The organism is Campylobacter insulaenigrae NCTC 12927 (assembly GCF_000816185.1).
Classification (GTDB): Bacteria; Campylobacterota; Campylobacteria; order Campylobacterales; family Campylobacteraceae; genus Campylobacter_D; species Campylobacter_D insulaenigrae.
In genome coordinates this window covers 519044-634386 of sequence record NZ_CP007770.1, presented here as the reverse complement: position 1 = coordinate 634386, position 115343 = coordinate 519044, and the positions used below count along the sequence as shown (strand labels likewise).

Sequence of the window (115343 nt, the reverse complement as noted above, 5' to 3'; positions counted from 1 at the left end):
ACAAAATGAATGTGATAAAAAATATTACGGTAGAGTTATAGCCTATAATGATATGGTTTTTTTAACTTTTAGTGCAATTATTGTTTTTTCTACAGGGTATTTATTTGAATTTTATAAAGTAAAACTAAGTTATTTTACTTTTGGCCTAGGCATATGTTTCATTTTAGGAGCAATATATTGGCAATGGTTTAATAAGAAAATTTCTTAATCCACTTTACTATAATAAATACCGCTTGCTGAGAAATTCTTTTCAAAATATGCAGTATCAGGAATATGATCAGACTTTCCAGGATAAATTCTTCCTTCTCTATTTAAAATCCTATGAAAACGCTCCATAAGTTTAATCTTAAAATCTTGATCAAAATATATCATCATATTTCTTGAAAAAATAATATCAAATTTGCCAAGTCTAAATAACGCATCATCAAAAACATTACAAAGCTCAAAACGACACCTACATGCCAAAGTTTCTTTTTTTAAGTGATACATATCATCTTCTTTTTCAAAAAAACGTTTCTTTTCTGCAAGATTTAATCTAGAAACAGAACGTTCTGAATAAGTCATTTCACTACAACGATCTATCATTTTTTTATTAATATCTATACCAAGAATGTTTATATCTTTAATAAGATTTTCGCTTGCTAAAATAGCCAAAGAATATACTTCCTCGCCACTTGCACAAGGTGCACATAATATATTTACTGGACGCTCAAGAGCCTTAATATAATAAATCACATCTTTTAATTGTTCTAATTCTCTAAAAAAATAAGTTTCACAAACAGTAATAAAATCTATTGTTTCTTGTTTTAAATTTCTTTGAAACATAACCCTATCGTTAAGCTCGCTAAGATTATTTAACCCTAATTCTTTTAAGAATTTTGGAAGCTTAGTCAGTAAAATATCGCGCTTTGCTGTAAGGTTATTTCCACTAATTTGTCCCACAATTTTAATAAAATCGTTTAGCTCATTTTCATGTATTTTTATCATTATTTTTCCTGCGAATTTATGAAATATATAATTTCTTTTTTTAATTCAACTAGACTCATTGGTTTTAAAAATGGATTCATCTCTTTAGCTTTTTTAGGCATGCCATAAACAACACAATCTTCCTCATTTTCACATAAACATTTTACCCCTGCTTTATAAAGCTCAAACAAAGATTTAGCACCATCATCACCCATACCAGTCATAATCATAGCTAAGAGTTTATTGTATTTACAAAGTTTAAGTGCAGAATTAAAAAGCACATCAATGCCGGGATTGAAACTACTTGGCTCATCTGTCATATTTAACACCAAGGTATTATTACCACTTAAAATCATATTTTTTTGGCAAATATAAATTTTGCCATTTTTAATAACCTCTTTATCATTTGCCATAACAACTTCACTTAAAGCTTCTTTATTGAACTGATTTACAAAAGAAGGTATGAATGCTGGATTCATATGTTGTGCTATAACTACACTACAATCTCTTAAATCAACATCATTAAGTAAAAATTTAAGTTGGCTTGGACCGCCAGTTGAAGAACCGATCAATATTAATTTCATTTTTACCTCAAATTTTGCTTGTAAGCCCTAATTATATCATATTTACAAATTTTTCAAATAGCTATAATTTCAGAAAGTATAATAAAGAAAGAAAAATTTTAATTAAATATGATAGAATTAATGCTTAAAAAATTTTAAAAAGTGAATTGTATGTTAAGAGAGAAAATTTTTGTTGCTAGTGATCACGCTGGCTTTGAACTTAAAGAAAAAATCACCTTATTTTTGCAAGATCAAAAAATTTCTTATGAAGATCTTGGACCTTTTGATGCTAGTCGTTGTGACTATCCTGATTTTGCACACTCACTAAGTTCTAAAATCAATGAAAAAACTTTTGGTATTTTAATTTGTGGATCAGGTATAGGTATGAGTATAGCTGCAAATCGCCACAAAAACATACGTTGTGCTTTATGTAATGAGCCATTAAGCGCTAAACTTTCAAGAGAACATAATGATGCAAATGTCTTAGCATTAGGCTCTAGACTGATAGGAGTTGACATGGCTTTTGAAATTATTGTTAATTTCATTAACACTTCTTTTAGTGGTGGGAGACATTGTCAAAGGATAAATAAAATCGAGGAAGTTATATGATATTAAGTTGGCTTATCTTAACAATATTAATTTGTATTAGTATTTATATGACTGTTATGTTACTTTACTATAAAACCTTACTTGATAAAGAAAAAATAGCAAAAGAGCATATTAAAAGAAATCTTGATGATACTGAAATAGTTATACGAAAACTACAAATTCAACTTCAAAGAAGTTTGGGAAATATTGATATTTTAACCGAAGAACTTAACAAAAGCAAAGCTGACTTAACTTCACTTAGAACAAGAAATTCACAATATCGTATAGAGAATGAAAAATTAAGACAGAGAATAAAAGAATTAGAAGCAAAAATAGAGGCACTATTATGATGAAACAAGATAAAAAATATTTATTAGATAGTATTAGAGCTATTGAAAACTTTCCTAAAAAAGGTATTGTTTTTAGGGATATCACTACTTTATTAAATAACAAAGAAGCATTTTCTTTTTTAATAGATCATTTGGTTGAAAAATATAAAAACTCAAACATTGATTATATAGCTGGCATAGAAAGTCGTGGTTTTATATTTGGATCTGCATTAAGTGCAAAATTAAAATTACCTTTTGTACCTATTAGAAAACCTGGAAAACTTCCCGGAAAATGCTTACAAGAGATGTATTCTTTAGAATATGGACAAGATGTTTTAGAAATTCATGTTGATGCATTTAACAATACTAAAAATGCTAGAATTTTACTCATGGATGATTTAATCGCAACCGGTGGTACAGCAATAGCAGCTGTTAAGCTTATACAAAGATTAGAAGCAAATTGTATGGAAGCATGCTTTTTATTAAATTTAAAAGATCTTGATGGTGATAAACAATTATCACAATTAACCTCTGTATATAGCGTTTTAGAGGTATAAAGTATGGAAGAATTTTTAAAACAACTTTTATATGATTATAAAAACTGGGCGTATATTATAGTTTTTTTATGGTGTATTCTTGAAGGAGAACTTGCCTTAATTCTTGCAGGAATCTTTGCACATGAAGGTCATGTTAATTTAGGATTAATTATTTTTGTAGCAGGATTAGGAGGGTTTGTCGGAGATCAAATATATTTTTATATAGGAAGATATAATAAAAAATATATACAAAAAAAATTACATACTCAAAGACGTAAATTTGCTGTCGCCCACCTTTTATTGCAACGTTTTGGTTGGCCAATTATATTTATCCAAAGATATATGTATGGCTTTAGAACTGTAATACCTATGAGTATAGGATTGACAAGATATAGTGCTAAAAAATTTGCTTTTATTAATCTCATAAGTGCTTGGGTTTGGGCAGCTATAACAATATTACTCGCTTGGTTCTTTGGAAAACAGATTTGGATTGGCGTTGAATGGGCTGGAAGTCATTGGTATTTTGCGATACCTATTATTGCTTGCTTTTTACTAATATTATTTTTTAGTATGAAACAAATGGAAAAATCAATACTTAAAAAAAGGATTCGTAAATGATTTTTGATTTTAAAAATGAAAATATAGATACTTTAAAAGCTGATTTTGAAATCATTTTAATTCAAGATAAAAAGATAGAAAATTATCCTAAAAGTCAAGAACTTTTTAAGATTATGAATTTTAAAGGTGAAGGTATATGTCTTGATATACAAAATAAAATTATATATAGCGAACTTAAAAGTTTAGAATATGAAGATATTAGACTCGCTTTTGCAAATGCATATAAAGCCTTAAAAAAACTAGAAATTAAAAGCGTTAAAACTAAAAGTGTTGTTGGAAAATGTGTAGTTAATAGTTTCAATGCTCTTGTACAGGGTTTTCATTTTGGAGCATATGAATTTAATAAATACAAAAAAGATAAAAATTCAACAAAATTAGAAAATATAATCATCTCAGAAAGTGAAATTAATAATAAAAAATATGATATTGATGAAGCTCATATTGGTATAAATTATGGAAAAATTTTTTCCAATGCTTGTAATTTTGCAAAAGATATTGTAAATGAGATTCCTCAGATATATACACCACTTAAAATGGCTCAAGATGCTTTGGATTTAGCCAAAAATGATAAAAATATTTCTTGCGAAATTTATGAAAGTGATTTCTTAGAAAAAGAAAAAATGCAAGCATTTTTAGCTGTAAATCGTGCTTCGGTTTATCCACCAAAACTTATTCATTTATCATATAAACCAAAGAATCCGATAATGAAAGCAGTATTTGTCGGCAAAGGTCTAACCTATGATAGCGGTGGACTTAGTTTAAAACCAGCTGATTATATGCTTACAATGAAATCAGATAAAAGTGGCGGTGCTGCTGCTATGGCCATTATAAAAGGTGCAAGTGAATTAAATTTAGATATAGAAATTCATTCTATAATAGGAGCTACAGAAAATATGATAGGCGGTAATGCCTATAAACCTGATGATGTTTTAATTTCAAGAGAAGGAATTAGCATAGAAGTTAGAAATACTGATGCTGAAGGTAGATTAGTTTTAGCAGATTGTTTATCTTATGCTCAAGATTTAAAACCTGATTTAATAATAGATCTTGCCACACTCACTGGAGCTTGTGTTGTAGGGCTTGGAGAATACACAAGTGCTATTATGGGAAATAATGAGGAATTACAAAATGATTTTTATCACACTAGCAAAAAAAGTGGAGATCTAACCACCATTTTACATTTTAATCCTTACTTAAAAGAACTTATAAAATCAAATATAGCAGATGTTAGTAATACTTCATCTAGTCGATATGGTGGAGCTATTACAGCAGGATTATTTTTAAACTCATTCATTAAAGATGAGTATAAAGATAAATGGTTGCATCTAGATATAGCAGGCCCTGCCTATCTAGAAAAAAGTTGGGCTTATCATAGCTTTGGAGCTAGTTCAGCAGGAGTTAGAATGTGTCTTACTTATTTAATTCATCTTTCAAGGAAGCAAAAATGAGTTTATCAGTTGGTATAGTAGGTCTTCCAAATGTTGGAAAATCGACAACATTTAACGCTTTGACAAGAGCACAAAATGCAGAAAGTGCAAACTATCCATTTTGCACCATTGAACCCAACAAAGCTATAGTTCCAGTGCCTGATCATCGCTTAAAAGAACTGGCTAAAATAGTCAATCCTCAAAAAATCATAAGATCTAATATAGAATTTGTTGATATAGCGGGCTTAGTTGCAGGTGCTAGTAAAGGTGAAGGGTTGGGAAATAAATTTCTTTCAAATATCCGTGAAACAGAAATGATTTTACATATTGTTCGTTGCTTTGACGATGAAAATATTACCCATGTAGCAGGAAGTGTGGATCCAATACGAGATGTGCAAATTATAGAAACTGAATTAATTCTAGCAGACATTGAACAACTTAGTAAAAAAATAGAAAAACTTACAAAAGGTGCAAAAGCTAATGAAAAAGGTGCAAAAGAAACTCTTGAAGTTGCTAACGCTCTTTTAGAGTATTTAAATCAAAATAATAATGCTAGCTCTTTCCCAAATAAAAGCGAAATTTATTACGCACTCATAAAAGAATTAAGATTATTATCTGCTAAAGAAGTAATTTTTGGTGCAAATGTAGATGAAAATTCTCTCTTAGAAGATAATGAATACGTACAAGCTTTAAAGGAATTTGCTGCTAAATCAGGTCATGAGGTTATAAAACTTTGCTCTAAAATCGAAGAAGAAATGATAGCTCTAAGCGATGAAGAAAATTATGAATTTTTAAAATCTTTGGGTATAGAAAATAGTGGTCTTGAAATTGTTATACGCACAGCTTTCTCGAAATTAAATTTAATTAGCTATTTTACTGCTGGACAAATTGAAGTAAGATCATGGACAATTCAAAAAGGTTGGAAAGCTCCAAAAGCAGCAAGTGTAATTCATAATGATTTTGAAAAAGGTTTTATAAAAGCTGAAGTAATTTCTTACGAAGATTTTATCACTTATAAAGGAGAAAGTGGCGCTAAAGAAGCTGGAAAATTGCGTCTTGAAGGAAAAGATTACGTCGTTGAAGATGGCGATGTAATGCATTTTAGATTTAATGTTTGATTTTTCAAACATTTTATTTAAAAGCTATAAACGTTTCGAAATTTACCCACTTAAATACACTCTCTACTCTTACAAATCCAGCATTTTTTAACATGGTAATATTTTCATCTTGTGTATAAGGTATGAGAATATTCTCAAGTGCTTCCCTTTTAGTGGCAATTTCTAATCTAGTATATCCTTGCTCTTGTTTATAATTTTCATATATTTCTATCATTTTTTTAGAAATTTTTACATCATCATAGAGAATTTTTTCACTCATAATAAAAATTCCGTTGTTATTCAAATTTTCGTAAATTTTATTAATAATATTTTGTCTTTTTTGTGGACGAATAAATTGCATGGTGTAAGTAGCTATAAAAACATCATTCCTAAAAAAATCAAATTCATCGAGATTTTTATTGTAAAAATCTATTTTAGCACCAAAAGCATTAGACTTACTTTTTGCAATATTCAACATAGCTTGAGCATTATCAACGCCGCTTAATTTCAAATCTTGCCTTCTTTCAAACAATGCCAACAATAAACTAGAGGTAGAACAGCCAAGATCGCAAATTTTAGAATTTTTCGATGCAAAACGCTCAATAATATCAACTATAAGTTTAAGGTTTTGACTATAAAATGGCACAGATCTAGAAACCATATCATCAAAAACGCTAGCAACATCAGTATCAAATTCAAATTGTTTTTCTAAAGGTTTTTTAAAAATATCATCCTTCATTTAATTTCCCTAAAATTTGCTTAGCTTGTATAATATCTTGACTGATTTGTTTTTTTAAATCCATTAAATTATCAAATTGCTTATTTTCTCTAATGTAATCTATAAATTCAAGTTCTACTTTTTGTGGTATCAACTCATTAAAATCATCTACCAAAATATGTGTTTCTAGTGAAAAATGTTTATCAGTTGATCTAACACCTAAAAACGTAATACTAAAAAAACATATATCATGAATTTTTACAATGCTAGCATAAACACCATTTTTTGGTAAGAAAAAATTTTTAGTTTTTAAATTGATCGTTGCAAATAGTAATTTTGAGCCAATACCCTGCCCCTTGATAACATCTGCAACTATATTGTAAAATCTACCAAGATATGCTTTAGCTTCAAAAACATTTCCATTTTGCAACATTTCTTTAATCATGCTTGTATGGACGCTAATATTGTTTTTCTTAAATTCATCAACAATAATAGTTTGAATTCCACAAAGTTCTTGTATATTTTCAGCGCCCCATTTTCTCTCTTTACCGAATTTAAAATCATACCCTACAATAATTTTTTCTAGATTAACAAATTCACTCAATAACAATTTTAAAAAATCTTTTGCATTTAAATGTTTAATTTTTGTAAAACTCAAAAAAATTAATGGCAAATCTACAATTTTATTCCTAAAATTTCCAGGTGTTAAAAAATTATCTTCATTTTTTAAAATAATCAAAAGTGCAGAATTTTCATCTAGATGTTTACACAATTCTAAATGTCCAAGGTGTATACCATCAAAACGCCCTATAGCGATTTTTTTAATATCAGATTTTTTTATAGGCGTAGAAAAACTCCACATTACCTTCTTTTCCTTTTAAATTTGAAATTTGTGTCATTTGTAAAATCCAACCGAGCTTAGCACATTCTTTCTCAAAACTCATTTTAGCTAGTTTTATAGCTTTATCATCTTTTACAACACCATTCTTATTACGCTTAATATTCTTTCCAACTTCAAATTGAGGTTTAAAAAGTAAAATTATCGTATCTTTTGCTAAGTTATTAATATAAGGCAATAAATGAACTAATGATATAAAACTCACATCACAAGTAATTACATCAAATTTTATTTTGCTATTAAAATTTCTCAAGTCCATATTTTCATATAAAATAATATTATTGAGTGTTTTTAATTTTTCATGAAGCTGATTAGAACCCACATCTAAAGCATAAATCATTTTAGCATTTTTTTGATGCAAAATTTGTACAAATCCTCCGGTAGATGAACCTATGTCAAGACAAATTTTATTTTCAATACTAGCAGGATAATTTTGCAAAAAATATTTTAATTTGTATGCAGCTCTACTTACAAAAAAATCTTCCAAAAGAGTTAATTCTAAACTTTTATCTTCTAAAGGTTCAGCGTTGTCTATATTATATGAAATCTTTTTAGCTTCACCATTTAACAATATTTGCTGATTTTCTATCAACTCGCGTGCTTTATTTCGACTGATATTTAATTTTTGACTTACAAAAATATCAAATCTCACCTATATCCTTTATAATTTCGTCAAATTCTATCTCGTTAATGCATTTAACCCCTAAGTCTTGTGCTTTTTGCAATTTACTTCCAGCATCTTCTCCATATAAAAGGAAATCAGTTTTTTTAGATACACTAGAATTCACTTTAGCTCCATATTGCTCCAGTAATTGCTTAAATTCATCTCTTGGTTTGGATAAGGTCCCTGTGATAACAAAAGTTTTGTTAGAAATTTTTTCATTGTGTATTCTTATATTTTTTTCTTCTTCTAAATTTAAAATCTTATAAAAATGCTCAATACGACAACAATTAACTTTAATAAATTCTTGCAAACTCTTTGCCATTTGCTCGCCAAAACCTTCCAAATTTTCATATGTATCATAATTTTGTTGATACCAAGCAAATCCAAAAGTATTAGCTAGTTTTTTAGCTGCAACTTCACCAATATGCTCAATACCCAAAGCTGTGATAAATTTACTCAATGAGCAGTTTTTTGCTTCTTGAATGGCATTTAAAAGATTTGTAATCTTTCTTTCTTTAAAACCTTCCAAATTTTCAAAATCACAATATTTTAGAAAAAAAATGCTTTCAATATTGGTAATTTTTCCCTCTTTAAATAAAAGTTCAACTATATTTTCACCAAGTCCATCTATATTAAGACATTTTTTAGAAACAAAATAAATAATAGAATTTATTAATCTAGCTTTACAATCTAAATTTTGGCATTTCAAAAATGCACCTTCATCTAAAAGTTCACTAGCGCATTCTGGACAAATTTTAGGTTTAGTTATATCAAGTTCTAAGCCATCTCTTCTTTGAGTAAAAACCTTAGTAATTTTAGGAATAACATCACCGCTACGTATTACACTTACACTATCACCTATTTTCAAATCAAGTCTAGAAATTTCATCAAAATTATGTAAAGTAGCCGATTTAACTATGACTCCATCTAGATTTACTGGTTCTAATATAGCAACAGGAGTAACCACTCCACTTCTTCCAACTTGTAAATTAATACCAAGTAAAGTTGTAGTTTTTTCTAAAGCTGGAAATTTAAAAGCTACCATAAATTTAGGAAATTTAACCGTATACCCTAAAAGTTGACAGTGCTTTAAATCATTAACTCTTACTACCATACCATCCATCATCATAGGCTTTTTATCTCTTAAATTTAACAATTCTTCATATTTTTTTAATACCTCAGCTATATCTTTACAACAAAATACAAAGTCATCTTTTAAAAATCCAAGATTTCTTATAAAATCCATTACTTGAGAATGTTTTATAAAATTTAAAGTATTGTAACCCACTCCCCAAGGAAAAAATTTTAAATTCCTTTCTTTAGTTATTTTTGTATCAAGTTGTCTTAATGAACCGCTAGCCATATTGCGTGGATTAGCAAACAAACTTAAATTATCCTTCAATCTTTTTTGATTAATTCTTTCAAAATCTTCTTTCAAAATTACTACTTCACCACGAATTTCAATTTTCTCTTTATAAGCTATTGTTTGTGGAATATTATCAATCATTTTGACGTTTAAAGTAACATTTTCACCAATTTGTCCATCACCTCTTGTAGCTCCACTAACCAAACAACCATCTTCATAAACTAAATTCAAACTAGCACCATCAAATTTAGGCTCTATAAAAAAATCATATTCACTCTTTGCTCTTTTAATCCAAGCTCTTAATTCCTTGTCATCAAAAACATCTTCCATTGACCACATTTTACTTAAATGAGTAATTTTATGAAATTCACTTTGTAAAGTTGGTGCTATTTTTTGAGTAGGAGATTCTTTGCTAATCTTGTCTTTATTGAGATTTTCAAATTCTTTAAGTTTTCTAATAAGTTTGTCATATTCATCATCACTCGCTAAAGGCTCATCATCTTCATAATAAGCCCTCATCCACGAATTTGCAAGTTTTATATTTTTTAAATATTCTTCATAAGTCATATTACAACCTCATCCATAGCTTTTACTAATTTAAACATTTGTTTATGCTCATACAAATCATGCGTTCTTATTATGCTTGCACCATTTTTAAAAGCTTCTAAATGCAAATACAAACTACCAGCTAATCTTTCTTCAACTTTGCTTGGAAAGTATGCATCAATTACACTTTTTCTACTAGCTCCCACTAATAAAGGCTTTTGAAATTGCAAAAAATGTTCTAAATGCTTAATAAGTATCATATTATGCCAAGAAGTTTTTCCAAAACCTATACCAACATCTAAAAATATATCTTTCACGCCATATTGTTCTAAAATTGCAATTTTTTTCTCAAAAAATTCACTAAGCTCTTGTACGACATCTTCATAAGAAGGATTATTTTGCATCGTCAGCGGAGTATTTTGCATATGCATAAGGCAATATTTCACATTAAATCTAGCAGCAAGTTTGGCTAAATTTTCATTAGCAAGCCCAGTAATGTCATTAATTAAACCAAATCCTCTATCAAGCGCATAATTTAAAGAATGCTCATCAAAGCTATCCAAACTAAAAATACTTTCTTTATAATAAGATTTTTTATATATCAAATCAAGTATATTCTTTAAGCGTCTAAATTCTTCTTTTTCACCACAATATATACTACCAGGTCTTGAAGATACAGCACCTATATCTATAAAATCTGGTTTTAATTCAAGAATTTCATTTAATTTTTTTTCAAAATTTAATTCATCAACTCTACTTTGCGGATTAAAGCTATCATTATTAATATTTAAGATAGCCATTAGTTTTGGATACACTGGTTTATGAAATGATTTTTCCAAAAATTTAGCCAAATATTTCAGATTAAAATCTTGCATTTTTTCTTTATGAATAAGTTTTTGAATTTGCTCATTAGTAGCCATCAACAAAGCATTAGTATGTTCTTTTCCTAATATTAAATCTTTATGAGTTACAAGCTCTGCACCAACTCTTAAGGCGTCTTGTTTTAATATATTTGCAGCAGGTGCTCTCAAATCTTGAATATAAAAAAAATGAATTTGAGTTTTTTTACTCATTATTTTTTTACCCATTTTATGAGGTTTAATCAAAGATGAAATTTGCTCAAATTGAGTGCTTGAATTAATTTTGGTAATTTTCATTTTTTCTCTCATATAAAATCAACATTATAGTGCTTAATATTACAGATGGCTTAGCATTTAATTTTATCAATTCATAAGCTTTATAAAAAAAATCTATCTCATTATCATTTAATTTAATTCCCTGTTTAAAGCATTCATAACTCAAAGAATCAATAAGTTTTAAACATTCATTTTTATCTATATTTTCATATTGCTTTATAAAATTCAAAATACCAGACAAGTCAATCTTTTTAAGATCAATTCCAAGTGAAATTTTTTCTTTTTTTATTTTATACTTTTCCACTATAAATCTTGAAAGAATTGTAGGTAAAAAAACATTTTTAGATGGAGCAACAACAATAAAATAAACATTTTTAGGTGGTTCTTCAAAAATTTTTAATAAGAAATTTTGTGCTTCATCGCGAAAAGATTTAGCCATAATTACTATAATCTTGGCACTAGATTCAGCTATATAACTTTCTTTCATTATAGCTTTTGCTGTCGCTTGAGCGTTTTTGTCATAAGTTAAATCATTAAGTCTTAACTCAATATCAGGATTTTTAGGTATAAAAAATTTAATCTTATGAGCACCAAATTCATTGATGAGTTTATCTTGTATAAAATCAAAATCATCATGTATGATGATTTTATTTCTTATATTCAAATTTCTACCTTAGAAAATATTGCTGCATCTATACTTTGATCAAAAATTTTATACAAAGATATCAACTTAAAATCAAGATCTTTATCATTTGAAGAAAGATAAAAACTATTTTGCAATTGTTCATCAAACAACCAAAGTAAACTATCTTCTTTAGATTTTGCAATTTGGGATTTAAAATCTAAATTTTTGCCTATATAAAAATACACATAACCATTAGGAAAGGAAATGCTTAACAAATCGTTTAACAATGCAATATCTTCATAATTTTTGCAAGTTTGATTATATATACCTTTTAAAGAAACAAAAGGCACATAAGGCCTAGTGTTTTTGGCATTAATCTGACTTAAAAAATACTCTTCAAACCAGATTCTTTGTTCATCAGTAATCAATATAAAAGTATATCCTTGAAGCAATAAAGAAAGTTTTGATGCTATTAAAGGTGACCACTCCAAACGCCTTTCCTCTAGCCAACTCATATAAGTACCATTATGTCTAATTTGTTCTAAGGTAAATTTTAAAAAACTATTGCTCATTATATATCTAATTTATAAACTTCATGTAAAACTCTAACAGCCAATTCGCCATACTTTTCATGAACAATGACTGAAATTTTGATTTCACTTGTTGAAATCATTTGTATATTGATATTTTCATTTGCTAATGCCTTAAAAGCTGCTGAGGCAACCCCAGAATGAGATTTCATACCTACACCAACAACAGATACTTTTACTACAGCGCTATCTGTTTCAATAAGTGCATTTTCACCGAGCACTTTTTTAACTGCATCAGTTGCAAGATCTACTTCATTTTCTAAAACAGTAAAGCCTAAGTTGGTAGCTCCATCAAGTCCTACATTTTGTATAATCATATCAACATTAATGTTTTCATTTGCTAAAATTCCAAAAATTTCTGCTGCAATTCCTGGTTTATCATCAATATTTCTCAAAGTGATTCTTGCTTGATTTTTATCTAATGCAATGCCACTAACTAAAGCTTGTTCCATATTTTCCTCCTTAGTAATAATAGTACCTTCATTATTATTAAAGCTACTTCTTGTAACCAATTTAACATTAAGTTTTTTTGCAAGCTCAACAGAACGATTTTGTAGCACTTTTGCACCTAAACTAGCAAGTTCTAGCATCTCTTCGTAAGAAATTTTGTCTAATTTTTTTGCCTTAGGTTCAATCCGCGGATCAGTTGTATAAACACCATCTACATCCGTATAAATTTCACATAAATCTGCTTTTAAAGCACCAGCTAAAGCAACGGCACTTAAATCACTTCCTCCACGACCCAAAGTCGTAACATTTCCCATTCTATCTACACCTTGGAAGCCAGCAACCACGACTATATAATTATCTTCTAAAGCTTTATTTATATTTGCAGTATCAATAAATTCAATTCTTGCTTTAGTATAAATATTATCAGTCACAATTCCTGCATTACGCCCTGAAAAAGCTATAGCTTTTAATCCCATTTCATTTAACGCAATAGCAAGTAATGAAGAAGTAACGCGCTCTCCACTACTTAAAAGCATATCCATTTCACGACCAGAAGGATTTTTGCTAAAATGATGAGCAAAATCGATTAATTCATTTGTAACTCCACTCATAGCTGAAACTACTACCACTAATTTATCATATTTTTTTTTGCTTTGTGCCACTCTTTTAGCAACTTCATCTATACGCTCTAGTGTTCCAACGCTCGTACCGCCATATTTTTGAACAACCAACATTAAAGATATCCCCCTTCTTTAAAGTGTTTTAAAACCTTTGTATAGATAGGTTTTTTAAAATGATTTGTAATATTAAAAATTTCATCTAAATAAACAAATTTATAAGCATCAAATTCAGGATTTTTAGTATTTAAATTTATTTTTGCATTTGCTTTTAATCTTACTAAAAAATACTTCTGACTTTGACCATCATATGGATACATTTTTTGAGCAATCTTTGTAGGAAAATCATAATTAATCCACTCAGGAAATTCAGCTAAAATTTCTACTTCATCAGTGCCTATTTCTTCTTTTAATTCTCTTAATAAAGCAGTTTTAGCACTCTCTCCTTCATCGATTCCACCTTGAGGAAACTGCCACACATCTTCCATATCATTGCGTCTTGCAAGTAGCATTTTGCACTCAAAAGGATAAGATGGTGATAATATTACAGCGGCGACATTAGGCCGATATTTTTTTTCTTCTTTCATTTGTTTTCTTATCCTTGACTTTAAAATAATATAATTTTAACAAAAAATACCAAATTTATTATTATTTTAAAGAAGTTTTTATGCATTTGTATATACATATCCCTTTTTGTGAAAGTAAGTGCTTTTATTGTTCTTTTACCTCTTTAAAGAAGAAAGATTATGAAAATGCATACTTAGAGGCTTTATTAAAAGATATTAAACACCAAATAAATTTTTATAAAATCTCCAAAAAAAATATCAAAACAGTATTTATAGGCGGAGGGACGCCTAGTTTGATGAGTATAAATTTTTATGAAAACATTTTTTCTCTTATAAAAGATTTTTTAGACACAAATATAGAAATAAGCATAGAAGCAAATCCAAATTCAAGTAATTTTCACTGGTTAAAAGAGATAAAAAATTTAGGTATTAATAGAATTTCTTTTGGCGTACAAAGTTTTCATGAAAAAAAACTAAAATTTTTAGGTCGTATTCATGATCAAAAAAGCATTTTTACTAGCATTGACAATGCAAATAAAGTAGGTTTTAATAATATCAATATAGACTTAATATATGATACAAAAATGGATGATACAAAAATGCTCCAATATGAACTCTTAAATTTAAACAAACTCAACATTACTCATATTAGTGCCTATAATCTTACCATAGAAGAAAAGACTAAATTTGCAAAAAAAAATCATTATAAAAAAAATGCTCCAAAACTTGCAAAATATTTCATAGAAGGAATACAAAATATAGGATTTACACAATATGAAATTAGTAATTTTGGAAATACCTGCTTTCACAATCTTGCATATTGGCAAGGTAAAAATTATATAGGTTGTGGCTTGAGTGCTGTAGGATTTTTAAATAATCAAAGATTTTACACCAAAAGCAATTTAAAAGAATACATACAAGATCCATTACATAGAGAAATAGAATACTTAAGCAATGAAAACTTAAACTTAGAGCATATTTTTTTAGGGCTTAGAAGTTGTGTTGGAGTCAATGAAAATAAATTAAATCCTATAGAGAAAGAAAAAGCATCTTTTCTTAGTAAAAAAGGAAAGTTAGTTTATAAAAATGGTGTTTTTTATAATACTAACTATCTTTTAAGTGATGAATTGGCCCTATACATCAGCACTTAAACAATAATTTTTTGAATTTTTCAATTCTATCTATTATTTTTGGACTCAATCGTAACAATTCATGCGTATCGTCGTTTATTATAATACAATCTTGTTTTAATGCTTTTGTTGATTTTAATAAAGCAAAATTTGATAAATTTTGTCTGCTTGCATTCATTCCAAGTATCATCATATCAGGATTTTGTTTTAAAATATATTCTTCAGAAATGATAGGTCGTGAGACGTTGCTATCTGGGCTAACATTATTAACACCAAGCAATCTTAAAATATCTGCAATTAAAGAATTATTATTAAAGGCCATTAAAGGGTTATTAGAATACAAATAAATAGCACTTTTATTTATAGGTTTTGCTTGAATTTGAGCTAATTGATTATTAAAATTATCCAAAAGCTCTTTACCTTCTTTTTCTTTATTTGTAATTTTAGCTAATATAGCTATGTTATCTTGAATATCATTTAAACTATTGGCTTTTAAATTAATATTTTTAATTTTAAAATTATCAAGCATTTGCTTTAAATTTAGGGAATAATCGCTTAAAATAACCAAGCTAGGTTTTAAAGATATTATTTTTTCCACAGATGGATTAGAAAATGTCCCGACACTTGGTATATTTTTAGTTCTATCTTGTGGATAAATATCAGAATGTTGTAATTTTGCCATCGCGATAATTTGTTCACCCGCACCAAGCATAAATATTGTTTCAACACTAGCTGGATCAAGCACAACAATACGCTCTTTAGCATACATAATACCAAATAATACACATAAAATAAATAATATTTTTTTCATTTTTACTCCTTCATTGCTAAAACATATGGTTTTGAATTTTTATAAATAATTTCGCATTTTAAGCCGTAAATTTCATACAAAATTTCACTAGTAAAAAGTTCACAAACATCACCAAAATAACGCATAATTCCATCTTTTAAAAACAATAATTTATTACAAAAAATAGATGCTAAATTTAAATCATGTAAAATAGCGATAACGCTTATATTTTCCTTTTGTATAAGTTGCTCGCAAAAATTTAGAATTTCCATAGAATATTTTAAATCTAAGGCTGAAGTGGGTTCATCTAAAAAAAGTAGCTTTGGTTTTTTTAACAAAGCTCTAATTAAAAGTATTTTTTGAAATTCTCCTCCACTTAAAGATGTAATATCTCTTTGCAATAAATAATCACATTTTAAAGTTTTTGCATAATTTTCTACATCAAAAATATCATCGTTTGAATAATTAGAAAAAGAATGTTTTAATGTATTATATTTTCCCATCAATAAAACATCTAAAACTTTTAAAGGAGTTCTTAATTCTGAATTTTGCGGAACAAAACCTACAAGATTTGAAATATCTTTCAAACTCATTTTTTTAATATTTTTATTAAATAAAACTATTTCTCCTTCTTTTGGATTTAAATTTTTCAGTAATAATTTCAACAAAGTACTTTTTCCAGAACCATTTGGACCTAAAATTCCTAAAAAAGTATTATTTTTTAAATGTATATTGATATTTTTTAACAATTCCTTATTATTATAAGAAAAATATAGATTATGAATTTTAATCATCTTAAAATTCCTTTTTTTAGATTTTAAAGCTAGATATAAAAATATAGGAGATCCTATAAATGCAGTAACAATTCCTATTGGAATTTGCACAGGAGAAAGTAAAGTTCTTGCTAGGGTATCACTGATTAATAAAAATATTCCTCCTAATACTGTACAATATGGGATCACAAGGGCATTATCATAAGTTTTAAATAGCAATCTAACAATATGAGTAATAATTAAACCAACAAAAGCAATAATTCCAGTAAAAGCCACAGCAAAAGAACTGCCAAAGAAGAAACTATTAAAAGTTTTATTTTTAGATTATGCGCATCAACTCCTAAATTTTTGGTCTCTTCATCTCCACTTAATAATATATTTAAAGCATTTTTATTAACATAAAAATAAAATAAACTAAAATGAGAATTTTAACATGAAACCAAGAATTTAAACCAATATTACCCATTAGCCAGGCTACAATTTTAAACGAATTTTCCCCAATAATATAAGTAAAAAATGAAGTAAAAGCTCCTAAAAATGAAGAAGTTGCAATGCCTATTATCAATAATATAGTGATAGAAGTTTTAGCAGATATTTTAAAAATAACTAAAGAAAAGATACTTGAAAAAATAAAAGCAAAAATTCCATAATAATAATCTTCTAATCTAAATAAATATGCAATTACAGCTCCAAAAGTAGCAGCTGAAGCAATACCTATAATATAAGGATCTGCTATGGGATTAGAGAATACATTTTGAGTTATAGTACCGCTACTTGATAGAAGCATTCCTATTAAAATAGGCATAATCACTCTACTTAATCTAGCATCTATAATAATTTGCCTTAAAATATCATCATCTGCAAAAATATAATCAAAAAGTTTAATAGGACTAATATTTTCTTCACCCAAACAAAGCGCAATAATAATAATAATTAAATAAGTAATTAAAAAACCTGCCCAAATAAAAGTATTTTTAAAACACATACTTAAACTCAGTATAGTAATTTCTTCCAATACCTGGTAAGTATTGATCATTAACACTATCTTGATAGGTATAATATTTTTTATCAAATAAATTTCGTATTCCGGCTGAAATTTGTAAATTTTTATAAACATAACTAGAACCAAGATCTATTAACATATAATCTTTTATCCAATTATTTTGAGTTATTTTTCCTGTATTATCATCAACTTTACCACCATCTTTGGCTCTAGAATGATAATTTAAATCAATAAAAGAATTTAAATTTGAATTCCAATAATAATCAACTCCAGCATAAAGATTAATTTTAGATACATAAGGAATTCTCAAACCATCATTAACACCCTTAGATATACTAGCATCAATATAAGTCATACCTTCTTTAAACACTAAAGCATCATTAAAGAATTTTTGTTTTAAATTCACTTCAGTTCCAAAGCGTTTTGTTTGATCTATATTATAATATTTCCACCAAGATCCTGATGCAGAATGTGGGTTTCCAAGATAAGAAATTTCATCTTTGCTTTGGGTATAAAAAATACTAAATTTAAATGCATGAAAATCCCATAATATATCATTAATTCCTATTTCAAAAGTATGAAATACCTCAGGATCTAACCTGCTAGAATAATATTTAACCTTTATTATCTTTACTAACAAATTGAGCGGGACTTGGAGATATAAAACCTCTTTCATACTTAAGATACATTGAGCCTGTATTAGAATATATAAATGTTGGTGTGATTTCAAAAGCTATATTATCATTGTATTTTTTAGTATCAAAGAAAGTTAAAGTATTTATAGTAGTTCCTGGTGGCTTCATATTCATTTGCATCTGATTTTTATAACTTCTATTTGTGCTATATCTATTCCACTCATATCTAGTACCTCCAGATAAAACAAAAAAATCATTAAATTGATGAGAATTCAAAATAAACCAAGAATGACTTTGTTTATTCATATCCATTATAGTTTCCATATTATGATATAAAATTATTGGTGGAACACTATATTTTAATAAGCTTGTGCGTTTTGCATCATGATTTAAAAAATCATATCCTGCAACTATATAAGAATCATCACTATAATTATATTTTGCTTTAAAATTAAATCCTAAAATACTATCATTAAATCCACTGCCGTCTTGATATGCTTTAACAGTCATACCTTTCATAGATATAACATCTTTAGCATATAAAATTTTTTGATCTTGCCAAAAAGTACTTAAATTTAATTCCCAAGCATCATTTATAAAATAAGATTAATTCAGATCTGTCAGTTTTTGTGATATTTTCACCACTGCCTTTTTTGTTTAGGATTTTTTTGTATTTGAGTTTTTGTTAGATATCCACTACTTTCATCTGTGCTTTTAAAATGATTATAACTTAACGACAAATTACTATTTTCATCAATATCAGCAAAAACACCAGTGTTGATATAATGACCTCTTTCTTGATACCCTCTTTGAAATCCATTTTTATCAAACCCTTGTGCATTAAGTGTTAAAACAACATTATCATTTATTAATTTATTAATATCAAAACCAAAATTTGTGCCATCTATAACATTTTTATAACTTTGTGATTTCGTATTTATAGAAAAAGAATCTTCTTTAGATTTTTTTGTAATGATATTAACAACACCTCCTCTTGTACCATTACCATAAATAATGGATCCACCCCCTGGTATGATTTCTATACGACTCACATTATTAATATTAACGATATTTAAATGTGTAACTCCATGAGAATTATCCAAAACATTGATAGCTCGTCCATCTACCATAACTTTAACGACCATATTAGACTTATTTCCTTGACCTCTCATATCTATATTACGGCCTAATCCAAAATCAACAAAATTAATTTCAGATACTTTTTCTAAAGCTTGCTCTATGGAATTAAATCCTTTTTTTTCTAGCAAAGAACCATCTATCACTATAACATTTCTCAAATTTTTATCAACATCTTGTTCAAATCCATTAGCAGAGACAACAACTTCTCCTATATCAACAGTTTGTTCATCCATTTGGTTGACATTTGCCATAATATTACTTAAAAATAAAGCTGTAAAAAAAAGAAATCGAAACAACTTTTTTTTGAATTAATCATATTTTATACCTCATTCACATTAATAATAATGATAATTTATATCATTAAATTATCAAAAAGGATAAATATACTCTTAAATAAATTAAAAAAATATAAAATTATATACTTTAAGATAAATTTAACTTGATAATTGATATTGTTTATCAAATTTTTAAGATAAGGATATATAATAATGAGTTTTGAAAGCGTTATAAACCACATGAATTCTCACCATCAATCAAATTTACTAGATTTGTGTAAAAAATTCTCTCACACTGCCAATATATCAAAGGCTATATTAAAAAATGTAGACTTTGATGGATTAGATATTTTATACAATGACGATCAATTATTACGTATTAATTTTCCAAAAAAAGCAAATCAAGATACTATAAAAGATATAATTATAGAGCTTTGCTTAAATGCAAAAAGTGAAGATAATTCCAGTGATATTGAAAAAGAAATCAATGATTTTATTTCACAATATAATTCAGTAATCTTAGCAACGCTAACAATCAATGGAGAGACTACTTGTTCTTATGCTCCATTTTTTAGAGTACAATCTAATAATTATATTTATATCAGTGAAGTAAGCGAGCATTATCACAATATCAAATCTAATCCAAATAATATTGAAATAATGTTTTTAGAAGATGAAAGTAAAGCAAGTTCAGTGATTCTAAGAAAAAGATTACGCTATAGAGTCCATGCAAATATTCTTGAACGTGATGACGAATTTGAAAAAAATTATGATGAATTTGAAAAACAAGTTAAAGAAGATAAAGCCGTTAAAATGATTAGAACAATGCTAGATTTTCATTTAATAAAACTTGATTTCCATAATGGGCGTTTTGTTAAAGGATTTGGTCAAGCTTATGATATTCAAAATGAAAAAATAACTCATATCAAAGGTAATCGTCCTCACAAATTTTCTCATAAAAAATAATATTTTAGATAGCTTTTGCTATCTTTTTACTATTCCTTAGGACATGGGCAAGATACTTTACGAAACTGAGGAAGATTTAGCGAAAGATGATGGATATTTTTTAGCGTGTCTTGGCAAAAAAGATTTAAATTCTCTTTAATTTTATAATAGGCCCAAACTCCTTGTCTATCAACATCCAAAAAACCAGCTTCTTTTAAAATTTTTAAATGTCTTGAAAGTCTTGATTGACTCATATTTAAAGAATTTTGCAAATCACACACACAAAGTTTTCCATTCTCTTGTAAAAAAGCCAAAATTAAAATTCTGCTTTCATCATTAATTGCACTTGTTATTTTTAAAAAATTTTGCATTTAAAAAACCTTTTCATATAAAAAACATTAAAATTCCAAAACCAATCGCTATAAATACAATAACACTAGCAAATAAAATTAAAAAATTAAATTTAAAAATTCTTTTTAATAAAATTAATTCAGGCAAAGAACAACCAGCTCCAGCTATTAAAAAACTCATCATTATACCTAAAGGAACCCCAGTAGCACTTAAAGCTAAAGCAACAGGTATTAAACTAGTACAATTCATATAAAGTAAAACACCGATAAAAGCAGCAATAAACACTCCTAAAACACTATAATCTTTTAGATAATTTTCAAAAAAATTTTGAGGAAACAACCCATAAATTAAAGCTCCAATTGCCATTCCAACTGTAATATAAGGTAAAATTTTAATATATTCTTTAAAACTTTGTAAAAATACTTTTTTGAATTGATGTCTATACTGTTTTTTTTCTATGAAATTTGTGTCATTTTTGGAACAACAAGTATGCTTAGATAAATTGTTATTAAAACAGCAAGTTTGTGATTTTTCCAAACTATCAGTTATAAAATCTCTATTAAAAAATATATGAGTATCGATTCTAGAAATCAAAAATGCAAAAGATAAAATAATAACAAATAAAAATCCAAGATAAAACAAAGTAATTTTAAAACCGAAGCTAAATATAAATACCATAATAATAATAGGGTTAATCAAAGGCGAGGTAATTAAATAAGAAATACATACCCCAAGCGGAACTCCATTTTTTAAAAAAGCATTTAAAAGAGGAATACTAGAGCATGAACAAAAAGGAGTTAAAGTACCTAATACTATAGCCTTTATATAACTTGAGAAAGAATCTTTTTTCAAATGTTCATTAAAAAATTTAGCATAACGCTCATTTATAAAGGAAATTAACATATTTATAAGTAAAAATAAAATAGAAATTTCACCAAAAGAAACTAAAAAATCTTTTAAAATCATAACTATTTTTTCAGAAATCATTTTTTATCCTAATATTATTTTTTAGTCACTTTATCATAAATATATTAATATATCAATATATATAAATATATTAATGTAATAATAAGTAATATTTTTTTTAAGTAATTTTTTGTAAAATGGAATAGATATTTTATTACAGAAAGAGAATTAACTATGAGCTTTGGTGAAATTATAGTTATTTTAGTTGTAGCTATTTTAGTGCTTGGACCAGACAAACTACCATCAACTATAGTTGAGATAGCAAGAATTTTAAAGGCATTAAAAAGCAATATAGATGAAGCAAAAGCAAATATAAATAAAGAATTAAAAATAGCAGAATTAAAAGAAGAAACACAAAAATACAAAGACGAATTTTCTAGTGCTAATGAAAATATTAGAAAAAAATTAAGTTTCGAAGAATTTGATCAACTCAAAGAAGATATTTTAAATAATACAAAAGAAATCGATAAGCAAACAAATAATTTAGATGAAAAAACAAGATAAGATATTCAAAAATCAGAAAGTTAAAAATGTTTGAAGAATTAAAACCTCATTTAACAGAACTTAGAAAAAGATTATTTATCAGTGTAGCATGTGTAATGGTAATGTTTTTTGCATGCTTTGCATTTAATGAGTACATTATAAACATATTAAAAGCCCCAGTTGAAGCTGTATTGCCAGAGATTTCTAAACAAATGACCTTCGTTGAGCTTCAAGAACCTTTGTTTACAGCAATGAAGGTTTCTTTTTTTACAGCTTTCTTAATTTCTCTACCAGTAATTTTTTGGCAATTTTGGAAATTTGTAGCACCTGGACTTTATGATAATGAAAAAAAATTAGTTATCCCTTTTGTGAGTTTTGCTAGTATTATGTTTGCATTAGGTGCTTTGTTTTGTTATTACATAGTCATACCTTTAGCATTTAAATTTTTAATTGATTTTGGCGTACAAACTCAAGACTTCAAACCTTTAATCAGTATTGGTTTATATGTTGGTTTTTTTACAAAACTAATTATTGCTTTTGGCTTAGCTTTTGAAATGCCTGTAATTACCTTTTTCTTTGCAAAACTTGGACTAATTGATGATACATTTTTAAAAAAACACTTTCGAGTTTCAGTTTTAATCATCTTTGTTTTTGCTGCTATGATGACACCACCAGATATTATCTCACAATTTTTAATGGCTCTTCCTCTATGTGGACTTTATGGAATTTCAATTTATATAGCTAAAAAAGTAAATCCTAGTAAAAAAGATGCTAATGAGTGAAGATTTTTTACTTTCTAATTACGACTACACTCTACCAAATGAGTTAATAGCAAACTTTCCTATTTTACCCAAGGAAAATGCAAGACTTTTAGTTTATATTAGAAAAAAAAATGAAATTTTACATTTACACTTTAAAGATTTAGCCTCCATCTTACCACCTTGTGCTATAGTTTTTAATGATACTAAAGTCATTAAAGCAAGAATTTATGGTCAAAAAGAAACGGGGAGTAAAATAGAACTTTTTATTAATAATCCTTTTAAAAATGATACTTTTGCAGTACAAATAAAAGGCAAAGTTAAAGAAAATCAAGAACTATATTTTAAAGAAAATTTAAAAGCTAAGGTATTAAAATTAAATGATGATGGCACAAGAATTGTAGAATTTTTTTCCAAAAATATTAAACTCAAGCATCATCAAGTTTTTAGTATTTTAGACTGCATTGGACATATTCCTTTACCTCCTTATATAAAAAGAGCTGACCAAGATAGTGATATAATAAATTATCAAAGTATCTTTGCAAAAAAAGAAGGTGCGGTTGCTGCACCAACTGCAAGCTTACATTTTAGCGAAGAAATGATACAAAATCTTAGAAAAAAACATGATATTTACACTACCACTTTACATGTTGGTGCAGGAACTTTTAAAAGTGTAGAGTGTCAAGATTTAAGAGCTCATAAAATGCATTCAGAATATTTTCATATTGATAAAAATACCTGTAATTTGATTAATTCAAAAGAAAAATTATTAGCCATAGGAACTACAGTTACTAGATGTATAGAATATTACATAAGAACCAAAAAAAATGAGGGATTTTGTGACTTATTTTTACATCCACAAAATAAAATACAAAGAGTTGATTACCTTCTTACTAATTTTCATTTACCAAAATCAACTCTTATAATGCTAGTGGCATCTTTCATAGGAAGAAAAACAACGCTTGAAATTTATCAAGAAGCTATAGATAAAAAATATCGTTTTTATTCCTATGGTGATGGCATGTTAATCATTTAAGTTGATTTTACATACTTTTTATCTATATAACCTAACTCGATAAGTTTTTGGTAAATTTTTAAAAGCATAGGACCGCCTGTACTGCTACCACTCTTACCATGTTCAATTAAAACAACTACCACATATTGTGGTTTTTCATAAGGAGCATAAGAAGTAATCCAAGCATGAGATCTAAAAAAATATTCTAATTCCTCTTCCTTAATACGTTTTTTTTCACTTTGTGAAATTCCAATCACTTGAGCAGTTCCCGTTTTAGCTGCTATGGTAACTGGAGATTTTTTTAAATATCTTGATGTTGTTCCACCTTCCTCATTAGCAACCTCATACATAGAACGCCTTAAAAGAGGTAATTTCGCAAGTTCAAAAGTACTAAAAACACTTTCGTTATTATCAAAAATAATTTTAGTTGTATTATCATCTATGCTCTTTAGAAAATGTGGAGTTACAGATTTTGAAGTAGCTATCATAGCTGTAAATTTAGCTACTTGCATAGGAGTTGCTAAAAAATCTCCTTGACCTATGCTTGTATTTAATGTTTCACCTTGATACCAAGGCTGATTGTATTTTTGTTGTTTCCATAATTTACTTGGCACCGTACCTATAAATTCATTTGGTAAATCTATACCTGTTTTTGTTCCAAAACCCATTCTTTCAAAAGTTGCACTAATAAAATCTATTCCAACTTCAAGAGCACCTTTGTAAAAATAGACATCACAACTTTCTCTAATAGCTCCGTTCATATCGATATATCCATGACCCGTAGGTTTCCAACATCTAAATTTTCTACCACCTAATTCAAAATTATTATCACACAAAAATTTTTGATGTTCATTAATTTTTTGACTATTTAAAAAAGCTAAAGCTGTACCCATCTTTACAACAGACCCTGGAGGATAAAGACCATTGATAAGTTTATTTGTAAAAGGATGATTTAAATCATTAGACAACTTACTCCATTCTTCTTGAGTAATGCCCACAACAAAAGGATTTAAATCATATTCAGGAAAACTACCAGCTGCTAACACAGATCCTGTTTTTACATCCATAACTATTGCAGCACCAGATAAACCTTCAAAAATTTGGGCTAAATATTCTTGTAAATCTAAATCAATACTCAAGACAATATTACTAGAGCTAGGCTTCTTATAAGAAAGCTCTTCAATTTCTTTATTTAAAGCATTAACCTTGCTAACCTTTTCCCCTTTAACACCTTGTAAAATGTCATTGTAATAGCGCTCGATACCACTTCTACCAGCATAACTAGTTAATCTTGCTATTTCATTTTCATTCATATCGTTTAAATTGGCTTTGCCGACATAACCTATTACATGGCTTGCTAAAGATTCATAAGGATAAAATCTTTGTGTTGTAGATTTAATTTGTATATTTTCACGCAAATTTAATTTCGTAAAATGCTTAATCATATCATCATATCCTATAAAAGGAATGATTTCTATATAATCTTGATTATAATAAGAATCTACTTTTATATAATTTTTTTTAAGTTTAGTAAAATTTTGATCTGGGAAAGTATCTACAATGACTTGTAATTCTTTATCTAAAAGTTCTCTATTTTGCTTTTTAATATATAAGTATGGCTTTATAGAAACAGAAAAACCTAATTTATTAACCGCTAAAGGTCTTCCTTTTGTATCTAAAATTTGACCTCTATCAGGTGCCAATGGTAATGTTTTTATAGCATTTTGCTTAGCAATTTCATCATAATAAACATTTGACTTTATACTAATATAATAAACTCTTGAAAGCAAAAGCGTAAAAAAACAAGCTATAAATATCATCACCAAACGCAAACGCATTTAAATTTTTCCTTTAAAAATAACAAAAGAAACTAAAGCTTCTAAAACAAAAAACCATACATATTCAAAACCAAATGAGAGAATTTGCTGATTATCTAAATACGCTAAGAAAACATCAAGCACATACAAGAAAAGATATGCGCATAATGTAAAAATTACCAATAAATAACGACCTAATTTTAATTTGCTTTGAAACCAATCAACAAATACATGATAAAAAACAAAAAAAGCTATCCATGAACTAAAAATATAAAAACCATGAATAATATCAATTAACAAGATATAAAATAGAGAAAAATACCATCTAAAATCAAGTGAATTTAACGTCTTTTCTTTTTCTTTTAAAAGTATAATCATATAACAAAAAAATACACCAAATAAAGGTGGGAACCAATAATATACAGAAGAAAGCATTTGATAAAATATCAATGAAAAATAAAAAAATACATAAGATAAATCAAATCTATTTTTAATTAAATTTTTACTTCGCATTAATCCCTAAACTCTCATTAATAATTTTATATTCTAGTTGTTCTATACCTTGTTTTTTTAGATTTGAAACCAAAATTGCACTAGGATCGTAATTTAACAATTTTGCTTTTTGACTTTGATTTAGCTTATCACATTTTGTATAAACAGAAATCTTTTTTTGATCAGCTTTCAAAAACGAATTTAGATAATTATCTAAATTTAAATCAATATCTAGATTATTATGCCTAGAATCAATTAAATGAATAAAAAGTTTTATAGAAGTACGATTTTTTAAAAATTCATCTAAATTTTTATTCCAAATTGCTTTTGTTTTTTTACTTACTTTAGCATATCCAAATCCAGGTAAATCAATAAAAACTATTTTAAATTTATCCTTATCTTTTTTACATTCAACATCAAAAAAGTTAATTAGCTGTGTTTTACCAGGAGTTGAAGAGCTTTTTGCTAAATTTTTATTTTTACAAAGTGTATTTATTAAAGAGCTTTTACCTACATTAGAACGACCTAAGAAAGCTACTTCGGTGCAAATTGGTTCTAAAGCCTCATCTAATTTTGAAGCAGAAAGTAAAAATTTAGCATTAAGTATCATTCTTTTACTTCAAATACAAACTTAGCAGGTTTATTATCTTGACTGATAACGCGATATGTCATATTTTTTCTATCTACTATTATTTTATCTCCAAATAATTGTTTATTAGTTTCAACTTCAATTATTTTTGCTTTACCATTAATCTCATAAGTATCGCTTGCCACAACATAAATAAATTCATCGCCACTACCATGATATGTCTTATCTTTCATATGAATTTTAAATTTAGCATCATTAGTAGCGATATATTTAACAGGCTGTTTATTTTTCATAAAAATAACTAATTTTTGAGAATTAAGAATATCTTCTCCTTTTTTCACTTCAACATCGCCACTTAAAATACTTTTTTCATTTTTTTCATCAAGATAAAAATCTTTTGCACTAACTTCTATTGTCTGTGTAGCTAAAGCAAAAATATTGATTAAAAATAAACATATTAATATTCTAAAAACCATGCTTTAATCCTTTGAATCTTTAACTCTTTATCTTCAATCTTATATAAAAAATTATCTCCAACAATCTCATTTAAACCTATATAAGCTTTAAATTTATTATCAGAATATAAAAATTTATCGTTCATATTATAAATTGCTTTTTGTGTAAAAATCGAAGTTTTATTCTGATCAAAATAACTTACATTTCCTTCCAGAACAGACATTACTTCGTCTTTAATAAGCAAATTTGAACTTAAATTATAATCAAGACCTCTAGTAATAAAATTATCAAAAATATCTTTATCTTGATATTTTACCCAACGACTAGCTTCATAACTTGCTTTTACTATACTACTATTTAATTCATAATCAATTACGTCAAAAGCTTGAGTATTAGCTATCTCAATATTTTGTGGCTTTATATTAAATAAATATTGATCTTGCGTACTCAAAATCACCATAACAAAAACAAATAAACACATTAAAGTAGCAAAAATTTTTATTGCCAAAGTTTATCCCATTGCGCTTGCATATTATTATGCTCAATTAAAATTTCTATCATCTCACTGACAGCACCATTACCGCCTTTTCTATTTAAAACTCTGTGTGTATTTAAAGTCTTATGAGCATCTTTTGGTTTAAAGCTATATCCTACATTTTCAAGCAAAGCCTTATCATTATAATAATCACCTATAGCAGCACATTGAGAAAAATCTAAATTTAATTTTTCTAAAATTTCCTTTGCGCAAGCTAATTTATCACTAATTCCCTGATATACAAGTTCAATCTTTAAATCTCTAGCTCTAAAATACACACATTCGCTATTTCTTCCGGTAATAATAGCGACTTTCTTACCCAATTTTTGCCAAGCCTCTATGGCAGCTCCATCTTTTACATTAAATTCTTTAATTTCTCCATAATTTTGAGTATAAATAATCTTTCCATCAGTTAAGCAACCATCAACATCTAAAAAAATAAGTTCTATCATTTTATTCTCTCACTATAAATGCACCAGGAAACGAACCACTATCAACAAAATCTCTTGCTTCTTGTTCGCTTCTAAATCCTTTTAAAAACACCCTATTTAAACCATCTTTAGAACTAGTTTGTATCGTGGAAGTATAAGATTGATATTTTTGATATCGATTGGCTATTAATTCTGCTCCACTTCTATTTCTAAATGCTCCTATTTGAACCATAAAAGCACCACCTTGAAATATATGACCACTATCTGCTATTTCACCATTGCTTCCTAAATTAGAATTAGTATGAACTGAACCTGAATTTGCACTTGTTCCAAATCCTATTACTTCCAATCTTACTGGTGCTGTACCCGTATGAATCATATCTATATCTCTTGCTGCAACATTAGATAAATCAATAATTCTACCTGTAACAAAAGGACCTCTATCATTAACTCTAACAGTTGTTTGTTTGTGATTTTTTAAATTTGTAACCTTAACAATGGTATTCATAGGTAAAGTTTTATGAGCGGCTGTATAAGCGTGCTGGTCATAAGTTTCACCATTTGATGTTTTTTTACCGTGAAAACCTGGCCCATACCAACTTGCTATACCATCAGCAGTCTCTCCAACTTCCACAACAGTAGGATAATATGTCTTACCATTGATAGTATAAGGCTTCATTGTGCCTTTTAAAGTAGTGTTATTATGTTTTACACTTTTAAAATCTCTTTCTGGATAATATACATTAGGTGTACGCATAGACGTCATACTACAAGCACTAAACAACACTCCTAAGCAGCCAATCACTAGTGATTTTTCTATCATCTTTTTTTTATGTGTTTTGAGCAGTTTTGATTTTATCATTATTTTTCTCCTTGATTTTTAAAACTAACTTCTGATTTATATTAATTAAATTTCCTTTAATTTTGTTATATTCTTTAATCGTTTCAACACTAATATTGTGTTTTTTAGCTATAGTGTATAAACTATCTCCTTGTTTTACTACATAAATTTTAGTATGTGGAATAGTTGTATCCACCTTAGCCAATTGGGTATTTTTTAAATTTTGTTTGAATTCAAAACTTTTATTTAATGGAATATATACATAGTATTCTTTATCTCCAGGTGGAGTAAAATCATAATGAAAATGCGGATTATAATTTTTAAAATCTTTATAAGACATCTTTGCAATTTTAGCAAGTTCCTTAAGAGATACACTAGAAGGTATAGAAATTTTTTCCACCTCATTAAATAAAGTATAATTTAACAATGCACTATCTTGAGAAATCAAAAAATCACTATTATTAGCCAAAAAAGCCATAGTTAAAATTTTTCTAATAAATACTCTAGTCTCTAATGGTAAGTATTTTTTATCAGGATCAAGCAATACTCTTAAATCATCACTTTTGGCTGCTTTTATAGCTTGTCTTAATTTTCCATCACCGCAATTGTAAGCTAAAATCGCTAAATACCATTTATCAAATTGTTCTCTTAATTGTCTTAAATAAGCTATAGCCGCATAAGTTGATTTAACCAAATCTTTTCTCTCATCAACATAAGGATCAACTCTTAAACCTAAAGTTTGTGCGGTTGATTTCATAAATTGCCATACTCCTACTGCTTTAGTTTTTGATACACTATGAGTTTTTAATCCAGATTCAACAATAGCTAAATATAAAAATTCTTGCGGAATATTTTCTTTCTCTAAAATTTTGCGAATAATTGGAGTAATTTTATAAAATTCTCTCATAGTATCAACTAATGTTTTTGAATGTATTTCCATAGATGATTCTTTAAATTCCAAAAACACCATATCGCTTAAATAATTTGGTTCAATATCTAGATTTCTTAAAATTTGCGTCTGTTGATGATAATACTCAGGGCTAGTTTGTAATGCAACTAAATGTGTATGTACAAAAAATAATAAGAAAAAAATAATTTTTTTATTCATTATGCTTGACCTTGAAAAAACAATCTATTTGCATTAAGATTAGTTATTTTTATTACTTCTTCTTTGGATATATCTAAAATTTGTGATATTTTTTGCGCTACAAAATGTGTCAAAATAGGATCATTAATCTTTCCTCTGTGAGGTTCTGGAGTCAAATATGGTCCATCAGTTTCTAAGATCACCGCTTCTTTGGGAATTTTTGGCAAAATTGCAAGTAAATTCTTAGCGTTTTTAAATGTTAAGACTCCACCTATGCCATAATAAAATCCTTTTTTTGCCAAATTTAATAACAACTCGCTCGCATTAAAACAATGTAAAACACCTCCGCGCAATTTATCTGCATATTTATCTAAAATATTAAAACTATCCTCATTGGCTTCTCTTACATGAACAATTAGTGGTTTATTAGATTCTATAGCTAAACAAATTTGTATTTCAAATATCTCCTTTTGCTTGTCTTTAATTTTAATATCATCAGCTTTTAAACGATAATAATCTAAACCACACTCACCCACTGCTACACATTTTTCATCTGTAATAAATTCCCTTAAAATATCTATGTCAAAATCATCGATATCATAAGGATGGACTCCACAGGCAAAATAAACATTTTTATAGCGATGTGCTATCTCTCTTGCTCGCGGCAAATCCTGCAAACTAGCACCAGGGATAATAATTTTATCTATCCCATTTTCAAAAGCATTACAAAGCATTTCATTTAAATATCCAAAATAAGCTTCACTATCTAAATGACAATGTGTATCTATGATTTTATTTTTAAAATCATAATCTAAAAACATACCTCTACCCTATTTCTTCCATTTGCTTTTGCTAAATCTAAAGCTTTTTGTGCATTGTCTAATAAATCTTTAACTTGACTTCTTTTTCCACCAAAAACAACTCCTATAGAAATACTGTAGTCAACTTCATCTAAAGCAATCAAAACACTTTCTTTTGAGATATTTACCCTAATATTAGAAAAAGTTTTTAAAGCATCTTTGTTACCAGTGTGTTTTAATACTACATAAAATTTTCCATCTTCTATTTTAGTTGCCAAATCCATTCCACGAATTTGCTCATTGATTTTTTTTGCAGTATATTTAATAATACCATCACCACAATCGTAGCTAAGCTCATAATTAATAGTAGCTAAATTATCAATATCAATTAAAGCTAAAGCAAATTCTTCATCTTCTTGAATATCTTCAAGATAATCAAATAATTTCTTTTCAAAAGTAGCATAATCATCCAAACCTGTCAAAAGATCTTTGTTTAAGCTATATTCGTCTAATAAAACACATTTTTGCATATAATCAAGACAATTATTTACTCTACAATTTAACGATTCTTTTTGAAAAGGTCGTATAACATAATCATTAACTCCTTTTCTAAAAGCCCTAGCTTCCAATTCATCATCTTTATCTCCAACCATAATGACCCCAATATCTATCTTAGAATATTTTGATCGAATTTCTGTTAATAAATCTTCACCATTTATAACTGGCATAGTTGCATCACAAATAACTAATTTTGTATCAGGATTATCATTTAAATAATTTAATGCTTCTTCTCCATGTGCTGCTGCTAATACATTAAAAAGTTGATTATTCAAATTCTTTTTCATCTCAGAACGTAAAGTGACATTTGCTATAGCTAAGATTATTTTAGTTTTATTATTTTTTTGAAGCATTCTAATTGAATTTAACATTTCATCAATACAGCTTTCACTTTCCTTTTGTATATAATGAATAATATCTTTTTCCATAAATTTTTTTCTAGTTTGTCCATCACTACTTCCAGTTAGAACAATAGCTGGAATATTTTTTTCTAAAACTACATCTACTACTTCACCATCAGGAGCATCAGGCAAACAAAGGTCAACAAAAGCCATAAAATACTCATTCTTTAATAACTCTTTTGTGCTATTCATATCAAAAGCAACATCTACTTTTAAACCCAAAGTATTTTCTACCTTTTTTGCTAAAAGCCTTGTGAGCATTTTATTATCATCAATAATTAAAATTTTTTCTTCCATTTTTGATCTCTTTCGTAAAATATTTTAAATTTAGTTTATTATAACATATCAAAATTTACTTTTGGTGCTTTTAGAGTAAGGTTCTTGCAAATTCTATTGCCTCTTGAGTTATATTTTCCCCACTAACCATTCTAGCTAATTCTTTTATCCTTTCTTCATTTTCTATTTTTCTAACCACGCTTTCATTTCCGTGTTTTTCAACTAAAAAATGATTATTAGCTTTTGAAGAAAGTTGTGGCAAGTGTGATATAGCAAAGATTTGATAAAAATTTGATAATTCTTTAAGGACATCAGCTATACTCATTGCTTCCTTACCACTTAAATTTGCATCTATTTCATCTAAAAAAATTATTCCCTTGCCATCGCTAGTTATATTACACTCAGTAGCAATAAACGCCAACCTTAAGCGGTTAAGCTCACCAGAACTAAGATTTTTCAGCTTTGCTTCATTTATATTTAAAACAATCTCATCTTTTCCTAAATTTCCTAAATGACACTCTTTAATTTGTAATTTAATATCCTTCATATAAAGCTTTAAAAGATAAGAATTTAATAATTGCTCTAATTTTGTAATTTTTCCTTGACGAAGTAAGCTTATTTTATTGCTTTTTTCTTCTAATTCTTTTTTCACCTTTTTCACTTTTTGTTCTAATTCTTCTTTTTCAAAACTTAAATTCTCATAATGATTTAAATCTTTTTGTTTTTTTTCTAAAATTTCTAATGTCTCTTCTATACTTCCATATTTTGAAATCAATGAAGATAATTTTTCTATGCGATCTAACACCTCTTCTATATCAAAATCAAAATCATCTAAATTCTGACTTTCCCATATAACTCTTAATTCATTTAAGCATTCAGAAAAAAATAAACTATCAACCTCACTAATTTGCAAAGCATCAATTACAGCTGATTCTAATTCAAAAATTGCACTAGCTTTAACCCAAGCTGCATCTATTTTATCCTTTTTTGAAAGCTTTTTTTTCAAACTCATTAGTTCTTCAAACTCTCCTATTTTTGGATTAATACTTTGAATTTTATCAATTTCAAATTTTGTAAATTCTTTCAACTCTTCAACCTTTTTTTCTTCATCTTTAATTTGTTCTAATTTATTATTGTATTCTAGATATATTTTAAAAAGATTCTTAAATTCTTGTTTTAAAATTCCAAAATTAGAATCTTTTTTTTCACACATACAATCAAGTAAATTTATCATTCTTTCATTGGAAAATTCATTGTTTTCTTTAGCAGAAAGATATTTAACAAATTGTTTAGACAATAATGAAAGATTTTTTTTGGAAATTAGTTGATTATTAACAAAGTAGCGTGTATTTTTATCTTTTAAATATTTAAAAACATTTAATTCTTCATTTTCTATACCATATTCTTCTAATCTTAAAACATCATCTAATAATATCTCTACCATCTTAGCTTCGCTTTCACTTAAAGCAAAAGCAGATAAAATAGCATTAAAGAGTACTGATTTTCCAGCTCCACTCAAACCTGTAAAAACACTCAATCCTGGCTGAATATCTATTTTAACTTGTTTAAAACTTAAATTTTCTTTTATCAAAATGCTTTCTATCATTATTTTCCCCAATTTAATTTTTCTTTTAATACTTGAAAATAATCCCTATCTTTTCTGTGAATAAAATTCAACTCTTTTTCACTTAAACCTATAATAATTTTTTCATATTTTTTGGGATCTATTATCTCTTGACCATCTAAATATAATAAACAATGTCGTACTTGTAATTCTAATTCAAATCCAAAGGGTAAAACTATTGGCCTTTGAGTTAAAGAATGAGAACACACAGGGGTTAAAACAAAAATTTCACTTAAAGGATGAACTATAGGTCCACCAGCGCTAATATTATATGCAGTTGAACCGCTAGAACTAGCAATAATTAAACCATCTCCATGATACGCATTAAAAAGTTTTCCTTTAAAAAAAACTTCCATATTTGCCATTAAAGCACTATTGCGTGAAAATACAGCATCATTAAAAGCATACTTTTTAGAAATTTTATTATCTTTATATAAAGATATTTGCAACATTTTTGCAGTTTCTATTTCAAATTCCCCGTTAAAAAAATTCCGAAAAAAATCTCTAACTTCATCAAAAGAACAAGCAGTTAAAAATCCTAGTTTTCCAGCATTAATTCCTAAAATAGCTTTTTTAAACTTGAAACTTTTTCTACACAAAGATAAAAGAGTGCCATCTCCACCTAAAGAAATTAAAAAATCTAATTTGTTTAATGTTGTTTTATTAAGATTATCATTTTTTAAAAAAATTAATTGGATATTTTTTTCTCTTAAAATATCTTGTAAAATTGAAATTTGTGCACTTAAATTTGTATTTTTACGACAAAATAAACCAACTTTTTGAATTTTTTCTATACTAATTTTCTTATTCATATAAAAATTATAACAAAACTTAGCTAAGCAAAAGAATAAAATAATATAATTACAAACATTGAAGTAAAAAAACAAGCTTAAGGAAAAAAATTGAGAACACATTACAATACAGAGCTTGACATAAAAAATGTCGGAGAAGAAGTGGTATTATGTGGTTGGGTAAATTCTTATCGCGATCACGGTGGTGTAATTTTTATAGATCTTCGAGACCGCACAGGATTAATTCAACTTGTGTGCGATCCAGCAGATAACAAGCAAGCACACAACATAGCTTCTGAAGTCAGAAATGAATATATTTTAATAGCTAAAGGTAAAATTAGACCCCGTGGTGAAGGATTAGTAAATCCAAAATTAAAAACAGGTGAAATTGAAGTAATTATAAACGAATTAACTATTGAGAATGAAAGTGCTGTCATACCTTTTGCTATAGGCGATGAGAGTGTTAATGAAGAATTAAGATTAAAATATAGATTTTTAGACTTACGAAACAAAAAATTATATGATAATTTTGCTTTGCGTTCAACTGCTTGTATTGCTGCGAGAAATTCGCTAGCAAATATGGGTTTTTTAGAAGTTGAAACACCTATATTAACTAAGGCTACTCCTGAAGGTGCTAGGGATTATTTAGTTCCTTCTCGTGTACATCAGGGAGAATTTTATGCCTTACCTCAAAGCCCCCAATTGTTTAAGCAACTTTTAATGTGTTCAGGCTTTGATCGTTATTTTCAAATAGCAAAATGCTTTAGAGATGAAGATTTAAGAGCTGATCGTCAGCCAGAATTTACTCAGATTGATATTGAAATGAGTTTTTGTGAACAAAAAGATATTATAAATATGGCAGAAAATTTATTAAAAGATATTTTTAAAGCTTGTGGCAAGGAAATTAACATTCCTTTTCAACAAATGAGCTATAAAGATGCAATGGAAAATTATGGTTCTGATAAACCTGATTTAAGATTTGATATGAAATTTATAGATGTAATTGATATTTTTTCACACTCAAATAATGAAATTTTTGCAAATATTGCAAAAGACACTAAAAAAAATCGCATCAAAGCATTGAGAATTCCAAAAGGTGATGAAATTTTTTCAAAAAGACAAATGCAAAGATTTGAAGAATTTGTTCGTAAATTCGGAGCAAATGGTTTAGCATTTATACAAATGAAAGAAGAAGGTCCTAAAGGGCCACTTTGCAAATTCTTTAGCGAAGAAGATCTTAACACATTAATACAAAGATGTGAGCTAGAGGTTGGTGATGTGGTATTTTTTGGAGCTGGAGTTAAAAAAACTGTCTTAGATTATATGGGCAGATTCAGACTTTTTTTAGCTAATGAAATGAGTATTATAGATGATAAAAAATTGGAATTCTTATGGGTTATTGATTTCCCTATGTTTGAACAAAATGATGATGGTAGTTATTCTGCAATGCACCATCCATTTACTATGCCAAAAAATATTGAAGAAAAAGATATAGAAGAAATTAACTCTATCGCTTATGATGTTGTATTAAATGGTATAGAATTAGGTGGTGGTAGCATAAGAATTCACAAGAATTTAATCCAACAAAAAGTATTTAAACTTTTAAATATTAACGAAGACGAGCAAAAGAAAAAATTTGGATTTTTACTTGATGCTTTAAGTTTTGGTGCACCACCACATGGTGGTATTGCTATAGGTCTTGATAGACTTATAATGCTTTTAACAAAATCTTCGAGTATTAGAGAGGTTATTGCTTTTCCTAAAACACAAAGAGCACAATGTCTTATGACTCAAGCTCCAAGTGAAGTCAATAATGAACAAATGAGAGAATTGGGAATTAAATTAAGGGAGAATATTAAATGAAAAAACTATTTCTAATTGTAGGTGCTCCAGGTAGTGGAAAAACTACTGATGCAAGTATCATAGCTCAAGATGATAATAATATTACCCATTACTCAACCGGTGACTTATTAAGAGCTGAAGTTTCTAGCGGTAGTGAACTTGGAAAATTAATAGATAGTTTTATATCTAAAGGAAATTTAGTGCCTTTAGATGTCGTTGTAAATACTATTGTATCGGCATTAAAAAATGCTCCCACTAATATTGTTTTAATTGATGGTTATCCAAGAAGTGTTGAACAAATGTTAGAATTTGACAAAGTATTAAAAGAACAAACTGAAGTAATTTTACAAGGTGTTATTGAAGTTAAAGTTAGCGAAGAAGTTGCTAGAGAAAGAGTTTTAGGGCGTGCAAGAGGCGCTGATGATAATGAAGAAGTTTTCAATAATAGAATGAAGGTTTATTTAGAACCTTTAGATGAAATAACTGATTTTTATACCAAAAAAAATATTCACCATATTATAAATGGCGAAAGAAGTATTGAAGTTATTGTGGCTGATATTAAAAATTTAATTCAAAATTTATTAAAATAAAGGAAAAAATATGGATATTAGTAAAATTAAAATTGGAGAAAATCCGAATAAATTAAATGCAGTGATTGAAATTCCTTATGGTTCAAATATTAAATACGAACTTGATAAAGAAAGTGGCGCAGTTATGGTAGATCGCGTAATGTATTCAGCGATGTTCTACCCAGCAAATTATGGTTTTATACCAAACACTCTAGCTGATGATGGTGATCCAATTGATATTTTAGTATTAAACGAATATCCTATTCAAGCTGGTGCTGTAATTCCTTGCCGTTTAATTGGTGTTTTAATTATGGAAGATGAAAGTGGTATGGATGAAAAATTACTTGCTGTTCCTACAAGTAAAATTGATCCTAGATATGATAATATCAAAGATTTAAATGATTTACCAAAAGCAGTTTTAGATAAGATTAAAAATTTTTTTGAAACTTACAAAATGTTAGAACCAAACAAATGGGTAAAAGTAAAAGAATTTGCAGATATAAAAATAGCAAGTGCGATTTTAGAAAATTCTATTAAAAATTATAAATAATTTAAAATATTTAAGGAAAAATAATGAAAGGTATTATTGCTTTAGGTGCTGCTTTTATCATTTTGCTCGGTGCAAGTATTGGTTTTTATATATGGTATTTTAATGATGAAAAAACTTATGTTTATGATTACACAAAAGATAAGAAAACATATGAAAATTATTCCAATGCAAATCAAAATTACAACAATACTCAAAGCAACAATGCCTATGATTTAAATTCCAATAATTCTTACCAAACAGCAATATATCATAATGAAGAAAAAGATATTCAAGAAGAAAAACACGAACAAGATTACAATTTAACAACAACTCCTATAACACAAAACAAGACAGATCAAGAAAAGCTTCAATATCATAAAACTAATAACACCAATACAAATGAAAAAATAAACAAAAACACACAAATTTCCTCAAAAAAACAAAATATAAAAACAAATATTATGCAAGAATACATTGAAAAAGGAAAAACTAGCAAATATGAAAAAAAATTAAGCAATGAATTTGTGAAAGTTTATGTACTAGATGGCAAAACTTTAAGTGATTATAGAATTAGCTTATTAAGTGAGATGATTCGTCCTATTGCTGAAAATTCGCAAGATTATAATTTGACTATTTTTATACAAATGCTTCCTAATGATAATATGAATTTAAGTATCTATAACAAAGATATAGTTTTTGAAAAAAATAAGAAAAAATATAATTATGTTGATATGAAGATCGAAGATTTCAAATTTTTATTTGAAAGAAATGGCTATGATAAGTATAGTAATGAGGATATATTACAACAAATCGATCAAAAATTAGCAAGAGAGAATGTATTAAAAAGAATTAAAATACAAGGTTATGCTGATGATAGAGGCAGTTCTTTTGCAAACTATATGATAGGTTTAAATAGAGCTATGAATGTTGCAAAACATTTTTTCGCTTTTACAGAGCTTATTGAAATTCAATCTTTTGGAAAAGAGAATTATCCTTTAAAAGATAAATCTGATCAACAAAGACAGGACAATCGTAAAGTAGAAATTAGCTTTTATAACTAATTTTTGCTTTATTTCAAAGCTTCTTTAATATTTTTAAGCTAACATAATAAATCTTATTTTTCCTTGAGGTGGGTAACTATGTATGACAAATCACTCGAAAAAGAGTATTATACTATTTGTGAAGAACGTGGATATTTTGAAATTGATGGCAATAAAAAAATTCAGCAAAAAGATAAATACTTTTGTATTATGATGCCACCACCTAACGTCACTGGTGTTTTACATATAGGTCATGCTCTTACTTGTACTTTGCAAGATATTACAACTAGATACAAAAGAATGGATGGGTATAAAACTTTATATCAGCCAGGGCTTGATCATGCAGGTATTGCTACACAAAATGTAGTAGAAAAACAGCTTCTAACTCAAGGCATTACAAAAGAAAAATTAGGTAGAGAAGAATTTATTAAGAAAGTTTGGGAGTGGAAAGAACAAAGCGGTGGAACCATAGTTAAACAAATGAGAATACTAGGCATCACACCGGCTTGGAGTCGTTTGCGCTTTACCATGGATGAAGGTTTGGTTAATGCAGTCAAAAAAGCCTTTGTAGACCTATACAATAAAAAACTCATAGTTCGCGATAATTATATGGTAAATTGGTGTACACACGATGGAGCTTTGAGTGATATTGAAGTTGAACACAAAGAAAATCAAGGTAAGTTATATCATTTACGATATTTTATTAAAAATTCTAAAGAGTATTTAATTATAGCTACCACAAGACCTGAAACTTATTTTGGCGATAGTGCTATCATGGTAAATCCTAATGATCAACGTTACAAACACTTAATTGGAAAAGAAGTAGAATTACCTTTACTAAATCGCAGTGTAAAAATTATTGCTGATGAATATGTTGATATGAATTTTGGAACAGGTGTTGTAAAGGTAACTCCGGCTCACGATATCAACGATTATGAAGTAGGTTTAAAACATAAGCTAGAATTTATTACGATATTTGATGAAAAAGGTATTTTAAATCATCATTGTTTAAATTTTCAAGGCAAAGAAAGATTAGAAGCTAGAAACGAAATTGTGACTTACTTACAAGAACAAGGATTTATTGAAAAAATAGAAGATTATATCAATCAAGTAGGATATTGTTATCGTTGTAAAAATATAGTTGAGCCTTATATTTCAAAGCAATGGTTTGTAAAAAATGATATAGCCAAGGAAAGTATTCAAAAGGTTAATCTTGGTGGTAGTAAATTTTATCCATCGCACTGGATTAATAGTTTCAACGCATGGATGAAAGACTTAAGAAATTGGTGTATATCAAGACAACTTTGGTGGGGACATCAAATTCCTGTGTATTATTGTGAATGTTCACATGAATGGGCTAGTGAAGAAAATCCACAATGTTGCCCAAAATGTCAAGGTAAAAATTTTAAACAAGATCCTGATGTACTAGACACTTGGTTTTCTTCAGGTCTTTGGGCTATGAGTACTCTGGGATGGGGTAATAAAGATTGGGGCAAAAATACACTTTGGAACGATGATGATTTAAAAAATTTTTATCCCAATTCTTTATTAATTACTGGCTTTGATATTTTATTTTTTTGGGTTGCTAGAATGATGTTTCAAAGCACTAATGCATTAGGAGATTTACCTTTTAAAGATATTTATTTGCATGCACTTGTAAAAGATGAACAAGGAAGAAAAATGAGTAAATCTTTAGGCAATGTTATAGATCCTGTAGAAAGTATTGAAGAATATAGTTCAGATATTTTACGCTTTACCTTAGCTTTACTTGCTATACAAGGAAGAGACATTAAATTAAGTAATGACAAATTATTACAAGTTAGAAACTTTACCAATAAACTTTACAATGCGAGTAAATTTTTACTTTTAAATGAAGAAAGTTTCGAAGATTTAAACCCTAAGAATATAAAATCAAATTTAGCACAATATATTTATTCTCGCTTTAATATTTGTGTAAAAGAAGTGAGAGAAAATTTAGATAACTATCGTTTTAATGATGCAGCTAACACTTTATATAGATTTTTTTGGGATGAATTTTGTGATTGGGGTATTGAGCTTAGCAAAGCTGAAAAATCAAGCATTAAAGAACTTGGAAGTATTTTTAAAGAAGCATTGAAACTTTTAAATCCTTTTATGCCTTTTATTAGCGAATATTTATATCATGAATTAAGCAAAACTTCAATCCACACCCATGATTCTATAATGATTACAAAATATCCTATATTTCATACTCAAAATAAAGATATAGAAGAGTTATTTAATATTATCATTGAAAGTATAATTTCTATACGTCGCGCAAAAACCTTAATAGAACTTGGTAATGCAAAAATTCAAAAAGCTTATATAAAATTAAACGATTCAACTTTGGAAAATAAGGTAAAAGATTATTCTAATTTTATTATCACACTTGCAAAATGTGAAGAAATTCACTTTACAGATAATAACATAAAGCAAGCCATTAGAGATGTAAGTGAAAATTTGGAAATTTTTATTCCAACTCAAGATCTAGATTTAAGTGGTATATTAAATCGTTTAAATAATCAAAAAAACAAATTAGAAAAAGATTTTAATAAATTAAATAGTATGATGCAAAATGAAAAATTTATTGCAAATGCACCAAGTCAGGTGGTAGAACAAAATAAAGTTCAATTAAGTAATATAAAATCACAGCTTGATAAAATTTATGAAGAAATTTCACATTTAAAAGGCTAACTGGTGATAAATATACAAAATTTAAAAAAATATTACGGTGAAGAGTTAATAATTAATGATGTGTCATTGGAAATTGCCAAAGGTGAAATTTATGCTTTAGTTGGACATAGTGGTGCAGGAAAATCAACTATTTTAAGATGTATTAATGGATTAGAAACTTACCAATATGGTAGTGTAAAAGTTTTTGGAAAAGAAATTCAAAATCTCAAAGAAAAAGAATTAAGAGAATTTAGAAAAAATATCGGTATGATTTTTCAACATTTTGCATTAATGAGCAGAAAAAATGTTTTTGAAAATATTGCTATGCCTCTAGAAATTCATGGTTTTTCAAAACATACTATTAGTAAAAGAGTTAAGGAACTTTTAGATATTGTTGGATTATCATCTAAGATCAAGGCATACCCAAAAGAACTCAGTGGTGGACAAAAACAAAGGGTAGCCATAGCAAGAGCTTTAGCTTTAAATCCTCAAATTTTATTAAGTGATGAAGCAACTTCAGCATTAGATCCAAGTACTACAAATAATATTTTAGAACTTATTGCTAAAATTAACAAAGAATTTGGCATCAGCGTTGTTTTAGTAACCCACGAAATGGAAGCTGTCAAACAAATAGCACACAAAGCAGTTTTACTAGATCATGGACAGATTATAGGAAAAGGTAAAGTTGAAGAATTATTTTTAAAACCTAATGAAAAAATGCGTGAATTTTTAGGAGAAAGTGAATTTTTACCACAAAATGGTGTCAACATTAGACTTTATTTTTGTAGAGAAAAAGCTAATCAATGTATTATAACCCATATGGCTAGAACATTAAATATTGATTTTAATATAGTATGGGGAAAAATAGAAAAATTAAATGAAAATGCCTTGGGAAATTTAGTAATTAACATCGCTCATCAAAATCAAAACGATGTATTGCAATATTTACAAGAAAATGGTGTAATTTGGGAGCTTGTATGAATTTAGAAATCATTTTAAATAATTTTGAAAATATACTTTATCCAGCTTTGCTTGAAACTTTATATATGAGTTTTGTTTCAATATTTTTAGCTTTTTTGATTGCCATTATTCCAGCTATTATTCTAACAATTACAGACAAAGGTGGTCTGTATGAAAATAAGAGTATTTATAGCGTGCTTGATTTCATTATCAATATTTTAAGATCTTTTCCTTTTTTAATCTTAATCATAGTTTTAAGCCCTCTTACTAAATATATCGTAGGTATGAGTATTGGAACAACTGCTATAATAGTTCCATTAACTATAGGTATTGCACCATATTTAGCAAAAATGATAGAAAGTGCTTTTAAAGAAATTGATCCTGGTATCATCGAAGCAGCAAGATCTTATGGCGCAAGTAAAATGCAAATAATATTCAAAGTTATGCTTAATGAAGCATTACCAAATATAATTAATGGTACAACAATGATTTTAATAGTAGTCATAGGTTTTTCTGCTATGGCAGGTACAGTTGGTGGAGGTGGTTTAGGTGATATAGCTATACGCTATGGCTATGAAAGATTTAATACACAAATAATGATTCAAACAGTTGTTGTTTTGATTATTTTGGTACAAATTATACAATTAATAGGAAATTTACTTTACAAAATTACAAAAAGATAATTTTATGAAAAACAAACTAGGTATTTTACTAGCTGCTACAAAAAATTCAAGCTTTACCATAGGAACTTTACTCATTAACCTCATGGATTTAATGAGTAAAAAAATAGATATATTTTATATACTTCACGATGGTTTTTCTCTTGAAGATCAAAAAATTATGAAAAATATTGTGCAAAATAAACAAATTAAGTTTATATTATTTACACAAGAAAATTTTACAAAAGCAATCAAAAATCAATGCAAGCAAACAGAACAAAAAGAGGATATATCCAATTTGTTTTTTATTCAAAGATGGACACATATGGCTTTTGCTAGATTTGAAGCATTTAAATTTCTAAATGAATGTCAGTGCATTATTTATATTGATTTTGACGTTTTACTTTTAAAAGATATTAGTGAGTTATTTAAACTTAAAGAACAAAACTATCATCTTGGAGCAAGATTAGGGAAAACTTTACTCAAAGTAGCACTACCTTCTGAGACAAACTGTCCAAATAAGCATACTTATCAAACGGGAATTTTAGTTTTTACAGACAATATAAAACATCCTTTAAAATATTATAATTTTATTTATTCTTATTTATCTCAAAATAATGATAATCTACAAGATCAAGGTGTATTTTCTTTGATGGTTTTTAAACATCATTTAAAAGTAAAAGATTTAAAAGATAAATATACAGGAAGCACTCATTATCTAACCAATACCATGCAAAATGCTTCTATAGTTCATGCAAGTGGTACAAATAGTAGATTTTGGAATAGTTTGCTTTGTAACAAAACTTGGCCACAATGGCAAAGATATTATGAACAATGGCAACAACTTGGAGGAAGTAAATATGATGGAATATTTAACGCTGATACAAAGCAATCTCGATATAGGATTAAATACCACCTTTCTTATAAATTAGGTTATGCTTTTATAGAAGCTATGAATAATAAAAAAAGGTTATTTATTCTCCCATATACTTTATTTCAAATATACCGTCAACATAAAACTCTAGCAAAAAAATTTCAACGGGATTTAAAAACAAATCCTCATTTAAAACTACCACCACTAAAACATTATGAAGATTACTCTACAGAAGGCTTAAAAAACAAACAATCATATTCATATAAAATTGGAAAAAGACTTATTTATGCACAAAAAAATTGGTACAAAGGAGGATATTTCATATTTATAAAACAGTTAAAAAAAATATTCAAAGACTATAAAAATAAACAAAAATAAATTTATATTATTTTATTAATATTTCTACAATATAATCAAAAATCTTAAATTTTTTAAAGGAGTAAAAATGAAGTTATTAAAATTTCTTGCTATTAATGCATTTTTAGGTGCAAGTTTATTTGCTAATGAGATTATTACAATTGCCGCTAGTCCGGTTCCTCATGCACAAATTTTAGAGCAAATTAAACCCGATTTAGAACAAAAAGGTTACAAGTTAGAAATTAAAGAATTTACCGATTATGTTTTACCAAATCTAGCTGTTGATGGTGGTGAAATTGATGCAAATTTTTTTCAACACACTCCTTATTTAGAAGAATTTAACAAAAATAAAGGAACAAAGCTAGTAAAAATTGCAGGAGTTCATATTGAGCCAATGGCAGTTTATTCTAAAAAATTTAAAAGCATTGATGATTTGAAAGATGGAGCTACCATAGCTGTTCCCAACGATCCAACTAATGAAAGTAGAGCCTTAGATATTATCGAAAGAAAAGGATTAGTTAAATTTAAAGATAATGCCTTAAAAACTCCATTAGATATTACAGACAATCCAAAAAATATTAAATTTGTAGAATTAAAAGCAGCTCAACTTCCAAGAGCTTTAGATGATGTTGATTTTGCAATCATCAATTCAAATTATGCATTATCAGCAAATTTAAATCCCGCTAAAGACAGTATATTGATAGAAGATGGTCAAAGCCCTTATGTTAATATACTTGTTGTAAAAGAAGGGCATGAAAATGATGCAAAAATCAAAGCTTTAGTTGAAAGTATCCAAAGTCAAAAAGTAAAAGATTTCATTAATCAAAAGTACGACGGATCTGTTTTACCAGCTTTTTAATTTTTAAAATTAGTAACCTTGGATTTTTAAATTCCAAGGTTATTTAAAATATCTGATGTAATCTTTGCAATCTCTAATTCTTCATCTGTAGGAACAACTAAAATATCTATCTTAGATCCTTTTTTACTAATTACCCCACTTCTTGAATTTTGATTAACATCAGTATCAATTACAAAACCTAAGTGTTCAAGTTTTTGACATATACCCTGCCTTACCTTGCAATCATTTTCTCCTATGCCGGCTGTAAAAATCAAAGCATCAACTTGTGGCAATATTGCATAGTAAGAACCTATATATTTAATTAATCTATAACAAAACATATCAAAAGCTAATCTTGCCTTATCATTGCCTAAGCCTATTTGTGTATCTATATCTCTAAAATCATTAAAACCACAAATGCCATACACACCGCTTTTTTTATTCATAATAGTATCTAATTCTTTAATATCTATATTTAATTCATTAGCTAAAAAAGGTAATAATGCAGGATCAATATCGCCACATCTAGTCCCCATAATTAATCCTTCTAACGGGGTAAAACCCATAGAAGTATCTATGCATTTACCATTTTTTATAGCACAAACACTAGCTCCATTTCCAAGATGAGCACTAATTGCATTAAAAGAATTAATATCTTTATTTAATATTTGTGCAGCTTTTTTACTTACATAAGAATGCGAAGTACCATGAAAACCATATTTTCTCACCTTATGTTTTTCATAATATTCATACGGTAATGCATACATATATGCATAATCTGGCATACTTTGATGAAAAGCTGTATCAAAAACAGTTACATTTGGAACATCTTTAGCTGTATTCATCATCGTTTTAATCCCGATTAAATGCGCAGGATTATGTAAAGGAGCCATATGGGCAATTCTTTCAATTTCTTTTAAAATATCATCATCAACCAAACAGTGTTTAGTTAATCTTGAACCACCATGAACGATTCTATGTCCACAGCCATCAAGCTCATTTAAATCGTGCAATATTCCACTTTCAGCAAATAATTCATTGACAAGCTTCATTCCATCTTCATGATTTTTAATTGGCAATTCTTGCTGAAATTTTTGCAAAGTTTTAAGATCTTTTAACTCAACTTTAGATTTTTGCTCACCTATTTTTTCAACCAAACCAGAAGCTACTGCTTTATCACCATCAAAAAGCTTAAACTTAATTGAAGATGAACCTGAATTTAAAACTAAAATTTTCATTTTTCTCCTTATTCTTGTGCTTGTATTGCACTTAATACAACAGTATTAATAATATCTTCAACTAAACAACCTCTACTTAAATCATTAATAGGTTTTTTCAATCCCTGCAAAATAGGTCCTATAGCCAAAGATTTTGCTGTTCTTTGTACAGCTTTGTAACATATATTTGCAGCATTTAAATCTGGGAATATAAATACATTAGCATGCCCTGCCACCTTAGAATTTGGCATTTTACTCTTAGCAGTTAATGGATCTATTGCTGCATCAAATTGTATAGGTCCATCAACTAAAAATTGCGGATATTTATCTTTAACAATTTTTACTGCCTCTTTTACCACATCAACACTAATTCCACTTCCACTATTTCCACTGGAGTAAGAAAGTAAGGCAACACTAGGTTCTATTCCAAAAGATCTTGCGCTATTTGCACTAGTATAAGCAATCTCAGCGAGTTGTTCAGGAGTAGGATTTGGCACAACAGCACAATCAGCAAAAACAAAAACTTGATCTTCTAAAGACATAAAAAATACGCCAGAAACTGAACTCACCCCATCTTTAGTTTTAATAAGTTGCAAAGCAGGACGTATGGTATCAGCAGTAGTTGTACTGGCTCCACTTACCATAGCATGAGCTTTATTAGTATGAACTAATAATGTTCCAAAATAAGTAATATCTTGAACCAACTCTTTAGCTTTTTCTTTAGTCATACCTTTTGCTTTTCTTGTTTCATATAATATATCTTCAAATTCTTCATTATATTGGGAATTTTTTGGATTTATAATACGAACACCATCTAAATTAACATTTATTGAATTAGCTTTTGATAAAATTTCATTACTGTCTCCAAGTAAAATCAAATCAACTAAATCATTTTGCATCAAAAATTCACTCGCTCTTAAAATTCTTTCATCAAAACTTTCAGGTAAGACTATAGTTTGTTTATTTGATTTAGCTTTTTTAAAAAGCTCATGAGAAAATCTTGCTTGAGTTTTATAAGCATAAGGTTTAGCCAGCGTAAAATTTTCTTCATTTTTCAATAAGACAAAATGATCTAATTTTTTTTTCAATAAAAAATTTAAAATATCATAATCATCGTTTGTTTTTGCATATAAAGGAGAATTTAATTCTTTAGCCAACATGATATTTAAATTCAAATCACCCATCAATCCATAATGATCTACGCCTATAATAATAGAAAAATAATCATGCGGGCAATTTACCTCAAAATCTTCTATAATTTTTTTAAAAAAATCATTTGAATGATTTATCATTTGTAATTGATATTCTTCACCTTTAAAACTATAAAAATATTTAAATTCCACACAATATTTTAAACACAACTTCTCTAAATTAGATTTTATTGTTTCATTTAAAACTGGAAAATAAAATATAATCTTATCATTTGCTTGTTTTATATGATCAAAAATTAATTTTTCATCATAATTTAAAATAAAAGCTGAAAGCATTTTTTTCCTCTTTTTAGTAAATTAATTGTTTTTTTGTAATATAATAATTTTAAAATTCATCACACTAAGATAAGGTTATAATTTATGAAATTTACAAATATTATTATATCTGTGTTACCTTTAGTAATGATTGGATGTAGTGCTACAGTAGATCCGCACATTAATATGAAACCACCAGCATATGTAGAAGAACTTGCTCCAAAACAAAATAATAATGTACAAAATAATCCTGGATCTCTTTTTGGAAGAGGAGATAATCCTTTGTTTTCAGATAAAAAAGCTATGAATGTAAACGATCTTGTTACAGTAGTAATTAGAGAAAATGCCACACAGAATTCTCAAGGCTCAAAAACAACCAATAAAAACAATAATGTAAATTTGGGTGGTGGACAAATTTCTACAGGACCAGGTCTTAGTCAAGTTAAGGATCTAATTAATGACTATGCAAATGTAGGTTATACCACAACGAGTAATTCACAATACCAAGGTACGGGTTCTCAAACAAGAAGTGAAAATTTTCAAACAACAATTTCAGCTAGGGTTATAAAAGTATTATCTAATGGAAATTATTTTATAGAAGGGAGTCGTGAGCTTTTAATTAATGGAGAAAAGCAAATCATCCAACTAAGTGGAGTCATCAGACCTTATGATATTTCTCAAGATAATATGATAGATAGTAAATATATAGCAGATGCTAAAATTTTATATAAAACAGAGGGTGATATAGACAAATCTACACGCAAACCTTGGGGTACCAAATTCATGGAAACTATTTGGCCATTTTAAAATTCTAGATAAATTACATGAAATTAGGTGCATCGTTTGAAAATAATATTAGATCATTATCTTTTGTAGATTCAGCTAAAATTTTTATCAACTGATTTTTATCTTTTAAAACAATATTTTCCAATACAATATGCTTTTTTAAGATGGCACTATTTATTTCTGAAGTAATAATCACAAAATCAAAACATTCATTGATGATTTTACACAGTTTAATATTTTCATCGTGATTTACTTCAACTATACCAGGAGTTACTAAAACTCTCCTACCTTGATAACTCTTACAAAGCTCATAACTTTGACTCATGCCTTTAAAATTACCATTAAAACCATCATCTATAATAAATTTTGGTTTTCTAGAAATAATTTGCAAGCGATGCTCTACTGCTTTTAAATTTGAAACACTTTTTATAAGATGCTTTATATCAATTTTCAAAAAATACGCCATAGATATACAAGCACTTAAATTATAAGCATTAAAGGCCCCTAATAAAGACGTATGGAAAGTATAACTTTCTCCATTAAAATTCATTTTGAATTTTAATCCATCTAAATTAGCTTCAATATCGCTTAAGAAATTGTCATAAAATTCATCTTTATATAAAGTACTGGAATGTAAAAAATATTTTTCTAAACGATTTGATTTCAATGCTTCCAATTTAGTTTGTCGTATATTCTCTTGAGTCTTGAAATATTCAAGATGAGCCAATCCAATTTCTCCAATAATGCAAAATTGTGGATTTAAAAATTGAGTAATTTCCAAAATATCATTTCTTTTTCTAGCTCCAGCTTCAACAATATAAATTTGAGTTGATATATCTAAATTCTCATTAATATCTTTTACAATACCTAAAAGAGTATTAACACTCCTTGGAGTTTTGTGGCATTTGTATTGATCTTTTAAGATTTCATATAAAAAATTTTTAATACTTGTCTTACCAAAACTTGCTGTTATTAAAATAATTTTCAAATCAGTATTTTTTAAAATCTTATTTTTTGCTTTTTTAATAAAATACAATTGATTTAATTTTTCCACTAAAAAACTACACAAAAATGCACAAGCTAAAGCTTCTAATCCTAAAAAATAATTCTCTAATAAAAACAACAAACTAAATAAAAACAAACAGACAAAAAAACGCTTCACTCTAGCTGTAAAAATTAATTTTTTATCTAACTTTTTATATAAATAAGATCCATAAATTATCAAAAATAAAAATGTTAATAAAAAAAACATATATTCATTAAAATATAATGATACTAAAAATGATAAATAAGGAAATACAATAAAATATATATGCCAAAGGGGCTTGGCAAAATGAAACAAGATTCTACTGAATTTATAAGAATACCATTGCAACGTTAAAATTAAATAAAAACCTATAATGAAATTTAAACCTAAAAAAGAAATAATTTCAAGCATTTGTATTAAGCTCTACATTAATTTTTTCACTGATAAATTCAGCGTGTTGTAAGAAAAAGAAATGATCCCCTTTTAGAGAATAGAATTTCCCTTTTTTTGCTAAAGAATGAATAATAGCCCCACTTTTTAATGGAGTTGCTTTGTCCTCATCACCCCAAAAAATTAAAACAGGACTTTTTAAATTTTGAAATTCACTTTCTATATTTTCATTTACTACTTTTTTAAATGTTTCATACATAATTTCATTCATACCTTGCGCATCCTTACTAATAAAGAATTTTCTTATAATTTCGCTATATGGGAGATGTTTTAAAATTTTAAAAAGAGATATTTTAAATTTAACCTTAAAGCTTTTAGGTAAAACAATTCCTGCGCTAGATAATAAAATTAATCCTTTATAAATATTATCTTTGCACATTAAAGTAGCTATTTTTCCACCAAAAGAATGACCCATCAAAAAATCAACTTTCACTTCAATTGTATTAATAAAATCTTCCACAACTTTAGTATAGGCATAAGAGTCCATAGCCACATCAATACTTGAATTTCCAAAACCTGGCAAATCAAGATAAATTTGTTTATAATCTTTTAAATATTCTTGGAATGCTTGTTTCATTAACTCTTTATTGGCTCCCCAGCCATGTAAAATTAATATTGTTTTATCACATTTTTGATTTATAATTTCATAACTCAAATTATAAAAATAGCCATTAGAATATACTCTAGTCTTTGCCATCATTTGCCTTTTGCTTGTATATATTTTCCAAAAGCACAACAGCTTCACTCAAACGCTCATATTCTTCAAAGCTAAGCAAAACAGCCTCAAATTTATTATTTTTAACAATAACCAGTCTACCGTTTTCACTTTTCTTAGTTTTTTCAAGGATAGTGCTAAAATTTCTTACCACTTCAGTTGCTGTATAAATTTCATCCTTACTAAAAGTAGCCATAATTACATTTTACCCTTTTGGCCATTAATGCTATGCAAAAATTTATAATCAATCTTAATTTGTTTTTCAAGATCAATATAATGAGCAAGTTGGTTTAGAGTATTTGTAAAATCATCAAAAAGATAATTGGCTAATGATCCAGGATTAGGATTTATTTCGTTTAAATAAACCTCATCATCAATCACAAAAAAATCACAACGGATTAACGCACCTTTAAACAAAGGATTATAAATTTTAGTAAAACTTTCTTTTAATTTTTTCTTTAAATTATCATCAAGATTAGCTTCGTTGATTTTATTACTTTCTGAAAATCCCAAATACTTTTGCTCAAAATCTAAAATTTCATTTTTTTTAGGTTCTTCTATCACAGAAAAACAAAATTCATCATTTATCATACAACCTGCAAGATTGTATTCTTTTATATTGCTAATAAACTGCTCAACCACAATTTCATCATCAAATTCATACGCAACATCTTTAGCATATTTAAATTCCTCCTCATTTTTTACTATACTTATACCTATACTACTTCCAAGTCTTGCTGGCTTTAAAATACAAGGAAAACTCACTTCGTTATTTTCATTTTGTAAAGATAAAACTTTATAATCAAGCGTTTTTACGCCAACACTTTTTGCATAAAGCTTTGTGAAAAATTTATTAAAAGATATTACACTAGCTTCTAATCTTGGACCAATATATTTAATTCCATAAAAATCAAATAAAGCAGAAATTTTTCCATCTTCACCATCTTTTCCATGAATAATATTAATCATCACATCTACTTCAAGTTTTTTCTCACTTAAAATATTTTTGACAAAAAAACCACCCTGCTTTAAAATAAGTTGCTTTTCTTTTTTATACATTCCACTACTAAAAGCCTTTGCATTCATTTTATTTTCATCTATAAGATAAAAGTCTTTTTTTTCGTCACAAAATATAAATTTTTTTTGCTCTTTTAAAACTTTTTTTAACACCACTGCACTCACAATACTAATCTCGTGTTCATATGAATTGGCGCCAAAAATAATTCCATATATCATTAATGTTCCTTTATGCTAATTTTTTTAATGCTTCTTTGACAAGTTCTCCAGTTTCAGTACTTTGACAAGAACTCAGCGCTTTTAAAATATTTTCTTGCTTAAATCCTAGTGATATTAATGCTGCTAAAGCTTGAGAATGGGTTAAATCGCAATTACTAATATTCATCTTGGCATCACTTAATTCTGTAATAATTCTCTTTGCACCTTTTGCACCAATACCCGGAACTTTTTTAAATGCACTTTCATCTGCATTTTTCAACGCCATGTAAAATGCATCAACACTCAAACTAGAACACACAGCCATAGCAGTCGTAGCACCGATACCATTAATTTTAATAAGTAGTTCAAACATTTTTTGTTCGCTATCATCTAAAAAACCATAAAGTTTATGCGAATCTTCTTTTATTATTTGAGTAATTAACAACTCTATTTTTCCATTTTGATTAATTTGATTAGAACAAAACAAAGAAACATATACTCCATAACTTACTCCACTTACAGTTTTTAAAACAATATAAGTAGGATTTTTTTTGGCAACTTCACCTTCCAATGCAACTATCATCGCTATTCCTTGTAATTAGAAAAAACACGAATTTCATAAGTTAGATTATCTTCACCTATTTTTTCTATTTTTAAACATTGAATTTTTTCATCCTTATGTGGCACATAAACCAACTCTTTATTCGGATGCAACATTTTAAATTTAACTTCATTTAAATCAGGCCATTCACCACTTTTATTAATGATCTTAGCTTGCAATAATTCTTCTTGAATTCTTTTTATTTTTTCAATATTTTGTTCTTCTTTTTCTTGCAAATTATCCAATTTTATTTTCAAATTATTAAAAAGTTCTATCTTTTGATTATAGTCTCGAATGGTATTTTTATATGCTAAAGGTACAGGTTTATTCGCACTTAAAAATTCTTTTGATTTTTGTTGTAAAAGTTTTACAGAATCTTTGCTTATAGAAATAGTATGTTTAATTTCTTCCATTTCATTTTTTATTTTTTCTTGTTCCATTTTACCAAACTCTAAATTTTGCAACACATTTTCATCTTTTTGATCAAAAATTTGAGTATATTCTATAGACATTTTATTGCCGCTACCTTGAATTTTATCTACATGTATGAGCTTTTTCGCACTACAAGTGCAATTATCAAAAAGCTCTTCTATATAAATTTCATCAGCTATAATTTCTCCTCCAGTAGCTTTTTTTATATTAACTTTCTTTGCCTTAACAATACCATTTTCAAGGCTTTGTGCTTTAAAATCAGTCGCTTCACAATAACCCTTTAAAATATCTACTTCGACATCTTGACCGTAAATCTTACTTTTTTGATGCATATTTCCTTGAAGTGAAATTTTTTTAGCTCGTAAAACAGCATCTTGTGCTACATTTCCAATTACTTCTAATTCTTGTGCTTCTATAGTAATTCTAGAGCCGACAGCTTCTTCTAAAGAATCAGTATTTTTAACAACGATACTAACTTGTTTGTCTATGCCAGCCCAAATAGAACCAGTACTCTTAAAATCAACTTTATCAAATTCGAGATGATTTTCGATTTCATATATGGAATTTTTATTTATAATAAAACCATCTTTGTTTGCTATATATTGGATACTTTTTTCATCCTCTTTAATGCTAAAATTATTCGAAACATTAACTTGCTCTTTAGTTATTTTAGGAGGTAAAGATTTTAAAATTTTTAGTTTTAAATCCCTGCCCTCTTTACCTTCTTTGGGTTTGATTCTTTCTATAGCTATCTCATCTTTACCTATAGGAGCAACGTAATTTCTATTCATTATATCTTCGTGTTGCTTAAGCTTATCAATATAATGAAATTTTATTTCCTCATCTGTTGGATTTTGAGGATTTAACCCTTTGCTAACTTCGAATTTTACTTCATAATCAAATATTTTATTTTCTTTTAATTTTGTATTAAATTCAATAATTTGTTTTTTAAAATCAAAAATTCTAAATCCAAGCAAAAATCCTTCTTTAATCATTTGCTTATAAATAGCTTCAAAAATTTCCAAAGCAATTTTTTCATGATAAACAATTTTTTCATTAGCTTTTACATTGGCATATAAAATTGTAACCAACTCATTAGTATTCAATTCTACTTTAAATTTAGAACTTGGAATTTTCTCTTTTATTTCAATTTGAATTTTATATTCTTGTTGTATATTTAAATTTAAATCCAAAAATTTTTCATTTTCTTCAAAAATTTGCAAATCTTTTTCATTTGCTTTTACCCATGTTTGATTGTCAAAAGCATAAGAAGTACTAAAACTTAATAATTTATAGTCTAATTTATCTATGTCTATTTTATTAGTATTAGCGTATGATAAGAGATCTTTATAAGGATCTTTAGTATATAAAATTTTGTTTTCTTCCATAACTATCATAAACTTTCAAAAAAAATATTTTTTGATTTTAAATCTTAATTCTAGCGAAAATAAAATCAAAATTTAGTTAAAATTATCTATAATTTTACAATACACAAGATAACATTTAAAGAATACAAACTAATGAAAAAAAATATTGTTTTTAAAAATTTTATTGTTAATGCTTTTGGAATTTTATTTTCTAGAATATTAGGCGTTTTAAGAGATATTATTTTAGCATTGTACTTAGGTGCTGGAATCTATAGTGATATTTTTTTTGTTGCACTGAAAATGCCTGCATTTTTTAGAAGAATTTTTGCAGAAGGTGCTTTTGGACAAGCATTTTTACCTAGCTTTTTAAAAGCAAATAACAAAGGTGCATTTTGTGTTAATGTTTTAGCTCAATTTAGCACGATAGTTTTTTTACTTTGTCTTTTAATTAGTTTTTTTTCCGAATTTTTTACCAAAATTTTTGCTTTTGGTTTTAGTAAAGAAACTATACTGCTTGCTTCTCCTTTGGTATCAATTAATTTTTGGTATTTATTTTTTATCTTTTTAGTAACTTTTTTAGGTGCTTTATTAAACTACAAGCAAAAATTTTTTATTACATCCTTTTCTGCATCTTTTTTTAATCTCTTTGTAGTTATAGCTGGATTTTTTGTAAACAAAGAAGAGCCGTTAAAAGCTTTGTATTATTTTTCTTATGCCACAGTTTTAAGCGGGGTTGCACAATTAATATGGCATATTTTTGCTCTAAGAAATGCTAAAATCATACAAAGTATGTATTTTAGTATTAAGTTAAAAAAAACTAAAGCTAAACTTGCTAGTTTTCACTCTACTTTTATACACGGTCTTCTAGGCTCATCTGCTAATCAACTTAGCTCTTTACTTGATACAACTATAGCAAGTTTTTTAATTACTGGAAGTATATCTTATTTATATTATTCAAATAGAGTTTTTCAACTCCCATTAGCTTTATTTGCAATAGCATTAAGTCAGGTAAGTTTTCCAAAAATTTTAAAACATTTAAAGGCAAAAGAAGAAAAAAAAGCTTTAGAATTTATGCAAAAAGCTTTAGAGTATCTAAGCATACTCTTGCTCCTTTCTACAATAATAGGAATAATTTTAGCCAGTGAAATTGTTGAATTTTTGTTTCAAAGAGGAAATTTTAATCAAGAAGATACAAAAATTACAGCTTTTTTACTTCAAGCCTATCTCTTGGGTCTCTTACCCTTTGGTTTGCAAAAATTATTTTCACTATGGCTTTATGCTAAGTTTAAACAAAAAACAGCAGCTATCATTGCTTTTAAGACATTATTTATTTCTGCATTTTTTAGTGTAGTCATTATTATACTCATACAAAAAGAAGAATATAAAAGTTTAGGGATAGCTTTAGCTTCATCTATTAGCGCATTTTACTTGCTCTTTGCAAATCTTAAAGAATTTGGATTTAAAAATCTTTTAGCTATACTTAGAATCAAATTTTGGTTTTTAAGTGTTATTTTTATAAGCATCTTTGCCTTTTTATTATATGAGTTTAAAGACTTACTAATTCAATGCTTAATTTATTTTTATAATCTTCTAAAAGGATTGTTGTGATGGTATTGTTTGATAGTGTTTTGAAAAAAAAATGCACTTTTATTTCTCGAGAAGAAAAAAAAGTAAATCTTTATCTGTGTGGACCCACTGTATATGATGATGCTCATTTAGGGCACGCAAGAAGCAGTGTGTGTTTTGATCTTTTAAGAAGAGTATTAATGGCAAATAATTATGAAGTTATTTTTACAAGAAATTACACAGATATTGATGATAAAATCTTAAAAAAAATGAAAGAAGAAAATCAAAGTTTAGAATATATTACTAATTTTTATATTAAAAGATATGAAGATGATATGCGTGCTTTAAATATCTTAGAACCAACACACAAACCAAAAGCCACAGAATACATTCAAGAAATGATTGAATATATTCAAATTCTTTTAGATACAAATTTCGCATACAAACTCAATGATGGAATTTATTTTGATACAAGTAAAGATAAAAAATATTTTTGTATTTCTAATAGAAATTTAGATGATACACAATCTCGTTTGGAAGATAATATTATCAAAAAAAATCCAAGCGATTTTGTTTTATGGAAATTTGATGATGAATTTTATACAGCTAATTTTGGTAATGGAAGACCTGGATGGCATACAGAATGTGTGGTAATGATAGAAAGTATTTATAAAAATAAGCTTGATATTCATGCTGGTGGCATGGATTTGCTTTTTCCGCATCATGAGAATGAAGCATGTCAATGTCGTTGCAAAAACAACTATGAATTAGCAAATTTTTGGCTCCACAATGGTTTTGTTCAAATAAATGGTGAAAAAATGAGTAAAAGTTTAGGCAATAGTTTCTTCTTAAAAGATTCTTTAAAAATATTTTGCGCAGAAGCTATAAGATTTTATCTTTTAAGCTCTCATTATAGAGCAAATTTTAATTATTCTTTAGAAGATTTAAAAGCAGCAAAAAAGAGATTAGATAAATTTTATCGCTTAAAAAAACGTTTAAATTTAAATGCTTTTAAGGATAAAAAACCAAAAATCGAAAGTCAGATTGCCAAAGAAATATTAACAGCTTTAAACGATGACTTAAATAGCTCTAAAGCATTGGCGCTTTTAGACGAATTTATTAATGAGTGTAATAACAAATTAGATCAAAATTCAAAAGATAAATTTTATAAGAATTCTTTAAATGAAGCCATTGAAGAAATTAGTTTTATTTTTGGCATAGGAAAAATTGATACCATAAAATATTTTCAATTTGGTGTGAATGAAACACAAAGTCGTTATATTGAAGAACAAATAAAATTAAGAGATATGGCAAAAAAAGAAAAAAATTATGCTTTGGCTGATCAAATAAGAGATAAATTGAGTCAGGAAAATATCGTTTTAATGGACACAACCAATGGCGTTATATGGGAAAAAAATGGATAAAAATTACAAGGAGATGAGTTTTAAAGAGGTACTACAACGTTTTAAACCTTATTATAAAGAATATTGGTTTTATTTTACACTAGCTATATTAGGTATGCTTTTAGCTAGCGGAGGAACTGCAGCTAGTGCATATATAATAGAACCTATTTTAAATAAAATTTTTATAGAAAAAAACACCGCTTTGCTTTATTATATGCCACTTTTTGTTATTGTAGTCTATTTTTTAAAAAATCTTGGAACATATATGCAAATTTATTATATTTCTTATGTTGGAATGGATATTTTAAGAAGATTAAGAGAGCTTGTTACACAAAATATCTTGCGCTTAGATATGGATTTTTTTCATAAATATAGAAGCGGGGAATTAATTAGCAGGTGCACTTCAGATATTGGAGCCTTACAAAGTATAGTTTCTAGTATAATTCCTGAAATTTTAAGAGAAAGCATTACAACAATTGGACTTTTAGGCGTGGTGATTTATCAAAGTCCTAAATTAGCATTTTTTGCCTTAATTGTCATTCCTTTGGCAATAATTCCACTAGCTATATTTGCAAAAAGAATTAAAAAAATAGGTCGCAACACACAAGAAAAAAATTCTGATTTAATCTCAAGATTAAGTGAAATTTTTTCAAATATAGAGCTTATAAAAGCTCACAATGCTGATAAAAATGAAATGGATAAATTTACAAAAAGCAACAATGAAGTTTGTCGGTTTGCTTTAAAAGGAATTAGAATAGAGGCTTTAAGTAGTCCTTTTATGGAAACTATGGGTTCAATTGGTGTTGCTATTGTTATTATTGTAGGTGGAAAAGAAGTTATTGATGGAAATCTAAGCATAGGAGCATTTTTTAGTTTTTTAACCGCCCTATTTTTAGCCTATACCCCGATTAAAAGACTCTCATCACTCTTTACAAAATTACAAATTGCTGTAGCTGCTAGTGAAAGAACTTTTTATCTATTAGACTTAAAACCCCAAATTTGTGGAGGAAATAAAAAATTACAAAAAGATATTAAAAGTATATACTTTAAAAATGTATCTTTAAGTTATTATGAAAATAAAATGGTTTTAAAAGATATAAATTTTTATCTTAACAAAGGAGAGATTTTAGCCTTAGTTGGCGCAAGTGGTGGCGGAAAATCTTCCATTATAAATCTTTTAATGTATTTTTACGAAAAAAATAGCGGAGAAATTTTAATAAATAATCAAGATATAAGTTGTTTTGATATAACAAGTTTAAGAGAAAACATTTCTTTAGTAACACAAAATATTTATATATTCAATGATACTGTCGCACAAAACATAGCTTATGCAAAAAAATATGATGAAAAAAGAATTATAGAAGTTTTAAAGCAAGCAAATGCTTATGATTTTGTTCAAGAACTTGGAGGAATTACAGCTGAACTTAAAGAACATGGCAAGAATTTATCAGGTGGTCAAAAACAACGTATTGCAATAGCGAGAGCTCTGTATAAGAATCCTCAAATTTTAATTTTTGATGAAGCTACTTCAGCGCTTGATAATGAAAGTGAAAAAGCTATTGTTAAAACTATAGAGAATTTAAAGTACGACCATCTTATATTGATTATAGCTCATAGATTGAGTACTATAGAAAATGCAGATAAAATAGCAGTACTTGATAAAGGAAAAATAGCTGCAATTGGAAACGATGAAGAATTAATACAAAGTTGCGAAATTTATCAAAAATTAAAGCAAAAAGTGAAAAAGAATGAAAAAATTTCCTAATAAAACTAAAGATTATAAAATTTTAAGTAAAATAACACTAATTACATTTATGAGGTTATAATGATAAGTTATGAAAATATAAAACCTTTACTTTATAAGCTTGAACCAGAAAAAGCTCATGCTTTAATAGAGTATAGTATGCGAGGTCTTGATTATATTTTCCCAGGTGGAATGAGTTTTTTCACAAAAAAATATGTATTTAATGATGAAATACTCCATCAAAAAATTTTTAATTTGCAATTTTACAATCCAGTTGGCTTAGCTGGTGGGTTTGATAAAAATGCTACTATGATTAGACCTTTAAGTGCTATGGGATTTGGTTTTTTAGAGTATGGAACTTTTACTCCAAAAGCTCAAAGTGGAAATGAAAAACCAAGACTTTTTAGATTAGTAGAACAAGAAAGTATACAAAATGCTATGGGTTTTAACAATAAAGGTAAAGATGCTATAACTCAAAATGTCAAAAAAAATTACCCATTTAGTGTGCCTTTGGTTGCAAATATTGGAAAAAATAAAAATACTCCTAATGAAAATGCTATAGATGATTATTTAACTTTATTTAAAGATTTCAAAGATTTATGTGATATTTTTGTAGTTAATATTTCATCTCCTAATACAAAAAATTTAAGAGATTTACAAAGCGAAGAATTTGTTAATGAACTCTTTAAAGAAGCAAAAAATATTACCAATAAACCTATAATGTTAAAAATAGCTCCTGATATGAACATTGACAATGCTATTTCACTATGTAAAAATGCGATAAAATCACAAGCAGATGCTATTATTATGGCAAATACTAGCATTGATTACTCTTTAATTGATAATGCAAGAGTTTTCGGTGGTATTAGCGGAAGATTAATTACTAAAAAAAGCGCACATTTTTTTAAAGAAGTAGCAAAAGAAATATACAATGAAACTATTCTTATAGCAAGTGGAGGTATTGATAGTGCTGAACTTGCATACGAACGAATTAAAAATGGTGCAAGCTTAATACAAATTTATACAGCTTTAATTTTTAAAGGTCCAATAGTTGTTAAAAACATAAATGAAGGTTTAGCTGAACTTTTAAAACAAGATGGGTTTCATCATATATCTGAAGCCATAGGAGTGAATTTTAAATGATTGAATATAAGAAAATAACTCTTGATAATCAACTAGATGTCTATACTTTTCCAATCAATAAAAAAAGCGGGGTTATTAGTGTTGATATTTTTTATAAAGTTGGCTCAAGAAATGAAAAAATGGGTAAAAGTGGGATAGCTCATATGCTTGAACACTTAAATTTTAAAAGCACTAAAAATTTAAAAGCTGGAGAATTTGATGAAATCGTCAAAGGCTTTGGTGGCATAGATAACGCAAGTACTGGATTTGATTACACGCATTATTTCATAAAATGTTCTAATGAAAATCTAGATAAATCTTTATGGCTGTTTGCCGAACTAATGCAAAATTTAAATCTAAATGATAAAGAATTTCAACCTGAAAGAGATGTCGTTTTAGAAGAAAGAAGATGGCGAACAGATAATAATCCTTTAGGATATTTATATTTTAATTTATATAATCATGCATTCTCATATCATCCATATCATTGGACCCCTATAGGATTTTTTGAGGACATTGAAAACTGGACCATAAACGATATTAAAGATTTTCATCAAAAATTTTATCAACCTAAAAATGCTATTTTGATCGTAAGTGGAGATATTGATGAAGATGAAGTTTTTAAACTTGCAAAGAAACATTTTAATCATATAAAAAATACCAAAGATATTCCACAAATCCATGAAAAAGAACCGATTCAAAATGGCGCTAAACGCGTAATTTTACACAAAGACAATGATACTCAATTATTAGCCCTAGCGTACAAAATTCCTCCGTTTAATCACGAAGATATACCTAAACTTTATGCATTAAGTGATTTTTTAGGAAGCGGAAAAAGCTCATTAATTAGCGAAATTTTAGTAGATAAATTAGGCTTAATTAATGAATTTTACGCATATATCAACGATAGTATTGATGAGAATTTATTTATTTTTATCTGTATTTGTAATGAAAATATTGACGCAATTGAAGTCGAAAAGGAACTTCTAAACATCATCAACGACATAAAAGATGCCAAATTTGATGATGAAATATTAGAAAAAATTAAAAATAACGTCAAAAGTGATATTATTTTTGCATTAAATAATGCTACCTCCGTTGCAAATATCTACGGATCTTATCTTGCAAAAGGTGATTTAAAACCTTTACTTAAATATGAAGAAAATATTAATGCATTAAACAAGCAGGATTTAGTAGATTGTGCTAAAAAATATTTTAATGCAAATACATCTACAACTATCATTTTAAAAAAGGATGAGAAATGAATGAAAATATCATCATAGGTGCAATGACAGCATTGATTACACCATTTAAAAATGGAAAATTAGACGAACAAACTTACTACAAACTTATAAAAAGACAAGTTAAAAATGGGATAAATGCCGTTGTTCCAGTTGGCACCACAGGAGAAAGTGCTACTCTTACACATGAAGAACATCGAATTTGTATAGAAATAGCCGTAGATGCTTGCAAAGATAGCAATGTAAAAGTTTTAGCTGGAGCTGGATCTAATGCTACACACGAAGCTGTAGGACTAGCTAAATTTGCTAGAGATAATGGAGCTGATGGAATTTTGAGTGTTACACCATATTACAACAAACCAACTCAAGAAGGATTATATCTTCACTATAAAGAAATTGCTAAAAGTGTTGATATCCCAGTTTGCTTGTACAATGTTCCAGGAAGAACTGGATGCGATTTGCATACAGAAACTATTATTAGATTATTCAGAGATTGCGATAATATTTATGGCGTAAAAGAAGCTAGTGGGAGTATTGACAAATGTGTTGATTTATTAGCGCATGAATCAAAAATAATACTTTTAAGTGGTGAAGATGCAATTAATTATCCTATACTTTCCAATGGTGGAAAGGGTGTAATTTCAGTTACTTCAAATCTACTTCCTGATATGATTTCAAAATTAACACACTTAGCTTTAAATGAAAAATTTAATGAAGCTAAAAAAATTAACGATGAGTTGTACAACATTAACAAAATTTTATTTTGTGAGAGCAATCCCATACCTATAAAAGCAGCAATGTATGTAGCAGGATTAATCCCTACTTTAGAGTATAGATTACCACTTTGCAAGCCGAGTGATTGCAATTTAACAAAAATAGAAACGATTATGAAAAACTATAATATAGAAGGATTTTAATGGACAATTTTTTTAAAAATAAAACTTTAGTAATTAGCGGTGGAACAAGAGGTATTGGAAAAGCTATAGTATATGAATTTGCAAAAGCTGGTGCAAATGTAGCATTTACATATAATTCCAACGCTGATTTAGCACAAGATATCGTAAAAGATTTAGAAAAAAATTATCAAATTAAAGCAAAAGCTTATGAATTTAATATACTTGAACCTGAAACTTATAAGGATTTATTTGAAAAAATAGATCAAGATTTTGATAGAATAGATTTTTTTATTTCCAACGCTATTATTTCAGGTCGTGCAGTAGTAGGTGGTTATACTAAATTTATGAAACTCAAACCTCGCGGTATTAACAATATTTTTACAGCTACGGTAAATGCTTTTGTAGTTGGTGCTCAAGAATCAGCAAAACGAATGGAAAAAAATGGTGGTGGTAGTATACTTTCTATCTCTTCTACTGGAAATTTAGTTCATATAGAAAACTATGCAGGACACGGTACAGCAAAAGCTGCAGTAGAAGCTATGGCACGCTATGCAGCAACGGAACTTGGTCCTAAAAATATTCGTGTAAATATAGTAAGCGGTGGCCCAATTGATACTGATGCTTTAAAGGCATTTACTAATTATGAAGAAGTAAAAAATGCAACTATCAATCTTAGCCCCTTAAATCGCATAGGAGAACCTCAAGATCTAGCTGGAGCTTGTTTATTTTTATGTTCAGATAAAGCAAATTGGATAACAGGCCATACTCTAATAGTTGATGGTGGAACTACTTTTAAATAATCTAGTTTGGTTAAGGTTTTTTGTTAATGAATTTACCTAATATTCTAGCTATTATCAGGATATTGCTTTCGCCGATTTTATTTTTTTTACTTATTAATGATTTTGAAGGCATTCATCCTAGCTGGATTAATTATTTTGCTTGTGTGATATTTAGTGTCGCCGCACTTACTGATTTTTTTGATGGTTATATCGCAAGAATGTGGAATCAGACAACTAAATTAGGATCAATCATCGATCCTTTAGCAGATAAAATGTTAATTCTGGCTGCATTTTTAGGGCTATTACTTACACACAAAGCCGACCCATGGGTAATTTACGTTATACTAGTGAGAGAATTTTTTATTACAGGTTTTAGAGTTATTATGGTAAGTGAGCAATTTGATGTTAGTGCCTCATTTGCAGGAAAAATCAAAACAACATTTCAAATTATTTCTATTATATTTTTGATTATGGAATGGCCTTTCGCTCATGAATTGCTTTTGCTAGCACTGATTTTAACACTTTATTCTGGTTGTGAATATATCTTAGCTTATATGAAACATATCAAATCAAAAGGATAATTTTGAAATCATATATTTTTTTGTTTATTATTCTTGCAATTGGATTAAAATTTTATTCATTTAGTTTTTTAATCACACTTTTTATTTTATCTTTTCTAATTTTTTTTCACGAATTGGGACATTTTTTAGCAGCAAGACATATGAAAGTTGATGTAGAAATTTTTAGTATAGGTTTTGGAAAAGCGATTTACTCTAAATTTTACAAAAATACTGAATATCGCATTTCAGCTTTACCATTTGGAGGATATGTAAAATTGAAAGGTCAAGATGACCTTAACCCTGCTAATCAAGATTTCAAACAGCATAACTACAGCACTTTAAAACCTTTACAAAAAATATATATATTATTTGCTGGACCTTTTTTTAATTTTTTTCTAGCATTTTTATTATATATTGTTATTGCTTTTTTAGGAGTACAAAAGATAGCTCCCATTATCGGTCACATAGCACCCAATTCTGCTGCAAGCAAAGCAAATCTACAAATCAATGATAAAATTCTTGCTATAAATGGGATTAAAATTCAAAATTTTGAAGAAATTAGTAAATTAATTAGTCTTAATAAAACCACTTTAACCATAGAAAGAAATGGATATATTTTTAACACTCAACTAACACCACAAATGGATGAAGGATATAATGAATTCTATCAAAAAATTCAAAAACCATTGATTGGAATTGCTCCAAAAAATGAATTCGTCACTATTTATCATCAAGGTTTATCTAGTATAAAATATGCTTATAATGAAAGTTTAGATGCCTCATTGCTTATATTTAAAGGTTTAGCAAAAATTATAAGTGGGGAACTTGATCCAAAAAATATGGGCGGTATAATAACCATGGTCGATATAACTTCCAAAGCAACTCATAGCGGAATAGTTGTATTATTTTTAATTACTGCTCTTATCTCCATTAATCTTGGGGTATTAAATTTGTTACCAATTCCTGCTTTAGATGGAGGACATATACTTTTTAATCTCTATGAATTAATTTTTAGAAAAGAAGTTCCTCGTATATGTTTTGAGTATTTAAACTATATTGGAATGGCTTTACTTTTAACCTTAATGATTTTTGTAACCTACAATGATATCATGCGCTTTAAAAATTAATAATTTCTTGTTGCAAAATCATATTTATTAAATTTAGAAATTCCATTTTGATTATACCAGCTTTGATATATTTGTTGCATAAAATCTTTTTCATAACTAAATTTAAATTTTATCCACATAGCAGTTTGATCTTTTGCTATTTTTTCATCTTGATAATTAAGAGAAAGATCTATAATTGAAAGAGGAGAATAAATAATATTATATTGTTTTTGAGTTTCTTTGATATTTGTATTAACATTAACCATATTTACATAAGGTAAATCAAAAACAACTCCTAATTCTGTACTATTATCACTTTCATGATCAGATACACTATAATGATTAGCATAAGCTTTAAATATTTTACTAAATTGAAATTCTGTACCAATGCTTTTTTTTGCATTAAGTTCGCTATATTGATCATTAAAAAAATTAAAACCAAAATTAAACTGATCAAAGGTGTAGCGATTAATAAAACCTGCTGAATAAGCTTGTTCGTTTTGATTAACTCTTAATTGTTTTTCAAAAAGCAAAACAGCATTATCATAATCAATCAAAGAATTAATGTTTTTAATATTTACATTAAGTGCATTAAAATCAACACTTGCCTGTGTTTGATCTGATGAACTTAAATTTAAAACAGAGGCTAAAGAATTAGTAGCAAAAGTATCAAAATCGACACCTTGTTCTTGATGATATTCCTTTGGCTTGGAAAAAAATACTTGCTTAGATACTTCTTTATTTGATTCCTTCTTTACACTAACATTAGTATCAATATTTAAACTTTCCTCTAAACTTGCACCAAAACAAAGTTTACAAAAAGCTAAAATCATAAATTTTATTTTCATCTTCTAATCTTAATTTTTTCCCTACTATAATACTTAAAAATTAATATTGTATTCAAATCAATCCTTTTTTTAGTTTTCTAATTAAAAATCTAGCAGGATGCAAAGCATGCAAAAACCTTTTTTCTATTTGTGGTTCACTAAAAATCAAAGAGCAAATTAACCTCGAAGCAATAATCGCACTCGCAAAAGCTCTTGAACCATGGGCTATAGATAAGTATAGTGGTAAAAATACTTCTGGCTGAATTTGTTTTTTATTTTTATGCCATAATAACGCTTTATAATGCTGTAAATAAAATTTCTCATCGTAAATTTGTCCAATTATGGCAAATCTATCACTAGAATAAGATCTAAAACCAACTTTAGCACCAACAATCTCTAATCTAGTATTATGATCGATAAATTCTTGGATATTATTTAAATTTTGAATATTATCTTTTATTGAAATTTCAGAGTTTTGATTTAATCTATCATAACTTGCACCAATTAATTGCATATTTACATGTTCATTCATAGGACATATATATGCTTTAGATGAAAGTGCATACTGAGTATTTAAAAAAGGTTTCAAATGGGTACATTGACCCCTTACTCGGCTAAGTTGCATATAAGAATAATCAACAAAATCTTTAGCATTTGCACCTTGAGCATAAATTAAAACATCATATTTTTTACAATGATTTATGTTTTTAAATTTTAATGTGAATTGATTATTTTCATAACAATAATCTTCAAATTCATATTGTAAAAAAACTTTTGCTTTACTTTTAGATATCATCGTTTTTACGATTTCTTGTGGTTTAACACATATACCATCTTTTAAAAAAGCTCTATTGTGTTCAACATCAAATAAAATATTATCCTTTTGAGAATCAAAACGCTCTTGCATTAAATCATTATGTGCAAATTCATATACTCCTTGAGGCTTTAAATTTAAATTTTGTTGATAAAACCTACTCGCCTCCAAAAAAGAATATTGAGAAAATTCCCCTAATAAAACTTGTGGCTTTAAAATTAATGAACTTAATATACCACTAATATTACCAGAAGCTCCTTTAGCAACATCGTTTTCTTTTTCAAAAATATCAATACAGCAGTTTCTTAAGGATAATTCATATGCTAAACTAGCACCAGCTATACCAGCACCTATAATTGCTACATTTTTAACTTTTCTTTTTAAAGAGGGAGTATGAAAATAAGCATGCATATCCTCATATTCATAACCATCAAATATAGCTTGAATCATCTCTCTTTTTTTAAAGCCTTTAACCTTATAAACACTAAAATTATATTTTTGCAAGGTTTTTCTTAGTGAACTAGCAGCAGAAAAAGTTAAAATTCTTGCTTTAATTGCAGAATTTCTTGCTACATGATAAATAGTATCTTCTTTAAACATATCATAATTTTTAGATGGAGCAAAACCATCTAAATACCATACATTTGCTTCAAAATTTACTTGTTGCAAAGTTTCTTTAATATCACCAAAAACTAAATCTAAAAAACACCCATCAAAATAAAATCTATAAATACCATTTTTACAAGGTGGATAATATTTCAAAAATAGTTCTAATTCGTTTTTAAATTCATCATAGAAATTTAATTTTTTATAAATATCTCTTAATTGTTCTTTACTTATATAAAAATTCTCAAAACTTACATAAAAAAGTCGCTGATTTGACTTTTTTTCAGCTAAAAAACGTTTTAAGGTAAGAAAAAAATTTAAGCCTATACCAAATCCCAACTCTGAAACAATAATCTGTTCTTTATTGAATTCAAAAGCATTAGTATAAACATAAGAACTTTCATTTATTCCATCTTTAGAATTAAAATAATAATCTTCAAAATCCAAAGAAAAAACAGAATCTTCTTTAATTATGATGTTTGCATAATTCATTGATTTTTATAAAAATAACTTTCGATACCATTAGCAATACCAACAGCTAAAAGATCTTGAAAATTTTTATTAACTAATCTTGCTCTTTCACTTGGATGGCTAATATATCCTGTTTCAATTAAAATTGCAGGCATTTGTGCTCCAACCAAAACCCAAAAAGGAGCTTCTCTAACCCCACCATCTACAACTTTATATTTTTTTCTCACATTGCTCAAAATACTTTTTTGAACATCAATAGCAAGCTTATTAGATGCTACTATTTTCTCACGATTTAAAAAATTTAAAAATGTTTGTTTTGAAAAATAATTCATTTCCTCGAAATTAGATTGATTTTCTAATTCTGCGGCTTTTTTACTTCTTTCACTTCTTGCAGGAGATAAAAAGAAAGTTTCTATACCTTGCAAAGTTTGAGCTCTTTGTTTATTTGGTGCTGCATTAGCGTGTATAGAAACAAACAAATCTGCCATTTTTTCATTTGCCATAGAAGTCCTATCTCGTAAATTTATAAATTTATCTGTACTTCTTGTATAATAAATTTTATAACCTCTTTTTTTAAGCTCATTGCCTAGTTTCAAAGCAACACTTAAAACAATATCTTTTTCTTTAACATTTTTATCGCCTAAAGTACCAGGATCTTTTCCTCCATGTCCTGGATCAATAACAATCACTTTTCCTATTTTTTTAGTAGTTTTTTTTGTTTTTACATCATTTTTTAACTTAAGATTTTTTTCAAATCCTATAAATAATTCATCATCATCTAAATCTAAATTTGTTTTAAAATCTTTAGATGAAGTAAGTACGACTCTTATTGTTTTTTTATCATATTGAACAATGGTTATTGATTGTTGATTATTTATATCATATTTTTTTCTATCACCTTCTAAAATAGCCTCAAAACTGACAATAGATCTATAAATCTTTCCATCTTTAAATGAATTAACCTTTACATTTTCAAAATCTATTTCATTATCTAATTTTAATTTAATACCATTTTTTTCCTTATTTGATTTTAAAACATACAAAGATTCATTTTTTTGTTTTAATTTTTGTGTTTGAGCTGGACTAATCTGTTTTATTTCTTTTTTATTAAGTCCCATAAAAAGAGTTGACTCATCAAGCTCTATTTTAATATCTAATTCTTTTTTTGATGATAAAACCAAACGAATAGTCTGAGGATTAAATTGAGAAACTATAATATCAAAATCTTGAAATTGAAAATTTTGTTTATTGCCTTTAAGTATTCCATCAAAATCAGCAACATAACGAAAATTATTATCACCTTTTAAAGTAAAATTTTTAATATCTTTTTGACTAATTTTATCATTTAAATTTAATAAAATTCCATTGTTTATTTTTTTTGCATTTATGGCAAAAATTTCTTTTTTATCTTCTTTTTTATCTTCTTTTTTATCTTCTTTTTTATCTTCTTTTTTATCTTCTTTTTTATCTTCTTTTTTATCTTCTTTTTTATCTTCTTTTTTATCTTGGGCACTATTTTCTTTAATTATTTTACTAGTTTGTATTTTTTGATCTTGAATAACTTCTAGGGCATTCTTTAACTTTAAAATTTCTGCTTCGCTAAAACCCCCATCTTTTAATTCATCAACATAAGCCTTATCATCAAATCCTAAAGAATTTGAACTTATAATTAATCTTTTTAAAATCTCTTTTTTTTCTTCTTCATTGTCATTAATAACACTTTGAATATATAAAGATTTTAACTGCTGATGCAACAATAGTTTTTCTTCGGAATTAGAAGTTAAAAAGGATTTATCAAAATTTTTAACTTCAAAATTTGCAGAAGCAGTGCTTACAAATAATACACTTGTATAAAAAAATATTAAAAACGAAAAAAGTCTAAGCATCTTCACCATAAACTAATTTTTTAATTAATTCTTCAACACTAATTAATTTATCTAATCTATAGCCATTTGCACCTGTAAAAAATAATCCTGTATCTTTTTTACCACTCCAAGCATCATAAAGTCTATCAGCAATACAATATCCCACTTTTGTCGCCTCTTTACCTCTACCACATGGTGCAACACAATTACTCACACAATTAATTTTTGGACCACTTCTTTTATCAACAAGATCTAATAAATTTGTCCTTACCCCTCTTGCAGGATATCCAACAGGTGATTTTAATAATTCTATATCCTCTTTTTTACAATCTAATAAAATTTGTTTAAAATCATCACTCGCATCACACTCAAAAGTTCCTATAAAACGAGTTCCCATTTGCACGCCATTTGCTCCTAAAGACATTATATTTTCAATATCTTTTTTATCCCAGATACCACCAGCTGCTATCAAGGGAATATCACCCCAATTTTTTATTTCATCAGCTACTTGCGGGACAATATTTTCTAATTGATATTCATCCATTAAACACTGTTCATAAGTAAAGCCTTGATGACCACCGCTTTTAGGTCCTTCCACAATAACAGCATCAGGTAGGCGATTATATCTACTTTGCCATCTTTTACAAATAATTTTTAAAGCTTTAGCTGAAGAAACTATAGGTACCAAGGCAACATCAGGATAATCTTTAGTAAATTCAGGCAAATTAGTAGGAAGTCCAGCACCTGATACAATCACATTAAAGCCAAGCTCACAAGCATTATGAGCTATTTGAGCGTAATTATTGCTTGCGTATAAAATATTACATCCAAGAGGTGCATCACCACACACCTTTCTAGCATTATTAATTAAAGCTCTTAATCCTTCTTTTGAATAAAAATTATCACTTCCATAAGGTTTTGCATTAAATTCTTTGTCTATATGTGTTCTATTTTCATAATATCCAGTTCCAACCGAAGATATAATTCCTAAACCACCATTTAGAGAAACTGCCGAAGCTAATTTATCCCAGCTAATTCCTAGACCCATTCCACCTTGAAAGATAGGATATTTTATTTCATGTTTTCCAATTTTTAGAGCCTTAAAACTCATTTTTCTACCTTTATTTTAGCAAATTTTCTTTTTCCAACTTGTAATATATATTCACCTTCGCTAAGATGATACTGCTCATCTTGTATTTTTTTGCCATTAATACTTACTGCATTCGCAAGAATTAACCTTCTAGCAGCGGAAGTTGAATTTTCCATTTTGCATTCTACTATAGCCTTTGCAAGCCAAATCTCACCCTTTAATGTAAAACATTCTATATCACTTGGCAATTCTTTATTGCTATGGATTTTATCAAATTCTTCTTTAGCTTTTAAAGCACATTTTTCATCATAAAAACGAGTAACAATTTCCAAAGCTAATTCTTCTTTGGCTTTTTTAGGATGTAACACCCCTTCTTTAATTTCAGATTCTATTTGTTTAATCTGACTTAATTTTTTCTGACTTAAAAGCTCATAATATCTAAACATTAAATCATCACTAATACTTAAAATTTTAGCATACATATCTTTAGCTTCTTCTGTAACACCTATATAATTTCCTAGACTTTTACTCATTTTGTTAACACCATCTAAACCCTCAAGCAACGGCATCATTACAACTGCTTGTTCTTTAGATGTATTGTAAATTCTTTGTAGCTGTCTACCCATTAAAAGATTAAATTTCTGATCTGTTCCACCTATTTCTATATCACTTTTTAATGCAACACTATCATATCCTTGTAATAAAGGATATAAAAATTCACAAATAGAAATAGGACTTTGCTCCTTGAAACGCTTAGAAAAATCATCTCTTTCAAGCATTCTTGCAACACTAAGCGTCGATGTTAATTCCACAATTCCTGTGGCACCAAGCTCATTAAGCCACTTAGAATTAAAATAAATTTGTGTTTTATTTGGATCTAAAATTTTAAAAACTTGTTCTTCATAAGTTTTAGCATTTTTCAAAACTTCTTCTTTATCAAGTTTTTTTCTTGTGACGCTTTTTCCGGTAGGATCACCTATTTGAGCAGTAAAATCACCTATTAAAAATTGCACAATTGCACCATGTTTTTGCAAAAATGCCATTTTACTTAAAACCACAGTATGACCCAAATGCAAATCAGCAGCTGTTGGGTCAAATCCTGCTTTTACAAAAAAATTCTCACCTTTTTCATAATAATTTTTTATTAATTGTGAAAGTTTTGCTTCATCAATAATTTCAGATGTTCCTCTTTTAACTTCTTCTAAAATTTCATTAAAATTCATTAGAAAACCTTTTTTAGTGATTATTATATGCATCATTTAAAGAAATAAAATCTAAAATTTTATATTTAGCTTTCAATCTTTCTTTAATATTCTCCACATCAATATTATTTGGAAACTCTACATGAATTTCAAAATAATTAGCTAAAACCGATTCAGAATCAGCTGAATTGATATTAAGAAGATTAATTTGCATTTTAGCTAATGTAGTTAAAAATTCAGCTAAGAAACCTTTTTTATTTTCTATAGAAACAATAATCTTGTAACTTTTTATAGAACTATCATTCCATGTAACAAATACCATTTCTTTATTTTCATCTATCATTTTCATAGCATGTTCACATAATTTATGATGAATTGTTACTCCTGTAGAATGCCTAAAAGCAATAATCTCGTCTCCTCTTTTAGGTCTACAGCAATAATCAAAATTTATAGTAGTAATTTTGTAATTTGAACCAATAACTATACTTTCAAATTTTTGCTCTTTTTGTTCAAATGTAGTAATTTGATGAGGCTCCATATATTTTCTAAGACACACCACTACTTCTTTAAAATAATTAAAATCTAAGGCTATCTGTCTTAATTTTTTACTAAATTTTTCATTTCTCAACCATTCTTCAATTAATTTTGCATCCTTACTAAATACAGTCGCGAGAAGATTTATGGCTATTTTATTATTAAGTTCTTTCTTTTTTTGTTTACAAAAATCTCTTATGCTTGCTCTTGCTTTTCCTGTTTTAACACTATCTATCCAAGAACATCTAAAAAACTCATCTTCAGATGTTTCAATACTTACAATATCACCATTTTTAAGAACAGTTAAAAGCGGCACTCTCACACGATTTACAAAAGCAGTTTTAGCATGAAGTCCTATTTTTGTATGGACCTCATAGGCAAAATCTAACGCAGTAGCCCCTCTTGGAAGCGTAAAAATTTCACCTTTTGGAGAATACACTGCAATATCTTCTATGTATAAACTATCCTTAGCATACTCATAAAGCTCTATAGCATCATAATTTTGAACATCATCGCTATCTTTTCCATGCATTGATATATCTGCAAGCCAATCTAAATTTGGGGTAGCAATATTACCTTCTTTATATTTCCAATGTGCTGCAACTCCAAATTCAGCAGTTTTATGCATATCGAATGTACGAATTTGAGCTTCAATAATATTTTTTGCATCAAAAAGTGTTGTATGCAAAGTTTGATATCCATTTTGCTTAGGTAAAGCTATGTAATCTTTAAATCTTGAAATTAAAGGGTTAAAATGTGTATGTAAAATTCCCAAAGCCAAATAACAATCGTGTATATTTTCGACCAAAATTCTCACACCTAAAAGATCTAAAACCTCATCTAATTCAACACCCTTTCTTTGCATCTTTAAATAAATAGAATAATTATGCTTAATTCTTTTATGTATAATAAAACTACCTTGTCTAAATCCATTCTTTAAAAACAACATTTCTATTTTAGTAATAAATTCATTAAAACCAAGTTGAATTTGTTGGTCCTTTGAATTAATATAATTATCAATTTGAGCAAATTCTTCAGGTAATAAAAATTTAAAACTCAAATCTTCAAGTAAGTTTTTTATGCTAGAAATTCCTAATCTATGTGCAATAGGAGCATATACAACCAAAGTTTCTTCACTTATTCTTTTTTGTTTATCTTCTCTTAGATAGCTCAATGTAAGCATATTGTGCAATCTATCGCAAAGTTTAATCACCAAAACACTGACATCTTCAACACCAACCAAAAGCATATTTCTAAAAGTTAAAGCAGATTTTGCAAGTTTTTCATTAGAACCTGAGCGTATCAAATGATCCTCTCTTATACTTACAATCTTTGTCAACCCCTGCACTAGTTTAGCAACTTCCTCTCCAAAATTAGCTATCAATTCAGATTCACTATAATCTGTATCTTCTAATACATCATGCAATAACGCCGCTATAATCATAGATTCAACCGGACTTAAAAATGCAACAAAAGATGCTACTAATATAGGATGAACCGCGTATGGTTCTCCACTTTTTCTAAATTGCTTATCGTGCTTGTGAATACAAATTTCTACAGCTTTTTTAAGAATATCAGATTCTGGAAATACCATAAAAAGTATTTCCTTAGCTCTTTGCAAGTTTTTACAATTTTTAATGTCTTCAACAAGTTTATCTAACAACAACTCATCATTTACTAGTTTCAATAAAACCCTCTAAAACAATTTTATCTTCAGCAATTTCATATAAGGCAATATCAGTATATTTATATTTATTTTTATCTAAATTTACTAATGGTTCAGATCCATTTGCAAGCTCCTCAGCTCTTTTTGCTACAACTAAGGCCAATTTATATCTATCATCTTTCATTTTTTTAAGTGCTTGTGCAGCTACTTGTTCTATTCTCATATATAATCCTTTTAATTAATTTTTAACAATAGAGCATAAACTCATATCGCCTTGAATGATTTTAAGTAAATTTCCTTCTTTAAACATATTGCATACTATAATAGGCAAAGCATTATCTTTTGCTAAAGCAATAGCTGTATCATCCATAACTTTTATATTATCATGTAAAGCTCTCTCATAGCTTAATTCATTCAGCATAATGGCATCTTCAAACTTTTTAGGATCTTTATCATAAATTCCATCAACCTTAGTTGCTTTTATAATAACATCTGCATCAATCTCAACAGCTCTCAGTGTCGCAGCAGTATCAGTGGTAAAATAAGGATTACCAGTTCCACATGCAAAGATAACAATTCGTCCTTTTTCTAAGTGTCTATGTGCTCTTCTCATAATATAAGTTTCACAAAAAGCTTCCATCTGTATAGCACTTTGCACTCTTACATCTAACCCAGCACTTTCTAGCGCTTCTTGCATAGCTATAGAATTTATAACAGTCGCTAGCATACCCATATGATCACCGCTAGTTCTTTTTATAAGTCCATCTCTTGCAGCTGAAACTCCTCTTATAATATTTCCACCACCAATAACTATGCCTACTTCAACACCTTCATTTCTTAAACTTTTAATTTCAGAAGCTATATATTTCAAAATAGAATTCTCAATACCAAATCCATTTTCTCCAGCTAAAGCTTCCCCAGAAAATTTAACTAAAACTCTTTTTCCTTTGCGACTCATTAGATTCTCCTTCAATGTGCAAAACTATATCAAAAATCGTATTAAAAAAAACTAATTTATCTAATCATTTCCAAGGGATTTATATGATAATTTTTTTGAGTTACTTCAAATGTCAAATCACTTTCTACTCTGCCTATAATATAACCTTTTTTAATATTTCTTCCCACTTTAACGCCTGGAGCGATTTTATCTAAATGGGCATAAATAGTATGAATTCCTTCTTTATTTTCTACGATTACAACTTTTTTTAAAGTTGGTGTTGCTTTAGCAAAAACTATTTTACCATCTAAAACATTTCTTACTGCAGCATCAGGATTAGTACTCTTTAAAACAACATTTTCATTGTAAATTTTTATATTATAAATTGGATCAACATAATTACCAAATTGTTGTTTTACAGTATAAGACTCTAAAGGTGAAATAGTTTTTGCCCCAACATAACGCTTTACATTACTTGTTTGAAAGCTTGATCCTATCTGTTTTATATTATTTTTTTCCTTATTATCTTCTTGCTTTTGAACCACTTTTTCTTCTTGTTTTTCCTGAATGATCTTTAATTGATTAAGAGTTTTTCTCAATTCTTGTTGTTGTACTTGTAATGAAGATAGTTTTCTTGTATAAATTTCCTTATCCGTTTTTTGTTTTGCAATTTCAACTTCTTGTTTTTTTCTTAAATTACGTAATTCGTCTATTTGATTTTTATATTCCTTTAAACTGGTATTAATAACAGCAATTTGATTTTCCTTATCTTCAATTTTTTTATTAATATCTTCATAATCTTTAGAAATTTTTAAAAATTCCTCATTAAAAATTTTATCTAAATTTCCTATTATCTCTAAAGCAATAATACCATCTTCGCTTTCTATATAATTTTGGGGTATAGCTAAATCATAAGCAAAATCTTTAGCAATTAAATCGATCAATTTTCCCTCAATTTGATTTTTATTTTTTAACAAATCTTTATTTTGATTGTTTAATTGCTCCAAAGCTTTAATCTGAGTTTTAACAGAATTTTCAAGTTTTAAAGTTTTACCATTTAAAAGGTTGATCTCACTAGCAATTTTTTTTAAATTTTTCTCATTATCTAAAATTTCACCAGCTAAATCTTCAAGTTTTTTAGAAAGCTGCTTAACAATCCTTTCATTTTCTTTTATATCTTTTTGTTTTTGAGTAATTTCATCAGAGTGTGCTAATAAAAAAACAAAGAAAAATAAGAAAATGTATTTTTTCATTTTCTAACCCTAAGCATTACAAAACTTACACATAGGAAACAAAGAACCAACATTATTATAAAAATTAAAAACAAATTGGCAAATATATTTATTTTAGGCAAATTTATATCTACACTTTGCAAAGTTATTTTAATTGACTGAAGATCATATAGTTGAGTAAAAAATAAAAGTAAAATTAAAAATGCAATCAAACAATCAATCAAAATTACTTTATAAAGCATCAATGATCTAAACCAAAAAGGTGCACCAAACAAACACATAATTTCTATTCTTTGGGTATGTTCAAAAAACCATATTTTCATCTGCTTAAATAATAACACAAAGCTTAATAAAATAATAATAAACAAGAAAAACCAAAGTAAAAATTTAACCAAAACAAGTAGTTTGTAAATTTTTGTGTGAGTTTTGGCAAAAGTTTCTACTTTTAATATATTAGAATTTTGCAAAAGTTTTTCTTTAAGATCTTCAAGCTCTTTATAAGAAAGCAATCGATCTAGCTTAAGAGTATAAAATTTAGGTAAAGTTGCTTTTAAAACTTCTAAATTTTTTTGCGAAATATCATTTTTAAGTCTATCAAGCATCAAACTTGGATCTAAAGTATCCATCGATTTGAATTCTTTGACTTGTTTTTGAATATTATTTTTATCTAAAATTGTTTTAGATACAACAATAATATTATAATCTTTATTGACTAAGTTTTCATAATGCTCTATAGTTTTATTAGTTATAATCAAAAATTCAAAAGCAAACATCATAACTATCAAAGCAAAAATTAAAGAAAGATGGTTTTTAAAAGATTTCATTCATTCTCCCATTTTCTATGTTAAAACGACGATATTCAAGTCTTAAATTAGTAGGAATTCTATGAGTAACTACTACCACACAAGTTCCAAGCAATTCTCTTGCCGATTTTAATAAAGTCCAAATTATATCTGAAGAATATTCATCTAAATTTCCAGTTGGTTCATCGCATAAAAGCAATTTAGGATTATGTGCCAGAGCTCTTGCCATAGCGACACGCTGTTGCTCACCGCCTGAAAGTTGAGCTGGTTTTTTATCTGCTTTAAAGGTTAAATTTACATGCTTTAAAAGTTTTGCAGCTTGTTCTTTACATATATTTTTACTATAACCTTTAATCATCAAAGGAAGCATTACATTCTTTTCAACACTAAATTCCTGAATCAAACGATAATCTTGAAATATAATGCCAATTTTTTGTCTAAATTGTAATAATTCAGCATTTGAAATATCAATCAAATCATTGCCACAAACTCTCAATTTTCCACTAATTGGTGCCAAATCTCCATAAAAAGATTTTAGCAAAGTAGATTTTCCACTACCACTTTTACCAGTAATAAAAACAAAATCATTATCTTTTAATGAAAAATTAGCATTTTCTATAACCAATTCATCATAACCAAGACAAAGCTTTTTAGCTTCTATCATTATCACTTTTCCTCTAAAATTAAATTTTCAAATAATAAACAATTTTTATAAACAAAATATTTAATCTTCATGAGAAGATAGAATTTCTCTTAATTTTTCTATAGCTTTTAAATTTTCATTAGTTTTAAAGGGATAATCAAATAAAAATTCAACATTACCAACACTTAATTTTATATACATATGTTCTGGTTTATAAAATGCCCCAAATGCAATTTTTATAATTAATCCATCTTCAATATTATAAATATTTTCAAAATGTAGAAAAAAATCTTCATATTTAAATACTTCATTTTTAAATTTTTTATTAATTTTCAGCAAATCATTGTCATTGATTTTCATAGTTTCTATGGCAAATCTTTTTTCTATCTCTTCTTCTTTTTTCTCTTCAAAACCACTAATACTCAAATCATATATATCTTTATTTTGTTTTTTCCAACGATCCTCATATTTACTTGAAATTTCTAAATTTTTATTTTTATCAACCACAGCACTTAAACGAGGTAAATTTAAAAAAGTATTTAAAGTAAAATCAAAATACAAAAAACTATCTGTTCTAAGTTCAAATTTTCCACTACTTTTTAAAATTCTTGCACATTCATTTACAAAATTTAATCCTACAACTCTTCGATGTGGCTTTTTATCCCAAGGTACAGGAAAATGGAGAAAAATTTTATCTATCAAATTAGATTTTAATATACTTAATAACAACCTCGCATCGGTTTTTATTAATAATATATTCTTAATATCTTGACTTAATGCCAATTTAGCTACCTGCTCAAGTGCTGGAGTATAAATTTCAACTCCTATAATTAAAGCATTGAGATTATTTTTTGCCTGATAAAGCAAATGTCTACCGCTTCCAAAGCCAATTTCTATATAAATTTCTTTTTGATCTTGAATTTTATAAAGCAACTCTCTTAAATCATTTGCAATCAAAGAAGTTTTTTGTAATAATCTAGTATGTTTTAGTGCAACTGCTTCACTTATAACATCTTGAGCAAAATTTTCTTTAAATATTAATAAAGCCTTTTGCAAATAACCTATTTGCGATGGTTTAGTGTGTTTTTCACCTTTAACAAGCCATTCATTTTTATTCTTATCATGTTTAATTTGCACAAAAAAACGCTCTTGTTCTATACATGTAAAAATCAAATCAACATTTTCACCACGAGCACACCAAATAAATTTTACCCCATCTTGCTCAAAAGGAAGTTGAGATAAATTTATTTTCTTGCACTTAAAATTTGGCATTATTTAGCTGCTGTGAATTTATTTGATGGCTTTGATTCAATGCCATTAGCATCAATAGCTATTACCTCATAGCTATATATTTTTCCAGGAAGTGCTGTAATATCCTTAAGCTGTTTTGATTTAATTTCTTTAAACACAGCAGAATTTCCACCACCGCTTCTCTTAACTATATATTCACGTGCTCTATCATCATTATCTATCCATTCTACTTTTATACCATCATCCTCAACAGCACATAAAATAATACTTGGAGCCAATGGAGCGCCCAAAGTAATACCTTCTACCGCTTCATTCATCAAGGGACTTTCTAGGCCATCTTTATCCACCATACTAATTTTATAATATCTTTTTTGACTCACTCCATCAACAACATCTTCATAAGTATTTTCTGCAGTTTTAGCAATAACACTCAAAGGTAAGAAAGTATTTGATCCAGAGTAAACTTTATAATATGCAAAATCAGCATAATCTATCTTATCCCAATTTAAAATAATTTTCTTTGGCAAATCTTTACTTGCAGTTAAATTTGTAACCATTGGCGGTAAAGCTTTTGTAGTTGATTCTACTACTTGGCTAGGAGCACTTTTAATCCCATCATAAGTTTGAGCTACAACTCTATACTGAAAGCTTTCATCAGGTTTTAAAGAATCGTCTATATATTCGGCGCTTAAACGATTTTTGACTCTAGCTAGTTCCTTAAATTTCATATCTTTCATATTAGCACGTTCTATAATATAAGAATTTACTCTAAAATCAGGATGTGGTCTCCATACTATTTTTACGCGATTTGGCAAACCAACAATTGCTTGTGCGAAAGGAACTGGATCGATAACCCTAGTAGTATAAGCCTCTATACTTACTCCTTCAGGTGAAATTTGTCCAAGCTCATTATAGGTTTTCATAGAATAATAATACTTAGTATTTGGTTGCAAATTAGTATCTGTATAATGGGTCTGAAATTTATTATTAATTTTTGCAATTAACTCCATCGGCGCACCAATAGAATTTGCTCTATAAATATAAAATCCAGCTATATTTTGATCATATAGTGGCTCCCATTCAAATGCTATACTTGTGATATCTCCGATACTTTTGATACTAGAAATTTTTGGTAATCCTTCGTTAATTTGAGCAGTTTTTGGCAAGCTAGTTGTACTGCAAGCACTAAAAATCAAAGCAGCGCTTAAGATAGTTAAGTGAAATTTTTTCATCAACCTCTCCTTTATTAAAATTTTCTTCTAAAATTTGACTAAAATCATCAAAAATTGGAGCTTTAATAAACATAAGCTCTTGAGTTTTTGGATGGACAAAATATATCAAATATGCGTGAAGCATTACTCTATTATACTTTATTTTTCCTTTATATCCGTATAATTGATCACCTAAAATATATCGATTAAAATCAGCTAAATGAACTCTAATTTGATGTGTTCTACCTGTATACAATTTAGCAGCTATCAATGCACAATTTTGAGAATGTAATAAATTTAAAAAATCAGTTTTGGCATTTTTTGCACTAGGATGGAATATATCATTTGTAGTAATCTTTTTCAATCTATTATTAGGACACCTAATAATAGCTTTTTCATTAGACATCTTATTTTCTTTCAAAGCTAAATCACACAAAGCTATATAAATTCTCCCCATACTTTTATCTAAAAGTTGATTGGCCAAAAACTGATGTGCTTGGTTGTTTTTCGCTATAACAATAGCCCCACTAGTACCTTTATCAAGCCTATGAACAAGACCTGCTCTATATTCTCCATTTAAATTCGATAAAGCATAACCTCTAGATAAAAGCCAGTCAACTAAAGTTGCTTCTTTCACGCTAGTTGCTCCATGAACCACAAGATTTGGATTTTTATTAAGAATTAAAATATCCTCATCTTCGTATAAAATTTCTATATCAAAATCTAAAGCATTGTTTTGAGATGGCTTTTGAATCTTGGGTAAGGTTATAAAAATTTCATCTCTTAATTTTATTTTGAATGAATTTTTAGTAATGTTTTTTCCATTAACACACACGCAATTGTCTTTTATAATTTTAGAAATTTGAGAGCGGCTTTGTTTTAAAATTTCACTCAGTAAAGTGTCAAGTCTTTCTTCATAAAGCGATGAAAAATTAAACATATTCTATTTCCTTCATGATGAATTTGCAATTTTAGCATATAATTACATAATATTTTGTAAAGGATATTTATGATTAAACTTGATAGAAGAATTTTAACTCATTTTGACTTTGTTCAACCTATATTAATTCTTCCTATCATCGCTATATCATTATTTTTAATTTATGAAGCTAATGAACGTTTAATAGAAAAACAATTGATTTATACTCTCATAGGATTTTCCGGATTTGCATTTTTCTTTTTAATACCTTTGAGAAAATTAGTCTGGTTAATACCTATTTTATATTGGGTTAATATTGCTTTACTTTTAAGTGTAGATATTTTTGGTGTAGAAAAATTAGGAGCTAGACGGTGGCTTGAAATTCCTTTTACAGGCTTTACTATACAACCTTCTGAAATTTTTAAACCATCTTTTATATTGATGTTAGCTTATTTAATACATCAAAATCCACCTTCTAAAAATGGATATAATTTAAAACAATTTGCTCATTTAAGCTTTTATATACTATTGCCTTTTTTTCTTATAGCGGGAGAACCTGATTTAGGGACAGCTTTGGTACTATTAATTGTTGGCTTTGGAATGATTTTTATCATTGGTGCAAACTATAAAATTTGGCTTTCAATCTTTATAGCTATAGCAGTCATTTCTCCTATAATTTACACTGACTTTTTAAAACCTTATCAAAAGCAAAGAATTCATGATTTCTTAGCAGAAGAGCCAAGCTACCATGTAAAACAATCTATTATAGCTATAGGTAGCGGAGGTTTAACTGGTAAACAAGCCGATGAAGCAACTCAAACGCATTTTAAATTTTTACCTATTTCTACTAGCGATTTCATTTTTGCATATACGGTTGAAAGATTTGGTTTCATTGGAGCTATAGTTGTTATTTTGCTATACACGCTGTTAATTTTTCATCTACTTAGCTTAAATTATAAACATAAAAATGATTATTTTACTAGAGTTGTAACAAATTGTGTCGCTTTATTTATTTTTACATATGTAGCAGTTAATATTTCTATGACTATAGGATTTGCACCAGTAGTTGGAATTCCTATGCCTTTTTATAGTCATGGTGGAAGTTCTTTTGCGACATTTATGATCTTTTTTGGAATTTTACAGAATTTAATTACTTTTAGATATTTAGATATAGAAAAAGCTGTTAAATTTAAATTCTAAATTTAAATTAAGAATAATAAGATATAATTTCGACTTCAGCTTAACTTCTGGCGGATTTATAGCTCAGTTGGTTAGAGCAACCGGCTCATAACCGGTTGGTCGCAGGTTCGAGTCCTGCTAAATCCACCATTACTTCTATTACGAACTATCATAAATTATCAAAAAAATCCCGATAAATAAGTACTTCAGAAAGGTTTAGTTATCACTAATTAAAAACCTTTTGACATTAACTTTAGATACAAAAACGCTTTATGATACTAGTAAAGCTCAAAGTCATAAAGCTATATAGATGTTATTCTAAAATAAGACTGTATAATAATTAATTTTTTTAAAGTCTTATATTTACTAGAGTAAGTATTTACTTTATCTTATTTCTTTAGTCATTTTTCATATTGCATATCAGCAATATGCATTAATATCCACGAAAATAAGTTGTTTTGGAATATTTTAGACTATTTCAGAAAACCTCTGAGCAGCTAAAGTAATTATATAGCACACATTATTAACATCTAAATCCTCTATCTTCGATATTTTTGCAATTAGTTCTCCAATTTTGTCATAGTATTGCCCAGTTCTTAAATCTTCTTGAGTAAGATGTAATTTTATATCATGTTTCATTATATATCCTAATTTGTTTTATAGAATAGTTATTTTATCCGATTTTAAAAAATATTCATATTAATAATATTAAAAAATATTACTTATTTTTATAGTGAAACAAAAAGCTTTAAATTTTTAGACTTCAGTAATAATAAAATCAACAAAGAATTAAAGAAATTTAAATTAAATATACCAAAACATTTATTTTTTGAAATAAATCATTTTGGTATAAATTAAAAGATTATGCCCTAGTTTGATTTAAAATATTATTTAATTTATCCATTACAGAATTTACATAAGAATTTATACTTTCATTGCTAGGAGAGTAGCCACTAGCTTTAGCTTGATTAAATTGATTATCAAACCAAGCCCAACCATAACCTATGCTTGAATTTTGTCAAGCAATATTATTTTCTTTGGCATAAATTTTAGAATCAAGCCAACCATCTTGAGCGTGTGCTTTTAAAATTTGTGCAAAATCGACTTTACCTGTCATAATATCATTTAAAGAGGCTAAAGAACCATCAAAACTTTCTTTTGCCATAGTTTCAATATGTGCTTTGGCTAATGGGTTTAATGTTGTATTACCACCTTCTAAAACCTCTCCACCACTAGACTTTAAAAAACTCATAAATAAAGCTTCTTTAGTATAGCTCCCATCTTCATTTTTTGGATAAACAGACATATCAGGATTAAAAGTATCTTTTGCTATATCGCTATCTAAATTTTGAGTTTCCATACTTTCAGGTAAAAAATCTAATTTTTTCAATCCTGTATTGATAGAATTTTGCATTCCTATGTTATCTATAGCATTGTATTGCTCTTGTGTATCATAAAAATTTGTTATAGTTTGACTATCTAAATTTTGAAACATAAACTTGAAATCTGTATTATAAACGCTATAACCTTTTGGTAAAGAATTTAAATCTTCTATGCTAAAACTAGTCTTATTAGAATTTTCAAAACTATGATTTATGATTTGATCAAATTTAGAATAATATTGTCTTATGGTATCAGCCATATCTATATTTGTATAGTAATTTGAAATGCCTAAATGATTTGCAGTGTCTTCTTTAAAGCTTGTATTAAATCTATATAACTCATCTAAAGTAGATTTATGTATCTTAAAATCTTCAGGTAATCCCGCTGCTTTGTTAAAATCACTACCCATATAGCCACTAGAATCAACACTATAACCATAAGCCATAGAAGCAGGATTATTAGCTTGTCTATATTTTAAAGCATAAATAGAATTTTTAAAATCGCTTGATATATGATAATTATGAGAATCGCTTTTAATACTATTTTGATTTAATATTGCTTCATTGAGTGCTAATGTTTGAGTATTATTACTTTGAATTTCAATTAATTTACTAGCATTTTGTTTAACAAAAGTATTTGCAAAATTTGTTTTTGAACTTGTTTTATTTTCTTTATTTGCTTTTGTTTGTGAAATGATAGAACCATAAGAGGAATTATCGTTTATACTGAATATACTCTTTAGGCATTCCTTAAAGTTTAGATTTTGCTTTCAATTCTTCAATCTTGCATTTTTATAAGCAAAATTTATTCCACTTAAATTTAAGTGGAATAAATAAAATTAGTATTAATATTTTTTTATGAATTCTTGTAAAACATCGTGCACATAAGAGCCTTGCCAAAATATCAAAAAATATGCATAAATTTTAATTATATATAAAAAATATTTAAAATAAATTTTAATATAATTATAAAATAATTTTTAAGGAGATATAATGGTTAAGAACTTGATTCTTAGTTTTGGCAGAACAATACTTGATATTGTCGTAATTATTAGTTTTGCGCTAGCATTAATTTACTCAATCGCAATGATGTTTATGGTAGGATTTATTTTTGGTTTAATGTCTTTATTAGGCTCATTTATAGCTTTATTTATGAGTTTTTTTGTTATTTATCTTGTTATTGACATAAGAGATTCTTTAGTAAATAAAACCCACGAATAAAAATAAACTAAATAATTAATATCTAAATAAGATGTTAATTATTTTATCATTCTATAAAATCAAAATCACACGATACAAATGGCGACCCCTAGAGGATTTGAACCTCTGTTACCACACAGAGAGAGTGATGTCCTGAGCCACTAGACGAAAGGGTCAGAAGAATATTGGTGTCCCGTGTTGGATTCGAACCAATGGCCCCCTCCTTAAAAGGGAGATGCTCTACCGGCTGAGCTAACGAGACAATGGCGCGGCGGACGGGGCTCGAACCCGCGACCTCCGGCGTGACAGGCCGATATTCTAACCAGCTGAACTACCGCCGCAACCAATAAATAAATTAAGAATGGTGGTCACTATAAGACTCGAACTTATGACATCCACCTTGTAAGGGTGGCGCTCTACCAACTGAGCTAAGCGACCAAAAAAGAACTAAGTGGTGTCCCGTGTTGGATTCGAACCAACGGCCCCCTCCTTAAAAGGGAGATGCTCTACCGGCTGAGCTAACGAGACAACAAAAAAATGAAATTATGCCAAAAGAAAATATTTTTGTCAAGAAAATAGACCAAAAAGTAAGCATCAAAGCTTACTTGAGTGTTAAACTAAATCCAAAGAAACTTTTCCATTTTTAATATCTGCAACTTTTACTTTAATTTCATCTCCTAGATCTAATTTTTCTTTTATTTTAGAGCTATGCAACAACCCATCTACACCATCTCTTAACTCTACAAAAACTCCAAAATCAACTACCTTTTGAACTTTACCTATAAACTCTTCTCCAATTTCAAATTTAGATATATCTTTCTTTTCTCTTTTTTTATTAAAAGATTTAGTGTGAATTAAATTTAAAATAAATTCTTTACTTTGGTTAATTAACTCTTGATTAGAACCAGTAATTTTAACTTCACCTTTATCTCTATCTAAGTCTATGCAAACTTCAAATTTATCAATAATTTCCTTTATAGTTTTGCCACCTTGACCTATAATATCTGGAATTTTATTTGGATCTATATTAAAAATTTCTAATTTAGGTAAAACTTCTGTATTTACAACAATTTTTTCACTGGCTTCTTGCATTATATTTAAAATATATTCCCTTGCTTCTCTAGCTTGATACAAAGCTTCTTTTAAGACTTTTTGCTCGATACCACCTAATTTTATATCCATCTGCAAGGCCGTAATACCCTCTAAATTTCCCGCAACTTTAAAATCCATATCTCCATCATGATCCTCAAGCCCCATAATATCAGTTAAAATAGCATATTTATCCTCTTCAAATACAAGACCCATAGCTACACCTGCAACCAATTTTACACTAGGAACACCTGCGGCTCTTAAAGCTAATGCCCCACCACAAACTGTAGCCATTGAACTAGAACCATTGCTTTCTAAAATTTCTGAAACTAAACGTATAGTATGAGCATACCCCTCATCAACGCTAGGTTGAAGTGCTCTTTTTGCCAAATTCCCATGACCAAGCTCTCTTCTACCAGGTGCTTTTATAGGAGTTGCCTCGCCGACTGAAAATCCCGGAAAATTATAATTAACCATAAATTTTTCACAAATTGGAGTTTTCTCTGTCAAAATATCTGACATTTGTGCGTCATTATCATTTCCTAATGTTACTACTACTAAAGCTTGTGTTTGACCTCTGGTAAACAAACATGAACCATGAGCACTAGGTAAAATATTCGTTTCTATATCTATTTTTCTAACTTCTTTTAAACCTCTCCCATCAGCTCTTTTTTCTTCTTTTATAATTTGCTCTCTTACAAGTTCTCTTTTGCATAAATGTAAAGCTTTTTCAATATCTTCTAGCAACCATCCTTTTTCAGTAGCAATACTTTCTTGAGAAATTTCTTCAGCAATTTTAGAAATTTCACTTGCCCTTTCACTTTTTGCCATTTGATTGATTGCTATTTTTAATTTTACTAGATAAGAATTTTTAATAAAACCGACAAGCTCATCATAGCTATTTTCTATTTTGTATTTTAAATTAGAAATTTTTCTATAAGCTGCAAAAGTTTTTTCGTATTCATTAGAACCTTTCAAAATAGCACTACTTGCTAATTCTAATGCTCTAAGCGTATCATCTTCACTTAATTCATTTATAAAATGCAAATCATCTTTTTTATTAGCTAATGCTCTCATTTCTATCATCAAAAGTTCATCTTTTACTCCAGCAACATACAAATCAAGTGTACTATTTTTTAACTCACTATTACTTGGATTTAAAATAAATTCATTATCAATACGTCCAATTCTAACTCCGCAAACTGGAGCTTTTATAGGAATATCGCTCAAATACAACGCAACACCTGCAGCATTTAAACTCATAACTTGCAAATCTACTTCACTATCTACAGAAAGAACCATGACAACAATTTGAGTTGGATAAGCATAGCCTTTTGGAAACAAAGGTCTTAAACTTCTATCTATTATTCTCGCACTCAAGGTCTCATTATCACCTGGCTTAGTTTCTCTTTTTATATACCCTCCAGGAATTTTACCAGCAGCATAAGCTTTCTCAATGTATTGCACAGTAAGCGGTAAAAAATCTTCTTCCACCATCTTATCTTCACGAGCAACTGTTGCTAAGACAACAGCATTTTTTTCCCTCATTAACACAGCTCCAGCTGCTTGTTTTGCTACTTTATCAGTATCAAAAAATTCAATATGATTATTAACATTTATTTCATGTTGCATAAGCTTTCCTTTTTGTGTATTAGGCAAAATCAAATAAGCTTTTTAAATTTTCAAAATAAAAACTTAAAAAGCTTTTTATTTTTGCCTTTTATAGATTTATATTTAAACAAATAAATACATTGTTTAAATATAAATCTATCGTTTTTGCGGTAAATAATATTTATTCTCTTCCAAAATTTCTAAAATTTCATGAGATTCAAGTTTTGTTTTTTCTTTAAAATAAAATTCAATATCTACAAAATGGTCAATTTTATGGACACAAAATACTTCATCCACAAACACACTAATATAATCATACACATCACTGGGCATTAATGCAGTTGCATAGATAATACTATTTACCTCTTCTTTTAAAAGACTTTTGATACAAGATAAAGCTGTGATACCGCTTTCACAGCCTTCATGTAGCATTAAGATATTTTTTCCTCTTAACTCATTTAAAAGATTGCCTTTTCTATAGCGATAAACATTTTTCAGAATTTTTTCTTCATAAGTTCTATTAGCTTCACCATAAATATAATCCAAGCTAATATCAAAAGCTTTTACTAGCGCTTCATTATAAACAAGTTCTTTAGTTTCACTAATCATAGCTATTTGGCATTCATTATTATTAGGAGCTTTAATTTGTTCTGTAAATAAAAAATTATAAGATATATCTAATTTATGTGCTAATTCATTAACAAATGTTATAGATTTTAAAGACGGAGTGATGATAAGATAATCTTTTAACTTAGCAATAGGCAATTGATCATACAACTTTTGTGCTGCTTCTTTTTCATCTTCAAATAATATCATATTTTTTTCTCGTTTTCTTCCAAGGCAAAATCATAAGCAACCCCGCCAATTGGATAAAAATTAAACATAAAATATAAACCACTTTGATCTTTGGCATTAATACCAGCACTTGTTAATTTAGGTGATATATCTTTTCTATACATTAAAGAATAATTCCAGCATTTTCTCTGATAAGCATAACCAACTTCCCATTTATCTGGTTTTTTATTTAAATCAAACCATACACCACCAAATACTTGATAATTAGTATTTATATTATAAAAAGCTTTCGTACCTATAAAATTATATTTTTCACCTTCATAAATTCTATAAGCATGACTTAAACTAATTTTCCATATATCATAATCAATTGAAGCATCACTAAAAACTTTATCAAAACGATTATTTATACCATTATATTCACTTTCGTTTCTAAAACTAATATAATCATTATAAAAATATTCTACCACATTATCTAACCCACCAAAATCTTCATGTTTTAGATCATATTTTAAAGTCAGATTATGAAAAAGCTTTTTTTTTCCTAAAGCATTATAAAAATATTGATATGCTGAAAAATTAAATTGTTCAGGATCGTTTTCGATATCTATAAAATTTTCAGTTATCTTGCCAGATTTAGCTCCTGGTAAATAATAATTAAAACCAAGATACATAGTATGATAAAAATTTTCATAAGATTTAGATAAATCAGTATATAAAGAAAAATTATGTGAATTCCTAAACAAGTGCTCTTGATTTTTTAAATTTGTATTAGAATAATCAACAAAATTTACATAAAATCTCTCTGTAAAAGCAAAATTCAAAAAATCATCAAAAAAACTAGTATGATATACTAAAGGTGCATCAAAATTAAATGTTTTTGCATAAATTCCTGTCTGTCTATAATATCTATGGAAAGAAGCATCAAAACTATATTGCACATAATTATTAAATATTCCATTTAAATATCTGTGGTATTGTGCTGAAGGGTATTCTTGTAATGTACCTTTATTATTAATTTTTGAAGTATCTATATAATATTTCGCATAAAAACCATAATAGTTTTCATCATCAGATAAAAAATAATTTAATTTAGAAGTTACAAGAGATGCTTCCGTTTTGACTCTAGAATTTAAATTTGTATAATCAACATCATTTAAATAAGTACCATCGATCCACAATCCTTCTTGATAAGAACCTTCCAATAAGCTTTTGAACAACTCATCGCTAGCATATTTAATTTCAAAGCCATAATGTTCTTTATTTTTTAACTCTTCTTTCTTTCTATAACTTGATTTTTCACTAAAAATACCAGCACTAATCTCGCCTTGCGAATTTAAAGAATCTACAAATCTTAATGTTGAATAAAGTCCATAACCCCTCTTGGTTCTAATTTGAGGTTCAAATTGCACATCAGCATTATCATCAATAACATAATATATGGGTTGATTATAATATAAACCATCATTTTGTTTTATTACAAATTCTGGAACAAGCAAACCGCTTTTTCTTTTAGTATCCACACTAAAACCAAAATAAGGTAAATACATAACTGGGACATCTTTTACATACAATCTAGCATTATAAAGGTGTAAAAAATTGCTTTCTTTATTTAGCTTTCCTTCTTCAAAACGAATTTCCCAATCAGGATTTTCCACATTACAACTAGATACAACAGATTTTTCAGTTATAAAAAATTTATCATCAAACTGAGCTTGATGACATTGCAACCAAACTTCTAAATCATTATTTGAAAAAAATAAATTTTTAAAACTCGTAGTATTATTTTGAATGTTTATTTTAGTATAATTTGAGTACGTTCTTTCCTTTTGACCTCTTAAAATATTGACATCCCCAAAAAGCTCTAAATCTTTAGTTTGTTCATTAAATTTTGCTTCATCAGCAGTAATCAAATAAAGATCAGATACCACAACTACGTTATTCTTTGCTTCTACAATATTATTATTTCTCACAACATCTAAAGCATAAATATCTACTTTTGCAGCATATAAATTTCCAATACAAACAAGAGATAAAAATATTTTACGCAAGATCAATCACCACTGTTTTGGCAACATAATCATGCCAAGTTTTTAAAACAACATTACTCAAAGCCCACGCAAAACCCAATCCATATAACATATCGCTAAATTGTCTAAAACATGATCTTAAAGCACTTTGTGTTAAATTTGGTTTATCTAACAAATTTTGATCAACGATCATAATCTTTAAAAATATTTTTCCTAGAGTTGCTCCATAAAGATATGAAAAAAGTGTGTGATAACAAAATTGCAAAAGCAATATACCTCCTGCAAATCGCATCAAAACATTATGAATTTCATCATAAGTTTGCATAGAATAAATTTTATCAAGCAAAATAATACTAACAATCAAGAAAACAACAAAACTATCTATAATATAAGCTAAAAATCTTTTTTTAAAGCTTGCTATTTTGATATTTTCTTTTTCTAATTTATCGAATAACTCTTGATTGCTCATTTAAGAACCTGAAAAGCAATATCTTTTCTATATTGTTTACCTTCAAAATGGACATTATCACAAAGTTTATATGCATTTTGCTGAGCTTCTTTTATATTCTTTCCAACACCAACGCAAACAAGCACTCTTCCGCCATTAGCATATAATTGATCATTTTCTAAGCTGACTCCAGCATAAGATATATGAGAATTATTTGGAATACTATCAACTGTAATCAAAGCCTTAGGACTATCTTTATAAGGATAATTTTTGCTAGCACAAACAACTCCAACTGCATACTCATTTTTAATTTTAACATTAATATTTGATAAATTTTTATTCGCACACGCTAAAAACATTTCTAAGGGATTTTCAATTAATGGCATCAATACTTCACATTCTGGATCTCCAAAACGAACATTGTATTCTAATACATATGGCTTATTATTTACTACCATTAGGCCTATAAACAACACTCCTACAAATTCACTTCCTTCTAATTTCATTCCTTCTAATGTCGGTTTAACTATATCCTTCTTTACTTGTTCAAATAAATTATCGCTTGCTAAAGAACTTGGTGCATAAGCCCCCATTCCTCCAGTATTTGGACCTTTATCACCATCTAAAAGTCTCTTATGGTCTTGAGCAGCTGGAAGCAAAATAAAATTATCTCCATCACAAAGAGCAAAAACACTTAATTCAAAACCATTTAAATATTCTTCTATAACAACTATTTTACCAGCATCACCAAAGCTTTCTCCACTAAGCATTTTTTGTGTAACATCTAAAGCTTCATCATGACTTTGAGCAATAACAACTCCTTTGCCAGCACATAATCCATCAGCTTTTACAACTATAGGTGTAGTTAAATTTAAAATAAATTTTTTAGCCTTTTCAAAATCACTTGTATTCAAAAATTTAGCTGTTTTTATCTTATATTTTTTTAAAAAACTTTTCATGTATGATTTTGAGGCTTCAAGCATAGCAGCAGCCTTGGTTGGACCAAAAATTGAAATATTATTTTCTTTAAAAAGATCCACCACACCATCAGCCAAAAAGTTTTCACTTCCTACAATACATAGATCAATTTCAGAAGCCTTTGCATAAGCAGAAATTACCTTAGGATCTTTCATATTAAGATTTGTTCCCATTTTAGCAGTAGCACCATTACCAGGCACAAAATAAAATTCTATATTACTATCTACTTTTTTAAGAGCCAATGCAATAGAATATTCTCTAGCACCACTCCCTAAAATCAAAATCTTCATTATTTTCCTTAGTGATTCAAAACCCAAACGGCCGTAGTACAAGTATGTGACCCTAAAAAGTCAAATAGTGTCGCTAGGTAATTTTTAAAGGCTGCAGCTTCTCACTTTTTTTCAAAGTTCATACGAAGTCACAGAACACGGTAAATTACACATTGCAACTAAGAATTAATGTGTTGGATCCTCTTTAATACAAATCGAACCATTTAGGCAGATAAATTATAACCAACAAATCTTAAAAACATACTTTATAAAATTTTAAATTTAGTTTTAGAATCTTTTTTTAAAAAATATTTTCCCTCTAAAATTACGTCAGCTACAGGAGCCCATAAAGTTTTTTCATCTACATACACAATATCAAATTCTGTACTTTTCATTAATCCTTGATAATTTACTTTTTTAGGAGCATGTTTTACAACATAATAAGGACTCATAGAAAAAATTTGTATTTTCATTTTAGTATAGATTTCAGGATTTGCAGTAACTATCAAAAAATTTTTTTCACATTCTTTTCTCACTTTTTTTACATATGAAAGAAGCAGTTGATCATTCGAATTTAATGTGTGTTTGTTCAATCTATTTAAATAAAGCTCTGCAAAAGATAAAGTACAAAAGGAAATTTCAGTGGCATTTTTAAAATATGAATTTTTAATACTAGTAGATTTTAAAGATTTTTTCCATATTTCTACATCTTGCTTTGTAGCACAAATATTCAAACCTTGATTAATTTTATCAAAAAGTTTTTCTCTTACCATATTGAAGCTATTTGCAAAAATAGATAAATTCTTTTCATAAAATGCTTTTTTAACTTCTTCTAATTTTATTATACTCTCGCTAAAATAGTCTATTTCATTTTTAATTTCTATAAGTTTTGCTTTTTTAGAATGTATTATTTCTTCTAATTCTTGATACCTTTTTCCATTTTCTGCTTCTAATCTTGACTGTTTTGATTTAATCTCACTTGCTAAAGTACTTATTTGTCTTTCTAAAGCTAATTTCCTATTTTTTCTATTATCAATAGACGCTAGAAGAGCTTGATAATGGCATTGATGCGATAAAAATACCTCATCGTATAAACGCTCCATATTTATATGTTTTTGCTTATCCTGCATATCCTTATGAGCCATTTCAAGATGAACAATAATATTTTTCATAGCTGAAAAATCTGCTTGATTGATTGTATTATCAGAAAAAAGCAAAGTATCTAAAGCTTTACATAAAAAACGTTTAAGAACAAAAAAATCAATAATATAAGGTGCTTCATCTATCTTAATATCTTTGACTGCATTAATGGATAAAGTTTCATTATAAAAATATCGCTGAATAGTTTGTGGTATCGTCATACTTAAAGGAATTTTTTCAAATTCATCATAATTTGTTTCCCTATATAATTGCTGGACATAAGCATCACGCTTTGCCAACCTTAAATCTTCTAATTCATCATCACTATCAGTTTTCCAAAAATCCCTCTCTTTAATAAAATCATTTTCATTAAACTCCTGAAATTTAGAAGGTCTTAAATCTGTAATATGTTTTCCATCAGACCTAAATTCAACAAACATCCCCACTGTAGGCATACTTCTTTTGTCGTGCCAAGCGTGTCTATTAAATTCAAAAAAAGTTTTTGCAAGGTTTATAACCGTCCCTCTACCAGTACCATCTACATAAACCATTATTTTACCATGCATACAAAACCTTTTTTATTTTCAAGTAAACTAAAAATATTTTATCTTTGTTTTTATAAATTTATAATTATATTTTTGACTTTATGTAAAAAATATAATTATTATAAAAAATAATTAAAGCTTGTAGGATATTTTAATCATTCCCACTCTATAGTCGCAGGCGGCTTGCTTGATATATCATACACCACGCGATTTATGCCATCAACCTCATTAATAATACGGCGTGAAATATTTTCTAATAATTCATAAGGCAAATGAGAAAAAGTCGCTGTCATTCCATCACTTGCATTAACAACTCGTACACATACTGTATTATCATAAGTTCTATTATCTCCCATAACACCCACACTTTTAACATTTAAAAGCACACAAAACGCCTGCCATGTTTTATCATACCATCCGCTACTTTTTAACTCTTCAATTAGTATCATATCAGCTTTTCTTAAAAGCTCCAAATCAGCTTCATTAACTTCCCCCATAATACGTATAGCTAGCCCTGGACCAGGAAAAGGATGGCGATATACTATATCTTTGTTTAAACCAAGCTCCATTCCTAAAGCTCTCACTTCATCTTTGAAAATTTCTTTTAAAGGTTCGATTAATTTCAAATTCATCTTTTCTGGCAATCCGCCGACATTATGATGTGATTTTATAGTTTTACTAGCACCAACAACTGAACTTTCTATGATATCAGTATATAAAGTTCCTTGTGCAAGATATTTTACATCACTATGTTTTTTTGCCTCATCTTCAAAAACTTCTATAAAAGTGTTACCGATTATTTTTCTTTTTTGTTCTGGATCTTGAATTCCTTGCAAACGACTCAAAAATAAATCTTTTGCATCAATACTTATTAAATTAATTCCTAAGGTATGTCTAAACATATATTCTACTTGCTCTTTTTCACCGCTTCTTAAAAGTCCATTATCTACAAAAACAACCACAACTTGATCTTTAATAGCACTAGCAAGCAAAGCAGCAACCACACTACTATCAACACCGCCACTTACTGCACACAATACTTTATCATTACCAACTTCTTCTTTAATTTTTTGTGCCTGAGTTTTGGCAAAAGATCCCATATTCCACACACTGTCACAGTTGCAAGCGTATTTAGCAAAATTTTTCAATATATTTTTTCCAAATTCACTATGTTGAACCTCAGGGTGAAATTGCAAAGCATAAAATTTACGTTTTTCATCACCAAACACACAAAAAGGACTATTTTCACTGGTTGCAATCGCTTCAAAACCTTCTGGTAAATTTTCAACTTTATCAGAATGACTCATCCAAACTATTTGTCTTTTAGGTAAATTTTTAAACAAAATACTGTCATTTTGAACATCAATAGTAGCCTTACCATATTCTTTATGTCCTGCGGGAGCTACATTGGCATTAAAATGATGCGCCATTAATTGCATACCATAACAAATTCCTAAAATGGGTAAATTTAATTTAAAAATATCTTTATCACAAAAATAAGCATCATTAGAATAAACACTCGCTGGACCACCGCTAAGTATAATACCTTTTGGTTCTTTTGCTTTAATTTCTTCCATACTAACATTAAAAGGTAAAATTTCAGCATATACCCCTTGCTCCCTAAGTCTTCTTGCAATTAACTGAGTATATTGAGAACCAAAATCTAAAACTAAAATATCTGCTTTTTTCATCTTTATCCTTTTATAAATTTAACATTTGAAATTGTATATACCAAACAACAATAGATACAATATATCCCATTAATATAGTCCATGCATATTTTAAATGAGCATTGAAAGTATAAATCCCTTTCATCTTTCCCATTACGCCTACCCCAGCAGCTGATCCAAAACTAATCAGCGATCCACCAATACCTGCAGTTAATGTAATCAATAGCCATTGCGTATGGTCCATACTTGGATTTGCCTTTAAAACCGCACTCATCACAGGGACATTATCTACTATAGCAGATAAAATTCCCACTCCTATATTTACACTTGTTGGTCCTAAGATTGTATATAAATTTGAGGCATAAGCTAACCAACCAACAAAATGTAAAGCACCAACTGCTGATAGAATACCAAAGAAAAATAATAGTGTATCCATTTCAATACGAGTCATATAATAAAACACATTCAAATCTTTTTTACCTCTTTCTTTGTTGAAAAAATATATATATAAACTCAATAAAGAAAGACCGAAAATCATACCCCACATAGCCGGTAAATCACAAATACTATGGACAAATACAGCCAAAGCAATGGTAAAAAGTCCTAAAATTATAAAAACTTTACCACCTTCTTTTATTTTAATTTCCTCTAGATGTTCTTTAGCAAAATTTGGTTTAACATTTGGCACATAAAGTGACAATAAATAAGCAGTAACTATCCACCCAATAAAAGATGCTGGAAAAAGTGCAAAAAATTCTAAAAAATCTGCCTTTTTAGCAGTCCATACCATTAAAGTAGTAATATCTCCAAATGGAGACCATGCGCCACCAGCATTTGCAGCTACTACTATATTGATAGCACCTGGTATTAGAAAATCTTTTTTATTTTTATCAATCGTCAAAAGCACTGTAGATAAAATCAAAGCTGTAGTTAGATTATCAGCTATTGGGGAAATGAAGAATGCCAAAGCTCCTGTAAGCCAAAATAATTTTCTATAAGTATACCCTCTACTAACAAGCTTATATTTTAGAGTTTCAAACACTGATCTTTCTATTAAAGCTTCTATAAAAGTCATTGCTGCAATTAGAAAAAATACAATCTGAGCAATCTCTAAAATTAAATGATTAACGCTTTCTTCTAAAATTTGCGTATCAAGGTTATTAACAACCAAGTAAACACCAATAATTATAAAAGAAAAAGTTCCCACAAACAATGCTGGTTTAGTTTTATTAATATGATATTTTTCTTCCATTGCGATTAAATAATAGCCTAGAATAAAAATAATCAAAATACCAATACCCAAACTAGTAAATGCTAAATTTAATTCGCTAGAACCAGCAAATAATAAAGTAAAACTACAACAAAGTAAAAAGAAAATTTTTTTCATATCTCATTTTCCATTGCTTGAAATTTTTTTATTTTAATCTCGCTTTGATTATCATCTTTTTTTTCATAAAATGGAATATCTTTATAACCACATGCACTTAAAAACATTAAGATAAAAAATGATAACATTATAAAATGAGAAGAGAAATTAAAACGAGTAATTTTATTATCAACAAACTTATCCAATCTAAACACTATAAACCTCTCAGTGTGCTATTTCAATATAAAGAATTTTTTAATCTCTTGAGCGTTAACCACAAACAAATGATTAGCAAAATCTTCGTTAAAAACAACATGTTAATTATTTTAGCTAAACACCATGTTGCTTACATGGAATTAAATCACGATAATACCAAAAAAACTATTAAAAAATTAATAAAACACTACACTTTTGCAAAACCTGAAAATATTTTTGCCAATGTTGACACAATAAAAATTTTTAGCGATAAAAATTTTATTCATCAAAATACAAGCAAATCTACATATAAAAAAAGCTCTATAGAGCTTTCAAATGCAAGTTTTCATAATAATATAAACCATCCCTTGTTATATAAAAAATTTGAAGAATTAAGAAAAATTATTCAAGATGCTAAAAAATGAAATAAAAACTATTCCTAGTTTACCGGGAATATACCAATATTTTGATCAAAATGGTAAATTATTATATGTAGGCAAAGCAAAAAATCTTAAAAATCGCGTAAGAAGCTATTTTAATTTTACACCAATATTCTCACCAAATTCAAAAAATAGTCTAAGAATTCAAAAAATGATCAGTGAAACTCACCATGTTGAATTTATCACAACAAATACAGAAGCAGATGCTCTAATTTTAGAAAATTCATTTATAAAACAACTTCATCCTAAATATAATATATTATTACGAGATGATAAAACTTACCCTTATATTTATATAGACTTAAATGATGATTTTCCAAGATTTGAAATTACTAGAAAGATTATAAAAAAATCTAAAATAAAATATTTTGGCCCTTTTTTTAAAGGTGTTAAAGAACTTTTAAATGCACTGTATTTAATTTTCCCTTTAAGACAAAAAAAATCATGTAAAGAAATTTGTTTATTTCATCAAATCAAAAGATGCAAAGCGCCATGTGAAAATAAAATAACAAAAGAAGAATACAATCAAATAATACAAAACGCTACTCAAGCTCTCTTAAATTCTTCATTTTTAATAAAAACCTTAGAAAAAAAAATGTTTGATCATGCACAAAGTGAAAATTATGAAGAAGCAGCCATTATACGAGATCAAATCAAAACTATACAAGATTTAAGTGTTAAAATTCATATAGATATTGCAAAATTAGAAAATTTTGATGTATTTGTGTTTTTTGTAAAAAATAATATACTTTCCTTAGTGCGTTTTGTTATAAACAATGGTAAAATGATCAGCTCAAATCAAAAAATTATCACGTTAAAAGAACAAAATGATTTAGATCTAAACGAAATTTATAAACAATATATTTTGGAAAATTTCACAGAAGATACTCCTATTAATTCCACTCAAATTTATATACATCAAGAATTTGAAGATCTAAAATTACTAGAATCAACACTTTCTCAAAGATTTTCTAAAAAATTTTATATTAAAGTTCCAAAGCTAGGAGAGAAAAAAAAGATTTGCGATTTAGCGTTAGAAAATGCAAGAATAAATATAGAAAAATATATACAAAATGAAGATTATATAGTACTAAATGACATAAAAAAATACTTTAATTTACAAAATTATCCAAATAGTATAGAAATTTTTGACAACTCGCATTATCAAGGAGATGCTAGCGTTGGGGCTATGGTTGTATATAAAAATAATGGTTTTGAGAAAAAATCATATAGACATTATCACCTGTCCCATAAAAATGATTACGACCAAATGTTTCAAACACTCAGTAAAAGGGCTTTGTCTTTTGATAAAACTCCGCCTCCTGATCTTTGGCTTATAGATGGAGGAGATGCATTATTAAAACTTGCTAACACTATAGTAAAAAGCTCGGGAGCTAATATAGATATTTTAGCCATATCAAAAGAAAAAATTAACTCAAAAGCACACAGAGCAAAAGGAAATGCTAAAGATAAAATTTATTCTGATAATGGAATTTTTACATTCTCAAGTAACGACAAAAAATTACAATTTTTACAAAAATTACGTGATGAGGCGCACCGCTTTGCAATCAATTTTCATCAAAAAACAAAAAGAAAACAAAATTTATATAGTTCAAAGTTGTTACAACTTGGAATTTCTCAAGCAAATATTCAAAAACTTTTAAATTATTACGGAGATTTTAATAAAATTTCACAAGCACATTATGAAGAAATTAAATCCATATGCAATGCAAAAGTAGCAAAATTGATCAAAGAAAATTATGATATTTAACTTATTCTTTCAATCCAATTTAATTCTGTGATTAATGGCTTTATGTAGCGATATAAAATCAACATTTTCTAAACTAACTCCGCTTGGAATTCCTTGTGCAATATGTGTTAATTTCAAATTTAAATCTTTTAATTTTTCCTCTATAAAAAAAACTATAGCATCAGAGTTAAGTCCTTGAGTAAAGGCAAAAAACAATTCATTGGTATTATATTTTAAAACCATAGATTTCAATCTGATAATATACTCTTCACTAGTATCTTCCAATACAAAATAGTAACCATCAAAACTACCACTATCTTCTAGTATTAATACATCTTTAGGACTTTGAACAACACAAATAATCTCTTTATTTCTATTATTATCAGCACAAATGTCACATATTTCATTCTCGCTTAAAGCACCACAAAATGAGCATTTTCTGGTAACTCTAATTGATTCTTCGATATTATAAGCCAATTTAGTTCCAAGTAATGGATCTTTAATACAAACGTGATAAGCAAGACGGAGTGCTGTTTTTTTTCCTATAGTTGGTAAAGAAGCAAAAGATTTAACCAATTCATTAAACTTCTCAACTGTCTTCAATTATCAAACCTTAAAAAATGAATTTTAAAAGAATGATAACCATCTTCATAAGAGTAACTTAAATTATATCCGTGAATATTACAAATATTATTAATAATATAAAGCCCCAATCCCATTCCTTCTGTTTGAGTATCCCCCTCTCTCACAAAAGGTTTTAAATAATATTCAAAAGTTTTTTTAAGTTTATTGCCTTTATTGCGAACCATAATGTAATCACTAGAACAAATCACTTCACAACTTTTGTCATCAGAATATTTAATAGCGTTATCGATAAGGTTTTTAATTAATAAAGAAAATAATTCCAAATCAGCTACTATCATAGTATCTTCTTTATATGTGATCTTAACTTTTTGATAAAAATCTTCTCGCATAAGATAATCTTGTGCTTGTTCTAAAATTAAACTAATATGATAAGTTTGCAAATTCAAATGACAATTTTTAGATAAAACTTTTTCTATTTTACCAAATTCATCAATCAAAAGTTCAAGCCTTTCAAAGATATCAACTAAACGATCTTTTTGTTTTTGATTGTCAATCATTTCGCAAACAATTCTACCCTTGCCAATAGGAGTTTTTAACTCATGCATAATCATTCTCAAAAAGAATTGTCTTGATTTTACTAATTCTTGAATTTTAGTCATTGCATGATCAAATTCAAAAGAAATTTCAGATATCTCATCATTTATTTGAGAATACTCCGACAAAGGCTCTATCTTTCCCGAATTAATACTTTTGATTTTATTTTTTAAAATTTTTAAAGGCTTCAAAGATCTTAAAACCGAAAAATATAAAAACATAATTAAAACAAGAATAAATACAAAACTAAACAAAAATAAATATTCAAATTTAACTGCTGTATCAAAATAATATAATTGTTTTTGCTGATTATATTCAACATATAAATAAAACTGATCATGATAAATAATAGAAGATAATGATCCTATAGAAAACTGTATTTTAAAAGCTTTTTCGCCTTTAGCTATTATTTGCTTAAAAATACGTTCATTTGTAATTAAACAATAAGATTTAGAAAGGAGATAATTGTGTAAATCAAATTCCTTATCTCTTTCTAAATTATAAGCAATCTTCGCAATTATTTCTTTTTGATTTATTCTTTCATCTGCAATATGAGAATCAATTTGAATTTTTCCCAACAAGGCAAATAAAACACAAACAAATAAAAAAGCTGCTGCAAAAAGGATAGTTATTTTTAAATTTATTGCTATTTTCATCCTATAAGCTTATATCCTATGCCTCTAACTGAAAAAATATGCTTTGGAGATTTAGAATTATCACCAATTTTAGTTCTAAGTCTTCCTATAATAACATCTAAACTCTTAGAATCTTTGTCTTTTAAACTTTTACAATGATACACCAATTGCTCCCTACTTACTGAAAAACCATGTTGTCTAATCATATAACTTAAAATTTCATATTCTGCTGGAGTTAATATTAATACTTCATCGTTATAACTAATTTCATGTCTTTTTTCGTCAATCTTAAAAGCTGAATTAATAATTTTTTCTGGAGTTTCATTAGTGCGCTTTGAGCGACGGATTAAACTCATAATTCTCGCATGCATCTCTTTAGGATCATAAGGTTTTGGCAAATAATCATCAGCACCAATTTGAAGACCTACTATTTTATCACTTAAATCACTTCTTGCTGATGAAATAATAATAGGAATGCTATATTTTTCTCTAATTTCTCTACAAACTTCAAGACCATCAAGACCTGGAAGTGTCAAATCAAGTATTAAACAATCATAGTTTTTTATTCCTGCACTCATACCTAAATATGGATCTTCATAATTAGTAACTTTGATATTAAATTGAGCTAAATATTCAGCTAAAAATTCTGCAAAATCTGGATCATCTTCAATCATTAAAACATTAATCATTATCTATTCCTTCCACTTATTTTAATTCCTTAAGAGCTAGCATTATAACATACAATATTAATATCGTTTATTTTTTTGCTAAAATTACACTTTAAAAAAATAATAAAGGTTAGAAAGTGGAACTTAATTATTATGAAATTTTAGAAATTTCTCAAAATTCTGACAAGGAAACCATTAAAAAAGCTTATAGAAAAATGGCTCTTAAGTATCATCCTGATAGAAATCAAGGCGATAAACAAGCAGAAGAAAAATTTAAATTAGTGAATGAGGCATACGAAGTTTTAAGTAACGATGAAAAAAGAAGCGTATATGATAGATATGGCAAAGAAGGGTTAAGAGGATCTGGAGGCGGTGGATTCGGATTTGAAGATATTGATTTAGGCGATATCTTTTCAAGCTTTTTTGGAGAAGGTTTTGGATTTAATAATTCAAGACAAAAAAACAAAAAAGAAAATAAATTTCCAAGTGACTTACAAGTAACAACACAAATTAGTTTTAAAGAGGCCGTTTTTGGTTGTAAAAAAAATATAAATTTTACATACAAAACTTTTTGTAAAGTATGCGATGGAACAGGTGCTCAAGATAAAGAAGAAACCACGTGCTCTCATTGTCACGGTAGAGGACAAATGGGTGTAAAACAAGGATTTATGACTTTTGTACAAACTTGCTCTCATTGTCAAGGGACTGGGAAAATCATAAAGAATAAATGCAAAACTTGTCATGGTAATGGTTATGAAGAAATTAACGATACTATTGAGCTTGATATCCCAGAAGGTATAGATAATGGCATGAGTCTTAGAGTACAAAATAAAGCAAATCAACTACCACATAGCTCTCAAAGAGGAAATCTATATATCAAAATTATGGTAGCAGATGATGATAAATTTATTAGAGATGAAGATAATATTTACACTATTGTTCCTGTATTTTTTACTCAGGCAGCACTTGGAAAAACTATCAAAGTCTCCACATTAAGAGGTGAAGCGAATTTAAAACTTCCAATAGGCGCAAAAGATAAACAAAAATTCGAACTCGCAAACGAAGGAGTAAAAAATATTCATACTGGGAAACTTGGTTCACAAATAATTCAAATTGATATCAAATTTCCAAAAAGTCTTAATGAGGAACAACACAAGTTACTAAACGAACTTGAAAAGAGTTTTGGTTTAGAAAATGAAGACTCTTGCATAGAACAAGAAAGTTTATTTGATAAAATAAAATCTTGGTTTAGTCATTAAATTTGCAAAGCCTCTTCCATAGCTTTGCAAATTTCTTCGGTATTGTGATTTTCAAAAAATAAGTCAAACGCATACACGCCTTGCCACAAAAGCATATTTTTACCATCTTTGATTTTCAAGCCACAATTACTCGCAAGTTGCAAAAAAGCTGTAGTTTTTCCATAAATCACATCATAGGCATATTTTGAATTTTTAAAAAGACTAATAAGAATTTTTTTATCACAAGCCATTTGCTCATCATTTAATCCAGCACTAGTAGTATTAATTATAATATCAAAAATTTCATGAGCTATTAAATCCTCATACAAACAACAATTAAAATCCAAGAAATTCACAAATCTATCTTGCGACCTATTAGCTATTTTTACTTCAATATTTTTTGATTTTAAAGCATGAGCAATTGATTTTGATGTTCCACCCGCACCCAATATTAATGCTGATTTTATATCTTTAAATTCTTCAATTGATTTTAAGAAACCCAAATAATCTGTATTGTGTGCGTAAATTTTATTATTTTTATTAATCAAAACATTGCAAGATTTTATTTTACAAACATATTCGTCTTTAATATCAGCTATTTCAAAAGCATATTCTTTAAAAGGAACGGTGATATTTACACCATCAAAAAAGCCAACAACTCTTTTTAGATCTAAAGGATTTTGTAAATGAAATCTTGTATATATAGCTTCTTCATTAAAAAACAAAATGGCATTATTATGCATTCTAGGAGAAATAGAATGCATAATTGGATTACCAATAACTGAAAAAAATTTCATTTTATTCTAAAAGTAAAAGCACCTTTAGCTACCTTAGAACGAATTTTTTCTAATTCAACTTTTAAATCATTTTCACTATATGGACCAACCAACACTTTTGTTAATTCCTTGCCGTTCACAGTTGTTTTATAAATTTTATAGTTATATCCATTTTCTTTCAAAATATTTAATTCTTTTGATTTTGGATCCAAAGTATTTAATGAAAACACTTGTATATAAGCACCTGATTCAAAATTAGAATCTGTTGTTTTAACCTTTTCAAACAACTCATTAGGATTATTAACCACATTCTCTTTAACCACTTTAGCGTCTTTAATCTCTTTTTTAACCTCTGGTTTAGCTTTTTTTTCTGGCAACTCTTCTATATTACTCACATTACTCACCATATTTTTTTCTTCTTTTGGCTCAGTACTTGCAATTTGATCCAAAACGTTACTATTAATTACAGAATCAGTCACATTCTCTTCTAAAGGCATTTCATTTGACATTGCTTCATTTGTACTCATATTGTTTTCATTTAAAGCACTTTCTTCTTTTAATTTTCTTGCTAAAGCTTCAAATTCATCCTCTTCTTTACTATTATCTATAATAGGCAGAGAGTCAAAATTACTCTCATAAGATGATTGTTTTTCAGGCTCAGAAGGTATTTGAAGTGATTTTTCTTCACTTGGATTATTAATCAATTTCATTACAATCATAACAACTAAAAATACAATTATTAAAATAATTGCTCTTAAAAGAATTTTTTTAATTCTTTCATTCTTACCACTTTTTTGCAAGATGATATCATCAAATTCATTTTTTTTATTTTCTTCCATAGTATTTATCCTTTCTAAATATTACATATGCTTTGACCAAGAAGCCCCACGTTCTTTTTGATATACTTCATAAGGCAATGTTAAAATATTAAATTCCTTAGGTATATCTAAACTAGGAAAAACTTTCCACTCTATTGGCATTTTCTGAGAAAAAAGCAAAGAAAGTCTCGTTCCTAAAGAACATGCTTCGTTAAAAGTAGTATGCCCTTTGTGTATATACAAATGCAAATGATTATTAGTTCTAGTTTTATAAGCTGTAAAATTAATAAAACCTTCTTCTCTTAATACTAATTGAGCTCTATGCCAAAATCTTTCTGCATTAAAACCATTGTAGTCAAACACAATATTCTCAACCTTATCAAAGCTATTAATCAAAGAATGTGCAACAATAATTTTCTTTTCCATGTGCTCTTGTATAATATTTGCAGTAAGAGGAGCATTTATTTTTTCAAATTTATCAAAAAAAATTCTGCCTTTATACTCATATTTATTAACCATAGTATTTCTTTTTATATAATAATGGTTTGTAACCATTTTAATTAAAGCCATATCCATTGTAGTTATCAAAATACTGCCCTCTCATAAATAATAAAATTACTAGCTAATTTTTTAAGTTTTATTCTAATTTCCTCTTGTAACTTTATATCATGTATATCATCTAAAATATCCGCGATATAATTTGCTACAATTTCCATTTGCTCTTCTTTAAAACCTCTAGCACTCAATGCTGCTGTACCAAGTCTTAAACCACTAGTCACAAAAGGACTTCTTGTTTCTCCAGGAACGGTATTTTTATTTGCTGTAATCCCAGCATTTTCTAATGCTAGATCTGCATCTTTACCACTAAAATTTTTATTTAAAAAATTCAACAAGATTAAATGATTATCAGTTCCACCACTAACTAATTCATATTTTCTATCTAATAAAACTTTTGCCAAAACCGCGGTGTTTTTAATAATTTGCCTTGCATAAATTTTCCATTCATTACTCAAATTATATTTAAATCCCACTGCCTTTGCAGCAATAACATGCATTAATGGACCACCTTGAATACCAGGAAAAATTGCTGAATTAATTTTTTTAGCAATTTCTTCATCGTTATACATTATAATACCACCCCTAGGTCCTCTCAAAGTTTTATGGGTTGTAGAACTAACCACATGTGCATGTGGAAAAGGGCTAGGGTGTTCATTAGCCACAACCAAACCAGCTATATGAGCGATATCAGCAAACAAATACGCTCCAACTTCATCAGCAATTTCTCTAAATTTAGCAAAATCAATAATTCTAGGATAAGCGCTTGCACCGCAAACTATAAGTTTAGGTTTGATTTTTTTAGCAATCTCTCTTACTTTATCATAGTTGATTCTCCCATCAAGCTCAACTCCATAAAAATGACTTTCATAAATTTTACCAGAAGAACTAACTTTTGCACCATGAGTCAAATGTCCACCATGACTTAAATCCATGCCCAAAATCTTATCTCCAGGATTTAAAAGCGCCATATATACACCTTGATTTGCCTGAGATCCAGAATTTGGCTGAACATTAGCAAAATTACAATTAAAAAGCTTTTTACATCTTTCTATAGCAATACTCTCAATCTGATCAACGAATTCACATCCGCCATAATATCTCTTCCCTGGATATCCTTCTGCATATTTATTTGTAAGGATACTACCCATTATTTCCATAACTTCTGGAATGGTAAAATTTTCACTTGCAATCATTTCAAGACCATCACACTGTCTTGCAAGTTCTTGCTGTGTTAAATCAAAAATTTCTCTATCAAATTTCTCTAACATTCATTCTCCTTTTATTTCAGACTTTATTGGTCGCATTGCAGGAAACAAGATAACATCACGAATTGATTTTTTATTTAATAATAGCATCACGAGTCTGTCAATACCTATTCCTTCTCCAGCGGTTGGTGCCATAGCATAACCAAGTGCATTCACAAAATCTTCATCCATCTCACACGCTTCTTCATCACCTGCGTTTTTAGCTTCAATTTGTTTTAAAAATCTTTCATACTGATCAAGTGGATCATTTAGCTCATTAAAGCCATTAGCAATTTCTCTACCAGCAATGAATAACTCAAATCTTTCTGCAATACTTTCATCCTCATCACTTCTTCTAGACAATGGGCTAATAGAAATTGGAAAATCAACAACAAAGGTTGGATTTATAAGCTTATCTTCTACATAATTATCAAAAAGCTCAGCTTGTAAATGTCCTAATTCTAATTTTTCATTTACTTCAATACCATCACTCTGCAATTTTAAAATAATTTTTTCTCTATCGTTAATTATTGTATCATTCAAATTACCATATTTTTTTAAAGCATCTTTGTAGGAAATTCTTTCAAAGGGTTTTGAAAAATCAATCACTTTTTCATCGAAATCAATTTTAGTATCTAAATTTAATTTTTCTAACAACGTAGCGAATAATTCTTCTGTTAAATCCATTAAATCGTTATAGTTATGGTATGCCCAATAAAATTCAATGGTTGTAAATTCTGGATTATGAGTGAGATCCATACCTTCATTTCTAAAACATCTATTAACTTCATAAACCGCTTCAAAACCGCCAACAATCAATCGTTTTAAGTATAATTCAGGAGCAATCCTTAAAAATCTTTCCACCCCTAAAGCATTATGGTGAGTAATGAAAGGTTTTGCATTTGCACCACCAGCAATAGGATGCATCATAGGAGTTTCAACCTCCAAAAATCCCTTGTTTTCAAAAAAAGCCCTAATATAAGATATAATCTTAGAACGCAAAATAAAATCTTTTCTAACTTGTGAATTCATAATCATATCTACATATCGTTTTCTATATCTTTGCTCAATATCAGTCAATCCATGATATTTTTCAGGCAAGGGCACAATGGCTTTTGTTACAAGCTGAATTTGTTTTACATGTATACTAAATTCACCAGTTTTAGTCATAAAAGGGAAACCCTCGACTAAAACAATATCTCCTACTTCAAGATATTTTTTTAAAGTATCAAAGTATTCTTGACCTAAAATATTTTGATTAAAATAAATTTGTATATTATCTTGCTCATCTTCAATATTTGCAAAAATAGACTTCCCAGCAATCCTAAGTAATTTTAATCTCCCAGCTAAAATCCCACCTACACCTTCATCTCTTTGGTTTTCCAGATCTTTAATATAAAAAAATTTCTCTTTATATTGAGATACACTCATTTCTTTTTTTAAAAAATGAGCATATGGATTAATTCCTATTTTTCTTAATTCTTGTACTTTTTGAATTTTTTGTTGCTCTAAAATATTATCAAACATTTCTAACCTTTTTTTGCATTACATTTTGGACAAAGACCATAAAGCTGCATCAAATGACCTGTTAATTTAAAATTATATTCTTTTGCGATTAACATTTGCTGCTGTTCGATAATAGAATTTTCAAATTCAACAATTTCACCACAACTTTTACAAATCAAATGATCATGGTGAGGTTTATTTGCAAGTTCAAATTTTTTCCCTGAAGCTCCAAAAGAAATAGAAGTTGCCATACCAGAATCTTCCAATAAATTTAAAGTTCTGTACACTGTTGCTATACCAACATTTAGCTCGGGATTATTTTGTTTAATCTCCACATACAAACTTTCAGGAGTATAATGCTTTTCACTGTGATATAAAGTTTTAAGCAAAATTTCTCTTTGTTTTGTATATTTTAGTCCATTATCTTTAAGTGTTTTTTTAAAACGCTCGAGCAAAACATCGTATTCTATATTTTCAATTTGCATTTACAACTCCGGTGTTAAACTTAAATTTGAATCTTTAATTTTATCTTCCATTTTTTCTAAATTAGTTTGTGTAAAATCCGTATTCATTATAAAATCACCTGTATATTTAAGTATTTCAAAAGTATGGCTATTTTGAGTATACTTACTCAAATTTATTCTTAAAAATTCTATATTACTAATACATGCAACTAATATAGCAAAAATTAAAAATATTTTAGCTCCGCCGAATAAAAAGCCACCAATTCTATCAACAAATCCGAGTCCACTTAAACTAAACAATTTTGATAAAATATTTCCAACAATTAAACATACTATCCAAATTACAATAAGCAAAACCAAAAAACCAGCAAATACAGCTAAATTTTCGTTCTGAATTTGATAAAAATTTTTATCAATAATATTTGCTACTTCTTTAGCATATCTAGAGGCGACTAAAACTCCGCCAACTATTCCGAGTAAACCAAATACTTCTTTTATAAAACCGCTAATTAAGCCTTTTAAACCTAAAATTAAGATTAATCCTACTACAAAAACATCAAACCAAGCAAAATTTTCCATTCAATACCTACTTTAAATTATTCTATAATTTTTGGAACGATAAAAAAACCTTCTTGAGACTTCGGAGCATGCTTGCTGATAATCTCAATCACACTGCTCTTGCAACTTTCATCTTCCCTAAAAGGAGTTCCACCTGTAGTAGTGCTAGTAATCGCTTCTATACCGTCAAGTTTTAATTCATCTAGTTTCTGAACAAAATCAACTATTTGTCCTAACTGTTGTTCTAATTCTTTTCTTTTTTCCTCAGATACTTTCAAAGCACTAAGTTTTTCAAGTTTAGTTAATAATTTGTCATCTATTTGCATTATATACCCTAAATATTTTAAAATACAGCATAAGCTTTTTACTCTAAGAGCTAAAAATTATAACATAAATATTTTATTTTTTCATTTTTATATGATACAATTGTTATTTCACAAAATAAATAAAAGTACAATTTGTACAAGTAAAAATTAAAATTTCTAGGAATAAAAATGGCTTTAAAGGAAAATTTACAACAAACCATAAAAAATGAATTAAATTCTCAAGAACAAATAATGGAAAAATTTATAAAAAGTGAACGTTTTATAAAAAAATATAAAAACTATATTTTAGTCTTATTGGCTATTGTAATCATCTACTTTTTAACCAATTTTATTGTAAATTATAACGAAGAAAAAAATACACAAGAAAGCAACGCGATTTTTATTTCTTTATTAAAAGATCCAAAAAATATAGATAATTTAGAAAAATTAAAAACTAAAAATCCCAATTTATATGTTATATTTTTAATGAGTACATCAAATTTTACTGATTTAAATCAAACTACAAAATTAGATTTAGATCCTCTATTAAAACAAATCATATTAGCACAAAATAACGAAGATGCTACATTTTTAAAGGATTATAATACCTTACTCAATGGTTATAATTTTTTAAAAAATAATGATTTTAAAAATGCGCAAATGGAATTTGAGAAAATACCTTTAAACTCACCATTGTGGCAGCTTATAAAAAGTTTAAAACATTACCAGGGATTGTAAAATGAAACATTTTTTTATTTTTATTGTAACCTTATTATTTTTAAGTGCATGTGGTACTAAAAGAGAATATTACCAGCCTTCCAAAGTTGAATCAACAACATTACAAAGTAAAAATATCCAAGGTAAAATTATAGACTTTAATAGCAATGTAGCCCAATTAAATAATAATACCTTTATCGATGAATTTGGCGAGATAATTAATTTTAAACTTGACAAAAACTACCAAATAATCAACACTTATCAACATGAAATTTTAATCGCTGATAACAATGGAAATTTCAAAATTCTTGATATGCAAAACAATGAATTATTTTCACATAAATTTAGCGAAAGCGTTGTAGCTGCAAATATAGATGGAGATGATATTGCTTTAGTTTTAGCTAATAATACTTTAGTTTATGCAAATAAAAATTTAGGTATAAAAATGATTCAAAATATCGGCAGCTCTTATGCTCAAGATAGTCGTTTTGCTAGTCCGCAATTTTTAAATACAATCATCATATACCCTATGCTAAATGGCAAACTTGCAATAGTTAACAAAAGTACATTAAAAATCATACGAGAAATTATAGTAAGTAGCGAGGAATTTTTTAATAATATTATTTATCTTGCCATAAAAGATGATAAAATGGTTGCTGCAACTGGCAAAAAAGTTATTGTAGTTGCTCCTAATAGAACTTTATATTTTAATGAAGATATAAAAGATATTACTATGGGTGATCGAGAAATTTTTATACTTACAAAGGATGGAAAAGTTATCAAAACAGATCTTAATCTTAGAGTAATTAGCGAAAATAAATTTCAATTTGCATTATTTTCAAAAAGTACTTTCTATAATAATTTTTTATATATCTTTGAAAAAACTGGATATTTAATTAAAATCAATTCAGATTTAAATAATTATAATGTATATAAACTATCTGATGCTGTTGATAAAAAGAGTTTTATGAAACAAAATAAGTTTTTTTACGGTGACAAAGTTTTGCAACTTAAATGATATTATATGAATCAAAATCTTAGCAATGTATTAATCCATCATCAGTTTATCCTTAAGAATACACAGAATATTGATACTAGTTTATATACAAAAATGAAAACAATTACAATTATTTTAGGAGAAGATGCTAAAAGCCAAAAATATTTAGTTATATTCTCTTTTGCCAAAAGTAAAATATTAATGAAAAATATTATAGATATTGAAAAAATATTTTTAAATATTAATAAAGACATCTTGTGTAAAAAAAATATTTTTTTTCACAAGGCAATGATTTGTTCTAAAGTGCAAAATTATTTAAATTTAAAAGGAATTAAAAACTATGCTTTTGTGTGATATTGGAAATACAACTGCGAGTTTTTTAGATAACCAAAAATTTTACTCTATGAATATAGAACAATTTCTAAAATATGAGCCCGATCAAAAAATATTTTATATTAATGTCAATCCTAACTTAGATCAAAAACTAGAAAATAATCCTTTATTTATAAATTTAGCTTCATATTTTAATTTTGATACAATTTATAAAAATTTAGGAGTAGATAGAATCGCTGCGTGTTATACTATAGAAGATGGAGTTGTAGTTGATGCAGGCTCAGCAATCACAGTTGATATAGTTTCCAACTTCATCCATCTTGGAGGTTTTATATTACCAGGTATAGAAAACTACAAAAAATCTTTTGCAAATATCTCATCAAAACTAAGATATGAACTAAATACTCAAGTAAATTTTGATGCTTTTCCGCAAAGAACAATAGATGCTTTAAGCTATGGAACTTTTAAAAGTATTTATTTATTAATCAAAGATTGCGCCTATGACAAAAAACTATATTTTACAGGTGGTGATGGACAATTTTTGGCTAACTTTTTTGATTATGCTATTTATGATAAATTTTTAATATTTAGAGGTATGAAAAAAGTTGTTGATGAAAATTTTAAATTATAAATTCATTTATTCTTAAATTGCTATAAATTATAAGTTTAATTTAATCTCAAAACAACTATATTTTGCTATCATACTAGTTAAAAAAGGCAAAGGAAGATTTGACAATGGATCAAAAACATTTTGATACTATAGTAGTTGGCGCAGGTATATCCGGAGCTGCTGCGTTTTATGAGTTAGCTAGATATACTGATATACAAAATATTGCATTGTTAGAAAAATATTCTAGCGCAGCAACATTAAATAGCCATGGTACTAGTAATTCTCAAACAATTCATTGTGGTGATATAGAAACAAACTATACTTTAGAAAAAGCAAAAAAAGTAAAAAAAACTGCTGATATGATAGTAAAATACGGTATTTTACAAAACGCTCAAAATAAATTTATGTACTCGCACCAAAAATTAGCTCTTGGGGTAGGAAATATTGAGTGTGATTATATGAAACATAGATATGAAGAATTTAAAGATTTATATCCCTATATTAAATTCTACACTAAAGAAGAAATTAAAAAAATTGAACCCAATATCGTATTAAACGAACATGGTAATGCTGATAGAACCGACGAAGTAGTTGCAATGGGAGTTGAAGCTGGTGCAGTTTATACTACAGTTGATTTTGGATTAATGAGTCAAAGTCTCATAGAACAAGCATGTAAACAAGGTAAAAACACCCATGTTGCTTTTAATCAAGAAGTTGTATTTATAGAAAAAAAAGATGATATTTTTTATATAAAAACTGCTGATTTTAAAGAATATACCGCAAAATCTATAATAGTTAATGCTGGAGCACATTCTTTATTTTTAGCTCATAAAATGAAAATAGGATTAGATAAATCTTGTTTTCCGGTAGCAGGTAGCTTTTATTTATCAAAAAAGAAAATTTTAAATGGAAAGGTATACATGGTTCAAAACCCAAAATTACCTTTTGCAGCATTACATGGAGATCCTGATTTGTTAGCAAATATGAATACTCGTTTTGGACCAACAGCATTGGTTATTCCTATGCTTGAACGATATCATGGTTTTAAATCCTTGCCTGAATTTTTCAAAACCCTTAATTTAGACATGAAAGTTGTCAAAATTTGCTTAAATTTATTCAAAGATTCTACTATTAGAAATTATATTCTTTACAACTATTTATTCGAAATTCCTTACATCAATAAAAAACTTTTTATAAAAGATGCAAAGAAAATAGTACCAAGTTTAAAAGTTGATGATATTTATTATGCTAAAAATTTTGGCGGAGTAAGACCTCAAGTATTGGATAAAAAAACAGGTGAATTAATGCTTGGAGAAGCTAGTATCACAGAAATTCCTGGTATTATATTTAATATGACTCCAAGTCCTGGTGCAACAAGTTGTCTTGGTAATGCTCAAAGAGACGCAAGATTGATATGTCAGTATCTTGGTGCAAATTTTAATGAAGATTTATTTTCTACTGAATTGTTGTAAAAGGATCGAATATGCTTAAAAAAACAAAAATAGTTGCCACAATAGGACCAGCAAGCGAGAATGAATCTACAATTAGACAGATGATAATAAATGGGGTTAATGTATTTCGTTTAAATTTTTCCCACGGAACGCATGAATATCATAGTAAAAATCTAAACACAATTAGGAAGATAGCCCTTGAACTTAATGCTAGAATTGGAATTTTACAAGATATAAGCGGTCCTAAAATTAGGACTTTAAAGATTCCACAAACTTTTGAACTTAAAGCAAACGATAGGCTTGATTTTTATAAAGATAACTTTGAAGGAGAATGTGTATGTGAAAACCATTATAAAGTATGCATTAATCATCCTGAAATTTTATCAATGTTAAAAGTGGGAGAATATATATATTTATGTGATGGCTCCATAAAGACAAAAGTTACTCAAATCAGTGAAAATTTCATACAAACACAAGTTGAAAATAATGGCACACTTAGCTCAAATAAAGGTATTAATTTTCCAAATACTAAAATAAATATTGATATAATCACTCAAAAAGATAAAGATGATCTAGCTTGGGGAATAAAAAATGATGTAGATTTCATCGCTATATCTTTTGTGCAAAATGCTCATGATATTGATGAAGTTAAAAAAATATTACAAGAAAATAATGCGAAAATAGCTATTTTTGCAAAAATAGAAAAATTTGATGCAGTTGAAAATATTGATGAAATTATTTATTCAAGCGATGGAATTATGGTAGCTAGGGGTGATTTAGGTATAGAGGTGCCTTATTATAAAGTTCCAAATATACAAAAACTAATCATAAAAAAAGCTAACGAAGCTAATAAACCAGTTATTACAGCAACTCAAATGCTGTTTTCATTAGCCAAATCAAAAACTGCCACTAGAGCCGAAATTTCAGATGTTGCAAATGCTGTTTTAGATGGTACTGATGCTGTAATGCTCAGTGAAGAAAGTGCTGTTGGTATAGATCCAGCAAATGCTGTAGATATTATGACGCAAACCATTATAGAAACTGAAAAAAATTATCCTTATGAAAAATTTGAAAATTTTAAATGTTTTAATGAAACGGATATTATTGCTAAATCAAACACACAATTAGCTACCAATCTTAATGCAGATGCTATTTTTACTCTAACAAGTAGCGGCTCATCAGCAATTAAAACTGCAAGATATAGACCTAAAATGGATATTATCGCCATCACACATTCAAAAAAAGCTTTAAATTTTTTAAGTATAGTTTGGGGAGTTCAACCAGCAATACTTATAGAAAAGCATGAAAATTTAACTGAGCTTGTTAGTAATTCAGTAAAATTAGGTATAGAAAAAGGATTGATGCAAAAAGATGGTATTTATACACTTACCGCTGGATTTCCTATAGGTGTTGCAGGAAGTACAAATCTTATAAGAATTTTACAAAAAGAACAAATTGAATATTATTTAAGTTTAGCAAAATAGCTAAACTTAAATTTTACCTTATTTTTTTATCTTTTTAATTACATCACTAGTACTAAAACCTTTCTCAAATTCTATTAATTCAACTTTATTTACCAAATTCGATCCAATAATCTCTTTATTTTTATAATCAGCTCCTTTAACTAAAATATCGGGTTTTAGATATTGTATTAGTTCATAAGGAGTATCTTCATCAAAAATTACAACATAATCTACGAAATACAGACTTGCCAACATACAAGCTCTTTCAAATTCATGATTAATTGGTCTTTCTTGTCCTTTTAATCTTTTAACGCTTTGATCCGAATTTAATCCCACAACTAAAATTTGCCC

Annotated in this window: 112 protein-coding genes, 6 tRNA genes and 4 pseudogenes (2 of these 122 running past the window's edge); 43 read left to right on the top strand and 79 right to left on the bottom strand. The window is 27.7% G+C overall.

Annotated features, from left to right (window positions below; all coding sequences use genetic code 11):
- Window positions 1–208, top strand: partial view of an MFS transporter gene (locus CINS_RS03315; protein WP_039649812.1) — the 3' end only. It extends 986 nt beyond the left edge of the window; only the last 208 of its 1194 coding nucleotides appear in the window; its start codon lies off the left edge, out of view; it ends in the stop codon at window positions 206–208.
- Here CINS_RS03315 and CINS_RS03310 read toward each other — a convergent pair.
- Complete coding sequence (locus tag CINS_RS03310) at window positions 205–987, bottom strand: MCP protein methyltransferase (protein WP_039649810.1); 783 nt, start codon at window positions 985–987, stop codon at window positions 205–207. The genes CINS_RS03315 and CINS_RS03310 overlap by 4 nt on opposite strands.
- Window positions 987–1550, bottom strand: a complete 564-nt coding sequence (locus CINS_RS03305; RefSeq protein ID WP_039649808.1) for an MCP protein-glutamate methylesterase — start codon at window positions 1548–1550, stop codon at window positions 987–989. Before CINS_RS03305 ends, CINS_RS03310 begins: the two co-directional genes overlap by 1 nt.
- A 150-nt stretch (window positions 1551–1700) precedes the next feature.
- Between CINS_RS03305 and rpiB the strand changes: the two genes are divergently transcribed.
- From rpiB to ychF, 6 genes are read left to right on the top strand one after another with little or no spacing between them, the layout of a single operon-like run.
- Window positions 1701–2138, top strand: a complete 438-nt coding sequence (gene rpiB / locus CINS_RS03300; protein ID WP_039649806.1) for a ribose 5-phosphate isomerase B — start codon at window positions 1701–1703, stop codon at window positions 2136–2138.
- Window positions 2135–2467 carry a hypothetical protein gene (locus CINS_RS03295; RefSeq protein WP_039649804.1) on the top strand — a complete coding sequence of 111 codons (333 nt, stop codon included), beginning with the start codon at window positions 2135–2137 and terminating at the stop codon, window positions 2465–2467. Before rpiB ends, CINS_RS03295 begins: the two co-directional genes overlap by 4 nt.
- Complete coding sequence (apt, locus tag CINS_RS03290; RefSeq protein WP_039649802.1) at window positions 2464–3003, top strand: adenine phosphoribosyltransferase; 540 nt, start codon at window positions 2464–2466, stop codon at window positions 3001–3003. The genes CINS_RS03295 and apt overlap by 4 nt, the downstream gene beginning before the upstream one ends.
- Window positions 3004–3006: 3 nt before the next feature.
- On the top strand, window positions 3007–3600 hold the full coding sequence (locus CINS_RS03285) for a DedA family protein (RefSeq protein ID WP_039649800.1): 594 nt from the start codon (window positions 3007–3009) through the stop codon (window positions 3598–3600).
- Window positions 3597–5048, top strand: a complete 1452-nt coding sequence (locus tag CINS_RS03280) for a leucyl aminopeptidase (protein WP_039649798.1) — start codon at window positions 3597–3599, stop codon at window positions 5046–5048. Before CINS_RS03285 ends, CINS_RS03280 begins: the two co-directional genes overlap by 4 nt.
- A complete protein-coding gene (ychF, locus tag CINS_RS03275) occupies window positions 5045–6145 on the top strand; it encodes a redox-regulated ATPase YchF (RefSeq protein ID WP_039649796.1) in 1101 nt (366 codons plus the stop codon). The genes CINS_RS03280 and ychF overlap by 4 nt, the downstream gene beginning before the upstream one ends.
- A gap of 13 nt (window positions 6146–6158) precedes the next feature.
- Here the strand turns inward: ychF and cmoA are convergent, their stop codons facing one another.
- From cmoA to CINS_RS03230, 9 genes are read right to left on the bottom strand one after another with little or no spacing between them, the layout of a single operon-like run.
- Window positions 6159–6863 carry a carboxy-S-adenosyl-L-methionine synthase CmoA gene (gene cmoA, locus CINS_RS03270; RefSeq protein ID WP_039649795.1) on the bottom strand — a complete coding sequence of 235 codons (705 nt, stop codon included), beginning with the start codon at window positions 6861–6863 and terminating at the stop codon, window positions 6159–6161.
- Window positions 6853–7704, bottom strand: a complete 852-nt coding sequence (locus CINS_RS03265; protein WP_039649794.1) for a bifunctional riboflavin kinase/FAD synthetase — start codon at window positions 7702–7704, stop codon at window positions 6853–6855. Before CINS_RS03265 ends, cmoA begins: the two co-directional genes overlap by 11 nt.
- A complete protein-coding gene (tlyA, locus tag CINS_RS03260; RefSeq protein WP_039649793.1) occupies window positions 7670–8392 on the bottom strand; it encodes a 23S rRNA (cytidine-2'-O)-methyltransferase TlyA in 723 nt (240 codons plus the stop codon). Before tlyA ends, CINS_RS03265 begins: the two co-directional genes overlap by 35 nt.
- Window positions 8382–10337 carry an NAD-dependent DNA ligase LigA gene (gene ligA, locus CINS_RS03255; protein WP_039649792.1) on the bottom strand — a complete coding sequence of 652 codons (1956 nt, stop codon included), beginning with the start codon at window positions 10335–10337 and terminating at the stop codon, window positions 8382–8384. Before ligA ends, tlyA begins: the two co-directional genes overlap by 11 nt.
- Window positions 10334–11473, bottom strand: a complete 1140-nt coding sequence (folP, locus tag CINS_RS03250) for a dihydropteroate synthase (protein ID WP_039651349.1) — start codon at window positions 11471–11473, stop codon at window positions 10334–10336. Before folP ends, ligA begins: the two co-directional genes overlap by 4 nt.
- On the bottom strand, window positions 11454–12116 hold the full coding sequence (locus tag CINS_RS03245) for a DNA polymerase III subunit delta' (RefSeq protein WP_084593983.1): 663 nt from the start codon (window positions 12114–12116) through the stop codon (window positions 11454–11456). Before CINS_RS03245 ends, folP begins: the two co-directional genes overlap by 20 nt.
- Window positions 12113–12649 (bottom strand): HobA family DNA replication regulator, encoded by a 537-nt coding sequence (locus CINS_RS03240; protein WP_039649791.1) that lies wholly within the window; start codon window positions 12647–12649, stop codon window positions 12113–12115. Before CINS_RS03240 ends, CINS_RS03245 begins: the two co-directional genes overlap by 4 nt.
- On the bottom strand, window positions 12649–13851 hold the full coding sequence (locus CINS_RS03235) for an aspartate kinase (RefSeq protein ID WP_039649790.1): 1203 nt from the start codon (window positions 13849–13851) through the stop codon (window positions 12649–12651). Before CINS_RS03235 ends, CINS_RS03240 begins: the two co-directional genes overlap by 1 nt.
- Complete coding sequence (locus tag CINS_RS03230; protein ID WP_039649789.1) at window positions 13851–14321, bottom strand: RNA pyrophosphohydrolase; 471 nt, start codon at window positions 14319–14321, stop codon at window positions 13851–13853. The genes CINS_RS03235 and CINS_RS03230 overlap by 1 nt, the downstream gene beginning before the upstream one ends.
- 80 nt (window positions 14322–14401) lie before the next feature.
- On the opposite strand from CINS_RS03230, the gene hemW reads away from it, so the two are divergent.
- Complete coding sequence (gene hemW / locus CINS_RS03225) at window positions 14402–15451, top strand: radical SAM family heme chaperone HemW (RefSeq protein WP_039649788.1); 1050 nt, start codon at window positions 14402–14404, stop codon at window positions 15449–15451.
- Here the strand turns inward: hemW and CINS_RS03220 are convergent.
- From CINS_RS03220 to CINS_RS03205, 4 genes and pseudogenes are all read right to left on the bottom strand, one after another.
- Window positions 15441–16241 carry an ABC transporter substrate-binding protein gene (locus CINS_RS03220; protein WP_039649787.1) on the bottom strand — a complete coding sequence of 267 codons (801 nt, stop codon included), beginning with the start codon at window positions 16239–16241 and terminating at the stop codon, window positions 15441–15443. The two genes, hemW and CINS_RS03220, sit on opposite strands and share 11 nt — an antisense overlap.
- A 2-nt stretch (window positions 16242–16243) precedes the next feature.
- Entirely contained in the window at window positions 16244–17014 is a 771-nt protein-coding gene (locus tag CINS_RS03215; protein WP_039651344.1) for an ABC transporter ATP-binding protein, read from the bottom strand.
- Between the two features lie 12 nt (window positions 17015–17026).
- Window positions 17027–17978 (bottom strand): annotated as a pseudogene (locus CINS_RS03210) (FecCD family ABC transporter permease); the annotation flags it as partial.
- Window positions 17968–20022, bottom strand: a pseudogene (locus tag CINS_RS03205) (TonB-dependent receptor). The pseudogenes CINS_RS03205 and CINS_RS03210, both read right to left, overlap by 11 nt.
- 237 nt (window positions 20023–20259) lie before the next feature.
- Between CINS_RS03205 and CINS_RS03200 the strand changes: the two are divergent.
- Window positions 20260–21012: a HugZ family heme oxygenase gene (locus CINS_RS03200; protein WP_039649786.1), complete on the top strand. Its 753-nt coding sequence runs from the start codon at window positions 20260–20262 to the stop codon at window positions 21010–21012.
- 29 nt (window positions 21013–21041) lie between these two features.
- On the opposite strand, the gene CINS_RS03195 is transcribed toward CINS_RS03200, so the two are convergent.
- The gene (locus CINS_RS03195; RefSeq protein ID WP_039649784.1) at window positions 21042–21362 is read right to left on the bottom strand and encodes an ArsR/SmtB family transcription factor; all 321 of its coding nucleotides are present in this window, start codon (window positions 21360–21362) and stop codon (window positions 21042–21044) included.
- 13 nt (window positions 21363–21375) lie between these two features.
- Entirely contained in the window at window positions 21376–22329 is a 954-nt protein-coding gene (locus CINS_RS03190) for a permease (RefSeq protein WP_232012951.1), read from the bottom strand.
- A gap of 153 nt (window positions 22330–22482) precedes the next feature.
- Here CINS_RS03190 and tatB point away from each other — a divergent pair, with 153 nt between their 5' ends.
- The 3 genes from tatB to queA are packed head-to-tail and all read left to right on the top strand — an operon-like array spanning window position 22483 to window position 24585.
- Window positions 22483–22812, top strand: coding sequence for a Sec-independent protein translocase protein TatB (gene tatB / locus CINS_RS03185; RefSeq protein WP_039649782.1), 330 nt, complete (start codon window positions 22483–22485; stop codon window positions 22810–22812).
- Window positions 22813–22838: 26 nt separating this feature from the next.
- The gene (gene tatC / locus CINS_RS03180) at window positions 22839–23573 is read left to right on the top strand and encodes a twin-arginine translocase subunit TatC (RefSeq protein WP_039649780.1); all 735 of its coding nucleotides are present in this window, start codon (window positions 22839–22841) and stop codon (window positions 23571–23573) included.
- Window positions 23566–24585, top strand: coding sequence for a tRNA preQ1(34) S-adenosylmethionine ribosyltransferase-isomerase QueA (gene queA, locus CINS_RS03175; RefSeq protein ID WP_039649778.1), 1020 nt, complete (start codon window positions 23566–23568; stop codon window positions 24583–24585). The genes tatC and queA overlap by 8 nt, the downstream gene beginning before the upstream one ends.
- Here the strand turns inward: queA and mrdA are convergent.
- The 12 genes from mrdA to CINS_RS03115 all read right to left on the bottom strand — a co-directional run bounded on the left by mrdA (window position 24582) and on the right by CINS_RS03115 (window position 35283).
- Entirely contained in the window at window positions 24582–26402 is a 1821-nt protein-coding gene (gene mrdA, locus CINS_RS03170) for a penicillin-binding protein 2 (RefSeq protein WP_039649776.1), read from the bottom strand. The two genes, queA and mrdA, sit on opposite strands and share 4 nt — an antisense overlap.
- Complete coding sequence (locus tag CINS_RS03165) at window positions 26403–26894, bottom strand: hypothetical protein (protein ID WP_039649774.1); 492 nt, start codon at window positions 26892–26894, stop codon at window positions 26403–26405.
- Complete coding sequence (gene yihA / locus CINS_RS03160) at window positions 26884–27483, bottom strand: ribosome biogenesis GTP-binding protein YihA/YsxC (RefSeq protein WP_039649772.1); 600 nt, start codon at window positions 27481–27483, stop codon at window positions 26884–26886. Before yihA ends, CINS_RS03165 begins: the two co-directional genes overlap by 11 nt.
- The gene (locus CINS_RS03155; RefSeq protein WP_039649770.1) at window positions 27480–27938 is read right to left on the bottom strand and encodes an LptA/OstA family protein; all 459 of its coding nucleotides are present in this window, start codon (window positions 27936–27938) and stop codon (window positions 27480–27482) included. The genes yihA and CINS_RS03155 overlap by 4 nt, the downstream gene beginning before the upstream one ends.
- Window positions 27920–28426, bottom strand: coding sequence for a hypothetical protein (locus tag CINS_RS03150; RefSeq protein ID WP_039649769.1), 507 nt, complete (start codon window positions 28424–28426; stop codon window positions 27920–27922). The genes CINS_RS03155 and CINS_RS03150 overlap by 19 nt, the downstream gene beginning before the upstream one ends.
- Window positions 28417–28905 (bottom strand): 3-deoxy-D-manno-octulosonate 8-phosphate phosphatase, YrbI family, encoded by a 489-nt coding sequence (locus CINS_RS03145; RefSeq protein WP_039649766.1) that lies wholly within the window; start codon window positions 28903–28905, stop codon window positions 28417–28419. The genes CINS_RS03150 and CINS_RS03145 overlap by 10 nt, the downstream gene beginning before the upstream one ends.
- A 1-nt stretch (window position 28906) precedes the next feature.
- The gene (locus tag CINS_RS03140; protein WP_126437504.1) at window positions 28907–29707 is read right to left on the bottom strand and encodes a septal ring lytic transglycosylase RlpA family protein; all 801 of its coding nucleotides are present in this window, start codon (window positions 29705–29707) and stop codon (window positions 28907–28909) included.
- Window positions 29708–29714: 7 nt separating this feature from the next.
- Window positions 29715–30833: a membrane-bound lytic murein transglycosylase D gene (locus CINS_RS03135; RefSeq protein WP_039649764.1), complete on the bottom strand. Its 1119-nt coding sequence runs from the start codon at window positions 30831–30833 to the stop codon at window positions 29715–29717.
- Entirely contained in the window at window positions 30833–31633 is an 801-nt protein-coding gene (locus CINS_RS03130) for a TatD family hydrolase (RefSeq protein WP_039649762.1), read from the bottom strand. The genes CINS_RS03135 and CINS_RS03130 overlap by 1 nt, the downstream gene beginning before the upstream one ends.
- Window positions 31624–32868: a bile resistance response regulator CbrR gene (gene cbrR, locus CINS_RS03125; RefSeq protein ID WP_039649760.1), complete on the bottom strand. Its 1245-nt coding sequence runs from the start codon at window positions 32866–32868 to the stop codon at window positions 31624–31626. The genes CINS_RS03130 and cbrR overlap by 10 nt, the downstream gene beginning before the upstream one ends.
- A gap of 70 nt (window positions 32869–32938) precedes the next feature.
- On the bottom strand, window positions 32939–34453 hold the full coding sequence (locus tag CINS_RS03120; RefSeq protein ID WP_039649759.1) for a DNA repair protein RecN: 1515 nt from the start codon (window positions 34451–34453) through the stop codon (window positions 32939–32941).
- Window positions 34453–35283 carry an NAD(+)/NADH kinase gene (locus tag CINS_RS03115; RefSeq protein WP_039649757.1) on the bottom strand — a complete coding sequence of 277 codons (831 nt, stop codon included), beginning with the start codon at window positions 35281–35283 and terminating at the stop codon, window positions 34453–34455. Before CINS_RS03115 ends, CINS_RS03120 begins: the two co-directional genes overlap by 1 nt.
- A 90-nt stretch (window positions 35284–35373) precedes the next feature.
- Here CINS_RS03115 and aspS point away from each other — a divergent pair, with 90 nt between their 5' ends.
- The 9 genes and pseudogenes from aspS (at window position 35374) to CINS_RS03070 (ending at window position 45642) form a co-directional block, all read left to right on the top strand.
- The gene (aspS, locus tag CINS_RS03110; protein ID WP_039649755.1) at window positions 35374–37125 is read left to right on the top strand and encodes an aspartate--tRNA ligase; all 1752 of its coding nucleotides are present in this window, start codon (window positions 35374–35376) and stop codon (window positions 37123–37125) included.
- Window positions 37122–37694, top strand: a complete 573-nt coding sequence (locus CINS_RS03105; RefSeq protein WP_039649752.1) for an adenylate kinase — start codon at window positions 37122–37124, stop codon at window positions 37692–37694. The genes aspS and CINS_RS03105 overlap by 4 nt, the downstream gene beginning before the upstream one ends.
- Before the next feature lie 10 nt (window positions 37695–37704).
- A complete protein-coding gene (ppa, locus tag CINS_RS03100) occupies window positions 37705–38223 on the top strand; it encodes an inorganic diphosphatase (protein ID WP_039649750.1) in 519 nt (172 codons plus the stop codon).
- 23 nt (window positions 38224–38246) lie between these two features.
- Window positions 38247–39263: an OmpA family protein gene (locus CINS_RS07610; RefSeq protein WP_052251959.1), complete on the top strand. Its 1017-nt coding sequence runs from the start codon at window positions 38247–38249 to the stop codon at window positions 39261–39263.
- A gap of 78 nt (window positions 39264–39341) precedes the next feature.
- Window positions 39342–41954: a valine--tRNA ligase gene (locus CINS_RS03090; RefSeq protein ID WP_039649749.1), complete on the top strand. Its 2613-nt coding sequence runs from the start codon at window positions 39342–39344 to the stop codon at window positions 41952–41954.
- A 3-nt stretch (window positions 41955–41957) separates the two neighbouring features.
- Window positions 41958–42914: a methionine ABC transporter ATP-binding protein gene (locus CINS_RS03085; RefSeq protein ID WP_039649747.1), complete on the top strand. Its 957-nt coding sequence runs from the start codon at window positions 41958–41960 to the stop codon at window positions 42912–42914.
- Between the two features lie 20 nt (window positions 42915–42934).
- Window positions 42935–43570: pseudogene (locus CINS_RS07805) on the top strand (methionine ABC transporter permease); the annotation flags it as partial.
- Between the two features lie 10 nt (window positions 43571–43580).
- Entirely contained in the window at window positions 43581–44804 is a 1224-nt protein-coding gene (locus tag CINS_RS07800) for a glycosyltransferase (protein WP_052251957.1), read from the top strand.
- A gap of 67 nt (window positions 44805–44871) precedes the next feature.
- The gene (locus tag CINS_RS03070; protein ID WP_039649745.1) at window positions 44872–45642 is read left to right on the top strand and encodes a MetQ/NlpA family ABC transporter substrate-binding protein; all 771 of its coding nucleotides are present in this window, start codon (window positions 44872–44874) and stop codon (window positions 45640–45642) included.
- A 26-nt stretch (window positions 45643–45668) separates the two neighbouring features.
- On the opposite strand, the gene CINS_RS03065 is transcribed toward CINS_RS03070, so the two are convergent.
- Entirely contained in the window at window positions 45669–46859 is a 1191-nt protein-coding gene (locus CINS_RS03065; RefSeq protein ID WP_039649743.1) for an acetate kinase, read from the bottom strand.
- Between the two features lie 8 nt (window positions 46860–46867).
- On the bottom strand, window positions 46868–48325 hold the full coding sequence (pta, locus tag CINS_RS03060) for a phosphate acetyltransferase (RefSeq protein ID WP_039649741.1): 1458 nt from the start codon (window positions 48323–48325) through the stop codon (window positions 46868–46870).
- 84 nt (window positions 48326–48409) lie between these two features.
- On the opposite strand from pta, the gene flgH reads away from it, so the two are divergent.
- Window positions 48410–49111: a flagellar basal body L-ring protein FlgH gene (gene flgH / locus CINS_RS03055; protein ID WP_039649739.1), complete on the top strand. Its 702-nt coding sequence runs from the start codon at window positions 48410–48412 to the stop codon at window positions 49109–49111.
- Window positions 49112–49124: 13 nt separating this feature from the next.
- Here the strand turns inward: flgH and CINS_RS03050 are convergent, their stop codons facing one another.
- Genes CINS_RS03050 through CINS_RS03025 form a run of 6 tightly spaced genes read right to left on the bottom strand, consistent with a single transcriptional unit; the run spans window position 49125 to window position 54918 of the window.
- Window positions 49125–50528 carry a Mur ligase family protein gene (locus tag CINS_RS03050; protein WP_039649737.1) on the bottom strand — a complete coding sequence of 468 codons (1404 nt, stop codon included), beginning with the start codon at window positions 50526–50528 and terminating at the stop codon, window positions 49125–49127.
- The gene (locus CINS_RS03045) at window positions 50521–51264 is read right to left on the bottom strand and encodes an alpha/beta fold hydrolase (protein WP_039649736.1); all 744 of its coding nucleotides are present in this window, start codon (window positions 51262–51264) and stop codon (window positions 50521–50523) included. Before CINS_RS03045 ends, CINS_RS03050 begins: the two co-directional genes overlap by 8 nt.
- Window positions 51251–51478, bottom strand: a complete 228-nt coding sequence (locus tag CINS_RS03040) for a type II toxin-antitoxin system Phd/YefM family antitoxin (RefSeq protein ID WP_039649734.1) — start codon at window positions 51476–51478, stop codon at window positions 51251–51253. Before CINS_RS03040 ends, CINS_RS03045 begins: the two co-directional genes overlap by 14 nt.
- 2 nt (window positions 51479–51480) lie before the next feature.
- Window positions 51481–52518: a D-alanine--D-alanine ligase gene (locus tag CINS_RS03035; protein WP_039649732.1), complete on the bottom strand. Its 1038-nt coding sequence runs from the start codon at window positions 52516–52518 to the stop codon at window positions 51481–51483.
- Between the two features lie 10 nt (window positions 52519–52528).
- A complete protein-coding gene (ruvA, locus tag CINS_RS03030) occupies window positions 52529–53080 on the bottom strand; it encodes a Holliday junction branch migration protein RuvA (RefSeq protein WP_039649730.1) in 552 nt (183 codons plus the stop codon).
- Window positions 53081–53082: 2 nt separating this feature from the next.
- Window positions 53083–54918, bottom strand: a complete 1836-nt coding sequence (locus CINS_RS03025) for a DUF342 domain-containing protein (RefSeq protein WP_039649728.1) — start codon at window positions 54916–54918, stop codon at window positions 53083–53085.
- Window positions 54919–55050: 132 nt separating this feature from the next.
- On the opposite strand from CINS_RS03025, the gene murJ reads away from it, so the two are divergent.
- The 9 genes from murJ (at window position 55051) to rseP (ending at window position 65335) form a co-directional block, all read left to right on the top strand.
- Window positions 55051–56505 (top strand): murein biosynthesis integral membrane protein MurJ, encoded by a 1455-nt coding sequence (gene murJ, locus CINS_RS03020; RefSeq protein ID WP_039649726.1) that lies wholly within the window; start codon window positions 55051–55053, stop codon window positions 56503–56505.
- Entirely contained in the window at window positions 56505–57887 is a 1383-nt protein-coding gene (cysS, locus tag CINS_RS03015) for a cysteine--tRNA ligase (protein ID WP_039649724.1), read from the top strand. The genes murJ and cysS overlap by 1 nt, the downstream gene beginning before the upstream one ends.
- Entirely contained in the window at window positions 57880–59631 is a 1752-nt protein-coding gene (locus CINS_RS03010) for an ABC transporter ATP-binding protein (protein ID WP_039649723.1), read from the top strand. Before cysS ends, CINS_RS03010 begins: the two co-directional genes overlap by 8 nt.
- A gap of 63 nt (window positions 59632–59694) precedes the next feature.
- Window positions 59695–60753 (top strand): quinone-dependent dihydroorotate dehydrogenase, encoded by a 1059-nt coding sequence (locus CINS_RS03005; RefSeq protein WP_039651333.1) that lies wholly within the window; start codon window positions 59695–59697, stop codon window positions 60751–60753.
- On the top strand, window positions 60750–61997 hold the full coding sequence (locus tag CINS_RS03000) for a M16 family metallopeptidase (protein WP_039649721.1): 1248 nt from the start codon (window positions 60750–60752) through the stop codon (window positions 61995–61997). The genes CINS_RS03005 and CINS_RS03000 overlap by 4 nt, the downstream gene beginning before the upstream one ends.
- Window positions 61994–62890, top strand: a complete 897-nt coding sequence (dapA, locus tag CINS_RS02995; RefSeq protein ID WP_039649719.1) for a 4-hydroxy-tetrahydrodipicolinate synthase — start codon at window positions 61994–61996, stop codon at window positions 62888–62890. Before CINS_RS03000 ends, dapA begins: the two co-directional genes overlap by 4 nt.
- Entirely contained in the window at window positions 62890–63669 is a 780-nt protein-coding gene (locus tag CINS_RS02990) for an enoyl-ACP reductase (protein ID WP_039649718.1), read from the top strand. Before dapA ends, CINS_RS02990 begins: the two co-directional genes overlap by 1 nt.
- Before the next feature lie 26 nt (window positions 63670–63695).
- Window positions 63696–64229, top strand: a complete 534-nt coding sequence (gene pgsA / locus CINS_RS02985) for a CDP-diacylglycerol--glycerol-3-phosphate 3-phosphatidyltransferase (protein WP_039649716.1) — start codon at window positions 63696–63698, stop codon at window positions 64227–64229.
- 2 nt (window positions 64230–64231) lie between these two features.
- On the top strand, window positions 64232–65335 hold the full coding sequence (rseP, locus tag CINS_RS02980) for an RIP metalloprotease RseP (protein ID WP_039649714.1): 1104 nt from the start codon (window positions 64232–64234) through the stop codon (window positions 65333–65335).
- Here the strand turns inward: rseP and CINS_RS02975 are convergent.
- Genes CINS_RS02975 through CINS_RS02910 form a run of 14 tightly spaced genes read right to left on the bottom strand, consistent with a single transcriptional unit; the run spans window position 65332 to window position 81406 of the window.
- Window positions 65332–66162: an inverse autotransporter beta-barrel domain-containing protein gene (locus CINS_RS02975; RefSeq protein WP_039649713.1), complete on the bottom strand. Its 831-nt coding sequence runs from the start codon at window positions 66160–66162 to the stop codon at window positions 65332–65334. The genes rseP and CINS_RS02975 overlap by 4 nt on opposite strands.
- Before the next feature lie 52 nt (window positions 66163–66214).
- The gene (gene mnmC, locus CINS_RS02970; RefSeq protein ID WP_039649712.1) at window positions 66215–68053 is read right to left on the bottom strand and encodes a bifunctional tRNA (5-methylaminomethyl-2-thiouridine)(34)-methyltransferase MnmC2/FAD-dependent 5-carboxymethylaminomethyl-2-thiouridine(34) oxidoreductase MnmC1; all 1839 of its coding nucleotides are present in this window, start codon (window positions 68051–68053) and stop codon (window positions 66215–66217) included.
- On the bottom strand, window positions 68050–69918 hold the full coding sequence (locus CINS_RS02965) for an N-acetylmuramoyl-L-alanine amidase (RefSeq protein ID WP_039649711.1): 1869 nt from the start codon (window positions 69916–69918) through the stop codon (window positions 68050–68052). Before CINS_RS02965 ends, mnmC begins: the two co-directional genes overlap by 4 nt.
- Window positions 69911–71008, bottom strand: coding sequence for a nitronate monooxygenase (locus CINS_RS02960; protein ID WP_039649710.1), 1098 nt, complete (start codon window positions 71006–71008; stop codon window positions 69911–69913). The genes CINS_RS02965 and CINS_RS02960 overlap by 8 nt, the downstream gene beginning before the upstream one ends.
- Window positions 71005–72210: a tyrosine--tRNA ligase gene (gene tyrS / locus CINS_RS02955; RefSeq protein ID WP_039649708.1), complete on the bottom strand. Its 1206-nt coding sequence runs from the start codon at window positions 72208–72210 to the stop codon at window positions 71005–71007. The genes CINS_RS02960 and tyrS overlap by 4 nt, the downstream gene beginning before the upstream one ends.
- A gap of 13 nt (window positions 72211–72223) precedes the next feature.
- Window positions 72224–74410, bottom strand: a complete 2187-nt coding sequence (locus tag CINS_RS02950) for a RelA/SpoT family protein (RefSeq protein WP_039649706.1) — start codon at window positions 74408–74410, stop codon at window positions 72224–72226.
- Window positions 74394–74612, bottom strand: coding sequence for a DNA-directed RNA polymerase subunit omega (locus CINS_RS02945; protein WP_039649704.1), 219 nt, complete (start codon window positions 74610–74612; stop codon window positions 74394–74396). The genes CINS_RS02950 and CINS_RS02945 overlap by 17 nt, the downstream gene beginning before the upstream one ends.
- A gap of 15 nt (window positions 74613–74627) precedes the next feature.
- Window positions 74628–75347, bottom strand: a complete 720-nt coding sequence (pyrH, locus tag CINS_RS02940) for a UMP kinase (RefSeq protein WP_039649702.1) — start codon at window positions 75345–75347, stop codon at window positions 74628–74630.
- A gap of 56 nt (window positions 75348–75403) precedes the next feature.
- Window positions 75404–76579 (bottom strand): murein hydrolase activator EnvC family protein, encoded by a 1176-nt coding sequence (locus CINS_RS02935; RefSeq protein ID WP_039649700.1) that lies wholly within the window; start codon window positions 76577–76579, stop codon window positions 75404–75406.
- Window positions 76576–77382, bottom strand: a complete 807-nt coding sequence (locus CINS_RS02930) for an FtsX-like permease family protein (RefSeq protein WP_039649698.1) — start codon at window positions 77380–77382, stop codon at window positions 76576–76578. Before CINS_RS02930 ends, CINS_RS02935 begins: the two co-directional genes overlap by 4 nt.
- Window positions 77369–78025 (bottom strand): cell division ATP-binding protein FtsE, encoded by a 657-nt coding sequence (locus tag CINS_RS02925; protein WP_039649695.1) that lies wholly within the window; start codon window positions 78023–78025, stop codon window positions 77369–77371. The genes CINS_RS02930 and CINS_RS02925 overlap by 14 nt, the downstream gene beginning before the upstream one ends.
- 60 nt (window positions 78026–78085) lie before the next feature.
- The gene (trmB, locus tag CINS_RS02920) at window positions 78086–79276 is read right to left on the bottom strand and encodes a tRNA (guanosine(46)-N7)-methyltransferase TrmB (RefSeq protein WP_039649694.1); all 1191 of its coding nucleotides are present in this window, start codon (window positions 79274–79276) and stop codon (window positions 78086–78088) included.
- Complete coding sequence (locus CINS_RS02915; protein ID WP_039649692.1) at window positions 79276–80487, bottom strand: fibronectin type III domain-containing protein; 1212 nt, start codon at window positions 80485–80487, stop codon at window positions 79276–79278. Before CINS_RS02915 ends, trmB begins: the two co-directional genes overlap by 1 nt.
- Window positions 80441–81406, bottom strand: coding sequence for an RluA family pseudouridine synthase (locus CINS_RS02910; protein ID WP_039649689.1), 966 nt, complete (start codon window positions 81404–81406; stop codon window positions 80441–80443). The genes CINS_RS02915 and CINS_RS02910 overlap by 47 nt, the downstream gene beginning before the upstream one ends.
- A 69-nt stretch (window positions 81407–81475) precedes the next feature.
- Here CINS_RS02910 and CINS_RS02905 point away from each other — a divergent pair, with 69 nt between their 5' ends.
- Window positions 81476–82585 carry an FtsW/RodA/SpoVE family cell cycle protein gene (locus tag CINS_RS02905; protein WP_039649687.1) on the top strand — a complete coding sequence of 370 codons (1110 nt, stop codon included), beginning with the start codon at window positions 81476–81478 and terminating at the stop codon, window positions 82583–82585.
- A 52-nt stretch (window positions 82586–82637) separates the two neighbouring features.
- Window positions 82638–82714, top strand: a tRNA-Ile gene (locus tag CINS_RS02900).
- 318 nt (window positions 82715–83032) lie between these two features.
- Here the strand turns inward: CINS_RS02900 and CINS_RS07855 are convergent.
- Both CINS_RS07855 and CINS_RS02895 read right to left on the bottom strand, forming a co-directional pair.
- A complete protein-coding gene (locus CINS_RS07855; protein WP_158336216.1) occupies window positions 83033–83203 on the bottom strand; it encodes a hypothetical protein in 171 nt (56 codons plus the stop codon).
- Between the two features lie 223 nt (window positions 83204–83426).
- A pseudogene (locus CINS_RS02895) lies at window positions 83427–84680 on the bottom strand (Cj0814 family flagellar-dependent secreted protein).
- Between the two features lie 259 nt (window positions 84681–84939).
- Here CINS_RS02895 and CINS_RS02890 point away from each other — a divergent pair.
- Window positions 84940–85167 carry a hypothetical protein gene (locus CINS_RS02890; RefSeq protein WP_039649685.1) on the top strand — a complete coding sequence of 76 codons (228 nt, stop codon included), beginning with the start codon at window positions 84940–84942 and terminating at the stop codon, window positions 85165–85167.
- A gap of 79 nt (window positions 85168–85246) precedes the next feature.
- Here the strand turns inward: CINS_RS02890 and CINS_RS02885 are convergent.
- From CINS_RS02885 to CINS_RS07740, 14 genes are all read right to left on the bottom strand, one after another.
- Window positions 85247–85322: transfer RNA gene (locus tag CINS_RS02885), tRNA-Glu, on the bottom strand.
- A gap of 10 nt (window positions 85323–85332) precedes the next feature.
- Window positions 85333–85408 (bottom strand) — tRNA-Lys (locus CINS_RS02880).
- A gap of 2 nt (window positions 85409–85410) precedes the next feature.
- Window positions 85411–85487: transfer RNA gene (locus CINS_RS02875), tRNA-Asp, on the bottom strand.
- 21 nt (window positions 85488–85508) lie between these two features.
- Window positions 85509–85584, bottom strand: a tRNA-Val gene (locus CINS_RS02870).
- Between the two features lie 14 nt (window positions 85585–85598).
- Window positions 85599–85674: transfer RNA gene (locus CINS_RS02865), tRNA-Lys, on the bottom strand.
- Window positions 85675–85758: 84 nt separating this feature from the next.
- On the bottom strand, window positions 85759–87867 hold the full coding sequence (locus CINS_RS02860; RefSeq protein WP_039649683.1) for a polyribonucleotide nucleotidyltransferase: 2109 nt from the start codon (window positions 87865–87867) through the stop codon (window positions 85759–85761).
- A 135-nt stretch (window positions 87868–88002) separates the two neighbouring features.
- Window positions 88003–88662, bottom strand: a complete 660-nt coding sequence (locus tag CINS_RS02855) for a phosphoribosyltransferase family protein (RefSeq protein WP_039649681.1) — start codon at window positions 88660–88662, stop codon at window positions 88003–88005.
- Complete coding sequence (locus CINS_RS02850) at window positions 88659–90695, bottom strand: LPS-assembly protein LptD (protein ID WP_414973612.1); 2037 nt, start codon at window positions 90693–90695, stop codon at window positions 88659–88661. Before CINS_RS02850 ends, CINS_RS02855 begins: the two co-directional genes overlap by 4 nt.
- Entirely contained in the window at window positions 90685–91140 is a 456-nt protein-coding gene (locus tag CINS_RS02845; RefSeq protein WP_039649679.1) for an RDD family protein, read from the bottom strand. Before CINS_RS02845 ends, CINS_RS02850 begins: the two co-directional genes overlap by 11 nt.
- Window positions 91137–92387: a phosphoribosylamine--glycine ligase gene (purD, locus tag CINS_RS02840; RefSeq protein WP_039649677.1), complete on the bottom strand. Its 1251-nt coding sequence runs from the start codon at window positions 92385–92387 to the stop codon at window positions 91137–91139. The genes CINS_RS02845 and purD overlap by 4 nt, the downstream gene beginning before the upstream one ends.
- 245 nt (window positions 92388–92632) lie before the next feature.
- Window positions 92633–94072: a hypothetical protein gene (locus CINS_RS02835; protein ID WP_039649675.1), complete on the bottom strand. Its 1440-nt coding sequence runs from the start codon at window positions 94070–94072 to the stop codon at window positions 92633–92635.
- A gap of 134 nt (window positions 94073–94206) precedes the next feature.
- Window positions 94207–95742, bottom strand: coding sequence for a glutamine-hydrolyzing GMP synthase (gene guaA / locus CINS_RS02830; protein WP_039649673.1), 1536 nt, complete (start codon window positions 95740–95742; stop codon window positions 94207–94209).
- 10 nt (window positions 95743–95752) lie between these two features.
- Entirely contained in the window at window positions 95753–97108 is a 1356-nt protein-coding gene (gene nhaD / locus CINS_RS02825) for a sodium:proton antiporter NhaD (protein ID WP_039649671.1), read from the bottom strand.
- Window positions 97105–97302: a hypothetical protein gene (locus CINS_RS07740; RefSeq protein WP_052251955.1), complete on the bottom strand. Its 198-nt coding sequence runs from the start codon at window positions 97300–97302 to the stop codon at window positions 97105–97107. The genes nhaD and CINS_RS07740 overlap by 4 nt, the downstream gene beginning before the upstream one ends.
- Window positions 97303–97401: 99 nt before the next feature.
- On the opposite strand from CINS_RS07740, the gene CINS_RS02820 reads away from it, so the two are divergent.
- Complete coding sequence (locus CINS_RS02820; protein ID WP_052251954.1) at window positions 97402–97707, top strand: hypothetical protein; 306 nt, start codon at window positions 97402–97404, stop codon at window positions 97705–97707.
- Window positions 97694–99493, top strand: coding sequence for an excinuclease ABC subunit UvrC (uvrC, locus tag CINS_RS02815; RefSeq protein WP_039649667.1), 1800 nt, complete (start codon window positions 97694–97696; stop codon window positions 99491–99493). Before CINS_RS02820 ends, uvrC begins: the two co-directional genes overlap by 14 nt.
- 9 nt (window positions 99494–99502) lie before the next feature.
- Here the strand turns inward: uvrC and recR are convergent, their stop codons facing one another.
- Genes recR through CINS_RS02800 form a run of 3 tightly spaced genes read right to left on the bottom strand, consistent with a single transcriptional unit; the run spans window position 99503 to window position 101975 of the window.
- Window positions 99503–100075 carry a recombination mediator RecR gene (gene recR, locus CINS_RS02810; RefSeq protein WP_039649665.1) on the bottom strand — a complete coding sequence of 191 codons (573 nt, stop codon included), beginning with the start codon at window positions 100073–100075 and terminating at the stop codon, window positions 99503–99505.
- Entirely contained in the window at window positions 100072–101307 is a 1236-nt protein-coding gene (locus tag CINS_RS02805; protein WP_039649663.1) for an ArsS family sensor histidine kinase, read from the bottom strand. Before CINS_RS02805 ends, recR begins: the two co-directional genes overlap by 4 nt.
- Window positions 101304–101975, bottom strand: a complete 672-nt coding sequence (locus tag CINS_RS02800) for a response regulator transcription factor (RefSeq protein ID WP_039649661.1) — start codon at window positions 101973–101975, stop codon at window positions 101304–101306. The genes CINS_RS02805 and CINS_RS02800 overlap by 4 nt, the downstream gene beginning before the upstream one ends.
- Before the next feature lie 116 nt (window positions 101976–102091).
- On the opposite strand from CINS_RS02800, the gene dnaJ reads away from it, so the two are divergent.
- Entirely contained in the window at window positions 102092–103213 is a 1122-nt protein-coding gene (gene dnaJ / locus CINS_RS02795) for a molecular chaperone DnaJ (RefSeq protein ID WP_039649659.1), read from the top strand.
- Here dnaJ and CINS_RS02790 read toward each other — a convergent pair.
- From CINS_RS02790 to gatC, 8 genes are read right to left on the bottom strand one after another with little or no spacing between them, the layout of a single operon-like run.
- Window positions 103210–103989 carry a shikimate dehydrogenase gene (locus CINS_RS02790; protein ID WP_039649657.1) on the bottom strand — a complete coding sequence of 260 codons (780 nt, stop codon included), beginning with the start codon at window positions 103987–103989 and terminating at the stop codon, window positions 103210–103212. The genes dnaJ and CINS_RS02790 overlap by 4 nt on opposite strands.
- Window positions 103986–104807, bottom strand: coding sequence for an SPOR domain-containing protein (locus tag CINS_RS02785; protein WP_039649655.1), 822 nt, complete (start codon window positions 104805–104807; stop codon window positions 103986–103988). The genes CINS_RS02790 and CINS_RS02785 overlap by 4 nt, the downstream gene beginning before the upstream one ends.
- Window positions 104808–104828: 21 nt before the next feature.
- Window positions 104829–105374, bottom strand: a complete 546-nt coding sequence (locus CINS_RS02780; protein ID WP_039649653.1) for a DUF1882 domain-containing protein — start codon at window positions 105372–105374, stop codon at window positions 104829–104831.
- Window positions 105371–106612 (bottom strand): serine hydroxymethyltransferase, encoded by a 1242-nt coding sequence (locus tag CINS_RS02775; RefSeq protein WP_039649651.1) that lies wholly within the window; start codon window positions 106610–106612, stop codon window positions 105371–105373. The genes CINS_RS02780 and CINS_RS02775 overlap by 4 nt, the downstream gene beginning before the upstream one ends.
- Window positions 106613–108115: a lysine--tRNA ligase gene (gene lysS / locus CINS_RS02770; protein WP_039649649.1), complete on the bottom strand. Its 1503-nt coding sequence runs from the start codon at window positions 108113–108115 to the stop codon at window positions 106613–106615.
- A 2-nt stretch (window positions 108116–108117) separates the two neighbouring features.
- Window positions 108118–108579: a Fur family transcriptional regulator gene (locus tag CINS_RS02765; RefSeq protein WP_039649647.1), complete on the bottom strand. Its 462-nt coding sequence runs from the start codon at window positions 108577–108579 to the stop codon at window positions 108118–108120.
- Complete coding sequence (locus tag CINS_RS02760; RefSeq protein ID WP_039649645.1) at window positions 108580–109137, bottom strand: CvpA family protein; 558 nt, start codon at window positions 109135–109137, stop codon at window positions 108580–108582.
- A gap of 17 nt (window positions 109138–109154) precedes the next feature.
- Complete coding sequence (gene gatC, locus CINS_RS02755; RefSeq protein WP_039649643.1) at window positions 109155–109442, bottom strand: Asp-tRNA(Asn)/Glu-tRNA(Gln) amidotransferase subunit GatC; 288 nt, start codon at window positions 109440–109442, stop codon at window positions 109155–109157.
- 168 nt (window positions 109443–109610) lie between these two features.
- Here gatC and CINS_RS02750 point away from each other — a divergent pair, with 168 nt between their 5' ends.
- The 6 genes from CINS_RS02750 (at window position 109611) to pyk (ending at window position 115013) form a co-directional block, all read left to right on the top strand.
- Entirely contained in the window at window positions 109611–110159 is a 549-nt protein-coding gene (locus CINS_RS02750) for a hypothetical protein (RefSeq protein WP_039649641.1), read from the top strand.
- Between the two features lies 1 nt (window position 110160).
- Window positions 110161–111156 (top strand): hypothetical protein, encoded by a 996-nt coding sequence (locus tag CINS_RS02745; RefSeq protein ID WP_039649639.1) that lies wholly within the window; start codon window positions 110161–110163, stop codon window positions 111154–111156.
- Window positions 111157–111162: 6 nt separating this feature from the next.
- The gene (locus tag CINS_RS02740) at window positions 111163–111489 is read left to right on the top strand and encodes a hypothetical protein (protein WP_039649637.1); all 327 of its coding nucleotides are present in this window, start codon (window positions 111163–111165) and stop codon (window positions 111487–111489) included.
- Window positions 111476–112099, top strand: a complete 624-nt coding sequence (locus CINS_RS02735; RefSeq protein ID WP_039649635.1) for a type III pantothenate kinase — start codon at window positions 111476–111478, stop codon at window positions 112097–112099. Before CINS_RS02740 ends, CINS_RS02735 begins: the two co-directional genes overlap by 14 nt.
- A gap of 104 nt (window positions 112100–112203) precedes the next feature.
- Window positions 112204–113550: an FAD-dependent oxidoreductase gene (locus CINS_RS02730; RefSeq protein ID WP_039649632.1), complete on the top strand. Its 1347-nt coding sequence runs from the start codon at window positions 112204–112206 to the stop codon at window positions 113548–113550.
- Window positions 113551–113561: 11 nt separating this feature from the next.
- Window positions 113562–115013: a pyruvate kinase gene (gene pyk, locus CINS_RS02725; protein ID WP_039649629.1), complete on the top strand. Its 1452-nt coding sequence runs from the start codon at window positions 113562–113564 to the stop codon at window positions 115011–115013.
- Window positions 115014–115031: 18 nt separating this feature from the next.
- On the opposite strand, the gene rfaE1 is transcribed toward pyk, so the two are convergent.
- A protein-coding gene (gene rfaE1 / locus CINS_RS02720; RefSeq protein ID WP_039649627.1) for a D-glycero-beta-D-manno-heptose-7-phosphate kinase crosses the window boundary here: on the bottom strand, window positions 115032–115343 show its 3' portion. It continues 1062 nt past the right edge of the window; 312 of the gene's 1374 nt are visible here — the last part of the coding sequence; the start codon falls outside the window, past its right edge; it ends in the stop codon at window positions 115032–115034.

Excerpts from the sequence above, each read along its gene's own strand:
- CINS_RS03310 (WP_039649810.1), bottom strand. The coding sequence starts at position 987 with ATGATAAAAATACATGAAAATGAGCTAAACGATTTTATTAAAATTGTG.
- CINS_RS03305 (WP_039649808.1), bottom strand. The coding sequence starts at position 1,550 with ATGAAATTAATATTGATCGGTTCTTCAACTGGCGGTCCAAGCCAACTT.
- rpiB (WP_039649806.1), top strand. The coding sequence starts at position 1,701 with ATGTTAAGAGAGAAAATTTTTGTTGCTAGTGATCACGCTGGCTTTGAA.
- CINS_RS03295 (WP_039649804.1), top strand. The coding sequence starts at position 2,135 with ATGATATTAAGTTGGCTTATCTTAACAATATTAATTTGTATTAGTATT.
- apt (WP_039649802.1), top strand. The coding sequence starts at position 2,464 with ATGATGAAACAAGATAAAAAATATTTATTAGATAGTATTAGAGCTATT.
- CINS_RS03285 (WP_039649800.1), top strand. The coding sequence starts at position 3,007 with ATGGAAGAATTTTTAAAACAACTTTTATATGATTATAAAAACTGGGCG.
- CINS_RS03280 (WP_039649798.1), top strand. The coding sequence starts at position 3,597 with ATGATTTTTGATTTTAAAAATGAAAATATAGATACTTTAAAAGCTGAT.
- ychF (WP_039649796.1), top strand. The coding sequence starts at position 5,045 with ATGAGTTTATCAGTTGGTATAGTAGGTCTTCCAAATGTTGGAAAATCG.
- cmoA (WP_039649795.1), bottom strand. The coding sequence starts at position 6,863 with ATGAAGGATGATATTTTTAAAAAACCTTTAGAAAAACAATTTGAATTT.
- CINS_RS03265 (WP_039649794.1), bottom strand. The coding sequence starts at position 7,704 with ATGTGGAGTTTTTCTACGCCTATAAAAAAATCTGATATTAAAAAAATC.
- ligA (WP_039649792.1), bottom strand. The coding sequence starts at position 10,337 with ATGACTTATGAAGAATATTTAAAAAATATAAAACTTGCAAATTCGTGG.
- folP (WP_039651349.1), bottom strand. The coding sequence starts at position 11,473 with ATGAAAATTACCAAAATTAATTCAAGCACTCAATTTGAGCAAATTTCA.
- CINS_RS03240 (WP_039649791.1), bottom strand. The coding sequence starts at position 12,649 with ATGAGCAATAGTTTTTTAAAATTTACCTTAGAACAAATTAGACATAAT.
- CINS_RS03235 (WP_039649790.1), bottom strand. The coding sequence starts at position 13,851 with ATGTTGGTTGTTCAAAAATATGGCGGTACGAGCGTTGGAACACTAGAG.
- CINS_RS03230 (WP_039649789.1), bottom strand. The coding sequence starts at position 14,321 with ATGAAAGAAGAAAAAAAATATCGGCCTAATGTCGCCGCTGTAATATTA.
- hemW (WP_039649788.1), top strand. The coding sequence starts at position 14,402 with ATGCATTTGTATATACATATCCCTTTTTGTGAAAGTAAGTGCTTTTAT.
- CINS_RS03220 (WP_039649787.1), bottom strand. The coding sequence starts at position 16,241 with ATGAAAAAAATATTATTTATTTTATGTGTATTATTTGGTATTATGTAT.
- CINS_RS03215 (WP_039651344.1), bottom strand. The coding sequence starts at position 17,014 with ATGATTAAAATTCATAATCTATATTTTTCTTATAATAATAAGGAATTG.
- CINS_RS03200 (WP_039649786.1), top strand. The coding sequence starts at position 20,260 with ATGAGTTTTGAAAGCGTTATAAACCACATGAATTCTCACCATCAATCA.
- CINS_RS03195 (WP_039649784.1), bottom strand. The coding sequence starts at position 21,362 with ATGCAAAATTTTTTAAAAATAACAAGTGCAATTAATGATGAAAGCAGA.
- CINS_RS03190 (WP_232012951.1), bottom strand. The coding sequence starts at position 22,329 with ATGATTTCTGAAAAAATAGTTATGATTTTAAAAGATTTTTTAGTTTCT.
- tatB (WP_039649782.1), top strand. The coding sequence starts at position 22,483 with ATGAGCTTTGGTGAAATTATAGTTATTTTAGTTGTAGCTATTTTAGTG.
- tatC (WP_039649780.1), top strand. The coding sequence starts at position 22,839 with ATGTTTGAAGAATTAAAACCTCATTTAACAGAACTTAGAAAAAGATTA.
- queA (WP_039649778.1), top strand. The coding sequence starts at position 23,566 with ATGAGTGAAGATTTTTTACTTTCTAATTACGACTACACTCTACCAAAT.
- mrdA (WP_039649776.1), bottom strand. The coding sequence starts at position 26,402 with ATGCGTTTGCGTTTGGTGATGATATTTATAGCTTGTTTTTTTACGCTT.
- CINS_RS03165 (WP_039649774.1), bottom strand. The coding sequence starts at position 26,894 with ATGCGAAGTAAAAATTTAATTAAAAATAGATTTGATTTATCTTATGTA.
- yihA (WP_039649772.1), bottom strand. The coding sequence starts at position 27,483 with ATGATACTTAATGCTAAATTTTTACTTTCTGCTTCAAAATTAGATGAG.
- CINS_RS03155 (WP_039649770.1), bottom strand. The coding sequence starts at position 27,938 with ATGGTTTTTAGAATATTAATATGTTTATTTTTAATCAATATTTTTGCT.
- CINS_RS03145 (WP_039649766.1), bottom strand. The coding sequence starts at position 28,905 with ATGATAGAACTTATTTTTTTAGATGTTGATGGTTGCTTAACTGATGGA.
- CINS_RS03140 (WP_126437504.1), bottom strand. The coding sequence starts at position 29,707 with ATGATAGAAAAATCACTAGTGATTGGCTGCTTAGGAGTGTTGTTTAGT.
- CINS_RS03135 (WP_039649764.1), bottom strand. The coding sequence starts at position 30,833 with ATGAATAAAAAAATTATTTTTTTCTTATTATTTTTTGTACATACACAT.
- CINS_RS03130 (WP_039649762.1), bottom strand. The coding sequence starts at position 31,633 with ATGTTTTTAGATTATGATTTTAAAAATAAAATCATAGATACACATTGT.
- cbrR (WP_039649760.1), bottom strand. The coding sequence starts at position 32,868 with ATGGAAGAAAAAATTTTAATTATTGATGATAATAAAATGCTCACAAGG.
- CINS_RS03120 (WP_039649759.1), bottom strand. The coding sequence starts at position 34,453 with ATGATAGAAAGCATTTTGATAAAAGAAAATTTAAGTTTTAAACAAGTT.
- CINS_RS03115 (WP_039649757.1), bottom strand. The coding sequence starts at position 35,283 with ATGAATAAGAAAATTAGTATAGAAAAAATTCAAAAAGTTGGTTTATTT.
- CINS_RS03105 (WP_039649752.1), top strand. The coding sequence starts at position 37,122 with ATGAAAAAACTATTTCTAATTGTAGGTGCTCCAGGTAGTGGAAAAACT.
- ppa (WP_039649750.1), top strand. The coding sequence starts at position 37,705 with ATGGATATTAGTAAAATTAAAATTGGAGAAAATCCGAATAAATTAAAT.
- CINS_RS07610 (WP_052251959.1), top strand. The coding sequence starts at position 38,247 with ATGAAAGGTATTATTGCTTTAGGTGCTGCTTTTATCATTTTGCTCGGT.
- CINS_RS03090 (WP_039649749.1), top strand. The coding sequence starts at position 39,342 with ATGTATGACAAATCACTCGAAAAAGAGTATTATACTATTTGTGAAGAA.
- CINS_RS07800 (WP_052251957.1), top strand. The coding sequence starts at position 43,581 with ATGAAAAACAAACTAGGTATTTTACTAGCTGCTACAAAAAATTCAAGC.
- CINS_RS03070 (WP_039649745.1), top strand. The coding sequence starts at position 44,872 with ATGAAGTTATTAAAATTTCTTGCTATTAATGCATTTTTAGGTGCAAGT.
- CINS_RS03065 (WP_039649743.1), bottom strand. The coding sequence starts at position 46,859 with ATGAAAATTTTAGTTTTAAATTCAGGTTCATCTTCAATTAAGTTTAAG.
- pta (WP_039649741.1), bottom strand. The coding sequence starts at position 48,325 with ATGCTTTCAGCTTTTATTTTAAATTATGATGAAAAATTAATTTTTGAT.
- flgH (WP_039649739.1), top strand. The coding sequence starts at position 48,410 with ATGAAATTTACAAATATTATTATATCTGTGTTACCTTTAGTAATGATT.
- CINS_RS03050 (WP_039649737.1), bottom strand. The coding sequence starts at position 50,528 with ATGCTTGAAATTATTTCTTTTTTAGGTTTAAATTTCATTATAGGTTTT.
- CINS_RS03045 (WP_039649736.1), bottom strand. The coding sequence starts at position 51,264 with ATGGCAAAGACTAGAGTATATTCTAATGGCTATTTTTATAATTTGAGT.
- CINS_RS03040 (WP_039649734.1), bottom strand. The coding sequence starts at position 51,478 with ATGGCTACTTTTAGTAAGGATGAAATTTATACAGCAACTGAAGTGGTA.
- CINS_RS03035 (WP_039649732.1), bottom strand. The coding sequence starts at position 52,518 with ATGATATATGGAATTATTTTTGGCGCCAATTCATATGAACACGAGATT.
- ruvA (WP_039649730.1), bottom strand. The coding sequence starts at position 53,080 with ATGATAGTTGCATTGGAAGGTGAAGTTGCCAAAAAAAATCCTACTTAT.
- CINS_RS03025 (WP_039649728.1), bottom strand. The coding sequence starts at position 54,918 with ATGGAAGAAAACAAAATTTTATATACTAAAGATCCTTATAAAGATCTC.
- murJ (WP_039649726.1), top strand. The coding sequence starts at position 55,051 with ATGAAAAAAAATATTGTTTTTAAAAATTTTATTGTTAATGCTTTTGGA.
- cysS (WP_039649724.1), top strand. The coding sequence starts at position 56,505 with ATGGTATTGTTTGATAGTGTTTTGAAAAAAAAATGCACTTTTATTTCT.
- CINS_RS03010 (WP_039649723.1), top strand. The coding sequence starts at position 57,880 with ATGGATAAAAATTACAAGGAGATGAGTTTTAAAGAGGTACTACAACGT.
- CINS_RS03000 (WP_039649721.1), top strand. The coding sequence starts at position 60,750 with ATGATTGAATATAAGAAAATAACTCTTGATAATCAACTAGATGTCTAT.
- dapA (WP_039649719.1), top strand. The coding sequence starts at position 61,994 with ATGAATGAAAATATCATCATAGGTGCAATGACAGCATTGATTACACCA.
- CINS_RS02990 (WP_039649718.1), top strand. The coding sequence starts at position 62,890 with ATGGACAATTTTTTTAAAAATAAAACTTTAGTAATTAGCGGTGGAACA.
- pgsA (WP_039649716.1), top strand. The coding sequence starts at position 63,696 with ATGAATTTACCTAATATTCTAGCTATTATCAGGATATTGCTTTCGCCG.
- CINS_RS02975 (WP_039649713.1), bottom strand. The coding sequence starts at position 66,162 with ATGAAAATAAAATTTATGATTTTAGCTTTTTGTAAACTTTGTTTTGGT.
- mnmC (WP_039649712.1), bottom strand. The coding sequence starts at position 68,053 with ATGAATTATGCAAACATCATAATTAAAGAAGATTCTGTTTTTTCTTTG.
- CINS_RS02965 (WP_039649711.1), bottom strand. The coding sequence starts at position 69,918 with ATGCTTAGACTTTTTTCGTTTTTAATATTTTTTTATACAAGTGTATTA.
- CINS_RS02960 (WP_039649710.1), bottom strand. The coding sequence starts at position 71,008 with ATGAGTTTTAAGGCTCTAAAAATTGGAAAACATGAAATAAAATATCCT.
- tyrS (WP_039649708.1), bottom strand. The coding sequence starts at position 72,210 with ATGAATTTTAATGAAATTTTAGAAGAAGTTAAAAGAGGAACATCTGAA.
- CINS_RS02945 (WP_039649704.1), bottom strand. The coding sequence starts at position 74,612 with ATGAGAATAGAACAAGTAGCTGCACAAGCACTTAAAAAAATGAAAGAT.
- pyrH (WP_039649702.1), bottom strand. The coding sequence starts at position 75,347 with ATGAGTCGCAAAGGAAAAAGAGTTTTAGTTAAATTTTCTGGGGAAGCT.
- CINS_RS02935 (WP_039649700.1), bottom strand. The coding sequence starts at position 76,579 with ATGAAAAAATACATTTTCTTATTTTTCTTTGTTTTTTTATTAGCACAC.
- CINS_RS02930 (WP_039649698.1), bottom strand. The coding sequence starts at position 77,382 with ATGAAATCTTTTAAAAACCATCTTTCTTTAATTTTTGCTTTGATAGTT.
- CINS_RS02925 (WP_039649695.1), bottom strand. The coding sequence starts at position 78,025 with ATGATAGAAGCTAAAAAGCTTTGTCTTGGTTATGATGAATTGGTTATA.
- trmB (WP_039649694.1), bottom strand. The coding sequence starts at position 79,276 with ATGCCAAATTTTAAGTGCAAGAAAATAAATTTATCTCAACTTCCTTTT.
- CINS_RS02915 (WP_039649692.1), bottom strand. The coding sequence starts at position 80,487 with ATGAAAAAATTTCACTTAACTATCTTAAGCGCTGCTTTGATTTTTAGT.
- CINS_RS02910 (WP_039649689.1), bottom strand. The coding sequence starts at position 81,406 with ATGTTTAATTTTTCATCGCTTTATGAAGAAAGACTTGACACTTTACTG.
- CINS_RS02905 (WP_039649687.1), top strand. The coding sequence starts at position 81,476 with ATGATTAAACTTGATAGAAGAATTTTAACTCATTTTGACTTTGTTCAA.
- CINS_RS07855 (WP_158336216.1), bottom strand. The coding sequence starts at position 83,203 with ATGAAACATGATATAAAATTACATCTTACTCAAGAAGATTTAAGAACT.
- CINS_RS02890 (WP_039649685.1), top strand. The coding sequence starts at position 84,940 with ATGGTTAAGAACTTGATTCTTAGTTTTGGCAGAACAATACTTGATATT.
- CINS_RS02860 (WP_039649683.1), bottom strand. The coding sequence starts at position 87,867 with ATGCAACATGAAATAAATGTTAATAATCATATTGAATTTTTTGATACT.
- CINS_RS02855 (WP_039649681.1), bottom strand. The coding sequence starts at position 88,662 with ATGATATTATTTGAAGATGAAAAAGAAGCAGCACAAAAGTTGTATGAT.
- CINS_RS02845 (WP_039649679.1), bottom strand. The coding sequence starts at position 91,140 with ATGAGCAATCAAGAGTTATTCGATAAATTAGAAAAAGAAAATATCAAA.
- purD (WP_039649677.1), bottom strand. The coding sequence starts at position 92,387 with ATGAAGATTTTGATTTTAGGGAGTGGTGCTAGAGAATATTCTATTGCA.
- CINS_RS02835 (WP_039649675.1), bottom strand. The coding sequence starts at position 94,072 with ATGCATGGTAAAATAATGGTTTATGTAGATGGTACTGGTAGAGGGACG.
- guaA (WP_039649673.1), bottom strand. The coding sequence starts at position 95,742 with ATGAAAAAAGCAGATATTTTAGTTTTAGATTTTGGTTCTCAATATACT.
- nhaD (WP_039649671.1), bottom strand. The coding sequence starts at position 97,108 with ATGAAAAAAATTTTCTTTTTACTTTGTTGTAGTTTTACTTTATTATTT.
- CINS_RS02820 (WP_052251954.1), top strand. The coding sequence starts at position 97,402 with ATGTTAATTATTTTAGCTAAACACCATGTTGCTTACATGGAATTAAAT.
- uvrC (WP_039649667.1), top strand. The coding sequence starts at position 97,694 with ATGCTAAAAAATGAAATAAAAACTATTCCTAGTTTACCGGGAATATAC.
- CINS_RS02805 (WP_039649663.1), bottom strand. The coding sequence starts at position 101,307 with ATGAAAATAGCAATAAATTTAAAAATAACTATCCTTTTTGCAGCAGCT.
- CINS_RS02800 (WP_039649661.1), bottom strand. The coding sequence starts at position 101,975 with ATGATTAATGTTTTAATGATTGAAGATGATCCAGATTTTGCAGAATTT.
- CINS_RS02790 (WP_039649657.1), bottom strand. The coding sequence starts at position 103,989 with ATGAAATTTTTTTCAGTTATTGGTAATCCAATTATGCATTCTATTTCT.
- CINS_RS02785 (WP_039649655.1), bottom strand. The coding sequence starts at position 104,807 with ATGGAAGAAAATAAAAAAAATGAATTTGATGATATCATCTTGCAAAAA.
- CINS_RS02775 (WP_039649651.1), bottom strand. The coding sequence starts at position 106,612 with ATGTTAGAGAAATTTGATAGAGAAATTTTTGATTTAACACAGCAAGAA.
- lysS (WP_039649649.1), bottom strand. The coding sequence starts at position 108,115 with ATGTTTGATAATATTTTAGAGCAACAAAAAATTCAAAAAGTACAAGAA.
- CINS_RS02765 (WP_039649647.1), bottom strand. The coding sequence starts at position 108,579 with ATGCAAATTGAAAATATAGAATACGATGTTTTGCTCGAGCGTTTTAAA.
- CINS_RS02760 (WP_039649645.1), bottom strand. The coding sequence starts at position 109,137 with ATGGAAAATTTTGCTTGGTTTGATGTTTTTGTAGTAGGATTAATCTTA.
- gatC (WP_039649643.1), bottom strand. The coding sequence starts at position 109,442 with ATGCAAATAGATGACAAATTATTAACTAAACTTGAAAAACTTAGTGCT.
- CINS_RS02750 (WP_039649641.1), top strand. The coding sequence starts at position 109,611 with ATGGCTTTAAAGGAAAATTTACAACAAACCATAAAAAATGAATTAAAT.
- CINS_RS02745 (WP_039649639.1), top strand. The coding sequence starts at position 110,161 with ATGAAACATTTTTTTATTTTTATTGTAACCTTATTATTTTTAAGTGCA.
- CINS_RS02740 (WP_039649637.1), top strand. The coding sequence starts at position 111,163 with ATGAATCAAAATCTTAGCAATGTATTAATCCATCATCAGTTTATCCTT.
- CINS_RS02735 (WP_039649635.1), top strand. The coding sequence starts at position 111,476 with ATGCTTTTGTGTGATATTGGAAATACAACTGCGAGTTTTTTAGATAAC.
- CINS_RS02730 (WP_039649632.1), top strand. The coding sequence starts at position 112,204 with ATGGATCAAAAACATTTTGATACTATAGTAGTTGGCGCAGGTATATCC.
- pyk (WP_039649629.1), top strand. The coding sequence starts at position 113,562 with ATGCTTAAAAAAACAAAAATAGTTGCCACAATAGGACCAGCAAGCGAG.